The sequence below is a fragment of the Caldisericia bacterium genome (genome assembly GCA_030018355.1).
In the GTDB taxonomy this organism is placed as follows: Bacteria; Caldisericota; Caldisericia; order B22-G15; family B22-G15; genus JAAYUH01.
In genome coordinates this window covers 115,344-230,686 of record JASEFN010000002.1, presented here as the reverse complement: position 1 = coordinate 230,686, position 115,343 = coordinate 115,344, and the positions used below count along the sequence as shown (strand labels likewise).

Below are 115,343 nucleotides of genomic sequence, written 5' to 3'. Positions count from 1 at the left end.
GTTGAATATTTTTGGGAAGATTCATAGCATCTCTTAAAATTCCATCAATTCTATATCTTATTCTTAAAAATCTTTTTTGTGGTTCAATATGTATATCTGATGCATTTGAAGTTATTGCTTCAGTTATTATTTGATTCATAAGTCTAATTATTGGTGCTGTTTCTGCTAAACTTTTCGCCTCATCAATTGATAATTCAACATCTTTCACTTCTTCTTTTTCAACTTCAATTGCACCACCAGCCATCTCTTTCACAGCTTCTTTAACAGTTGTTTCCATTGCATAATATTTTTCAATATTTCTTAAAATTGATTCATAGGATGCAACAAATATTTTTATATTTGGTATAAAATTTCTAAGATAATCTATTGCAACAATATCAGTTGGATCTGCAATTGCAACCATAATTTTATCATCTCTTGATCTTCCAAAAGGAATTGCTTTGTATCTTCTTGCAATTTCTTCAGATATAAGATGAACTATCTCTTTATCAATTTCAACAGTTGAAAGATCAATATAAGGAAAACCCCATTGTCTGGCTAAAAGATTTGCATATGTTTCTTCATTTATATATTTCAATCTTTTTAAAGTGTCAAGAAGTGGCTCACCACTTTTTTTACTCTCTTCAAGAGCAGTTTTGAGTTGATCTTCTGTTATTATTCCATCAGTTATTAAATTAGTGCCGAATTGAGAGTATTTATCCATAAACTAATTATAGCATAACACAATTTTTAATTTTTTTTAAAATTGATTTCTCAAAAAATCTCTGAAATTTTGTTAAAATAAAATCTCTATTTTTGTCTTTTGGTTCAACAAGTATTGTATAAAAACCTAAAACATTACCACCTAAAATATCTGTAAAAATTTGGTCTCCAATTAAAATTATCTTATCTCTTTTTAAATTTAAAATCTTTAACATTTTATAAAAAGAAAAAGGGAGTGGCTTTAATCCATTAAAAATTATAGGAATATTAAGTTCTTTTATCTTTTCAATTTCTCTTTTTTTTCTATTATTTGAAATAACTCCTATTTTAAAACTCTCTTTCGCCCTTTTTAACCAGTTAAAAGTTTCTTCTTCTATAAAAGTATCTCCTCTTTTTATTAATGTATTATCAAGATCTAAAATTATACCCTCATATGAAATATATTTATCTAAATTTAAATTTATATCTTCTACTCTTTTATAAAATTCTTTTGGATAAAAAATTTTAAGCATTACCATAATTTAATGGTTCATAAATTAAAGGTAATATTTCAGAAACCTCTTTTAAAAAAGATATCATATCATTCATTAAGGATTTGTCAAAAGATATATCCATTATTCCTAAATTGTCATCAACATAAGTGTATAAAATCATCGCTTTACCTTCGAGCGATTCAATTAATGTTTGAAGTATCATTATGTTTTCTTTTGGAAAAAATAATCTTAAAATAGTTTCATTCATTAATTTTACTCCCTAAAAAATTCTTTTATTCTACTAACAACTATATCAATTGCAACTATATTAAAACCACCTTCTGGAATAATTATATCAGCAAATCTTTTTGTTGGTTCAACAAATTGAATATGCATAGGTCTAACAACTTCAGTATACTGTTTTATAACTGAATCAATTGTTCTCCCCCTTTCTTTTATATCTCTTAATAATCTTCTAATGAGTCTTATATCTGCATCTGTATCAACATAAATTTTTATATCCATAAGTTTTCTTATCTCTTCAAAAAATAAAGCGAAAATACCTTCAAGAATAATTATTCTTTTGGGTCTTATCTCTTCATAATCTTTAAGTCTTGTATATTCAACAAATGAGTAAATTGGTTTTTTGACGCTTTCACCTTTTAAAAGAGCCTCAATATGAGATTTTAGAAGGGGTATATCAAAAGCATCTGGATGATCATAATTTATTTTTAATCTTTCTTCAAAAGGTATATGAGAATTATCTTTATAATATGAGTCCATATCTAATATTAAAATATCCTCACCAATTTTTTCTTTTATATTATGAGCAACTGTTGTTTTTCCAGATCCAGTTCCTCCAGCAATTCCAATAAACATTATTTTCATGGCATAACCTTATGTATATTTCTCAAATGCTCTTCAAAAGTTTTTGCAAAAAGATGTTTTCCATTTCCATCAGCCACAAAATAAAGATAATCTGTCTTTTTAGGATTTAAAACAGCAATTATTGATTTAATTGAAGGATTACATATTGGTGTTGGAGGAAGGCCACTATATTTATAAGAATTATATGGTGAATCGATTTCAAGTTCTTTTGAAGAAAGTGTATATGATGGGTTATCAAGAATATATTTTAGGGTTGGATCTGCTTGAAGTGGCATACCTATTTCGAGTCTATTCATAAAAACTCCAGCAATAATATCTCTTTCTTCATCAACCATCGCTTCTTTCTCAACAATTGATGCAAGTTTTAAAATGTCATATTTATTAAGTGATCCATTATAATTTTTGTAAACTTCAAAAAATATTTTATTAAAATTTTCAAGCATCATTATAATATTTTTTTCTAAATTATCTCTTTCAAAATAATATGTATCTGGATATAAAAATCCTTCAAGCGATTTTGCATCTTCAAAAATATAATCTTTATATTTTTCTATTTTAGTTGTCTCTTCTAAAAATTTCTCTTTTGTACATAATCCATTTTCTTCAAAAGTTTTTGCTATATCTTTTATGGTAAATCCTTCTTTTATTGTTACTTTTATAAATGGCGGAATTCCTCCTTGAGTTAATTTAAAAAGGACTTCTTTTAGATTCATTTTTTCGTTAAATTCATAAATTCCTGATTTCAGTTTATCATCAATTTCATAGTATTTTGCAAAAATAACAAAAAATTCGACATTTTTGATTATTTTATTCTCTTTCAATAGTTTACCAATTTCTCTTGGAGTTAGACCATCTTTGATATAAACTTTCTTAGGTTCAAAATCTTTTGGTGGTTTAAATTCTTCATAAGCATATAAACTTAATGAGAGAAGAATAATAAGAATAGTTATAAAAATTATTGTTAATATCTTCAAAATTCTCATTTTATCCTCTCAAGATATGAGTTTAAAATTATAATTGCACTTGTCAAATCATCTTGAATCTTTTTTTCTTTTATTTTCTGTCTTTTTTTCTTCTCAAAAGAAAATCTTTCTTTTGCTATTTTTGTTGTAAATCTCTCATCTATAAGTTCAACTTGAATTCTTAATCTTTTTTCAATTTCATCTTTAACTTTTAAAATCTTTTCACCCTCTTTATTAATCTCACCTGAAAGTGAAATTGGAATTCCCAAAACAATTTTTTCAATTTCATACTTTTCTGTTAATTCTTTAAGAACTTTCAACTTTTCTTCAAAATCTCCATAAAAAACACCAATTCCATTTGCTGAAATCTTTAATTCATCAGAGATACTTACACCCATCTTTTTCTCTCCCCAATCAACACCTAAAATTCTTTTCATTTTTAATCCTTATTTTATATTTTTCCAATTAAAAATTCTTTTATCAAATTTAAATCTAACTCAACCTTTTCAATTCTTCCTTGTGCAATATCCTCTTTACCTCCTCCCTTGCCTCCATATTTTGAATTTAAAAAGTTAAGAATCTCTTTTGCTGAAATTTTTTCTTTTAATAAATCTGAAATAAATATAGAAATATTTTTTAAGTCTTTATTTGAAAGGAAAATAAATATAAATTCTTTTTCTCTCTCTTTTAATTTATCAAAGATAGAGAAGCTATCTTGTGGATTTAGAATCTTATCTTGAATTAAAATTAACTTTGATTCTTTAATTTTAATTGAATTTTTTATTGCATTTTCAAGTAAAAGATCAAAATATCTTTCTTTTAAAACTCTAATAATATTTTCAAGTTCCTTTATATTATCTTTTAATTTTTGAACTTTCAAGATGACTTCATCATCTTTTGCAGAAAGAGAAAGAGACAAATTCTTAAAATCTTTTGAGAGTTTGTTTAAATAATCTATAACCTTAAGACCAGTTATTGCTTCAATTCTTCTTAAATTTGTTCCAATTCCTCTTTCAGAAATTATTTTAAAACCACCTATTTCAATTGTGTTAGATACATGTGTTCCACCACAAAACTCTTTTGTTAGTTCATCCACAGAAACAACTCTTACAATTTGTCCATACTTTTCACCAAATAAAGCAATTGCACCTTCTCTTTTTGCTTCTTCAATATTTTTAAAATTTACTATAACGGGTAAACTTTCATAAATCCAATTATTTATTTTTCTTTCAATTTCATGATACTCTTCATCTGAAATTTCTGAAAAATGAGAAAAATCGAATCTTAAATAGTCTTCTGAAACAAGAGATCCTTTTTGAGTTGCATGTTCTCCAAGAACCTCTCTTAATGCTTTATGAAGAAGGTGTGTTGCTGTGTGGGCTCTTTTTATTCCCTCTCTTCTTTTTCTATTAACATAAGAATAAACCTTATCTCCCTCTCTTATCTCTCCATCTAAAACTCTTATTATATGAACTATTAAATTTTCAACTGGTGATTTTGTATCTAAGATAGATATATATAAATTTTCTCCTTTTATTTCACCAATATCTCCAACTTGACCGCCTTTTTCGCCATAAAATGGAGTTTTGTCAAGAATAAGCAATCCTTCTTCACCTTTTGATAGTTTTTGAACTCTTCCACCGTTTTTCATTAAAAGTAGAACTTTTCCTTCGCTCTCTAAAGTATCATATCCAATAAATTCTGTCTCACCAAATTCTTCTTTTATTTTTATGTAATCTAAACTCTCTTCAAATATTTTCGATTCTTTTGCAATTTTTCTACTTCTTTCTCTTGACTGATTTAAAGCATCCTCAAATTCTTTTTTATTATAAGAAAGACCTCTTGTTGATAAAATATCTTCAATAACCTCTGCTGGTAAACCATATGTGTCATAAAGGAAAAATATATCTTTTCCAGAAATTTCGGTTTTACCCTCTTCTTTTGCTTTTTCTACCAAATTCTCAATTATATCAATTCCTTTCTCAAGTGTCTCAATAAATGTTTTTTCTTCACTTAAAATAACTTTCTCAATTTTTTCATCAATTCTTAAAAATTTATAAGGCTCTTTAAATTTTTCAACAACTACAGGATAGATTTTATATAAAAATGGTTCTCTTGCCTGAAGAGCCCATCCAGAAGAAAAGGCTCTTCTTATTAATCTTCTCAAAACATAACCTCTTCCTTCATTTGATGGAAATAGATTTTCAGAAATTAAAAATGTAATTGCTCTAATGTGGTCTGCAATGACTCTAATATTTATTTTTGTTTTCTCATCATAATCACATTTAAGAACCTTTGTTATCTTCTCTATTATTGGAAAAAATATATCTGTCTCAAAATTACTTTTCCTATTTTGTAAAATCATTGTTATTCTTTCAAGACCCATTCCAGTATCTATATTTTTTCTTGGAAGCGGATTAAGTGTTCCATCTTTTTTTCTATCAAATTGAGTAAAAACAAGATTCCACACCTCAATAAATCTATCTCCTTCGGATGCTGGACCTAATGAAGGATCGTTACAATAAAATTCCTCTCCTAAGTCATAATAAATTTCAGAATCAGGACCACATGGTCCTTCCTCTCCCATCTGCCAAAAGTTATCTGGTAGTTTAACAATCCTCTCTTGAGGAATACCAATTTTTTTCCAAATATTAAGTGCCTCCTCATCATCTGGATAAATTGAAATCCAAATTCTATTTTTATCTAAACCCCAATTTTTGGTAAGAAGAGTATATGCCCAAGAGATTGCCTCTTCTTTAAAATAATCACCAATCGAAAAATTCCCAAGCATTTCAAAAAAAGTGTGATGTCTTATTGTTTTACCAACTTGTTCTATATCGTTTGTTCTTAAACAAGCCTGACATGTGGCTATTCTTCTTTTTGGAGGTTCCTCTTCACCAAGAAAGTAAGATTTTAACGGAACCATTCCTGCTGCTGTAAAAAGAAGAGTTGGATCTTTTGGGATCAAAGAAAAAGAGGGTAAAATTAAGTGATCTCTTTCTTCAAAAAATTTTAAAAAATCATTTCTTATCTTATCTGAAGTAATAATCTCTAACCTCCTTAAAGAGAAAAATTAACTTTTCTAATTATTATATCATAAGAAATTTTGATAAAATAGAGTTAAAAATCTTCTTTGGGAGGTGTAAATGTTTGAGAAAGTGAGAGATCCAAAAGAAGCACTTCTCTTATCTGGTTTAAAAGATGGTTCAACTCTTCTTATTGCAGGTTTTCTTGCAAATGGTACAAGCGAAATATTAATAGATGCAATTTTAGATTTAGGAGTAAGAGAACTCACTGTTATTTGTAATGATACATCTTATCCTGATAAAGGAGTCGGAAAGTTAATAAAGGAGAAGAGGGTAAAAAAAGTAATAACAACTCATATTGGAACAAATCCAGAAACTCAAAAACAATATATAAACAAAGAAATTGAAGTTGAATTTGTTCCGCAAGGAACACTCATTGAAAGATTAAGAGCATATGGAGCAGGATTAGGCGGAATATTAACCCCAGTTGGTGTTGGAACAGTTGTTGAGGAAGGGAAACAAAAATTTTTAATAAATGGAAAAGAGTATTTATTAGAACTACCTCTTGGAGGAGACATTTCAATTATAAAGGCTAAATGGGGGGATAAATTTGGAAATTTAAAATATTATGGAACAGCAAGAAACTTTAATCCAGTAATGGCACTCGCTGGAAAAAAAGTAATTGCTGAAGTTGAAAATTTAGTTGAGATTGGGGAAATGAATCCAAATGAAATCGAAACTCCTGGAATTTTTATTGATTATATAGTAAAGGGAGGAATTTAAAAATGGAGCCAAAGGAAATAATTGCAAAAAGAGTCGCAAAGGAGTTAAAAGATGGTGATATTGTAAATTTAGGTTTTGGAATTCCAGTTTTAGTTTCAAATTATATTCCAAAAGGAGTAAGAGTTATCTTTCAAGGAGAAAATGGTATTTTAGGAATTGGTGAAATTAATAAAGAAAATCCTGATCTTGAGGTTACAAATGCTGGTAATGTCCCAGTAAAAACACTGCCTTTTTCTTCATTTTTTGATACATTCATGTCTTTTACAATGATTAGAGGAGGACATATCGATGTAACAGTTCTTGGAGGCATTCAAGTTGATGAAGAGGGGAATCTTGCAAACTGGATAATCCCAGGAAAAATGATTGCAGGAATTGGAGGAGCAATGGATCTTGCAGTTGGTGCAAAGAAACTGATTGTTGCTATGGAACATACTGCAAAAGGCGAACCAAAAATTTTAAAAAAGTGCACCTATCCATTAACTGCAAAAAAGAGAGTAAATCTTATTGTCACAGAACTTGCTGTAATAGAAGTTAAAAATGATGGACTTCTTCTAAAAGAAATTAGTCCATTTACTACTGTAGATGAAGTTATTTCAAAAACTGAAGCAAAATTAAATATTTCAAAAGACCTTAAAGTTATGGAAATTTAATTATCTCTTTAAATTTAAGATTTTTCTCGCTTCAGCAACTGTTGCAATATCTCTTCCAAACTCAATACTAAATTTTGCTACTCTTTCAACCAGTTCAGCATTTGATTTCGCTAAGACACCTTTTTTTAAATAGATATTATCTTCAAAACCAACACGAGTGTGACCTCCAAGAGTAACGGCAATTATACTGAGAGGAAACTCATATCTACCTATTCCTGCAACCATCCAAGTTGAATTTTTAGGAATTGAGTTAACAAGGAAAATTAAATTTTTTGGGTCTCCACTCATGCCTCCTGGAACTCCAAGAACAAAATCAAAATGAAGCGGTTCTTCAATTAAACCCTCTTTTAATAATCTCATTGCATTATCAATCATTCCTGCTTCAAAAATTTCAAGTTCAGGTTTTATATTCTTTTCTTTCATTATTATGGCAAATTTTCTTATCCAATCTGGTGGATTATAAAAAACTCCGTCTCCAAAATTTACAGTCCCAACAGTCAAAGAAGCGAAAGGGGGGTTTAGTTCAAGTGGCTCTGCTCTATCTTCAAAACTCATTCCTATTGCTCCACCAGTCGAAATTTGAATTATAATATCTGGAACCTTTTCTTTTATTTTTTCAATTATCTCTTTATATCTCTCTTTTTTCTGGGTTGGATTACCAAATTCATCTCTTGCATGAAGATGAACAACGGTTGCTCCTGCATTATAACACCTTAAAACTTCATCAGCAATCTCATCTGGTGTTAATGGAAGGTATGGTGTATCTTTTCTTGTTACCTCAGCCCCAACAGGGGCGACTGTAATAATTAATTTTTCCATTTTTAACTCCATTTATCTAACAAATTTCTGTTTATAACTTCATTTATTATATAAAATGCAACATCAGATGGATATGTATCACTACCAAAACCCATATCATAACCTAATTCATGTGCAAGTTCTTTTGTGATTCTAAATCCACCACAAATTAATAAAAGTTTATCTCTTATATTTTCTGCTTCAAGAAGTTCTACAAGATGAGTTAGATTTTTAAGATGAATGTTTCTTTGAGTGACAGTTTGAGATATTAAAACAACATTTGGTTTAAATTCAAAAATTTTTGAAATTAAAAATTCATGAGGTACCTGTGCACCTAAATTTAAAATTTCAAAAAATGGATATCTTTCAAGTCCAGAATCTCCTTTATATCCTTTTGCATTAATTATTGCATCAAGCCCAACCGTGTGGGCATCTGAACCAATTGTTGCTGCAATTATTTTTATTTTTTTACTTAAAACTTTTTCTCCAAATTCCAAAACTTCATGATATTCATGTTTCTTTTTCTCTTCTTCTTTTATCTCAATTTTTGAAACCTGTACTCCTTTTTTAAATTTTCCATAGAGGATGAAAAATGAAAAATTTTCATAAAGATCTTTTTCAAAAACAATTATTTCATCAGTTAAATTCATCTCTCTTGCAATTTTTCTTGCTATCTCTCTTGAAAGATTTGAAAGTTTAATAGGAAGAGAAAAAGATACCTGAACCATCCCATCATTTGGTAGATCACCATAAGGTCTTACAATTAAATCTTTCTCTTTCATATTTAACCTCTAAATTTTAAATTCAATATAATCTTTATCTTTCTTGAAAACACCATCATACCCTCTTCCTTCAAATTTTGGTCTTTTAATATTTGAAAAATATCCTTTTTCTAGTGCATTAAAAAGACCTAAACTCTCAATTTCTTCAAGAGTTTGAACTGCTTTATCAAAAACAGTTTTTGCTCTTTTTTCAATCAGTCCACCACTTTTAATTAAAAACTCTTTTGATATATCCTTTAAATTATTTCTAATATATTTTGCATTTTCGATTGCAAGATATCTATCTTGTACAAATGGAGTGTGAAGCGCTTCTGTTAACATTCCAAGAAGAACAATTTCTTGATCTGTTAAAATAGAGACAATATTAAATAATGTATCCATTGCATAAGAGAGGAATATATTTCCAGTCTTATATCTTGTTGGTGGCATATATTTTATAGGTGAATTTGGGAATAGTTCTCTTACAAGTTGAGCCTGTGCAATTTCATATAAGAAACCATTTTCTAAATTTGGGTCAAGTTCAAATGCATGACCCAAACCAATTAAACTTTCATCCATATTGGAGAGTTTTGCGAGTTGTTCATTAATAAGTTGTGAAACAATAACTGTGTAATAATATTCAAAAGAGTCAACTGTTTTTATTAAATTATCTTCTCCTGTAACAATTGGAATACCCGAAAGTGATAGAATATATCTACTGAATTTTTGATCAATCATTGTTCTAATCGGATTTAAATTTCTAAATAAAATTCCGTATAAAGCATCATTTACCATAAGATCTAATCTTTCAAGAGAAGCAATTATTGAAATTTCTGGCATACATAAACCTGAAGAGTAATTGACAAGTTTTATATATCTTTTCACATTATGGGTAACTTCATCTAACTTTTCTCTTACAAATCTAAAGTTTTCTTGAGTTGCATATGTTCCACCATACCCTTCTGTAGTTAAACCATAAGGTACATAATCAAGAAGAGATTGTGCAGTGCTTCTTATAATTGCAATGTAATCTGCTCCTAAATATGCGGCTGATGCTGCTTGTTTTGCATCTTCATATATGTTTCCAGTTGCAACTATTACATAAAGATAAGGTTTTTCAAGAGGAGGATATTTTTGAATAAACTCTTCCCTTTCCTCTTTTCTTTTTTTTATTCTCTCAAAGCACTCTTTTATAAGTTCTATTGATCTTTTCTCTATTTTTTCTTTTTCGTTAAATGGAATCTTATCTAATTTAATTTCACCAAGAATTACTCCTTTTACAAACTCTTCAACATTTAAAGAACTAAAATTTAATAAACCATTTGATATTGTAAAAAGAACTCCTTTTGCTAAAAGATTCTCCTTTTTTAGTTTCTCAATAAAAAGATTAACAATAGGAACTCCCTTTGAATCAACTCCATAAATTCCAAGCAGTCTTAAAATACCTCTTTCAATTGAAACAGTTGAGAAATCTTTAATTTCATCTACAACTTTCTCTGAAATTCTTTTTGCAATTTCTTTTGCATAAAAAACTTTTTCTTTATTTAAGGAAAGAGTGCCTCTCTCCATATTTACCTTCCTTTAATAGGATCGAAAATTTCAAATGGTTTTAATTTCTCTTTTAATGTATTAAAAATTTCTATCTCATCATCTAAATTAAAAAATCCTTCCTGATAAAAGGAGGAAAATGATATACCCAAAAGATTAACTTTTTTCAAAACATAAATTTCACCGTCTAATTTTTTAAAATCATAAAATTTCTTTTTTGAAATAAAAATATTATATGGGTGTTCGACAATCACTTTTTTAATATTTTCATTAATTAACTCTTCTAAAATAGAATCTGTAAGAGCACCATTAATAAAAACAAAATCATCCTCCAACTTGTTAATTTTTTTGAGTTGTTTTTCATTAATTTTTTTTCTTATCCTATCTTTTATTTCATCATAAATTTCTGGAAGAGAAAAAATTTCTTTATAAAAAACAGTTTCTTCAACTATTTCCTCTTTTTTATCAATTATGTTTAAACCAGTTTGAAGAATGATGCCATCAGAATACTTTATACTAACCTTCCTGTCAATTGCACCATCAATAAGTATTATGTCAAAATTAAATTCATTTAACTCATCTAAAACCCTTTGAAGATCTTTTCCAATATAAGGGCCAGATACTTCAACATCTCCTTCTTTCTCTAATTTAATTAAAATTAACTCACCCTTTGAAGTATATATGCCAAATTTTTTTAAAATAAAAAATTCTAAATTTTTATCTTTAATTGATTCAATTGATGTAACAACATAAAAATTCTCTTTTAAGTGAATTTTTGGCTTCTCAAAAAGAAAAAGGTGATCAAAGCTCTCTCCATCAATTCCAATTGATGTTATACAAACTTTTTTATTCTCTTTTTCTAAAAGTTCAATTAATTTATTAAGCGTGGTTGTTTTACCACAATTTTTTGAGAGACCAATTATTGATAATATTTTTATATTATTCTCTCTTAGTTTTTGTATAATATCCATTTCTTCTTTTAATTCTCTCTGATTGAGGTGGTTCAATTAAAAGTCGTTCTCCAGATAAAATTGATGCAGGACCATCTTTACTTATGAGATTACTCTCTTTTAAACATAAATCACAATTTTTAGGACATTTTGAAATTTTATCTTCAGGTTCAGTATATGAGAAAAAGCCACCTTCATAATTTCTTAAAACAACTTTTCTATCAGACATTGAAATAAGATAATTTGGAAAAACTGGGATCTTTCCACCTCCTAAGGTATCAATTATATATGTTGGAACTTTAAAACCAGAAACATGTCCTCTTAAATTCTCTATTATTTCAATTCCTTTACCAACAGATGTTCTAAAATGAGAAATACCTTGCGAGAGATCGCATTGATAGAGATAATATGGTCTAACTCTAATTTTTACAAGTTCATTTACAAGTTTCTTTTGAATTACAGGACAATCATTTATTCCTTTAAGAAGCACGCTTTGATTTCCAACTGGAATACCTGCATCGACAAGTTTTAAAATAGCCTTTTTACTATCTTCTGTTATCTCTTTGTAATGATTGAATTGAGTATTAAGCCAAATTGGGTGATATTTTTTTAGCATGTCAACAAGTTTATCAGTTATTCTCATTGGAAGAGTTACAGGCGCTCTTGTTCCAATTCTTATAACTTCAACATGAGGAATTTTTCTTAACTCTTTTAATATAAATTCAAGAGTATCATCAGAAACCAAGAGAGCATCTCCACCAGATAAAAGTACATCATTTATCTCATTGTGCTCTCTAATATATTCAATTCCTTGTAAAAGTTCATCTCTTGTTCTAGCCCTATCTCTTTCACCTGCAAATCTCCTTCTTGTACAATGTCTACAATACATAGCACATTGATCTGTTATTAAAAATAAAACTCTATCAGGATATCTATGTGTAAGACCTTTAACAGGAGAATCAACTTCTTCAAAAAGTGGATCTAAAATATCTTCCTCTTTTATATCTAACTCTTTTATTGTTGGAACAGACTGTTTTCTTATAGGATCGTCTGGATCATCTTTATCCATTAAAGTTATCCAATAAGGTGTTATTGCCATTCTAAGTTTTATTAGTGAATTTTTAACTCCTTCTTCTTCAATTGGAGTTAAATTTATAACTTTTTTAAGTATTTCTAAATTCATAACTCTATTTCTCATTTGCCAATGCCAATCATACCATTCTTCCTCTTTCACATCTTTCCAAATCTCTATCTCTCTATAATCTCTCATTTCATTTACCTCCAAACTCTTCTTCAAATATTTCTCTTAAAATAGGACACTCCCTTAAAATATTGAATGCAAATTCAGCGTGCCCCTTTGCATAACCATTTCCAATTAACATATCAATATCCTTTCCAACACCTTCTGCACCAAGTGCTGCTTTTGTAAAAGAAGTTGCCATACTGAAGAAATAAACTAAACCTCTCTCTTTACATGAAAGAATTGAAGAAAGTTCTGTATCAGGAACATTTACACAATTTATCACCTTATCACACAATTCTCCTTTAGTTATTTCATTTATTTTTTCATAAATTTCTACTGGATCTTGAGCATTTCCGGTAATTAAATAATCGTAATAACCCAATTTCTCTAACCTTCTTTTTGATCTTTCAGAATGAGCGAGAGCAATAACAACTCCTTCTTTTACATATTTTTTTGCAACATATGTACAAAGAAGGCCAGATTTACCACCTGCTCCAATTATCAATACTTTATCACCATCTTTAACTATTCTAGAAACTTGTATTGGAGCACCTGCCACATCAAGAAGAGAAAGAGCAGTTCTTAAAGAAAAATCGGATGGAATTTTTGTAAACACTCCAGTTTCAAATAAAACTGCTTTTCCTTCAATTTCTACCTGTTCTCTTTCAATATCAATGCTTTTTATATTTTCAATTTTTAATGGAGTTAAAGAAAGAGAAACAAGCGATGCAATAAGATCCCCCTCTTTTGCTTGAACTTTATCTTTAAGATCTTCTCCAATCTTCTCAATAACTCCAACAAACATTCCACCAGAACCAGTGATAGGATTATGCATCTTTCCTCTTTCTTCAACTATCTTTAAAATTATCTCTTCAATTTTTCGTTTGTCTCCCTTTGCTTCATTTTTTATTTGAGTAAAAGATGATGAATCAATATTTAAAAATTTAACATTAACAAGAATTTCATTTGAATAAATAGTTGAAAAATCATTGTTTAACTTTTTTGCAGGTTGAGGAAGATAACCTACTGGTTCTAAAACTCTATGTCTTCCAAATTTATCTCCTTTCATACTTTTCTCCTTTCTCCTATTTTGTATTTTTTTATTTTATATTGAAGTGTTTGTCTTGGTATTTTTAAAACTTTACTTGCTTTTGAAATATTATTATTTGAAATGTGTAATACTTCTTCAATTATCTTTTTTTCAAATTCAGAAGAGATATCAACTAAACTTAGTTCTTTATAATAAATAGATTTTGGAAGAGATTCTTTTTTAATAATTTTTCCTTCAGAATGTAAATATGCATACTCTATTATGTAAAAAAGTTCACCAACATTTCCTGGAAAGTTAAAGGTAAGTAGAAATTCAAAAAAATCTTCCCCAAATTTTTTATCCTTTTTATATTTTTTATTTAGTTTATTTAGAAAATAATCTGAAAGAAATAAAATATCCTCTTTCCTTTCTCTTAGTGGAGGAATTTCAAATTCAATTTTTGAAATTTCATAATATAAATCTTTACTTAATTTACCCTCTTTTATTGAAAAAATTGGAAGAGTTTCAATTGAAGTTATTAATCTTCCAGAGAGTTCACCATTTTCAATTAAAAATGTTAATTTATCTTGTAAATTTAATGGAAGTGAATCAATATTTGCGAGATAAAGTGTTCCACCTTCAACAATATGAATTAATCCTTCTTTAATTAATTTTTGATCTGAATTGTAAATACCAAAAAGCATCTCTTCAAGCAATGACTCTTCAAGAGTTGCACAATTCAAATATAAAAATTTTTTATCTTTTCTTTTCGATATTGAGTGAATAATTTGAGCAAGAAGCCTTTTTCCAACCTGAGATTCGCCAATAATTAAAATTGGAGTGTCTAAATCCTTAACCTTTTTTATCTCCTCTTTTATCTTTAATAATCTCTCGTCTTTTGTTTTAAAATCATCAAATGTTGGTAACGGTCTAACTTGATTTAACTCTTCATTTTTTCTACTTTGTAATTCAATTATCTTTTCGCTCAACTTTTTTATTTCTGTAATATCTCTTGAAAGTTCAATTGCACCAATCAATTCTCCACCATAAAAAAGAGGAAATGTTGTATTTAAAGTTGTTATTTCTTTTCCTTTATAAGTCAAAAAAACTTGAAGTTTATTTATTATTGGTTCACCCGTTTTTAATACCTTAATAAGAGTTGATGTTTCTGGAGTTAAAGATGGAAAAACTTCAAGGATATTTTTTCCTATAACCTCATCAGGAGAAAGCCCTTCAAGTTTTGAATTTGCCTTGTTATAAAAAAGAGTAACGCCATTTTTATCAACAATATGAATTCCTATGTCTACATAGTTTAGTAATATATCAATTAAAGATTCCCATGGAAAATATTTTATTTTTTCCATTGATAAAATTATAACATATTTTTAAAATAGAATTTTTGCCTAAAATTTGGCATAAAGTTTAAAAAAAAATTAAATATCTACACTTCTTGTTGCTTCATCAATTGCTTCATCAAGAATTTCTACAATTTTCTCTAAATCTTTATCTTCAATTACAAGAGGTGGTGCAACATATGTTTTGTCAACTGATGCTCTACATAAATATAAACCTCTTCTATATGCTGCTTCTTCAACTCTCATTGCAAATCTTATATGAGATGGTATTCTCTCTTTTGTATCTTTATTTTTAACATACTCAATTGCCCAATGGAGTCCAATTCCTCTTACATCTCCAACTCTTTTATGTTTTTTTAATTCCATCAAAAGTTTTCCTAACTTCTCACCTTTTTCTTTGGCCCTTTTTGGTAAATTTTCTTTTTCAATAACTTCTATATTTTTAAATGCAGCAACTGTTGAGAGACAATGCCCTCCAAAAGTATGACCATGAACAAACATATTATCAATGAAAACCTCAAATAATTCTTCTTTGACAATCATTGCACCAAGAGGAGCATATCCAGATGTTATACCTTTTCCAAAAACCATTATATCTGGATCAAGATCAAAAAGAAGAGAACCAAAAAGTTCTCCACATCTTCCCCATCCATTTATAACTTCATCAGCAATAATAAGTATGTTGTTTTCTCTTGCAATGTTTTGGATCTCTTCAAAATATTTTTTTGGCGGAACAAGAGCACCAGCAGCACTCATAACTGGTTCTAAAATTATTGCTGCTATCGTTCCTTTTCCTTCATAATAAATAACATCTTTGAATTGTTTGGCACATTCAACATTACAAGTTTCAGGTTCTTTTCCAAAATCACATCTATAGCAATATGGTGGTGAGATATGAATGAAAAATGGAAGCAGAGGCTCAAATGGTTGTCTATAGATTCTTAAACCTGTTGCAGAAAGAGCACCATAAGTGACTCCATGATATGATTCTCTTCTTGAAATAATTTTCTTTTTTTCAGGATGACCTTTTAATGCCCAATATTGTCTTACAAATTTTATTGCTGATTCTACTGCTTCAGATCCTCCAGAAATAAAAAATGTTGTTTTAAGTGTTGATGGAGTAATTTTACTTAATTTGTCAGCAAGTCTTATTGCAGGTTCATTAAAATATCCGCCAAACAAACTTGCATAATTAATTTTTTCAAGTTGTTCTTTTAGGGCATCAATTATCTCTTTTCTTCCATGTCCAATGTTAACAGTCCACAAAATTGAAAGACCATCAATGTACTCTTTTCCATCAATATCATAAATTTTTGCACCGTCTCCTTTAACAATTATCTTTGGACCCTTTTCTCTAATTTCTTTAACAAATGCATAATGTGGAAGAACATTACTCTCTGCAATTTTTACTAATTCATTTTTATCCATAAAAACCTCCAAACTTTTTAATTATCAATGAAATTATATCATTTTACCTAATTTTTCTTTATATATGGATTTGTATTTAATTTTAATGATGCAACTGCGTCAAGATCATAATCAGAAAAATAACCTTCTAATAAATATCTTTCGCCAACTAATGCAATCATTCCTCCATTATCAGTTGAAAACTCAAAAGAAGGAAAATAAAATTCAAAATTATTATTTAAACTAAAAAATTGTCTTAAAAATTTGCTTGCAGAAACTCCACCAACAACTGATACTCTATTTATATTAAACTCCTCATATGCAAGTTCAATTTTTTTCATAAGCGATTCATATATTGTATAAAACATCGAAGAGACAAGATCTTCAATTTTAAAATCTCCTTTATTTATAACATTTAAAACTTCAGTTTTTAAACCCGAGAATGAAAATGAGTACCTTTTTTCTTTATCTTTGAATTTTGGAATAGAAAATTTATATTTTTTTGGATCTCCTTTAAGTGCAAGATCATCAAGCGCTTTTCCAGCAGGATAATCAAAACCTAATTTTCTCCCTATCTTATCAATAATCTCTCCTGCTGAATCATCAACTGTCTCTCCTAAAAATTTATATTTAAAATTTTCTTCAAAAATTAAAAGAATTGTATGACCACCAGATATTATTAAAGATAAGAATGGAAACTTTAAATCATGATCAAAAAAAATTGAGTAAATATGGCCTTCTAAGTGATTTACACCAATTAGAGGAATTGAAAGAGAATATGAAAGGGTTTTTGCAAATTCAACACCAACAAGTAAAGATCCAACAAGACCTGGTCCAATTGTAACTGAAACTCCTTCAACTTGATTAATTGAAATTCCACTTTTCTTTTCGAGTTCCTCAATAACATAGGGAAAAATCTCGAGTTGCTTTCTAGCAGCAATTTCTGGCACCACTCCTCCATATTTTTTATGAAAATCCTCTGATGTTGCTCTTACCATTGAGATGAGTTTTCCATTTTCAACAATAGCCATTGATGTATCATCACATGAAGTTTCAACACCTAAAACTTTCATTTCAATTAAATTTTATCAAATGTTTACATAATCACACCATCCATATTTATCTTCTTCTTTTCCTTCAACAATTTTTGAATATTTTTCTTGAAGTAATCTTGTTATTTTACCAACACTGCCATTTCCAACTGGAATTTTATCTACACTTATAACTGGAGTAACTTCTGCTGCTGTTCCAACTAAAAACATTTCATCTGCTACATAAAGTGCCTCTCTTGGAATAAATTCAACTCTTACTTCAATTCCTATATCTTTTGCAATTTTTATAATTGTGTCTCTTGTAATTCCTTCAAGAATTGAAGAAGAAAGTGGAGGTGTATAAAGAATCTCATTTTTAACAAGAAAAATGTTTTCACCACTGCCTTCACTAACATAACCAAAATAATCAAGAAGAATTGCTTCATCAAAACCATAACTTACAGTTTCCATTAAGGCAAGTTGTGAATTCAAGTAATTTCCACTTGCTTTTGCCATTGCAGGAAGAGTATCAGGAGCAAATTTTCTCCAAGATGAAACTGAAACATTTATTCCCTTTTTAATATTTTCATCACCAAGATATTTTCCCATATCAAATGCAATAATAGACACTTCTACTGGAACACCCAAGGGATTTGGCGCTATTGTTCCATACCCCCTATACGCTATTGGTCTTATATAGGCTGACTCTAAATCATTCTTTCTTATCAACTCTTTTGTTGCTTCCCTTAACTCTTCAATTGAATATGGTAGTTCCATTCTATAAATTTTTGCAGAATTTTTTAATCTAATAAGGTGATCTTTTAATCTGAAAATTTCAGGTCCTTTATCTGTTTTATAACACCTTATTCCTTCAAAAACTCCTGAACCATAATGTATAACATGAGATAATATATGAATTTTAGCATCCCACCAATTGACAAATTCACCATTCATCCAAATAAATTTAGATTCTTTAATAGGCATGACTCCTCCTTAAAAATATAATTAAGCAATATTTTATATTATTTTATTTAAATTTCAATTCAAAATGATAGTGAAATTTATTTATATATAAAAATGGGAAACTTCTATGATTTAACTAATTTTTTAACTAATAATATTCCAAAAACTCCTAAAATAATTAAGGCTAATATATAAATTATTACAAAAGTGATTAAAATTGTAAACATTGTGGTAGTTAACTCAGTTTCACCTGATGCAACACCTGTTAATTGTGCAATAAGTTGAGGTAAAAAAAATGAACCAATCAAAACTAAAGAACAAATTACAATATTTTTAATACTTTTTTTGGTTCTTAAACTAACTATTATCAACAATATTACTCCTATTAAAATTAAAAGAAAAAACTCCATTGTCATTAGATAATCAAATCTGAATTTTTTAAAATAAAATAATGATAATAAAGCAAAAAATAGAGGCGCTATAATTGGTATCCAGATAAGAACAGTACCTGTTATTGCAATAATTTTATCAATTAATCCTATTTTTTTCATATTTCCTCCTTTTTTAATATAGTAACATAATATTATCATATTTTTAATCTAATAAGGTGATCTTTTAATCTGAAAATTTCAGGTCCTTTATCTGTTTTATAACACCTTATTCCTTCAAAAACTCCTGAACCATAATGTATAACATGAGATAATATATGAATTTTAGCATCCCACCAATTGACAAATTCACCATTCATCCAAATAAATTTAGATTCTTTAATTAAAAATTAGTGCTTCCTTATACAAAAATATAATTAGTCATTTATTATTGTATGTAATGTTTAATTTTGTTAAAATTAGCAAAAATTAGTTCAAAAGGAGGTAAGAGTGAATTATAAAGAATATAAAAAATTTAAAATTTCTGAAATTGGAATAGGAACTTATTCATTAAGTGGTGTTTATGGTAAAAAAGATTTAAATGAGTTTAAGAAAATGATAAATAGAGCATATGAATTGGGTATAAATTTTTTTGATACAGCAGAGGCTTACGGAGATGCCGAAAAAATTCTTGGAGAGTTTGTTAAAGATTTTAGAAAAAATATTTATATTGCTACTAAAGTTGGCATTAAAAAAGGAGTTATACCCAATCTTAAAGAAGACTATATCTTAACAGCATGTGAAGAAAGTTTAAAAAATTTAAAAACAGATTATATTGATTTATACCAAATACATTTTAATGATCCTTACACTCCAGTTGAAGAGACAGTAAATGCTTTAGAGAAATTAAAAAAAGAAGGGAAAATTAGAGAATACGGAATTGGTCATCTTCCAATGTCTATAGTAGAGGAGTATTTTAAAATTGGAAATGTGTTTTCTTTTCTTGTTGAATTAAGTGCAGTTGTAAGGGAGTCAAAAAGAGATTTAATACCTTTAAGTGAAAAATATAATATTGGAATTATTGCTTTTAGTACAACTGGAAGAGGAATTCTAACTGGAAAATTTAACGAAAATAAAAAATTTGAGCCACAAGATATAAGAAATTTTGATCCTTTATTTCAATATGAAAAATTTGAATCTGCAATAAGAATATATAATAAATTTAAGGAATTAAGTAAAAAATATGATAAAACCCCAGTACAAATGGCAATAAATTGGGTATTATGTCAAAACAAGATAATTACAGCTCTTATAGGGCCTTCAAATATTGAACATCTTGAAGAGGATATTAAAGCAAGTGGGTTTAAAATTTCTAATGATGATTTAAATGAATTGGAAATATTTTTTAAAAAGGAGGATGAATGGATAAAAGAAGAGGCCAAAAAGAGAATTTATAAAATTTTGAATGAACCTCTAAATTTAGATTTCTTTAAAAATTTTAAAGATCTTGTATATGTTATTGAGATGAGTCTAATATTAAAATTAACTGAAGAAAAAGAAATATTACCAATATTTCAAAAACTTTTTGGTTTTCTTAAAAATTTTGAAAAAATTTCGAAGAATGATTTTGAAAATATAAAAGAGGAGTTAAAAAATTTAATTAACTATTAATTTTAATCAAATTGAAAGAAAATCTTTAAAGAGTTATAATTTTTAGAGTTATGTATCCAAGATTAATTATTAATTTAAAAGCAATAGGTGAAAATTATTTAAAGATAAGAAAAAAGTGTGAAGAGTTAGGAGTTGAACTTATTCCTGTTACAAAAGTTGTTAGAGGTGACGAAAATATTGTTAGAACCCTTATCTCCCTTGGTGCTAAAACCATTGGAGATTCAAGAATAAAAAATATAAAAAATTTTTCTCATCTTAGAGTTCAAAAACTTCTTTTAAGAGCGCCTTCTTTTTCAGAAATTGATGAAGTAGTTGATTTAGTTGACATTTCTTTGGAGACAGAACTTTCAACAATTGAAAAACTTTCACTCTCCTTAAAAAAGAAAGGTAAAAAACATGGTGTTATTGTAATGGTTGAAGTGGGAGAGTTAAGAGAAGGAGTAATGCCAGAAGATGTAATTCCATTTGTAAAAAAAATCTTAAGTTTTCCAAATATTATTTTTTTAGGACTTGGAACAAATACAACTTGTTTTTCAGGAATAATTCCAGATGAAAAGAATTTAAAAATACTTTATGAATTAAAATCAAAACTTGAAGAAGAGAAAATTCCTGTTAAAGTTATCTCAGGAGGAGGATCTAATTTATTGAAGATGATTTGGGACCATAAACTTCCAAATTTTATTAATCAAATAAGAGTAGGAGAAGGAATTTTTTGTGGTGTTGAAGCAATAAATAGAGAAAATCTTCCTGGTTTAAGAGAAGATACATTTCTTCTTGAAGCACAATTAATTGAAGTAAAAAGGAAACCATCAAAACCATGGGGTAAAAGAACAAAAGATGCATTTGGAGAGGAGGTTGAGTTTAAAGATGAAGGATTAATGATTAGAGGAATCCTTTCTTTAGGAAGACAAGACATCAATTTAGGTGGAATAAAACCTGAAGAAGATATAAAAGTAATAGGAGCATCAAGTGATCATATGGTTATAAATTTAAATAAAAGATACTTTTTAAAAGTTGGAGATATTATCTCTTTGAGATTAAACTATTCAGGAATTTTATCAGCAATGACTTCTCCTTATATTGAAAAAGTATATATTGAAGAATGAGATTTAAATTATTATTATTTTTTACTTTTTTAAAAATAAGTGCCTTAACACTTGGAGGGGGTTATGCTATGGTTCCTATAATTGAGAGGGAAATTATTAAAAAAAATATCATTGATAAAGAGGAGTTTTTAAAATTATTTTCAAAAGCACAAAGTGCTCCAGGTCCAATTGCGGTTAATACTGCTTTTATGATTGGAATGAAACTTGGTGGAATTTTATTAGGTTTTTATTATGTTTTAGGTGTATTTATTCCGCCATTTTTTGCTATTTTAATTGTTGCATCTTTATTTAAAAAATATATAAATTTATTTTATATTCAATATTTTCTTGAAGGAATAAGAGTTGGAATTGCTGTTATATTGATTAATTTTTTTCTCGGAATTATTAAAAATTTCAAAATTTACGAATTTGTTTTTCTTTTGTTTGGTTTTTTACTAATCTATTTTTTAAAACTCCATTCAATTTACACTCTAGTTTCAATTACATTTTTATATTTTATTTTTATTTCAATTAGGGTTAAAAAATGATTTTAAAACTTTTCTTTATATTCTTTAAAATAGGTCTTTTCTCTTTTGGAGGTGGATGGAGTGCTTTATCAATTATTAAAGATGAACTTGTAAGTATTTATAAATTAATTACATTAAAAGAATTTCTAGATATGGTTTCAATTGCTGAAATAACCCCAGGTCCTATTGCTTTAAATATTGCGACTTACACTGGAAATAAATTTGCTTCTGTTTCTGGTAGTTTCTTTGCGTCTGTTGCTTTAATTTTACCTGGGATAATAATTTTAATTTTATTGGAAACAATATTAAATTTTTTAAATAAAAGATATGATCTTTCAAAATTTTATAAGAGTTTAAGAGTTGGTGTTGCTGTATTGGTTTTGTTTGCAACTTATTTAATAACATCAAATTCAATAATTGATTTTAAGACATTTTTAATTTTTTTGTCTCTTTTAATTTTAATTTTTCTTAAAAAGAATCTTCATCCTCTTTTTATTGTTTTTCTTGGGGGTATAGGAGTTATGTTAATTAAAATGTTATAATTTTTAAAAAGTTGAAAGGAGGATAGAATGGAAATTAAGGAATTTTTAGATAAGGTAAACAGTGAATTAAAAGAGTTAATTAAAGAAGTTAGTTTAAATTATTGGAATCTAGCCACAACTGGCGAGAAAAAGTGGGAAGAAAAATTAAAGGAAAGTGACTTAAAATTAAGAAAGTATCTTTCTGATAAAGAGAAATTTAAACTTGTTGAAAAATATCTTAAAGATACATCCCTCTCAAAGATTGAACATAGAGAACTTCTTCTTTTAAGAAATGAAATGCTTCCAAATCAAATAAGTGAAGAAAAATTAAAAGAATTATCAACAAAAGAAATAGAAATAGAATCAATTTTTGTTAATTTTAGGGGGAAAATCGATGGTAAAGAAGTAAGTGATAATGAAATTGTTGAAATTTTAAGGAATGAAAAGGATTCATCTTTAAGAAAAAAGGCTTGGGAAGCAAGTAAAGAGATAGGCGAAGTAGTTGCACCAAAAATTTATGAACTTGTAAAATTAAGGAATTCTATTGCAAGAGACTTTGGTTATTCAAACTATTATGAAATGATGTTTGATTTACAAGAGTTAAATGTCAATGAAGTTCATAAAATATTTAAAGATTTTAAATCAAAAACTGATACTTCTTTTATGATTATAAAAGATGAAATTGATGAAAGGGTTTCAGAAAAATTAGGAATTCCATCACAAGATATAATGCCATGGCATTATAGTGATAGATTTTACCAAGAAGCGCCAAATGTTTATGATATTCCATTTGATGAAATTTTTAAAAATAGAAATATAGAAGATTTAACCAAAAAAACATATTCTGAAATTGGAATGGAAGTTGAAGAGATTTTAAAAAGAAGCGATCTTTATGAAAGAAAAGGGAAAAATCAACATGCTTTTTGTATTTTTATAGATAGAGAAGAAGATGTTAGAATTTTAGCGAATATAAGACCAAATGAAAAGTGGGCTGAAACAATGCTTCATGAAATGGGTCATGCTGTTTATGATAAATATATAGACAAAAATCTCCCAGTAATATTAAGAACCCCTTCACATATTTTTACGACTGAAGCAGTGGCAATGTTTTTTGGCAGATTAGTAAGAAAACCTGAATGGTATAAAAAAATATTAAAGATGAATCCAAATGATGTTGAAAAGTTTGAAATTGAACTAATTAAATCTTTAAGAGATCAACTTATGATTTCTGCAAGATGGATTATAACCTTTGTATTCTTTGAAAGAGAACTTTATGAAAGAGAAGAAAATATTGACACACTTTGGTATGATTTTGTTTCTCAAAATCAATTTTTGAATATTCCAGAGGAGAGAAGAGGTAAACCAGATTGGGCAGCAAAGATTCATTTTGGAACAAACCCAGTATACTATCAAAACTATCTTCTTGGAGAAATGATGGCTTCTCAAATGGAATTTTATATAAAAAATAATATATCAGATGAAATTTTCAATAAAAAGATAGGTGCATTTTTTATAAATAAAATCTTTAAACCAGGTGCAAGTTTGAGATGGGATGAACTTTTAATACAATCAACAGGAGAAACTCTCAATCCAGATTATTTAATAAAGGAGGTTTCAATTTTATAAGGAGGGAGTATGAGTTTAAAAGGAAGACATCTTTTAACTCTTTATGATTTTACAAAAGAGGAACTAAATTTATTTTTACAAGCAGGAGAGGAACTTAAATTAAGATCAAAAATGGGTGAAAAAACTTTAATTCTTTCAGGTAAAAAGTTGGGTATGATTTTTGAGAAACCATCCACAAGAACGAGAGTATCTTTTGAAGTTGCAATGTATGAACTTGGAGGGCATGCAATTTATCTTTCATCAAACGAACTCCAACTTAAAAGAGGAGAAACAATTGCTGATACTGCAAGAGTTCTCTCAAGATATTTAGATGGAATAATGGCAAGAGTTTATTCTCACAAAAACTTAGTAGAACTAGCAGAATATTCAACTATTCCAGTTATAAATGGTTTATCTGATAAGTTTCATCCATGTCAAGTCTTAGGTGATCTTTTAACAATAAAAGAAAAAAAGGGAAGATTAGAGGGAATTAAATTAACTTATGTTGGAGATGGAAATAATGTATGTCATTCTTTAATGATTGGTGGGGTAAAAATGGGGCTTAAAGTAGTTATTTCAACCCCAAAAGAGTATCAACCAGATCCAGAGGTTATAAAAATGGCTAAGGAATGTGAAAAAGATGGTGGTGAACTGATCTTAATTGAAGATCCGATTGAGGCAGTTAAAGATAGTGATGTTATATATACTGATGTTTGGGTATCAATGGGACAAGAAGATAGTGAAATTAAAAAGAAAAGACTTCTTCCATATCAGGTAAACAAAGAACTTGTAAAATATGCAAAAGAAGATTACATTTTTATGCATTGCCTTCCTGCACATAGAGGTGAAGAAGTTGTGGATGAAGTTATAGATAGCCCAAATTCTGTTGTTTTTGATCAAGCAGAAAACAGATTACACATTCAAAAAGGAATTTTATCGCTTTTATTATAAAAATTTGGAGGGGATAAATTGGTTTTAGAAAAAAGAGAATGGATAATTATTTCAATAATTTCTTTTATTTTAGGAATTATTGTTGGATTTTATTCATCAAAATTGAGTACAAAAGAAAATTTATCTTTTGTGGAAACAAAAGAAAAAATTTATGTTCAGATAAGTGGTGAGATAAAATATCCTGGTGTATATGAAATGGAAAATGGAGATAGGGTTTTTCAACTTGTTGAAAAAGCAGGTGGTCTTACTGAAAATGCAGATTTAAATTCAATTAATCTATCCAAAAAGTTAATAGATGGAGAGAAGATAATAATTTTTTCGAAAAAGAGCATAAATGAAAATGAGACATCAATTTCTCAATCAGGAACCGTATCTTCTCAATCAAAATCAAATCTAATAAATATAAATACTGCATCAAAAGAAGAACTTGAGTCTCTTCCAGGAATTGGACCAACTCTTGCTCAAAAAATTATAGATTATAGAGAAACTAATGGATATTTTCAAACAATTGAAGATATTAAGAAAGTATCGGGAATAGGTGATAAAAAGTTTGAAGCAATTAAAAATTTAATAACAGTTGGTCCTTGAGGAAACTATTTAAATTAATTTTTCTTTTCTTTCTTATATCTCTTTTCTCTATTAAATTTCCTATTTTAATATTATTTCTTTTTATTCCAATTATTTTTATAAAAAGAAAAGACTTTTTAATTTTTTACATAATTTTTATACTTTTAGGAGTCATAAGAATTTATTTTTATAGAACACCTAAATTTCTTCAACTTAATGAAAATAATTTAAATGGAGTTGTTTGTTCTTATGAGAAAGAAAATAATTTTATATTAAAAACTGACTTTGGAAAAATTTTAATTTATAAAAATAAAACCTTTTCAATAAAACCAGGTGATTTTGTCTCTTTGGAGGGTTATTTTTTAAATGATTCTAAAGGTAATCCTGGAGAAGAAAGTTATTATATTTATTTATTAACCGAGGGAATAAGAAGTAAATTTTATGCTAATAAAGTAGAAATAATAAAAAGAAATGATGGTTTAATATCAAGAATAAGAGAAAAAATTTATGAAAATTTTAATTCTCTTGGAAAATTATCTGAGTTTATTGAAGGATTTATTCTTGGTGGAAAAAACGTTGATAGTGAGGTTAAAGATCTATTTAAATATAGTGGAGTAATTCACCTTTTTGCAATTTCTGGAATCCATCTTGCAATTTTAGGAGGATTTTTCTCAATTTTTCTTGATCCATTACTTGTTATAATAATTCTTTTTATATATCTTTCTATTATTCTATTTCCTGTTTCTGCAGTTAGAGCATTTTTTATGTTTTCTTTTTGTCAAATAGGAAAGTTATTTAAAAAAGAAATTGATATATTGAACACTCTCTTATTTTCAGCAATTCTTCTTATTTTAATAAATCCATTAAATATAATTTCACCATCTTTTTTATTAACATTTTTATCAACCCTTTCAATAATTACAATTTCAGGTAAATTTAAAAAGAACATTTTAAACTTTTTGATTACTCCATCTTTTATAACATTTGGTTCTTTTCCAATTCTTATATACTTTTTTCCGTTCTTCTCATTTGTAACACTTATTTCAAATTTATTAATTGTTCCTTTAATATCAATTTTTCTTCCAATTATATTTTTATTTACACTTCTTTCTTTATTAATTAAAGAGATAATTTTAATTCTTAAACCAATTTCTTTTATAACTGAGAAAGTAATTACATTTTTTGCTAATTTACCTTTATCTTCAATTGGAGTTAAAAAGCCTAATTTTCTTTTTATTATTTTCTATTTTCTTCTCTATTTTCTTATTATTTTAATACTATTTAAAGAAATTGAATTTAAAAAAGCCAAGAAACTTTTATTTATTTTTTTGGTTTTATCTTTATTTGCACTCTCTTACTCTTATATTAATGAATTTGGAAGATTAAAAATAATATTTTTTGATGTTGGAGAGGGAGATTCAATTCTTTTAAAAACACCTCAAAATTATACGATTTTAGTTGATGGAGGTGGGACTTTTTATAAAGAAAAGAGAAGTCCTGGAATTAGAGTTTTAAATTCATTAAAAAGATTAGGAATCAATGAAATTGATTATCTTATTTTTACCCATGAGGATAGCGATCATATTGAGGGTCTTTTTCATATTGTAAAAAGAGAAAAAATTAAAAATTTGCTTTATCCAGATATAAATTTAAACTCTTATGGATTAGATTTAATAAAAATTCTTAAAGAAAATAATGTAAAAAAGGAAAAATTAAAAAGAGGAGATAGTTTTGAAATAGATGGCTTAAAGTTTTATGTTTTAAATCCATATAAAGGGGGGAAAGACTATTTAAGAGCAAATGATAACAATAATTCACTATGTTTAATAGGTGAATTTAGAAATTATAAATTTCTTTTGAGTGGAGATATTGAAAATGAAGTAATTGAAGAGATATACTCACTTTATCCAGATAAACTAAAAGATACTTTCATTTTTAAAGTCCCTCACCATGGAAGTGTAAACTCGTTTAATTTAAAATTTTATTTACTTTTAAACCCTAAAATATCAATTATATCTGTTGGACCAAACAATTTTAATCATCCTTCAGATGAAATAATTTCTTCACTTTTATCTTTAAATTCAAAAATTTTTAGAACTGATAAAGATGGTGCGATTGAGATAGAAATTTTTAAAAATAACTTAAAAATAAAAAATTATAACTTTTCTGAGATGACTATCAATCTCTTTGATTGATTTGAATATTCTTCACCGTCATATCCACCATATATATTTAATATTTTAAAATATGATTTATTTAAATAATGTTCAATCTCTTTTAAAGTAAAAATTCTATAAATTCTTGTATATGTTTTAATTGTTCCCTCTTTTATAATAACTCTTTCAGTTTTCAATCTACTAATTTTATAATTTAATTCATTTCTTTCAAGAATATAAAAATCTCCTTCTCTTTCCCACCTCTCTTTTGGAAGATTTTTTAGCATATAAAAAATATTTTCAATATCTAACAAAAATTTTCCACCACATTTTAGTGATTGGTTAATTTTCTTAAGTAAAGAGAGGTTTTCTTCATCAGAAAAATAACCAAAACTTGTCCACATAGAAAGAACTGCATCAAATTCTTCTAAAAAAGAAATTTCTCTCATATCCATTTTTATAAAGTTGACATTTTGAAGACCTTCTTTTAATTTATTTGCAATATCAATATATTTTTCATTAAAATCAACTCCTACTCCAAAAAATCCCCTTTTCCCCAATTCAATAATATGTCTCCCAATTCCACATCCTAAATCCAAAATTTTCATTCCCTTTTTAAGAGATAAGGAATTGATAATAAAATTAACCTGTTTTAAAGTAAGTTCTTCTCTTTGTTTTTTTAAATAAAGAGTAAGATAATTTTCGTCAAAAAAATCTAAAAACCATTCTTTCATTAAATCCTCTTAATTTAAATCTTACAAAAAATTCACATAATATTTAAGTTATTTGAATAAAATGAAAAAATTTGATATTATTTAATTGACCCTCGGGCTATCGTGTTGAAAAGGATGGGTTGGGCCAACACAGAAAAAAATGGGATTCAATACTTTATAACTTCTTCCGGGATGGAGAGTTATAAATGAGAATCCCACCTGCGTGGATGCAGGTTCAATCCTATCCTTACTCACGTAGCCTGGGGGAGGTATTATGAAAGAGATTGGAAGAGTTATTGGAACAAAAGAGAAGTTTTCTTTAGTTGAAGTTGGTGGATCATATTGCGAAAGTTGTTTAAGTAAAGAGAAGTGTTTTTTTCATAGAGAAAGAGAGAAAATTGTTGAAGCAGAAAATTTAGTTAATGCAAAAATAGGGGATCTTGTTCTTTTAAACATACCATCAAAAAAGTATATTTTTTTAACTTTTATTATTTATTTAATTCCAATTCTCTCAATGTTTATTGGTGCTTTATTTGGTGAATATATTTTTGGTAAAATATATTTTAAAGGAGAAAACATATCTTCAATTATTTTTGGCTTTCTTTTTTTAATTTTATCAATTTTATTAATAAGACTAACTAATAAATTCCTTTTTTTAAGACCTAAAATAGAGGAAATAGTTGATGAAAATTTTTTAAAAAATTTTGATAATAAAATTGCTTGATTTAAAATTGAAAATTGATATATTAAATTCAAGGAGAAAAGCATGGGAATAGAGGGCAACATTAAAGATTTTCCTTTAATTGATGTATTAAATCTTCTCTCCTTTGGAGCAAAAACAGGAGTTCTTTTAATTTCTGGCAAGAAAAATGATGAGTCATTAACTGGGGAAATATATTTTCAAGGAGGGAAAATTGTTGATGCTGTTTGTGGAAAAAAGAGAGGAGAGGAGGCTTTTTATTCTATATTTTTGATGAATGAAGGTAATTTTACTTTCAAAACCCAAAATATAAATATAACTCCAAAAATTGATAAAAGTTTTGATAATCTTTTACTTGAAGCAATTAGAAAGGCAGATGAAATAAAAGTTTTATACTCAAAAATACCAGACCTTAACACTCTTCTTGAGACAAACCCAAATGTAGAAGCAAGTGAAATCCGGTTATCAGCAGATGAGTGGCAAGTTTTAAATCTATTTAAAGAAAAGAAAAGTATAAAAGATGCTCTTAAACTTTCTCCTTTTTCTGAATTTGAAACTCTTAAATCAATTTATCTACTGCTATCATTTAACCTTTTAACAAAAGCAGAGGAAGTGGAAATTGATTTATCAAAAATTATTCCAAAAAGAGTAATCTCTCCTGTAAAAGATGCTTTATCAATTTTAGGTCTTTCTCAACCAAAAACAACTTGTGATAAAGTTCTGTTTAAAGTTGATGGAGTTAAAAGTTTGCAAGATATTGCAAATGAATTAAAGATCTCACAAAAAGAGATATTAAATTGTTTTATAAAACTTCTCAAGGAAACAAAAATTATTGCAAATATTTCTCTTGAAAGAATAAAATCAATTGAAAGATTAACAAAGGAGGAGTGAATGAATTATCAAAACTTTTTGTATCCAGCAATTCTTGCTTTAATATTTCAATTTTTAATTTTGGTTTCTTTAAAAATTAGAAGAGGCATATCTTTGGCCTTCTTTTATCTTTTAATAGGTGGAGTTTTGTCAATAATTCAATTTGTTAGTTTTCCAGGTTATCTTGCTTTATTAAGAGGCTTAAGTATTCAAGGAATCCCACTTATTCCAGTATATTTTATTTCAATTGTTATAACAACAATATTTATAATTTTTGAAATGTTTGATATTGAAATAAGTAGAAATTATACTATCTCTTTAATCTTTGGAAGAATCCTTGTTATTCTATTATTCTTTTCAATTGTATTTATTGAATATTTACTATCATTTATGGGTACAGAAAAATTTCAATTAAAAAATGTTTTTGATTATGTATACCTTATTACAGGAAGACCTGTTCAAATATTAACAACTCTTGCTTTTTTTGTTGGTGCAATTTTTGTTGCATTCCTTGTTTATGCTCTATTGAGAGCAATAAAATTTCCAACTCTCTTTGCTTCAATTATTTCTATTTTTGTAGGCGGAATAGTTAATTTAATGAGTGTAAGTTTTCCACTTTTCTTTGTGGTTCCACAAATGTTTTTTGGTGTTTATTATCACCTTGCATTTGTTAGTGTTTTATTGTCACTATTTACATATATTCTTTGGGGTTGGGTGAAAGGAAAAGAGTAATTAAAGACCCATTAATTGAAAAATTAATAGAATCGAAAAATTATAAAAACAATATAAGAAATATTATTGAATTAGAAGAAATACAGCCAAGATTAATCTCATTAGATTTTTTAAATGATTTAATTCAAGAAAAATTAAAAAAACTTGGAATAACTCATTTTTATGAATATCAAAAAGAGGTTTATGAATCAATAAAAAATAGAGAAAATTTAGCAATAATTTCACCCACTGCATCAGGAAAAACATTATCTTTTCACATTCCAATTTATGAATTTATAAAAAGTGGTGAAAGAGCAATTTATGTTTATCCAACAAAAGCATTAACAAGAGATCAAGAGAGACAAATTTTAAATTTGACCAACGATATCAACATAGGTGTTTATGATGGGGATACAGATCTTTTATCAAGAAAAAAAATTAGAGAAAGTGCACAAATTTTATTTACAAATCCTGAAATGATTCATTATTCAATTTTACCATATCACACAAATTGGAGTAGATTTATAAGTAGACTTTCATATGTTGTTTTTGATGAAGCACATATCTATAATGGTGTTTTTGGTTCAAATGTTGCATCTTTAATCAGAAGAATGAAAAGGGTTTTTAATTTTTACGAAAGAGATGTTAAATTTGTTTTTTCATCTGCAACTGTTGGAAATCCTCATGAATTTTTTGAAAATCTTTTTGGAGAGAAAATTAAAATTGTTAGAGGCGATGGCACTCCAAGAAAAAAGAAGAGGTTTGTTTTTATTAAAACTCCAGACGAAAGATCAATTTTGGTTGAAGCAATGTGGATAACAGAACTATTAATAAATTCAGATTACAGAGGTATTGCTTTTATGAGAAGTAGAAAAGGTGTAGAACTTCTTTATAGATATTTAAAAGAGAGATTAGACGAGACCCTTTTAAAAAAAGTTTTACCATATAGAGCAGGATATTCAAAAGAGAGAAGAAGGGAAATTGAAAGAAAACTTCTTCATGGTGAAATAAATTTTGTTATCTCGACAAATGCGCTTGAACTTGGAATTGATATTGGAGAACTTGATGTAGTTTTAATTGTGGGATACCCTGGAACAATTTCATCTTTTCTTCAAGAAAGTGGAAGAGCAGGAAGAAAAAGAGAAGGTTACACAATTTTTATCGCAGACAAAGATCCATTAAATGAATATGTTGTAAATCATCCAGAAGAAATTTTTGAAAAAGGAAGCGAAAATTTAATAATTGATCCAACAAATCCAAATTTGTTGAAAAAACATATTTTATGTGCATCATATGAAATACCAATTCAAAAAAAAGAGGAGTTTTTTATAAAAGAGATTTGTGAAATTTTAAAAAAGGAAGAAAAATTAAAAGAGATTGATGGAAGATTTATTCCAAATGTCATAAATTTTCCACATAAAAATATAACACTTAGAAGTTTTGAAGAAGATGAGTTTATTTTATATGATGAAAATGGAAAAGAACTTGAAAGAATTGATGAAAGAAGAGCCTATACTGAAGCACATCCTGGTGCAGTTTACTATTTTGAAGGTGAATCTTATGTTGTTAGAGAAGTTGATATAAGAAATAAAGAAATTTTTCTTGATAAAAAGGAGGTTGATTACTATACACAATCTCTTGAATTAGTATCAACAAAAATAATTAAAACAATCGAAAATAAAAAAGAGAGAGAAATTCAAATTTTTTATGGAGATCTTGAAGTAACTTCACTTATTTATGGATACCAAAAAAGAAAACACTTTACGAATGATTTAATTGGAGAGTATTCACTTGATTTACCAAAAATGGTTTTTGAAACAAAAGGACTTTGGTTTACAATAAATGAAGAAATAAAAAGAGAAATAATAAAAGATGGTTTAGATTTTAATGGATCAATTCATGCATTAGAGCACCTTTTAATTGGAGTTTTTCCTTTAATTGCAATATGTGATAGAAGAGACCTTGGAGGTCTTTCACATCCAATTCATTCTGATACAGATAAACCAACAATATTTATCTATGATGCTTATCCTGGAGGAATTGGATTTTCAAAAAAGGGTTTTGATTATATAGAAAAACTTTTAACATATGGCTATGATGTAATTAAAAATTGTAAATGTGAAGACGGTTGTCCTTCTTGTATTTATTCTCCAAAATGTGGAAATAAAAATAAACCCTTAGATAAAAAGGGTGCAATTTTAATATTAGAGAAAATTCTCTTTTTTAAAAATATTTAATCCAAATTTAACTTTTAATAATAAAGAAGGGTGTTTACTTTTTGACAATTTATGATAAATTATTATAGATTGTTGGAGGTATAGCCAATGAAAAAGGTAACACTTGATGAAATTCTAAACAAACCTCTTTTTCCTATTATGTGGAAACTTGGATGGCCAGTAATGATTTCATCGATTCTTGAAACAGTATACCACCTTGCTGATACCTTTTGGCTTGGTCATCTACCACAAGGAGAGAGTGGAAATGCTGTTGCAGGGTTGCAACTTGCTTTTCCAAGCATGTGGTTTTTAATATCCTTTGCATCTGGTTTTGCAATGGCTGGAGTTGCTCTTGTATCTCAATATACTGGTGCGAGAGAAAATGAAAAAGCAAATATTGCGGCCTCACAAGTTGTCACTTTAACATTAATTTTTGGTACATTCCTTGGAATTTTAGGTTTCTTTTTTATTCCTTATTTAATAAATTTATTGACAAATGCAAAAGAGATTACATCAGTTGCAAATACATACCTTAAAGTTATTTTTTTAGGTTTTCCATTTATGTTTTTAAATGGAATTTTTAGAGCAGTTTTAGTATCTTATGGAGACACATTAACACCAATGTATGTTACCACCTTTACAAATATTTTAAACATATTTTTAGACCCAGTTTTGATTTTTGGATTGGGCCCATTTCCAAAAATGGGAATAGTTGGTGCTGCTATTGCAACAATATTCTCTATGTTTATCTCTTCAATTATTGCACTCTATTTTTTAATGAGTGGAAAAAGGGGTATACATGTAAAAAAAGAGTACCTGAAACCTGATTTTTATTGGATAAAAAAGATTTTTAAAATTGGGATTCCTGCTGCAATTGGTCAAAGTGCTGAAGCATTTGGTTTTGTAGTTTTGACTGGAATTATTGGAAGATTACACAACGCAAGAGTAGCAATTGCTGCATACGGAATAGGAGATAGACTGCTTTCTTTCTCATTTATTGCAATTGATGGACTTGCAACTGGTCTCACGACAATTATAGGACAATCTCTTGGTGCAGATAGAATTGATAGAGCATCTTTTGCAGCAAAAAAGGGTATGTTTTTTATGTTTATAGTTTTGTGCATTGAAACTTTTATTCTTGTCTTATTTAGAAAAGAACTTGTTATGTTATTTATTCCGAAAGAAATTGAAATTATAGAAGAGGGTGGAAGATTTATGCTTTATTTTGCACCAGCAATCCCATTATTTGGAGTGATAAGAGGTATTATGTCAGCATTTCAAGCATCAGGACACAATGCACCAAATATGTTTATTTCATTCTTAAGATTATGGGGATTAAGAGTTCCGTTGAGTTATATTTTTGGCTTCACATTAAGATTGAACTCCACTGGTGTTTGGATAGGAATGACTATCAGCAATTTTATAACTGCCTTAGTTGCAACATTTCTATTTTTAAAGGGTGGTTGGAAAAAGAAAGTAATTGAAGAGAAAGTAGAGGTATTAGTTTAGAAATATATGAAAAAGATAATTAGTATAATTGAAAACTATAGTTCTTATTTTCTAATTTTTGTTGTAATTCTTGGAATTATCTTTCCATATTTTGGATTTTTATCTAAGTATATCACCTATTTCTTAATGATAATTCTATTAATAACATTTTTAAAAGTTGATTTTAATTGTATAAAAATTTATATTAAAAAGCCTGTGCTTGTTTTTTATATTCTTTTAATAAATTCAATCATTACACCAATTATAGTTTTTTTAATTTTTAGATCATTTACTTCAGACTACTATTTTTTAAGTGCAATTATGCTTCTTGCTTTAGTTCCAACAGGAGTTGCAGCATCTGCTATGACAGATCTCTCAAACGGAAATACTCTTTTATCAGTTTTGATAACAATATTAACCCATATTATTGCACCAGTTTTAATACCAATTTTCTTTTTTATTTTATTTAGAAGAGTAATAAAGTTAGATTATTATCAAGTCTTTTTAACAATCTCAAAATTAATTTTTATCCCTCTTATTTTATCTTTTCCAATTAAAAAATATTTAAAATCTATTTCAAATTTTGTTGGAAAAAATAGCAAAATTTTAACTTTAATTTTTGTTACTCTTCTTTCACTTGGAATAATTTCCATTACTGCACATTATATAAGACAAAACCCTTTATCTGTAATTAAATATATATTAATTCTTTATTTTGAATTTCTTTTATTTCAAATTATTAATTTCTTTGCTCCTTTCTTTTTGAAAATAGAAGATAGAATAGCAATATCTAATTCAAAAACTTTTAATAATATTGCAATAGCAACGGTTCTTTCTCTTCAATTTCTTGATTCAAAAAGTAGTTTAATTGTAATTTTAGGTCAAATACCTTGGCCTACGATGCTTATTCCTTTAAGTATTATTTTAAATCTAACAAAAAAGATAAAGTAATCTTTATAATTCTCCTATATCTTCATACCAAAGTTTAGGGTTCTCTTTGATGAATTTTTCCATGAGTTCTTTACATTCTGGAAGATCCAAATCTATAACTTCGACTCCATGTGATTCAAGAAATTCTTTTGCTCCTGAAAAAGTTTTTGATTCACCAACAATTACTTTTTTAATTCCAAATTGAACTATAGCTCCAGAACAGAGATAACATGGCATGAGAGTGGAATATAAAATTGTATCTTTATAACTTCCAATTCTACCAGCATTTCTTATTGCAACTATTTCAGCATGTGCAAGTGGATCTCCATCTTGAACTCTTCTATTGTGTCCTCTACCTAAAACTTTTCCATCTTTTCTAACTAAAACTGACCCAATAGGAATTCCACCTTCTTCTAACCCCTTTTTTGCCTCTTCAATTGCCATTTTCATAAATTCATCAAAATACTCTTTCATGGCTTTATAATATCATAATTTTTTAAATTTTAAATATCAAACTCTCTTCTCAATTCAAGAAATTTCTTTGTTGCTTCACCAAAATTAAAGTTGTGTCCTAAATCTTTTAAAGCGCACTCTATTCCAGCAACAGTAACTAATAGATCATTTGAGTTAATAAAGCCCATATGACCTATTCTAAAACCTTTGCCTTTAAAGTCTCCAAACATTCCTGCAAGTTCAATATTGTATCTTTCTCTAACTATTTTTACAAAATCATCTCCTGAAATATTTTCTGGAAGCAAAATTGCAGTTACACAAGGTGATGAATCATCATAGGAAGCAAGAAAAGATAAATTAGTCAATTTAAGTGACTCTCTTAAAAGATATTTAAAATTTTCGTGTCTTTTATAAACATTTTGAAGCCCCTCTTCAAAAAGAAGATTAAGTGCTTCTCTTAAGCCAAAAAGAACAGAAACTGGAAAAGTTGTAAATGGTTGACCTAAATCATGTCTCTTTTTTAGTTCTTTTACACTAAAATAATATGAATCTGTATTGTTTTTTAACGCAAACTCAAGCGCTTTATTATTTAGTGCAACAATACCAATGCCTGGTGGTGACATAAGACCTTTTTGAGAAGCAGCAACAACAACATCAATATTCCAATCTTTCATATTTATTTCTGAAATTCCTATTGAACTAACAGCATCAACAACAATTAAGACATCTCTTATTTCTTTAACTTTTTTTGAAATATTTTTAATATCATTAATTATTCCAGTTGAGGTTTCGTTATGAGTTATAAAAATAGTTTTTATATCTTTTTCTTCTTGGAGAATTTTAATTATCTCATCAATTGATGCTCTTTTTCCCCAAGGAAATTTTAATCGAATAGGATTTCTTCCAAAAGAGAGACAAATTTCATAAAATCTTTGTCCGAAAAATCCTGTATCCACAACTAATACCTTATCTTCTCTTAAAGAAAAGTTTTGAACTGCAAGCTCCATTGCTCCGCTTCCTGAAGAACCAAACATATATAACTCTCCATCTGTATTTAATATTTTTTTCAATAGTTCAATTGATTCAAGAAAGATCTTTTTAAATTTTGGACCTCTATGATTTATCATAGGATTCGTCATAGCAGCAATAACTCTTGGTGGAAGTGGAGTTGGTCCAGGAATCATCAAAAACTCTTTATCTAACATCTTCAGCCTCCTTTAAAAAAATTACTAAATAATATTTTATCTCTTCATCTTTTAATTTAACAATAGAATTAAAATCTAAAAATTTTTCAAGAAATTTTATAAAATTATATCCTAAAAAGTAGCCTGTCATTCTTACTCCTTTTATATCAAACCAATCACCAAAAAAATCATATGTTTTTAAATTTTTTTCAATTCTATATAAAAATTCTTTTTTCAAAAAGTCAACATTTTTTTGACACCAATTTAAATCACCTTCATTAAAAGGATACCAAATATTTTCATTTACTAATTTCTCTCCGAACCATTGAGCGAATCCTTCGGTATAAAGTAAAAAATGTGATTCTTCATTTTCTTCAAAATTTTCGATATCTCCTCTTAAATTCATATGTATAATATGAGAAATTTCATGAGAAAGAAGACCAAGTGTTTTGTTTAAAGTCGTCCATTTTAATTCTTTAATTTTCAATAAATCGAATATTATAACAAAATTCATATCAAAAAAGGTTGCCCAACCAGCATAAATATTAAAACCTAAATAAATAAAAATTTTAATATCTTTATCAAAATCAATAAATTTTTTAATTTTATTCTCTACTATTTTAGTTGAATTAATAAAATTTTTTGAAATCTCATAAAAATTTTTTAAATTTTTTATTAAATCTAACTCATTTAAATTGAACAACTCTTTAATATTAATATTTTGTTTTTTTAAATCTTCAATAATTTTTTTATAAAATTTATCGTATCTTTTACCATAAAATTCATCCCAAATAATATACCCATTCTTTTTGCAACAATTCTCAAGATAGTAATTTATAAAATCATTAGTTGTATCAATTATTTTAATCAAAATTTATGCACCAAATTTTTTTAATCTTCTTGAATGTGCCAAAAGAAGAGGCATTAAATCTTCGCCTTTTATTATTCCAACTTCTCCTCTTAAACATTCTCTTTCTGTAAATCTATTAGAAAAACCCTTAAAAACAAATGGTGATTTTATTAAAACTGGAACTGGATGAAAAGAGTGAGACTTCATTGGAGTTGGAGTTGAGTGATCACCAGTAATACATATAGTATCGAAATTTAAAGACAAAATTTCTGGTAAAAAAGTATCAAATTCTTCAATTATTTTAGTTTTATTTACAAAATCTCCATCTTCACCAAATGAATCTGTTTTTTTAATATGAAAATAGATAAAATCATAATTTTTATAATTTTCTTTTAATACTTCAATCTCATTTTTAATAGAATATCCATTAATATCAACTACTTCCATTCCAAGAAGTTTTGTTAATCCCTTATACATTGGATATGTTGCAATTGAGAGCGCTTTTAATTTATAAATTTCATTAAATTTTGGTATTTGAGGTGGAGTTGAATAACCTCTCAAAAGAAGGTAATTTCCTTTTTCATCTTTTAAAATTTCCTTTACTTTTTTCAAAAACTCCTTTAAAATTTCTGATGTTTTTTGTGATTTTTCATTAAGTGGTTCAGGAGAAATAACTTCTTTTCCCTCCTTTTGAGGATCAGTTTCTAAAAGAAGACACATATCTTCATTTACTTTTTCTGGAAATCTTAAAACTACTGCTGATCTATATTCCATTCCAGGTTTCATAAAAATTTTCACACCATTTATTTCACTTATATTTTGTGTTATTTTATCTGTTAATTTTTTATTTTCCTCAGTGGATAATCTTCCTGCTCTTCGATCAACAACAATAAGTTTTCCATTTTTCTCCTCTATTCTTGCATAATTTGCTCTAATACAAATATCATTTTCAGTAATCTCAAGACCAACTCCAAGTGCCTCAAGAATTCCCCTTCCAATTTCATATTTAAGTGGGTCATATCCAAAAATTGACAAATGTGCAGGTCCACTTCCAGGTGTTATACCTGGAAGAACAGGTATATGCATCCCCAATGCACTCTCTCTGGCTAATATATCAAGATTTGGTGTATTTGCTGCCTCAAGAGGTGTTTTATTTTCAACACTTGGAATATCACCAAGACCATCAAAGACAACAAGTAAAATTTTCGTATTATTCTCTTCAACGAGTTCTTTTAAAAGTTGTAACCTTTCCATATATCCTCCTAATTGTTTAAACTTTTATTTTCTTAATTTTGGTGAGTCAAACCACTCACCACTTACTTTCATTTCACCATTAATTTCCTCAAAAACAATCCTTATAATAACATCACTTGTTTCATTTGTAAATTTTGCTTTATATGTTACAATAATATAATTTTTTTGTTTTATAGCAGCATATAATTCCTTGGATCCTACGATATATTTACCGATTTTTCCCTCAATTAAATTTATACTCTCTAAAAATTTCTCTTTAGTCACAACTCTCTTCATCTCATCACTAAAATCTTTTGAATATCTTTCATAATCTTTTTCATTTCTACTAATAAGTAAATTTTCTACTATTGGATCAGCAAATTCTCTAACTTTATTAACATCAATTTTTGTTATACAGGATGTTAATAAAAATAAAATTAAAAATAAGATTAAAAAAGTTTTTATTTTCATAAAAACCTCCTTGTATATATTTTAATATTTTCTTAACAATTTTTATTTACTCTATTAAATATGAAAAATTTAATGTTTATAATTTTTACACTATTGATTTTAATTATAATATTTGCATTTATTAAGGACACTTTTGCATGTGAGTTATCTATTATAGTCGATAAAAATGAAGTGGTTGTTGGAGAAGAAATAAATGTAGTAATTGAAAGAGTTAAAACTCATAAAACTTGTGTATTACCAATTGAAGAAACAGAAATTCAGATTATAAATGGAGAGATTGTTAAGGAAAGCGAATGGGTAAAAGGAGTAAAAGATACAAAAGAGATTGTAGTTAAATTTAATGATCCTGGAATAGGAGTTATAAAAGTTATAAGAGATTGCCCAAAAGGTGGTCTTATTGTTGAAACAAAAGAATTTAAAGTTGTTGCAAATACTACAATTGAAAACTTGCAAAATATGCAAGAAAATAATAATATATCAGATAATAATAGTGACATTATAAATAATAATACAGAATTTAATAACCCAACAGAATCAAATTCTGTTAATGAAAATGATACAACCAACTCAGAACCTATCAATAAGGAGAATAATAATTTAATAGAAATTAATGATGAAAAAGTAAACAGTGAAACAATTTCTGATATTAAAAATGATGAAAGTGAAATTTCAAAAGAACTTGAAAAATATATTTTTAATCCTCAAACACTTCTTTATATTATTTTAATTATTCTTTCATTAATTTTTATATCACTTAAAAATTATAAATTAAGATTATTTACTCTTCTTTTTTCCCTTATAATACTTGGTTTTTATTATGGAGGATGTTTATGTCCAATAAGTTATATAGGAAAACTATTTAGTGTTCAATTCATTTCAATCTCATTTTACATTTTCCTTTTTCTTGTTATTTTTATTTCAATAATCACACTTTTTAAAGGAAGAGTTTTTTGTGGTTATGTTTGTCCTCATGGTGCTCTTCAAGAGTTTATTTATAAAATTAAATTTGATAAATTTAAAAAAATTGAGGGTTATTTTAAATATTTAAAATATTTTGTTTTTTTAACAGTTTTAATACTTTCTTATATCTATACAAAAAATTATTTTTGTGAAGTAGAGCCATTTAAAGTTTTATATAATTTTAGTGGTTCTGGATTTATTCTTATATTTGCAATAATATTTTTATTCTTATCAATTTTTATCTACAGACCATTTTGTAGATTTATATGCCCTTTTGGAGCATATCTTGGATTAGTTGCAAAATTTAGTGAGATTCTTCATTTAAGAAAAATCGATATAACCACTTTATGTATAACATGTAAAAAGTGCTCAAAAGAGTGTAATGCAAATAGTGTATATGAAAATAAAGGATCTTATAAAATAGATTCAAAAGAGTGTTTTGTTTGTGGAGATTGTTTAATTTCTTGCCCAAAAAATAAATAAATTATTTTCCTATACAGAATTTACTGAAAATTTCCTTAAGGGTGTCTTGATTAAACTCTTCACCGATTATCTCTTTTAGTTTTTTAATACTATCTTTAAGAAGAAAAGAGATTTCGTCAATTGTGGGTTTATTAAAAAGAATCTCATTTAAAAAGTTTTTTGCTTCAATAAATAGATTTTTTTCTCTTGAATTTATATAAAAAATCTCATTTAATTCTGGCCTGTTCTGGTAAATTTTTGTTATTTCTCTCTTTAATTTATCAATTCCATCTTTTGTTAAGCAAGATATTGAAAGAATGTCTTTTCCAATAATTTTTTCTAATTCCTCCTTTTCAAATGCTTTTGGAAGATCATTTTTATTTATTACAGGTATAAAATTTTTTTTCTTTACCTTTTCAATTGCATAAAAGTCATCTTCATTTAATTCTCTTGAACCATCAAACATTAAAATTATCAAATCAGATGTATCAAGAACTTTTTCACTTCTTTCTTGAGCAATTTTATCAAGCTCATTTTCAATTTCTCTTATAACTCCTGCTGTATCTATTATATCTATTGGAAGAGAATTTATATAAATTCTTTCTTTTATTATGTCTCTGGTTGTACCTGGAACTTCTGAAACAATTACTCTCTCTTCTTCCATAAAAATATTAAAGAGAGAGGATTTTCCAACATTTGCTTTTCCAAAAAGGGTTAACTTTATACCATCAACAAATGGTTTTGATAATTCGTGTTTTTCAAGAATTTTTTCTATAATCAAAACATTTCTTTTTACTTTATCAAACAACTCTACCTCACTCATCAACTCTACATCATCTGGAAATGAAATTGATGCCTCAATATTTAATACTATCTCATTGAGTTCCTCAATTATTTTTTTAATTTCTTCTGTTAACTTTCCAGAAAATTTATTCAGTGAGGATTTCAACTCAACTAAATCTTGTGAATAGACAATTCTATTTATTGATTCTGCTCTTACTAAATCTATCTTTCCATTTAAAAATGCTCTTTCAGTAAATTCTCCAGGTCTTGATAATCTTGCTCCATATTCTATTATAAGTTCAAGAATTCTCTCCATCAAAACTGGAGAAGATAAAATTTGAATTTCAACAACATCTTCTCCTGTATATGAATTGGGTGCTTTATAATATATAACAATAGCATCTCCAAGAAAAGAATTGTCTTTATCTTTTAAAAAAAGATGCTTTGCTAATCTAGGCTCAATGTGAGTTTCTTTTTGAATTAATTTTTTTAAAATATCTAATGCATTCTCCCCAGAGATTCTTATTACTCCAATTGCTCCATATCCTCTAGGGGTTGCAATGTTTACAATTGTATCACTTATCATTAAAAGTTGATTTTAAAGCAACAACTACTCTTCTATTTGGCTCTTTTCCTATTGAGTATGTATAAACATATTGATTGTTTGCAAGAGTTGTATGAATGATTTTTCTTGCCATTGCACTCATTGGTTGAAGAATCTGATCTTTTTTAGTTTTTCTTGCTTTAATTGCAGCCTCTATTGCAAGATTTCTTAAATAATCTATCTGTTTTTGCTTATAACCTGCTATATCAACAATAAAAAGTCTTTTATCATTAAAATTTCTATGAATGATTGAGTTAAGAAGATATTGAATTGTGGCTAAAACTTTTCCTTGCTTTCCTATAAATAAAGCCTGCTTTTCTTTTGGAAGTTGCAGTATGTTTACATATACCTCTTCATCCTTTTCTCTTATTTCAAAATCAACTTTTTCGCCAAATTTTTCAAAAAAGAAACCTAAAATTCCTTTAACTATTTTAGATACATCTTTTTCAGTAAGTTTAACATTAAAAATCTTCTCCATCATTTCTTTATTTGTTTTAATGCTCTCTGATATCTATTATTAATAACCATTTGTTCTATTGTTGAAAATATACTATAGAAAATCCAGTAGATTGAAATTGCACTTGGGAATGTTAAAGCCCAATAAGCAATTAAAATTGGAAACATTATCATAAATATTCTTGCATTAGGATCTTTTCCACTTGTTATCCATTGTTGAAGTAAAGTTGTAAGTGCTACAAGTAATGGAATAAGATATGTTGGATCAGGAGCGGCGAGATTATTAATCCACAAGAATTTTTGATCAAGTAATTTTACATAACCATTAAGTGAAGAGAATAGAATTAATAGAATTGGAAGTGGAAGAATTGACATAAGACACCCTGTCGTGGGGTTAATTCCATATTTTTTATAAAGCTTCATCTGTTCTTCTTGGGCTTTTCTTGGATCATCTTTATATTTTTTTTGAATTGCTTGAAGTTCAGGTGTTATCATTTGAGTTTTACTAAGATTTTTTATTTGTTGTATTGTGAATGGAAGAATTATTATTTTAATTAAAAGTGTTAAGAATATAATTGCAATTCCATAATTTGGAATGATTCCATAGAAAAAATCAAGAACTCTTCTAACAAAATAGACAAATGAATTACTAACAATATTAATTGTTGCATCTTCTTCTAAATGATACTCATTTCCACTTAAATCTTTGTAATTTACCAAAATAGGAATTTCAAAAGATTTTGGTACAACTTCTTTACTTGGTTTTAATCTTAATGTAAATGTTGCATTTTTTCCTGGTTTAAGTTCTTCAAGATATGTATTTTTCCCAGTAATATATTCACTAAAATATTCATTTTCTTTAATTCTTACATTTAGATCTCTTGCTTCTATATTTCCTGTATTCTTAATATTCACTGAAAGAGCAATTAATGTTTCATATGTTACTTTAACATTAGGTTTTGAAGAAAATTGAAGAAATCCGCCTTTCCCAATAATACTTAATGGAAAGTGAGATTTATAAATTTTCTTTAATCCACCCTCTTCAAACTCAACAGTTCCCAAAAACATATATTCTTCGAGTTTAATTTCATCTTTTATTTTAAGATTAAATGTTATTTTTTTCTCTTCATCTTTTTTAATTAAATCTAAGACCTTTTTCTTCTCAAGTAATTCAAAAGGACCAAAATCTGAAAAATTGGAAAGAGAATCAATTTCTATTGATAAATTTTTCTTCTCCTCTCCAAGATTTTTAATAACCAATTCAAAAGACAAAGTATCCCCAACATTTTTCTTTTCACTTGGTGTTGTTGTAATTTTTAAATTTAACTCATCAAAAGTTGCTCCAATAAATAAAATAAAAATCAATATTGTAAATAAAAGTAAATACTTCTTCATCTCTCCTCCTCTATGGTACAGGGTCTTCTCCTCCTGGAAAAAAAGGATTACATCTTAAGATCCTTTTTATTCCAAGAAAAAGACCTTTTAAAACTCCATACTTCTGGACTGCTTCAAATGTATATTGTGAACATGTTGGTGTATATCTACAAGATGGTGGAAAAATGGGTGAGATAAATTTTTGATAAAACTTAATTAAGGCAAGAACTAATTTTTTCATTGTTATATCTCCTCAAAAATTTTTCAAAATCATTCATAATCTCTTCTTTTCTTTTTTTTATAACAAATGGCGGAATTATTATTGCTACCCATATTTTATCAAAAAATTTTTGATAACTATAAAAAATCTCTCTTATAAACCTTCTTAATCTATTTCTTTCAACAGAACCTTTTGTTTTTATCGGTATAAAAGCCACCTTCAATTCGTTTTTTTTCTTTACTATAAAGGTAATATTTTTTTCTTTAAATTTTATACCTGTTTTCACGAGTTCATCAATCTCTTTTTTAGTAAGTCTTTTTGCAAGTTTACCCATTATCTGGGTGTTAATACTTTTCTCCCCTTCCTTCTTCTTCTTTTTATAACCCTTCTCCCACCTGGAGTACTCATTCTTTTTAGAAATCCATGAACTTTTCTTCTTTTTCCTTTATGAGGATGATATGTGGTTCTCATATTATGCCTCCTATTTAGTTTAAGATGTTGCTCTTAAAACTTCATCAACAAAATCATCTTCAGGTATTGCACCTTCAAATTCTATTTTATCATTAATAACAATTTTTGGTACAGCATAAACATTATATCTATCTGATAAATTTGGAAATTCTGTTGCTTCAACCATATCTGCAACTATATTTTCATTTAAAAATGCTATTTTATGAGCGGTTCTAACTGCTCTTGGACAATATGGACATGTTGGAGTAACAAAAACTTGAATATGAACTTTATCTTTTATATCTTCAATTTTCTTTTTATTATCCTCTTTAAGGCCAACATCTCCTTTTGAAGCATCAATAATATCTTCTATAAATGAAGTAAATTCATAACCTGCAGGAATTCCTACATACCTAACTAAACCTTTGTTTTTCCCTAAAATCACAATTGTTGGGATTCTTTCAACTTTATATTGATCAAATATATCTTTGTCTTTTCCAAGTTCATAAATTTCAAGTTTTAATTTATCGGAGAGTGATACAACATCTGTATAAATCTCTTCTGCTTCTTTACAATATCTACACTCTGTATCTTCTGTTTCATCTGGAGTCCAAAGACCAACTCCACTTTTTTTGAAAAATAGAATTCTTACTTCATCAATAAGTTCATTATCAAATCTCTCTTTAATTATTCTTTTGTCTTTCTCTTGAATAAGTCCCATATCTTATTCCTCCTTTAATAAATCTCAAATTAGTTTTTAAATTATATCATAATATTGATATAATTTTAATAAATGGAGGAGAAAATGGAAGATAAATTAATAATGGTAATTACAACTATTGATGATTTTGAAAAGGCTAAAAAAATTGCAAGATTTATTGTTGATCAAAAATTGGGTGCATGTGTTCAAATTGTTGGACCAATTCAAAGTATATATTATTGGAGAGACAAAATTGAAGATGCAAAGGAGTGGTTAATCTTTATAAAAACAAGAAAAAATTTATATGAGAAACTTGAAGAGTATTTAATAAAACTTCATCCATATACTGTTCCAGAAATTGTAGCATTTGATATTGAAAAAAGTTTCAAAAAATATTTTGATTGGGTTTTTGAAGTCACTGAAAAAAGAGAAGAGAATGATTAATATAATTTTTATTTTACTTTTTCTTATATCCAACCTCTGGGAACTTTTTTTAAATAATTTAAATTTAAAGCATGCAATACATAAAGGAAAAGAAATACCCGAAATTTTTAAAGACACTCTTCAAGAAGAAACTGTTGAAAAAAGTTTAAACTATCTTAAAGATAAAGTTAAATTATCGAATATTGAAACAATAACAAAAACAATTTTTGTAAGTTTTGGTTTAATTTATCTCTTTCCTTTATTTGAAAAGATCTCAATAAAAATCATTAATTATTTGGGGTTTAAAAATTACACATTTTATCAATCAATTATATTCTTTGTCTTTTTAGGTTTATTTATATTCTTTATAGATTTACCATTTGACATAATTTTTACATTTAAAATTGAGAAGAAATATGGTTTTTCAAACATTACAAAAAAATTGTATATCGTTGATAAAATAAAAATTATAATTTTATCATTAATAATAGGTCTACCACTAATTTATGGGTTAATAAATTTTATTTTAAATTATAAATTATTTTTTATTCCGCTCTCATTAATTATAATTGGTATAATATTCTTAATTAACATTATTTATCCATGGCTTATACTTCCTCTTTTTTACAAGTTTGAAAAGCTTGAAAATGATGATTTAAAAAATAAAATTTTTAATATTTTAGAAAAGGTAAAACTTAAATTTGAAAATATATATGTGATGAATGCCTCCTCAAGATCAACTCATACAAACGCATTTTTCTCAGGAATAGGAAAAACAAAGAAAATTGTTTTTTATGACACTCTTATAAAAAATCATTCTCAAGATGAAATTTTATCAATATTTGCTCATGAACTTGGTCATTATAAAAAGGGGCATATCTTTAAATCATTTATTCTTTCATCAATTTTTATAATAACTATTCTCTTTCTTTTTAATATTTTAATAAATACAAAGATTTCTGAAGTTTTTTATTCATGTAAAATTTGTATAGATTTAAAAATAATTTACACTGGCGTTTTTTTATCAAGTATTCTTTTTCCAATCGAATTTTTAATAAATTCAATATGTAGAAAATTTGAATTTGAATCAGATGAGTTTGCTGCAAAATTGACAGATAAAGATTCTATGATTCTGTCTCTAAAAAGGATCTTTAAAGATAATCTTTCAAATCTTTTTCCACACCCACTCTATTCAAAATTTAAATACACCCATCCCCCACCTATTGAGAGAATAGAACACTTAATGAAATTATGATTAAAATAATTTTGTTTTAAAGAGTAAGAATAAAAATTTTTAATTATACTGCAGAAAAAATAATAACTATTCATGTTTTATAAATGATTAAACTTTAGAAATGTATAATGCAACAATAGAGAGATCATCTATAATATAATTCCGATCTATAAAACTCATATCCGAAGGTTTAGTTGCATTAATAAACTAAAATTTAAAAAGTATTATTATAGTATATGAATCTTTTCTTATTTAAAAATTTTAATTGGAAATTTTAAAAGTGGTTCAATGTAATTTTGATTTAAAAAGTATTTATTTAAGTAATTATCAATGACCAATAAATTCTCTCCTCTATTTAAAATTGAGAGAGATAACATTTGAAATTTATTGACTTTATATTCATTAGAATTTAAAATTTAAATAAAATAATTTCTATCAGGAGGTTTTCTATGAAAACAGAGAGTTTCAGGGGAAGAGATTGGATTACTGACCTTGAGTATACAAAAGAAGAACTTGAAACAATTCTTGAAGTTGCTTGGGACTTAAAAAGAAAAAGAGCCACAGGTGAACCACACGAACTTTTAAAGGGGAAAACTCTTTTTATGATTTTTTATAATCAATCTTTAAGAACAAGAAATTCATTCGAAGCAGGAATGCATCAACTTGGTGGTCATGCTCATGATCTTAATCCAAAACAGATTTATACTCCTGCTCTTCCAGGAAGAGAAATTGCATATTCCACAGAGAGAGTTTCTGATGTTGCAAGAGTTTTATCAAGAATGGGTGAAGGAATTGCAATCCGTTGTTATGGAGAGCCAGTAGATTGGATCTATGGAGAAGCGAACAGAATGATTAGAGAGTTTGCATATTGGGCAGATATACCAGTAATTAATATGGAAGACGATATGTATCACCCATGCCAAGCAATGGCTGATATTATGACAATAATTGAAAAGAAAGGAAGAGATCTAAGAGGAAAGAAATTTGTAATGAGTTGGGCATATTCCCCATCTGTTGAAAAACCCCTTGCAGTTCCTCAAAGTGCAATAACAGTTGCTTCAAAATTTGGTTTAAATATTACTCTTGCACATCCAGAAGGATTAGAACTTGATCCAAATATAATTGATGCAGTAAAAGAAAATGTTAAAAAATATGGTGGAAGTTTTGAAATTGTAAATGATATGAAAGAAGCATTTAAAGATGCTGATATTGTTTATCCAAAATCATGGACAAGCAAACATTTCATTCCTCCAGAAGTTGATAAACCAATGTTAGAAAAAACTAAAGAACTTTTTGAGAAAAACAAACATTGGAAAACAACAAAAGAGATGATGAAATTAGCAAAAGAAGATGCAATTTATATGCATTGCCTTCCAGCAGATAGAGGTTTTGAAGTTGATGATGATGTTATTGATGGACCACAATCTGTTGTTTTTGATGAAGCAGAGAATAGATTACATGTTCAAAAAGCAATTATGGTTCTTCTTATGAGGTAAATTTATGGAAATTAAAAGTGAGGAAATCTTAAAGAAAGCAATTGAAAGAGCAAGAGAGAGAAATATAATTATTCCAACTTATGAAGAGATGAGGGATCCAGAAAAGATCCCTCATAAAATTAAAGAAGAGTTAAAAAATGTTGGACTTTGGGATACACATCCAAGAAATTTATTTAGAATTACATGGAAAAATGAACCAAAAAAATTTGGCGGTGGTTTTAATGGAGTTAACTTTATAGAATTTCCAAAAGAGTTGACTGGCGTTAAAGCAAGAATTGTAATGCTTATTGGTAAATGGTTTCCCACAGGTTCACATAAAGTTGGTGCAACATTTGGCCCCCTTGTATCTCTTCTTGTTACTGGACAATTTGATCCAACAAAACACAAGGCCCTTTGGCCTTCAACTGGAAACTATTGTAGAGGTGGAGTTTATGATTCGAATCTTCTTGGATGTAAGAGTATAGCAGTTCTTCCTGAGGGAATGAGTAAAGAGAGATTTGAATGGTTAAAAAGTATGGGCGCTGAGATATATCCAACACCAGGAAGTGAAAGTAATGTAAAAGAAGTTTTTGACAAAAGTGAAGAATTAAAAAGATTATATCCAGATGAAGTTGTTGTTTTAAATCAATTTGATGATTTTGGAAATCCCACATGGCACTACGCAGTAACAGGACCAGCAATGGAAGAAGTTTATTATAAAATTAAAAAAGAGAATGATAAACTATCAGCACTTTTCTTAACTCAAGGTTCTGCAGGAACTCTTGGCTCAGGAAATTATTTAAGAGAAAAATTTCCAAGTATAAAAATTGCAGCAGGTGAAGCACTTCAATGTCCTACGCTTCTTTTAAATGGTTATGGAGTTCATAGAATAGAAGGAATTGGTGATAAACATGTACCATGGGTAATGGATGTTAAAAATCTTGATATTGTAGTTGATATTGATGATGAAGATTGTATGAGAGTTTTAAGGTTATTTAATGAAGAAAAGGGAAAAGAGTTTCTTAAAAGTATAAAAATCGATGAAACATTTGTTGAAAATCTTAATCTTTTAGGAATCTCAAGCATTGCAAATTTAATTGGATCAATTAAACTTGCAAAGTACTATGAATTTAAAGAAAATGATATAATTATGACTGTTGCTACTGATTCAATGGAACTTTATGGTTCAAGGATTATTGAATTGAGAGAAGCAAAAGGAGAATATACAATAAATCAAGCAGAGAAAGATTTTGAGGATATATTTATTAACCAAACAACAAATTGGATGCTTGAACTTTCCTATTATGATAAAAGAAGAATTCATAATTTAAAATATTTCACTTGGGTAGAACAGAGAGGAAAGAGTGTCGAAGAGTTAGAAGAGCAATGGAATAATGAAAATTATTTTAAGGAAAAATTAAATTCGTACAAAATATGGGATGAAAAAATCAGAGAGTTTAATGAGAGAGTTGGTCTTATAAAAAACTATATTTAAAGGAGGATTTAAAACTATGGCAAAGAAGCACATCAGAATATTTGCTTTTGGAGGAAATGAAGTTTCACCTGTTGGTTTAACAGATAAGAATGGTAAACCAATTATTCCAGACATTGCGATGCAATGGAAAAGAACATCTGAAACATGCAAACACATTGCAAGAATTATGAAACAATTTCCAGATGATATCTACATAATAACACATGGTAATGGTCCACAAGTTGGAAATGTTTTCTTGAGGTCAGAATATTCAAGACCAATTTTACCACCAATTCCACTTGATGTTTGTGGATCTGACACACAAGGATCAATGGGATACATGATTGGACAAATTTTAGGAAATGAATTAAGAGCAAATGGAATAAATAAAACTATAGTTGGAATTGTAACACAAGTTGTTGTTGACAAAAATGATCCAGCATTTCAGAATCCTACAAAATACATTGGACCATCATATACAAGAGAAGAGGCAGAAGAAAGAATGAAAAAAGATGGATGGGTAATGAAACTTTATAAAAAAGATGATAAAGGAAATGAAATATGGAGAAAAGTTGTCCCATCTCCAGAACCACTAGATATTGTTGAAATTGAGGCAGTTGAAGCAGCAATAGAAAAAGGATTCATTCCAATTACGGTTGGTGGCGGAGGAATTCCAGTTGTTGAGGTTGAACCAGATGAAAAAGGAGAATTTAAATGTAATTATGATATTGTATATAAAAATGGAAAGGGAACAAAAATTTATAATGGAGTTGAAGCAGTAATTGATAAAGATCTTGCAACATCACTTCTTGGTAGAATGTTAATCCAAAGAGCAAAAGCAAGAGGAGAAGACATTGATGTTACATTTACAATATTCACAGGAGAAGATGGAGCGAAATTGTACTATCAAACACCAAAGCAGGTTGACTTAAGAAGACTAACTCTTGAAGAAGCAAAAAAATTTTATGCTGAAGGTCACTTCCCACCTGGAAGTATGGGTCCAAAAATTTTAGCAATAATTAAATTCCTCGAAGGTGGAGGTAAAATTGCGTATATATCTCTAACAGAAAAATATCTTGAGACACTTGAAGGAAAAGCAGGCACAACTATAGTAAGAGAGTAATTTTTATAAATAGAGGGAGTGTGGTATGCATAGACTACATGGGAGAGATTTAATTACAATTCAAGAGTGGTCACTTCAAGAGATTGAAGAAACTCTTGAAGTGGCAAGAGAGATGAAGAGAGCAAGATACACAAATTCTTATAGAGAAGCACTTAAAAATAAAACTTTCTTTATGATGTTTTACAATCCAAGTGTAAGAACAAGACAATCTTTTGAAACAGCTGCAACCGAACTTGGAGGTCATGCTCAATTTCTTGAACCAAAAACAATGAGGTTAAGAGAAAAGGGTAAAGCAGGTGAAACAATAGAAGATGCAGCAAAAGTAATGAGTCGTTATGGAGTCGGAATTGGAATTAGAATTCTTGAAGATGCAATAGAAAAATACGGAGATGGAGATTACATTTTGAGAGAATATGCAAAATATGCAGATATACCTGTCATTTCAATGGCACATGACAAATGTCATCCTTGTCAAGCACTTGCTGATATGATGGGAATGCTTGAACACATGCGTTGTGTAAAAAAGAAAAAACTCGTTATGATGTGGGGATATTCAACAATGGTGAGGAGTTGGTCTTCAGTTCACGCAAATCTTCTCATTTCCTCTATGTTTGGAATGGATATAAAACTAGTTTATCCTCCTGGATATGATCTTGATCCAGAAGTTATGGAAATGGTAAAAGATAATGCAAGAAAATCAAATGGAAGTTTTGAAATTATCTCTGGGACTCTAAATGATTTAAGAAAAGCGTTAGAAAATGCAGATGTTGTTTATTCAAGAAATTGGATGAGTCCAAAAAGATATGAATGGGGAAAAGAAAAAGAAATTGAGATGGCAGGTCAATTCAAAGATTGGATCTTGACAAAGGAACTTATGAAACTTACAAATGATGCTTACTTTATTCATCCAATGCCAGTTGATAGAGGAAATGAGGTAGAAGATGAAGTAGCAAGTTCTCCAAGATCTATTATATATGATATTGCAGAAAATAGACTCCATGTTCAAAAAGCTGTAATGGCCCTAACAATGGGTGATCTGTAAAGAATCTTGAAAATAACTTTAGCCCTCCCATTTTTGGGAGGGCTTTTTTTATTTTAATTAAAACTTAACGTAAAATTAAATCATGGAAATTGAATATTTAAAGAAAAGATGAGACGAATTTTTGAAAAATTCAGAATATCACATAAATAATGAAATGTATGATTTTGCTGCATTTGATTTAGAGCAAGCACTTCAACTTTTTTTAAAATACACGATCTTCCTTAAAATTAAAACTTATCCATCAACATACTCTTTGAAATCTCTATTTAAAATCTAAAAAAGTTTTTAAGAACTCAAAAATTATAATCTTTGGATCAATTTTAAAAAATAAAAATCCTCAAGATATTGATATATTAATTGTTTCAAATGATGTTTTAAAAAAGAAATTAAAAGATAAATTTTTATTGAATTAAACAAAAAATAGAGTTCATAAATCCTTTTGAAATACATTTTGCAACAGAGAGTCAGTTTGAGAATTTTTATAAATACTTTTTGGATAAATTCATTTTAATTAAATAGATTGATAATAAATTAACTGGTGAAGAAATTAATAAACACATCAAAGATAACTCTAAATCAAATAATATTGTTGAAGATAAAAATAAAATAAATATAAAAGAGAGATATATAAATGGTGTAAATCTCAATAATTTTAAATTCAATTTTGAGGGAATAAAATAGTCAATAATTCTCAAAATAAATGTTGTCGACACTGCAATTATAAACCATCCAATAAAATTTCCAATTGGTACACCAAAATAGGAAAATTTAAAATTTTCCCATCTCCATAATCCAAATTTAACAGCAATAGGATCAATAAATAAATCAAAAATTGTCACTATAAATCCATCAAAAAGAGAAATTAATATAAAATTTAATCCATCTTTTAAAAAAAGATTATAATCTTTATTGAAAATGTTTATCAACATTGAATTTGATAAATTATAAGAGGTTATTATAAAAATTGCCCAAAAGAGCCAAACTAAAATTGGTAAACCAAAAATTTGTGGTTTAAATGAAGGATTATAATAATACCTTATTCCAATTGGTCCACCATAGTTTATTCCTATGTATTCATAAATTAAAGGAATTAAAAACAGAGTTATGATTTTTAAAATTAATTTCAATTTAAATCTCATCCATCAACCCATATCTTTGATAACTTATTGCTTCAAGAAGGTGTGATGTATTTACCTTTTCTACTCCTTCTAAATCAGCAATTGTTCTTGCAAGTTTTATAATTTTGTGAAAACTTCTTAATGTTAAATTTAAAGTTCTCATAGCATTTTTTAATGTATTCTCTCCTTCTTCTGTTATAGGAATATACTTTTTAATTAACATTGGTGTAAGTTTTCCATTAAATTTTATCTTTTCTTTTTTGAACCTTTCTTTTTGAATCTCCCACGCTCTTTTTACTCTTTCTCTTATAACTTTTGAACTTTCTCCAATATCTTTACTAAAAACTTCACTCTCTTTTACTCTGGGAACTTTTAATTTTATATCAAATCTATCCCATAGAGGTCCAGAAATTTTTCCTCTATATTTCTTTATTTCATTTAAAGAACAAGTACAATTTTTTTCACTATCTCCAAAATATCCACAAGGACAAGGATTCATTGCTGCAATAAGTAAAAAATCTGATGGATAAGTTAATGTAGTTTTAACTCTTGATATTGTAATATACCCATCTTCAATAGGTTGCCTTAAAACCTCAAGAACATCTCTTCTAAATTCTGGAAGTTCATCAAGAAAAAGGATTCCTTTATGTGCTAAACTAATTTCTCCTGGTTTTGGATTTGTTCCACCACCAACAAGACCAGCATATGAAATTGTATGATGTGGTGCTCTAAAAGGCCTTCTTTTTATTATTTCCTCATCTTCTTTAAGAAGTCCTGCAATTGAATAAATTTCAGTGATTTCAACTGCTTCTTCAAAAGAGAGTTCTGGCATAATTGTTATCATTCTTTGAGAAAGCATTGTTTTACCAGAGCCAGGTGTTCCAACCATAATAAGATGGTGTTTTCCTGCTGCAGAAATTTCCATTGCTCTTTTAATAAATGCTTGACCTTTCACATCAGAAAAATCTATATCAAAATTTTCCTCACGAAAGTCTATATTTAAATTTGTATAAATTTCTTTCTTTAACTCTCCTCTTAGAAAAAGAACTACTTCATTTAAATTTTTAAAAGGAAGAAGTTTTGTCTCTTTTGATAGAGCACATTCAGATAAATTTTTTTGAGGAATTATAAGAGGTTCTTCCCTTTCTTTTAAAAAAAGAGATAAAGATAAACCTCCATTTATTTTTCCAAGTTCACCTTCAAGGGTTAATTCACCAACAAAATAATATTTTTGAACTTCCTCTTGATTAATTTGACCTGAAGCAACAAGAATCCCAATAGCAATAGGTAAATCAAAAAGAGTACCTTCTTTTTTTATTTCTCCTGGAGCAAGATTAACAGTTATTCTTTTTGTTGGAAATTCAAAAAAAGAATTTTTAATTGCAGCCCTTACCCTTTCTTTTGCCTCTTGAATTGAAGCATCAGGAAGACCTACAATTGTAAAAGATGGAAGACCAGATGATATATCAACCTCAACAAGTATTTCATAAACCTTAAGGCCAATATTAGTTAAACTTTTAACTTTAGCATACATTGATTTTAAGAATAATAAATTTTCAAAATTTTTTCAATAGAAAATTTAATTTACTTAAAACAAATTAACATACTTGTATCTAACTCCATTTATTTAACCCTCTTGACAAAATTAAAAAAAATAAAATAAAATTATAAAAAAGGAGGTAAAATGGATTTGCTAGAGGTTAAAATTCCAAGTGAATCTAATTTACAAAGTTTAAATTATAATATAATAAAGAAAGGAGGTGAATAAAAATAGAAATTTTAAAATTTCCTTATATTATTTATATGATCCTTCCTATTATTTTGATCATGGGTGGAATTGTAATGCAATATGTAAAAAGAAATCTATATATTGAATTAAGAACTTCTACAACTCTTTCTGACCCTGAAATCTGGGAAAGGTCTAATAAAGTTACAGGTTTATTAATTGTTGTTTCTGGAGCAATCTTATTTATTTTAACTTTTATCTCATATTTTTTTATTGGAAAATTTGGTTTAACATTTTATTTTCTATAACATTAATTATTATAGTTTTAGGAATTGCTGTTTTTGGAATTATCTATAGTGAAAATCTTAAACGTAAAAAGGAGAAAGAGATTCAAATTAAGCCAATTATTATCACAAAAACTTTTGTTTATATAATGTGTATTTTTACAATCACTCTTATAATTATTGGATTAATATCTCCTTTTATTCTACCTAACTCTTATATTGGTATAAGAATTAGTAAAACATTTTCAGATCCTGCTATCTGGAAAAAAGTTAATACAATTTCTGGTATAGGTTTAATAATAATTGGATTAATATTTACTCTTCTATTTTTCAATATTGTAAAAAAAGAAGAAGGTGAAAGAACTAAACTCTTTGTAAAATTTGCAACAATTTTTATCTTACTAATTATTGGGTGGACTATAATCTCTGTATTGCTTGCATATTTTATTTAGAAAAGAACAAAGAAAAGAGATAAAAAATGCAAAATTATGAATCTCCAACAATTGAGGTGGCAGGAGGACTAGCAAATCATATAGAGCCACAAACAGTTGTACCTATAGCAATTTTAGCTGTATTTCTTTTAGCTGCTTTATATGTTGCAGCAGGTGCAATTGCTATTGTTGGTGCTGTATACACACCTTTTGTTGATTATAATTCTTCAGCAACATCAAATTATAATTATGATGTTAATATTTAAAAATAATTAGGAGGAATTAAAATGAAATATTTAATTGGTAATTTAATTTTAAATTTAATATTAATATTTGGTGGAATTGCAATGTTGTTTATTAAAAAACCTAACTATATCATAGGTTTAAGAACTACTGATACATTATCAAATGAAAAAGTTTGGATAAAATCTAATAAATTTGCAGGTATTCTTTTAATAATTGCTGGAGCAATACTATCAATTATCAATATTCTTGCCTATTTATATAAAAATTATTTATTATTAAACAATCTTGTGTACATATTTCTATTTGCGTTAGTATTAATTACAATTATTTCTAGTATCTATGCTCATATTTATGCTAAAAGAAATTCAATAGAAAATAAAAAAGAAAAGGAGCAATTTATTATTAAGAATAGTTTAATTTATATTTTAATAATCTTTTCTATCATTTTAATAATAACCGGACTAATTACACCATTTATTCCTCAAAATTTTTTATTTGGTATAAGGATTGCAAAAACATTTGAAGACCAAAGAGTTTGGAAATTAGCAAATACTTTTTCAGGAATTGGTTTTATTATAATTGGTATAATATTCACAACCTTGTTTCTTAAAGTTTTAAAGAAGGATGATATTCAAAAAACAAAAATTGTTCTAAAATATATCCCAATTTATTTAATAATTATTTTAGGGTGGATTATAGTATCTATTTTATTTACTTATTTTATTCACTTATTTTGTTAAAGTATAAAACTGAAACATGGTTTTTAGCATGGGGATATGTGCTTGTTGATGTCATTGCAGTTGCAGTTTTTTATGCAGCATTGTTATTAGTTGTGCCAACTCTTGCATCAAATAAAAAAATTAGAAAAATAATTTTAAATAAGGAGATTGAGCATGAAAAATAATAAAATTTTTAAAGCAAGATATAAATTTTATGCATATATTTCATTATTAATAGTATTTCTTACTTTTTTTATAGCATCAATAATGTTAATTAAAGATTATGGTATTATCGCAACTGAACTTCATATAACAATAATATTATTAATAATACTAATTATTATGATTTCCTTTTCAATACTTTTTTTAATATTGATTTTAACATATCATACTTTAAGATATGAATTTAAAGATAATCACCTTCTTTTAATATATGGACCTTTTAAAGATAAAATTTTTTATAAAGATATTGTTTCTTGGGAGAACAAAGACCTTGAATTCAATCCTCTTTCAAGTTTAAGAATGCCTGGAATTGCTTTATTTAATTGTTACTTTGCAAATGAAGGAAAAGTAAGAATGTTTGCAACATCAATGGGTAGTAAAATTTTATTGGTATATACTAAAAAAAGAAAATATGGTTTAACTCCACAAAATGAAGAAGAATTTGTAAAAGAACTTGAGAGAAGAGTTAAAGAAATTAAGGAGGAAGTGAAATGAATGAATTGATATTTTATCCAAGGTTAAATATTTTTACCTATATAATTTTTTCAATAATTATCTTAATCCTTATAATTTTCTTTTATTATATTATAAAAGCAATAAGAAAAAGAACAAAACCTCTTTTTATTCAATATTTACTTTTAGTAGTAGTTTTGTTCCTTATTGGACATATGATATTTAACATTTCAATTTATCATACAATGAAATATATATTTTCAGAAAATAATCTTATCCTTTCATGTGGTCCTTATAAAGATATAATAAATTGTAAAGACATTAAAAAATGGGAAATTAGAGATTTAAAATTAAATATTTTAGCAAGTTTTAGATTTCCTGGGTTTGCCTTAAAAGATGTGTTATATTCAGATTTAGGTATTGTTAGAATGTATTCGACTTCATCATTAAAAAATGTCCTTCTATTATACACAAATGATAGAAAATATGGAATTTCTCCATACAAAATTGATGATTTTATAAATGAATTAAAGAAAAGAGTGAATCAATATCAATAATAAAATAACTAAAGATATTATAATTAAATTACAATGATAAAAGATATAAAAAATTATTTTTTATTACTCCTATTATATTTAAAAGGTAAATGGACAAAAATATTTTTTGGAATAATTTTAGGTATCATAGCAGAAATATGCACTCTTATCTCTCCTTTACTATCTAGATATTTGATGGATTTTGTTTTAATTGGTAAAAATTATTCATATTTTAAACCTTTAATTATTATTTCAGTTTTAGTATTAATAACCTTTTTATTAACATCATACCTATCAAAATATTTAAAATTGGACATTTTTAAAAATTTACAATATGCTTCACTCAAATTTTTTGAAAAAGAGACAAGTGGTGGTATAACATATAGAATTCATAGTGATACAGAATCACTTGTTGACTCTTGGCGAGAATTTCTTATTCAAATTCCAATGCAATTAATTCTTTTAATCAGTGCTATTTTTATGATTAAATGGAATATTGTTTTAGCAATTTTCGCTTTTATAATACTTATTATTCAATCATATATAATTACAAAGTTTAGAAACCCAATTCTTTATAATATTAAAAAAACAAAAATTAAGGCACAAGAAATAAATAGTTATACTGTAGAACATTTTAAAAAAATTCAATTGATCAAATCTTTATCAACTGAAAATTTGGAACAAAAAATTTTTTTAAATAAATTAAAAGAATTAATAAATAAAGAAATATCTGGACATTAAATCAGATGTTATAGAAAAAAAGGATGCAATAGATTATATCCCTAAAGAAGGAAAAATAATTTTTAAAAATGTATCTTTTTATTATAATTCAAAAAAAGTTTTAAAAAATATTAATATTGAATTTCCTCCTAATAGTATTACTGCAATAATAGGACCTACTGGCGCAGGTAAAACAACTCTTGCAAAATTGATTGTAAGATTTTTTGATCCTCAAGAAGGCGAGATATTTTTAGATGAAATTAACATTAAAGATATTAAATTACTTTCTCTTAGAAAGTCTATTTTATTAATTTTACATGAAAATTTTGTATTTAATGGAACTCTATATGATAATCTAACCTATGGAGCAACTAATATAAATATAGATGATTTAGAAAATGCATTAATAAATGCTCATATTGATTTTATTAATAAATTGCCTTATGGACTTAATACAATTATAGGAGAAGGTGGTATTAATTTATCTGCAGGTGAGGCACAAAGAATTGCATTAGCAAGAGCATTTTTTAAATAGACCTTCAACTTTTAAAATTGCAGATAGAATTGTGGTCCTTGAAAATGGAGAAATTAAAAAAATATGTACTTATAATCAATTGACTACTTTATATTAATCTTCTAAGAAAATTATAAAATAATTTAAATTTCAATAATTTGACAGAAAGTAGAAATAATATTATACTAATTAAAAGTTGAATTTGATTTTTATATTTAATATAAACATTTAGGAGGATAATATGAAACTTATTGTTCAAGGAAAAGGATTAAACTTAACAGATGATATTATTAACTATGCAGAAAAGAGATTTGCAACTGCTGAAAGATTTTTTGAAAATATTCAAGATGTAAATCTTTTAATTTCAAAAGAAAGGGGGCTTTTTAAATCAGAAGTAACAATTTCTATGTCTGGAACTGTAATTAGAGGTGAAAGTAAAACGCAAGATATTTATTCTTCAATTGATGATGTTCTTGATAAAATTAAAAGACAGATTAAAAAATATAAAGAGAGTTTTGTTGAGAGAAGAAGAGAAACAAAGAAATTTTTAGAAAAAACAGAAGAAGCAGCATCTTCCTCTGTAATAACAGAGGAGTTTCCAAAAATTGTAAAAGTTAAAAGATTTGTTTTAAAACCAATGGACGAAGAAGAGGCAATTATGCAAATGGAACTTCTTGGTCACACATTTTTTGTTTTTTTAAATTCAAACACAGACAAGATAAATGTAGTTTATAAAAGAAATGATGGAAATTATGGATTAATAGAACCTGAATAATTATGAAAAAATTTATTTTTTATACACTAATTTTTTTAATAATCCTTTTTTCAATTCTTCTTGTATTAAGAAAATATTCTGAAGGAAAGGAGACTTCTTTTTATGTTGTAGTTAAAATGTCAGTTTCAAATGTACTTCAAGAAGTTTGTGACAATGTAAATATTGGAGATTATCTAATTGATAGTAGTGGAAACAAAATTTTTGTAATTATTGATAAAGTAGTAAAAGATGCAGAACATCCTGTAGAAACTTCAACTGGTGAGATTGTTAAATCACCACATCCAATTTTTAAAAGTATGATTTTAACTGTAAAAAGTGTAAACAAATCAAAGAAGTTAGTATTATCATATAATAGAGTAACAGTAAGGGTTGGGGGTAAAATTATATTCGAAACTCCAAAAGTAAGATTTGTAGGAGTAATTTTATCATTAGACAAGGAGTAATATGGCAAATTTTTTAAAAAAACTATTTTCAGGAGAAGAAAAAGAATTAAAAAGATTATCTACATATGTTGAAAAGATAAATTCTCTTGAAGAAGATATTAGTAAATTAACAAATGATGAATTGCAAAATAAAACCAATGAATTCATAAAAAGAATAGAAAATGGAGAAAGTCTTGATAGTCTTTTATATGAAGCATTTGCAGTTGTGAGAGAAGTTTCAAAAAGAACAATAGGACTTAGACATTTTGATGTTCAACTTATGGGTGGAGTTGTACTTCATGAAGGAAAAATTGCAGAAATGAAAACAGGTGAAGGAAAAACCCTTGTTGCAACTCTTCCAATATATCTAAATTCACTTTTAGGAAGAGGAGTCCATCTTGTAACAGTTAATGATTATCTTGCAAAAAGAGATGCTTTATGGATGGGACCAATTTATAAATTTTTAGGAAGAAGTGTTGGTGTTATCCAACATGAAGCGTCTTTCCTTGTTGAATGGGATGATCCTCAAAAATTTACTGTTAAACTTGTACCATGTTCAAGAAAAGATGCATATCTCGCTGATATAACATATGGAACCAACAACGAATTTGGTTTTGATTATTTAAGAGATAATATGGCAATTTCTCTTGATCAAATAGTTCAAAGAGAACTTTTTTATGCAATTGTTGATGAAGTTGATTCAATTTTAATAGATGAAGCAAGAACACCTCTTATTATATCTGGACCAAGTGAAAAAAGTACTCAAATCTATTACAAAGCAGCGCAAATTGCAAAACAATTAAAAATAAATGAAGATTATACATCAGATGAGAAAGAAAAAAATGTAACTTTAACTGAATCTGGTGTTAAAAAAGTTGAAAAATTTTTTGGAGTAGAAAATCTTTATGCAAGTGAAAATGTTGAACTTGTTAGTCATGTGATTCAAGCATTACGAGCACTTGTTCATTTCAAAAAGGATGTAGATTATATTGTTAAAGATGGTGAAGTAATTATTGTTGATGAATTTACTGGAAGACTAATGTTTGGAAGAAGATATTCTGATGGACTTCATCAAGCAATCGAAGCAAAAGAGGGTTTAAAAGTAAAAGAAGAGAGTCAAACACTTGCTACAATAACTTTTCAAAATTATTTTAGGATGTATAAGAAACTCGCAGGAATGACAGGAACTGCAAAAACAGAGGAGGATGAATTTATAGAAATTTATGGTCTTCCTGTTATTGTAATTCCAACAAATAAACCAATGATAAGAATAGATTATCCAGATGTTGTATATAGAACAGAAAAAATAAAATTTAAAAAAATTGTTGAGGAGATAAAAGAGTGGTATAAAATTGGGAGACCTGTTCTTGTTGGAACAAGATCAATCGAAAAATCTGAGATTTTATCTTCAATGCTAAAAAGAGAAGGAATACCACACCAAGTTTTAAATGCAAAATATCATGAAAAAGAGGCAGAAATAATAAAACATGCTGGAGAAAAGGGAATGGTTACAATAGCAACAAATATGGCTGGTCGTGGTGTTGATATTGTTTTAGGTGAAGGGGTAAAAGAGTTAGGTGGACTTCACATAATTGGAACAGAAAGACATGAATCAAGAAGAATAGATAATCAGTTGAGAGGTAGAGCAGGAAGACAAGGAGATCCAGGAAGTTCAAGATTTTATCTTTCACTTGAAGATGAAATTTTAAGAATATTCGGTGGAGATATGATAAAAAAACTTATGGATTTCTTTAAAATGGATGAAACCCCTCTTGAACATCCTCTTCTTTCAAAAACTATTGAAAATGCTCAAAAAAGGGTTGAAGCCTATCACTTTGAAATAAGAAAGCATTTACTTGAGTATGATAATGTTTTGAATAAACAAAGAGAGATTATATATAAAGAAAGGAGAAGAATTTTAGAAAAAGCAAATCTAAGAGAAGATGTATTTAAATTTTTAGATGAGATTTTAAATGAAATCTGTGAAATACATTTATCAAAAACTCTTGAAGAAAAAGATTATGATGGGCTATCTAAGGCATTTTTAGACTTAACTCAAATTCTCATACCTCCTCAAGAACTCTCAAAAATAAAAGAGAGTGAAGTTAAAAAAGTTTTATTTGATATTGCTCAAAAAAGATATATTGAAAAAGAGAATCAACTTAGAGAACTTTCTAAAAATATTGAAGAAATAAAAAACTCTTTTGGAGAAGATCCTTTAAGAGAAATTGAAAGATATCTTTTATTAAGAATAATTGATAATAAATGGAAAGATCACCTATATAATATGGATCACCTTAAAGAAGGAATTAGTCTTAGAGCATATGGACATGAGGAACCATTAATTGCATATCAACTTGAAGGATTTGAACTATTTCAATCAATGTTGAAATCAATAAGAGAAGATTGGATTAAATTCTTATTTAGAGTGGAGATAACAATTGAACGAAAAAAGAATAGAGAGGAAAGAAGAAGAGAACTTAAAAAAACTAAAAATTGAGTTTGAAAACCTCTCTCTTAAAGAGGAACTTCTTAGGATAAATTTAAAAATAAAAGAACTTGAAGAAAAAACTTTTATTATAAAAGATTGGGGTAGTGAAGAGGCAAAAAAAATATTATCTGATCTTGAAAGACTAAAAGAAGAGAAAGAGAGAGGTGATAATATTATTTCATTGTTAAAAGAGAGTGAAATAATTGTTGAACTTCTTGAAAAAGAAGAAGACGAGAGTTTAAGAGAAGAGTTAAGAGAAAATATAAGGAAATTAATCGAGAATCTTGAAGAGTACAAAAAGATCTATTTTCTTTCAGGTGAATATGATGATAAAAACGCAATTCTTTCTTTATCCTCAGGTGCTGGTGGAGTTGATGCTATGGATTGGACTCAAATTCTTTTTGAAATGTATTTGAGATGGTGCGACAAAAAAGGTTTTAAAACTGAAGTTGTTGATGTATCTTATGGAGAAGAAGCTGGTATAAAAAGTGCAACAATACTTGTAAAAGGAAAATATGCTTATGGTCTTCTTAAAGGAGAAGGTGGAGTTCATAGATTAGTACGCATTTCACCTTTTGACGCAAATAGAAGAAGACACACATCTTTTGCTTTAGTTGAAGTAATTCCAGAAATTGAAGATGAAGAGTTAAAAATTTCTGAAGATGAATTAAGAATTGATGTTTTTAGAGCAAGTGGTCATGGAGGTCAATATGTTAATAAAACTGATTCCGCAGTAAGAATTGTTCATCTACCAACAGGAATAACTGCAACCTGTCAAAATGAGAGATCTCAATTAAAAAATAAGGAAACTGCAATGAAAATACTTATGGCGAAATTAATTGAATTAAAAAGAAGAGAGAAAGAAAAAAAAATTTATGAACTTAAGGGAGGTTTTGTTTCTGCTTCATGGGGCTATGAAGTTAGAAGTTATGTTTTTCATCCATATACACTTGTTAAAGATCACAGAACTGGTTTAGAAATATATAATGTTGAAGAAGTAATTTCTGGAAATATTGATGAATTTATATGGAGTTATTTAAAATATATAAAGGATGAAAAAGATAAAAACACCAATAAAGAAATTAATTAAAAGATTATTAGGAATAACTTTAGGATCAATAATACAAGCCTTTGGTATTGTTTTATTTTTATCACCAAATAAAATTGCACCAGGTGGATTTTCTGGTTTATCAATCATAATTTATCACTTAATAGGCTTTCCAGTTGGAACAATGTATTTTATTCTAAATCTTCCACTATTTATAATTGCTGGTAAAAAATGGGGTTTTAATTTTATAGGATTGACTCTTTTTGGAGTTATAACATCTTCATTTTTTATTGATTTTTTCTCAATTTATTTCTCTTCTCTAACATCAAATCCACTTCTTGCGGCAATTTATGGTGGAGTACTTGTTGGCATTGGAGTAGGAATTGTCTTTAAAAACTGGGGTAGTACTGGTGGCACTGATCTTTTAGGTCAAATTATTTATAGTTATACAGGTCTCTCTTTTGGGACATCAATGTTCATTCTTGACACAACCATAGTGCTTATTGCAGGAATTGTTTTTAAAGCACTTGAATATTCACTTTATGGAATGCTTTCTCTTTTTATTTCTTCAAAAGTAGTAGATGCAGTTCAAGAAGGTTTTTTAACAGCAAAAACTGTATTTATAATTTCAAATGCAGTTGACAAAATTAAAATAAGAATTATGGATGAACTTGAAAGAGGAGTAACTGAACTCTCGGTTACAGGTGCATATACAGGTGTTGAAAAGAAAGCACTTCTTTGTGTGGTTCATCAAAGAGAGATTTCAAAATTAAAAGAAATAATTCATGAAGAAGATCCAAAAGCATTTGTAATTATTGGTGATGCAAGAGAAGTATTGGGTGAAGGATTTATTCCAATTGAGGAATCTAAAAGATGAAAATCGAAGTTGATGCCCATACTCACACAATTTTAACAGGTCATGCTTTCTCAACATTAATTGAAAATGTTAATCAGGCCAAAAAAGTTGGTTTAAAAGGAATTTGTATAACAGATCATGGACCATTTAGACCAGATAGTCCAAGTATAGAATATTTTAAGATGCTTGCTTCTAGATATCTTCCTGAATATATTGATGGTATAAAAATTTTTACAGGTGTTGAATTAAATATAATTTCTGATGAGGGAGATGTTGATCTTCCTGAATCAATTTTAAAAAATTTAGATTTCAATATAATTGCATTTCATAACCAAACTCCATACTCTTCAAATTCGAAAGAGAAAAATACGAAAAGTATGATAAGGGCTCTTAAAAAAAGTTATATAAAAGGAGTTGCTCATCCAGGTGATCCATATTTTCCATATCCTATAAATCTTGAAGAGGTAGTTAAAGCAGCATCTGATTTGGGCAAATTTTTAGAATTAAATAACAATGTTCTTAAAAGAGGAGAGATCTGGATTAATTATTACAAAGATATGTTATATCTTTGTGAAAAATATAATGTAAAAATTTTTATATCTTCAGATGCTCATTTTTCCTATTATGTTGGAGATTTTTCTATCGCTACTTCCTTGATTAAAGAAGTTAAAGTTAAGGTTATAAACGAGAGGTTAGAGGAATTTGAAAAGTTATTGAAAAATATTTAAAGATAAAAAGACACATTAAAAAATACTTTAAGAGTTATCTATTTTTATTTATATCTCTATTTTTTATATGGCTCATATATTATAATTATATTTACTTTTTATCACTTTTAGGCAATCCTCAAGAATTACCATTTCCAATTATTCACTATTATAAAATAGATAGTGAATTTGAAATAATAGATAAACTTTATTTCGAGAGAGATTACAGTTTTAATTTGAAGATAAAGATTGAAAATCCTCTTAATGCAAATATAGAAATAATTGAGTGGGCAATGGGTGAAAGAGAAAGAGAAAATAATAAATTTAACTGGATAAAACCAATTTATGAAAATGGATATTATCATATTGATGGAGTTCTTCCAAAAAGAGAAATTTTTTTAAAACTGAAAATAAAAACAAATTCTTTACAAGGAGTTTATACTGGAAAATTAACTTTTGTTCACTATTTTAGACCTTATGAATTAAAAATAATTATTGGAACTGTTAAAAATTTCCATTTTAATACTACTAATAAAGATTTAATACCTTACATTGTTGGATATAATTTTGAATATGGAATTACAACCCCGCTTCTTGAAAAAGAAGGTGGAATTCACCCATATAATGAAAAAATAAAATATTTTGTTGAAAAATTAAAAAAGGATGATGATTTTGAAACCTCAAAAGAGATATTAAATTTCGTTATGAAAGTTTTTGCCTCAGGAATTAATGTTACTTTTACTGGTGATTATCCAGATTATTATTATATTGAAAAATTTGAAAAAGAGGGTTCAATTTATGGAGTATGTTCAGAAAGATCTATTGTTCTTCTTTCTTTATTAAGAAGTTTGGGAATTCCATCACGACTTATTTTTGCATCTGGTTTTCCAGTTGATCACACATTTGTTGAATCTTTTGTAGGCGGAAAATGGATAAATTTAGACCCAACTTATGGTTATTTTGATAAATATAATGGATATTACGAAAAAGAGGTGAGAAATCTTACAACATTACAATCTTTTCATGCTGGTGTAAGATTGGATTTCAAAAAAAATAAAAATTATTTTGAGTCAATATATCCATATGAAGAGATTCTTAATGATAAATATTTAAAAGAAAATATAACAATAACAGGAATAAGTGGTGTTAAAATTGACTCTTTTTATTTTTTAAAAATAAAAATGAGGTGGTCTTTGTTTAACTATACCAATAAATCAATTTCTATTATTATATTAGATGGTTTAAATGAGAAAAAAGTTGGTGATATTTTTATAAAAAATTTATTTTTTAATTTTGGTGAAGGCTCTATTTTAATTAAAATTGATACAAAAAAATTTTCTGAAAAAGATAATAAAAAGTTTTTTAAATTAAGAATTTATTTATACAAAGAAAGAGAGTTAATAGATTTATATGAGCCTGGAGAAGGTTTAGTTCTCGAAAATTTTTCTATATGAATTCCTATCCTCCAAGGTATGCCTCTTTTACTCGTGGATCATTAAGCAATTCTTTTGCATCTCCTTCAAGAGCAATTGTTCCAACTTCAAGAACATAAGCATAATTAGCCAGATTAAGTGCTTTTCTTGCATTTTGCTCAACAAGTAAAATTGTTGTTCCCTGTTTATTTATTTTTTCAAGAATATCAAAAATTTCATCAACAAGAATTGGAGCAAGACCCATTGATGGTTCATCAAGAAGCATAATATCTCCACCAATCATTAATGCTCTTGCAACAGATAGCATTTGTTGTTCACCACCTGAGAGAGTTCCTGCAAGTTGTTTTCTTCTCTCTTTAAGTCTTGGAAAAATTTCAAAAACCATATCAAATCTCTCATTTCTTATTTTTTTATCCTTAATTGTCCATGCAGCAAGTTCAAGATTTTCCATAACTGTTAATGTTGCAAAAACTCTTCTTCCCTCAGGGACATGTGAGATTCCAAGTTCAACAATTTTATGTGCGTCAAGATTTGTGATATCTTGACCTTTAAAATATATTTTTCCTTTTGAAGGTTTAATTAATCCACTTATTGTTCTTAAAGTGGTTGTTTTTCCAGCACCATTTGCTCCAATAAGTGTTACAATTTCTCCTGGTTTAACTTTAAATGATATTCCTTTAAGTGCTTTTATTGCTCCATAACTTACTTCAAGATTTACAACTTCAAGCATCTTATCTTCCTCCTTCGCTTCCAAGGTAAGCCTCAATTACTCTTTTATCATTTTTTATTTCATCTGGAGTACCTTCAGCAATTGTTTCACCAAAATCCATAACTTTAATTCTTTCACAAATTCCCATTACAACTCTCATTTGATGTTCAACAAGAAGAATTGTAACTTTAAATGTATCTCTTATTGAATGAATTAATTCCATAAGCGTTCCAACCTCTTTTGGATTCATACCTGCTGCTGGTTCATCAAGAAGAAGTAGTTTTGGTTTTGTTGCAAGTGCTCTTGCAATTTCAAGTTTTCTCAATTCACCATAAGGTAAGTGTTTTGCTAAATCATTTGCTCTGTGTTTTAAGCCAAATAATTCAAGTAATTCTAGTGCTTCTTCTTTTATTCTTTTTTCTTCTTCAAAATATTTTCTGGTTCTAAGTATAGAATCAAAAATTGAATAATTAGTTCTAAAGTGCCTCGCAACTCTAATATTATCGAGTACTGTAAGTTCATTAAAAATTCTTAAATTTTGAAATGTTCTTGCAATTCCTTTTTCAATTATTAAATGAGATTTTAAACCTGTTATATCCTCATTTTCAAAAATTATCTTTCCTTGAGTTGGTGTATATACACCAGTTATTAAGTTAAATATTGTTGTTTTTCCAGCACCGTTTGGCCCAATTAAACCCCATAATGCACCTTTAGGTAAATCAAGATTAAAATTGCTAACTGCTCTTAAACCACCAAAGTAATGAGTTACATTTTTAAGCGAAAGAACTATGTCCATTTTATCTCTCCTCCTCTTCTGGTACAAGAATTTTTAACTCTCTTTTCCCCATAAGACCTTCTGTTCTAAAAAGCATTATTAGAATTAATAGTAAAGAATAAACTACCATTCTCCATTCAATTCCAATTGATATTGTTGGTGTCATCTCATCAAGTTGTCTTAAAACAAGCCTCAATCCTTCAGACATAAATGTTAAGCCAAACGCTGCAATTATTGAACCAGAAATACTTCCCATTCCACCAGCATAGACCATAACAAGAACTAAAATTGTACCCATAAATCCAAATTGAGTTGGATGTGCAATTTGAAGAAGATGACAAAGAAGAGCACCAGCAATTCCAGCAAAAAATGAACCAATTGTAAATATCATAACTTTGTATTTTGTGGTATTTACACCAACAAGTTCTGAAGCAATTTGATCTTCTCTGATTGATTTAAATGCTCTTCCATGTGTTGAATAAACAATATTTCTCATTACTATTACTGAAATTAATGTTATTACAAAAATTATTGTAAAGTTCGAAAATTTTGGAATACCAAGAAGACCTCTTGGACCACCAACATAATCGACATTATTAATAATTGTTCTTATTATTTCACCAAATCCGAGAGTAACAATTGCAAGATAGTCTCCTCTTAATCTTAAGGTTGGAAGTCCAATAAGATATCCTATTACCATAGCACTTATTCCACCAATTATCATTGCAATTATAAAAAGTATATAATTATATATACTATTAGGTTGAATTTTCCATATAAGAGTTGTTAAAATTCCTGAAATATATGCACCAACTGCTGCAAAACCCATATGTCCTATTGAAAATTGACCTGTAAAACCATTAATTAAATTCAAACTAACAGTAAGAATAACATATATAAGTGAAACATTTATTATATGAAGAAGATAATCATTTATTAAAATTTGAAATCTATGAGTTAAAAAAATAAAAAGATAAAAAATCAAGGCATAAAAAATTAATTTGAGATTTCTTGAAAGTCTCATTCTATCCTCCTAAACCTTTTCTGCAATTGTTTCACCAAGAAGTCCTTGAGGTCTAAAGATCAATACAATAATTAAAATTGCAAATGCAATACCTTCGCCAAGAAGTGAATTGTATGAAGTAGCAAAAGTTTCTGATATGCCCATTATATAACTTCCAAGCATTGCACCTGGGATATTTCCAATACCACCCAAAACTGCTGCAATAAAAGCCTTAAGACCTGGAAGAATTCCCATATATGGAAAAATTCTTGGATATGAAATTCCAGTTAAAATTCCTGCTGCTCCTGCAAATGCTCCACCAACAATAAATGTTATCATTATTATTTTTTCAATATCAATTCCCATAAGTTTTGCTGCATCTTTATCTTGAGAAACTGCTCTCATTGCTTTTCCAACTTTTGTATATTTAACAAGGTAGGTTAAAAACAACATTAAACCAATACTTACAAGGACATCAATAATAGCATAATTCGATAATGTAAATGTTCCAAATTCAAATATTTTACTTTTTATTAATTGATTATTAGGAAAAGCCCTATATGATGGCCCAATAAATGGAAGAGCAGAAAAAATATACTCAATAAACATAGAAACTCCAATTGCTGTAATTAAAGCAGAGAGCCTTGGTTTATATCTTAAAGGTTTATATGCAACTTGATTTGCAAGTGCTGCAACTCCTGCTCCTGAGGCCATACTTATAAGAAAAACGAGAAAAACTGGAATATTTAATCCTTTGGCTGAAGAAAGAACAACAGTGAAATATGCTGCAAATGCTCCAATCATAAAAAAGTCGCCATGCGCAAAGTTAATGAGCCTTACTATACCATATACCATTGTATAACCAAGAGAAATTAATGCATAAATGCTTCCAAGTTGAATTCCATTAATTAACTGTTGTAAATTAAATATCTTTTCCATAACTCTCCTTAATAAAAGGAGGGGCTTCTTGCCCCTCCTAATCTAAATAAATTTTATGGATTTACAGTTGTCTTATAAACTTGTTGGCCATTTTTAATTTCAATAATAACTGCTGACTTTACTGGGTTTCTCTTTTCATCAAATTTAATTACACCAGAAACACCCTTAAATGTAAGACTCTTCATTGCATCTCTTATCTTTGCACCATCAGTTGATCCAGCGGTTTGAATGGCTGTAAGCATAATATTCATTGCGTCATAAGCAAGAGCGGCTAAAGCATCTGGATCTTTTCCATATTTTTCTCTATATTTCTTTACAAATTCTTGAACTTCTGGTCTTTGGTCATCTTTTGAGAAGTGGTTAGTGAAGAAACCACCTTCCACTGCTTGACCACCAATCTCAACTAACTTTGGAGAATCCCAACCATCACCACCTAAGAAATAGCCCTTAAAACCAAGTTCTCTTGCTTGCTTCATAATTAGTCCTGCATCATTGTAATAATCAGAGATGTAAATAAGTTCTGCTCCTGCTTTAATAAGATTTGTTAATTGTGCCTTAAAATCTGTTGCTCCTGTTGGATGTGATTCAAATCCAACAATTTGACCTCCAAGTTTTATAAATTGATCTCTAAAGAATTCTGCTAAACCTTTTGTATAATCGTTTCCGATATCAAAAATGCATCCTGCTTTTCTAACTCCTAAATCGTTATAAGCAAAATTAGCACCGACTGTTCCTTGGAATGGGTCAATAAAGCATGCTCTAAAAATGTAATCACCAACTTCTGTAACTTTTGGATTTGTAGATGTTGGTGAAATCATTGGAACACCTTTGGCTTGAGCAATTGGCGCACCAGCAAGAGAACATTTGCTCATTACTGTTCCAACAATCCCAACAACTTTGTCTTGTTCAATTAATTTTGTATAAACTGTTGCTGCTTCTGTTGGATCACCTTTATCATCTTCAAAAATGAGTTTGATTTTTTTACCTAAAACTCCACCCTTTGCATTCCATTCCTCAACTGCTAACTCTTCACCTTCTCTTGTTGAAAGACCAAATGTTGCAGCCTCACCTGAAATTGGTCCAACTCCACCGATTTTAATCTCTCCTTGAACCTGTGGTTTTGGTTTGCAAGCAGAGTTAAAACTTGCAATACCTACTAATAACATTAAAACTACTAAAATTAAAGTTAACCTCTTCATGGTGCCCTCCTTACTTAGGTATTAAATTAATTATATTATCATAGAAAATCTTATTGTCAATATTTTATATGGAAAAAAAGAAAAAATATCATTGTTTGTGTGATGTAGATTAATTTTTATAATTTAAGGGAGGTATTTTATGACAGAAAAGAAATTTATAGTCACAAATGATCAGGCTGAATAATATACAATTTTAAAATTTAGGTGTTAATAAATAAATCACAATTAAGGGAGGTGCTAAATACACCTCCCTTAATCTCTTTTTTCTTTAATATTCTTCCTTTCCTTTTTTAATCTCTTTTGAGTCTTCACCTTTAAAATCTTTATATTTTAAATACCAACTCTCGCCCTCATCTTCAATTCTTATATTTGCGAAACTTTCAAAATATGGATGCTCAAAGAAAGGCACAGCCTTTGCTGATGCATCAACAAGTTTATAATATCTTTCAACACCAGTAGTCTTAAGCCACAAACTCATACTTGATGAATCGGGGAAAAATTTTGTAAATTCTTTCCAAACCGCTCTTCCCGCTAGAAAACCACTTGCTCCAGACTCACTTGCAATTTCAACATTAATTAAAAACTCTTCAATATCTACTCCTGCTGATAAAATAACCCAAGGAACACGGGAAGTTTCTGTTATTGATTCACAAAATTCATATGCATCATCAATTGTAAAAACAGCGTCTCTCTCCTTTCCATCAAAAGCTCCCCATGAAAAATCATCTACAAATTTTAAATCTACTGGAAATTCAAGTTTTAAAATATCAACTCCATACTCTTCTTTTGAAAATTCTTCAACTGTTTTTAATACAATTTCTGGTTTTCTTCTAATAAAATTTGTTTCATTTTCAACCTCATCATCTTTAAATGGATAACTCATCGGCTCTAAAACAAATGGAAAATCTAATCTTTTTGCTTCATTACCAACCATTCTTACGATGTTCTCTTGATGTTCTTTTATTTCTGGTGAAGAATCAGGTCTATAATATAAAAGAAGTTTCACAGCATCTGCTCCTGCTCTTTTAATTTTCTCAACACTCCAACCTTCAAGAATAGGCGTTAATTTTTCTCTATTCTTATATCCTCCCTCTTTTGTTCCACTCTCCTCAATTGCAAGAAGAAGTGCTGAATCTCTATCAAGGAATTTTATTCCTTCGGGAAGTCCATATTGCGGATCAGTTAAAGTTGCAGAAAAATATGGAGAAAGATACTCTATAACAAGTCTTTTTGCTAAAGCCATATCTTCATATTTTATCTCTTTTGTATCTTTCCCAGTTGCCTTTGAAAGCATTTTTCTTAAAGAGCCTCTTTGGTCTATTGCAAGCATTCTAAATCTACCACTCTCATCTGCGAGTCTCTTTAATCCTTTAAATTTTCCAGGAGTTAAAAATCTTTTTTCCATCATTAATCCTCCTTTTTAATTTATTATATCTTAAACTCTTTTATTTTTTCTCTTCCGAATTCAAATGAGATTTTATTTAACTCTAAATTTTTTCCTTTAAAGTTATCTTCAAGAACTTTATAAAAATTGTCTAAAGAAAAGTTTAACGGATTTAAATATGAGAAAACTCCAAACATAAAAGAGTTTAAAGTATAAGCGATGCTCTTTTCTTCTAATAATTTTGTTCCATTAATTATGTAAAGTTTATCTGTTAAATCTTTTAAAGATTTATAAATTTCTTCTTTCTTTGGATATGATGAAATTCCTAAAGAAACAGTAAAAGGAATTATTTCACTATCATTTATTAATATGAAGGAATTTCTTTTTAATTTATGAATATATCTTAAAACCTCAGAAGGTTCTAATGAAATCATTAAATCTCCTTCACCATCTTCAAAAATTGGACTTAAGACATCTCCAATTCTAACTTCAGAAAAAACAGACCCACCTCTTTGTGCCATACCATGAATTTCACTCATTAATGCATTTTTATTTTCAAGTAAAGAAACTTCACAAATCATTTCAGCAAGTTTTAAAACCCCTTGCCCTCCAACTCCAACAATTAAAATGTTAAATTCATTCATTTTATCACCTCTATTGCATTAAATGGACAAACTTCACTACAAACTCCACAACCATCACATAAAACTTCATTAATTTTAACTTTATCATTTTCAATATAAATTGCAGGACATGAAAATTGTCTTACACAAATTAAACAATTTCTACATTTATCTTCATTAATAAAATATTTAATTATAACTCCTTCTTTTCTTAATCTATCATCTCTTATCAATGCACATTCTCTTCTTGCAATAATAACCTTAACCCCTTCTTGTTTTAAAGCGTCTTCTATTGCATTCATAGTTTCAGATAAATTGTATGGATCAACAACCTTAACAAATTTTATTCCTATACCTTTTACAAGGTCCTCAATTTTTACTATTGGAGCAACTTCACCCATACCGTCAAATCCAACTCCTGGATTTGGTTGATGTCCAGTCATTGCAGTTGTTCCATTATCAAGAATAAAAAGTAAAAAATCATTTTTATTGTAGAAAGCATTAATTAAAGGAGGAATTCCTGCATGAAAAAAGGTTGAATCTCCTATAAAAGCAATCACTTTTTGTTGAGTTGATTTAGATAAACCACAGGCAACTCCTATTGAGCTTCCCATAGAGTAACATGTATCAGCCATATCAAAAGGTTTTCCTATTCCAAGTGTATAACATCCTATATCTGATGGAAATATTGCATCTTTTATTTTTAACTTTCTTAAAACTTTAAAGACAGCATAATATGTTGCTCTATGAGGACAACCAGGACAGAGAACTGGTGGCCTTAAGGGCGGTGTTATATTTTCTATTTTGAAAATCTTCCTTTCCTTTTCCTTTCCTAAAAATTTGAATAGATAATTTTTTACTCTATCTGGATTATATTCATAAAGAGTTGAAAAAATATTGTCATCTTTTCCGAATATATTTGTTTTTAAATTATTTTTTTCTTTTAAAACTCTAACCTCATTCTCTATAACAGGTTCTAATTCTTCAACAACAATTATATTTTCATAACTTTCAAGAAAATTTTTAATTTTATCTTTTGGAATGGGATTTGAAAATCCAATTGAGAAAATATCAAATGGAAGATTATATTTTATAACTATATCAATTACATAATTTGACGAGATTCCTGAGGTTATTATTCCATATGATCTACCATTTTTAATAATAAAATTAAAATCTGAAATTTCCGACTCACTCTCAATCTCTTTAATTTTTTCAACTAAATTCTTATGAAGTACTCTTGCATTTGCAGGAATTGGCACAAATCTATTTGGATTTTTATTAAAATATTGATTCCTTTTAACTCTTTCAATCTCTTCTAACTGGACAATACCTCTCATATGAGATAGTCTTGTTGTTGATCTAATAAAAACTGGAATCCCATATTTTTCTGATAATAAAAAACCATATTTTACCATTTTCCTTGCTTCATCTGGATTTCTTGGTTCAAGAATAGGTAAACCAGCAAACTTTGCAAGAATTCTATTGTCTTGCTCATTTTGAGATGAAAACATATTTGGATCATCACAGGAAATTATTACAAAACCACCAATTGTTCCAATATAAGCAGAAGTGATAAAAGAGTCCATTGCAACATTAAGACCCACATGTTTGAAAAAAGTCATGCTTCTTAAACCAGATAATGAACTAGATGCAGCAACTTCAAAAGCAGTCTTTTCATTGGTAGAAAACTCAAAATAAAATCCCACTTCTTTTGCAACTTTACTTAATACATTTCCTATTTCTGATGAAGGAGTTCCTGGATATGTTGTTGCTAATTTTCCTCCTCCTTCTATAAAACCTCTTGCAAATGCTTCATTTCCAAGAAGAAATACCCTCTTTTGGATTTCATTTGAAATAATTTCCTTTAATTTCATATCTCCTCCTAAGGTATATTGTGTAAAGAAACAACATGCCCCTCACCATTTAAGTCTTTTACTTTTAAATTTTTATAATCAATAAATTTTTCTCCATAAACTTTAATTTCTTTTTCATTAAATTTAACAATAAATGGGTCTTCAAAAATTTTAAAATTTTCCTCTAAATCTTTGATGATGTGATTTAAATTTTCATTTTCATAATCTACTAAATTTCTCTTAAGTTCATATAAAAAAAGTTTTAAAATCTCATCAATAAAGAAAAATTTATTTGTTTCTATATATAAAGAAGTTGTTTTCTCAATTAAATCCTGAGGAAAATCTCTTTTATTTTGATTCACATTTAATCCAACACCTATTATTTCTCCTTGAAGAACAATATCCTTAAAATATCCCTCGGAGATTACTCCACAAACTTTTTTATTGTTTAAATATAAATCATTTGGAATTTTTATTTTTAAATTTAAATCAATCAATTTTTTTAAAGCATTTGCCATAGAGTAAGTTACAAGTATTGGTAAAAAATAAATGTAGTTAAATGGTTTTAATGAGAATGAAAAAAATAAACCGCCTTTTTCTGAAACCCAATATGCTCCTTTTCTTCCTCTACCTTTTGTCTGAATTTTTGAAATTACTAGACGATTTAAAGAAAAATTTTCCTTTAAATAGTCTTGAGTAGAATTTATACTTTCTAAATTAATTATTTCAAAATCTTTTTCATCTAAAAGATTAATATTAACTTCTGAATAAATATCTTTAAAAAAATCTTCACTTTCAATTTTTTTAACCCCTTTTTTATCAACTCTTTCATATATTTCATCAATTTTTCTTTTACTTTTTGGATTTATAATATATTTATTTATCTCAAATAGTGGAATTACAACAAATCCTCTATCTTCAAAAAATTTATGTGGAACAATCAAATTCTCTTTTTCAATTATTTTATCTCCATATAAAATTACATCTATATCAATCTCTCTTGGTCCCCATTTAAAATTTTCACTTCTTCCAACTTTTTTTTCAACATTTTTTATAAATTTAATTAAATTATCTGGATCTTCCTCACTTTCGCCCTGAATAACAATATTTAAAAATTTATCTTGTTCTTTATAACCCCATGGTTCAGTCTCATAAAGAGAAGAGATCTTTTTAATTTTTATTTTTTCTCTTAAATAAAAAATTGCCTTTTTTAAAAAAAACTCTTTAGGCTCAATGTTACTTCCAAGAGATAGAAAAATTTCCATTTAAATTTCTCTTAAAAGAATCTCCTTTTCAACTTCAACAATATTTTTCGGTTTTTCAATCTTGTTAATGGTGCTTTTTGTTGAAATATAAAAAGCATATTTTAAACTATCAAAAAAGTTTACTCCTTCATCAAGATAATATGATAGTGAAGCAATAAAGGTATCTTTAATAAATTCATAAGGGTTCTCTTTTAAAATAACTTTTGAAAGAAGATTAAAAAATTTATCTTCATAATTAAATATTATATTTCCTTTATCAATTGAAATTATAAAATATTCGGGTTTAATTTCATTATAACTTTTAAATCTTTTAGTGAGAGAAATAAAATTTGAACCTGTGAGATAATCAAAATCTTCTTTATCAATTCTTGCAATATATGGTTCTGCTCTTAATCCTTCTTTAAGCATTTCACCTTTTGCATCAAAAATTACTAATTTATCCTTATCTTTTGAAATTTGGATCAAATGTTTAAATATATCTTTACATATTCCATTTGGAGTTCCATCAGTCAAAAGAATTATGTCATAATCTTTTACCTTTTCTCTAAATTTATTTTCAAAATTTTTAACATCAATTGGGGAAATAACAGGATCTTTTTCATAAAAATCTGTCTCAATACCTCTTTCATCAAAAACTTCAAGATGAATTGGATTTTCCTCATCTGAAATTATGTAATCAAAATCAATTTTTTCAGATAGCATTGACTCTTTTATAAACTCTCCATTTTTTCCCCCAATTATACTCAAAACAGAGACATTTCCTCCAAGTTCTTTTATATATCTTGCTGCGTTTATTCCCCTTCCGCTTGGCTTTTTACTTATAATCTCTAATTGATTTTTTCCACCAAATTGAAATTTTTTTACATTTACTTTTTCTTCAACAAAGGGGTTTAAAATAACAGATAGTATCATAGCATCATCTCTCCTTTTTGGCTAATGTTCTTAACCTTTTCTTTAATTCAAAAATTTTATCTCTAATTCTCGCAGCCTCTTCAAATTCAAGAGTTTCAGCCTTAAGATACATCTCCTCTTCAAGTTGAGTTATAAGAGCCTCAATGTCTTCTATGCTCATATATTTTTCACTCTCTTTTACAAAACTCTCAAACTCTTCCTTTTCTTTATATGGAAGATCGATAAGTTCTTTAACTGCTTTTCTTACAGTTTCAGGTTTAATACCATGTTTTAAATTATATTCCATCTGAACTTTTCTTCTTCTATTTGTCTCATCAATTGCTTTTTTCATTGATTCTGTGATCTCATCAGCGTACATTATCACTTTTCCACTAACATTTCTTGCTGCTCTTCCAATCATTTGAATTAAAGAAGTATGAGACCTTAAGAATCCTTCTTTATCAGCATCTAATATTGCAACTAGAGAAACCTCTGGAAGATCTAATCCTTCTCGAAGAAGATTTATTCCAACAAGACAATCAAACTCTCCTTTTCTAAGGTCTCTTATTATTTCTGCTCTTTTTATTGTATCTATATCAGCATGAAGATATCTCACTCTTATTCCCCTCTCATAAAGATATGTTGCAAGATCTTCTGCAACTCTTTTTGTAAGAGTTGTAACTAAAACTCTTTCATTTTTCTTCACTCTTTCATTAATTTCTTTTATTAAATCTTCAATTTGTCCACTACTTTTCCTTACCTCAACCTCTGGATCAATTAATCCAGTAGGTCTTATTAGTTGCTCAACAACTTGTTCTGAAATTGAAAGTTCATAATCTGAGGGTGTTGCTGATACAAAAATTATTTGATTTGCTTTCTCTAAAAACTCTTCATATTTAAGTGGTCTATTATCAAGACATGATGGTAATCTAAATCCATATTCAACTAAAGTTTCTTTTCTTGATCTATCACCATTATACATACCTCTTAACTGTGGAACTGTTATGTGAGATTCATCAATAAAGATTAAAAAATCTGATGGAAAATAATCAATAATCGTATATGGTGGTTCACCAGGTTTCCTTCCTGAAAGATGTCTTGTATAATTTTCAATTCCTTTAACATAACCAGTTTCAAGTAACATTTCAATATCAAAATTTGTTCTTTGTGTAAGTCTTTCTGCTTCAAGATACTTTCCTTGTGAAAGAAAATATTCAACTCTCTCCTTTAATTCTTTTTTAATGCTTTCAACTGCTCTTAAAATTCTTTCTTCTGTTGTTAAAAATTGTTTTGCTGGAAAGAAAATAAAACTCTTAAGATCTTCAACCTTTGTTGATAAAAGTGGATCAATTAAATAGATTCTATCAACAGTATCTCCAAAAAACTCAATTCTTACCGCATAATCAGTATCAATTGGGTAAACATCAACAATATCCCCTCTTACTCTTATTTTTCCTCTTGAAAAATCTATATCATTTCTTTCATATTGAAGCATAACTAAATTTTTAATTAACTCTTTTCTTGAGAGTTTCTCTCCAACTTTCACTTCAATTAATCCTTTTAAAAATTCAGTAGGATCATCCCAACCATAAATACATGAAACAGAGGAAACAACAATAGTATCTCTTCTTTCCATTAAACTTCTTAATGTTTTATGTCTTAACTTTACAAGATCTTCATTTATATCTGCATCTTTCTCTATATAAAGATCATTTTGAGGAACATAAGCTTCTGGTTGATAATAATCATAATAACTTACAAAATATTCAACTCTATTATAAGGAAATAGATCTCTAAATTCTGAATAGAGTTGCGCTGCAAGAGTTTTGTTGTGACAAATAATAAGGGTAGGTTTATTAACTTGTGCAATTACATTTGCCATTGTATATGTTTTTCCTGAACCAGTTACTCCGAGGAGAGTTTGAAATCTATACCCTTTTTTTATTCCTTCAACTAACTTCTCAATTGCTTGAGGTTGATCTCCTTTTGGTTTATATTGAGAGATAAGTTTAAAGTTTTCTTCACTCATAAATGCAATTATAATTTTAAATGAAATTTTTAAAAACTCAAGGTATCATTATTGTTAAAATTTTAACAAAAATTAGAAATTTTAATGTGATATAATTTTAAAATATGAAAATCGATTTAATAGTTGTTGAAATTGGATCAACAATAACAAAAGTAAATGCTTTTCACAAAATCAAATCGAAAAATCCAGTCTATCTCGGCAAGGGAATTTCTTATACAACAGTCAATGAAGGAGATATAACAATTGGTCTTAATAGAGCAATTGAAGATCTTAAGAATAAATTAAATACTAAAAAATTAACTTGGTCACACATGTATGGAAACTCCTCAGCAGCTGGTGGACTTAAAATGACTGTACATGGCCTTGTCCCAGAAATGACTGCAAAAGCAGCAAAAGAAGCGGCCCTTGGTGCTGGAGCAATTACAAAAATGGTGACTGCAGGGCTTATATCTCAATATGATTTAAAAAAAATTGAAGAAATAAAACCAAATATAATACTACTTTCTGGTGGAGTTGACTTTGGTGAAAAAGATATTGTGCTTGAAAATGCAAAGAGGCTCTCTACCCTAAATATTAAGCCACCAATTATTTATGCTGGAAATATTGCTATTCAAGAAGAAGTTAAAAAAATTTTTGAGGAGAAAAATTTTAAAATATACTTAACAGAAAATGTTTATCCTGAAATAGATAAATTAAATATTGAACCAGTAAGAAGAGTAATCCAAAAAGTTTTTGAAGAGCATATTGTTCATGCCCCTGGAATGGAAAAAATAAGAAACTTCCTTGAAGGAGAAATTATTCCTACTCCTGGTGCTGTAATGAACTCATTTATTCTTTTATATGAAGAAATTGGAGATGTTATGGGATTTGATATAGGTGGTGCAACAACAGATGTTCATTCTGTAACAGAAGGAAAAATTGAAAAAGATTCAATTGTTATTTACCCTGAACCATTAAACAAGAGAACAGTTGAAGGAGATCTTGGAGTTTATGTTTCAAGTCAAAATGTTTTATCTTTATTTTCAGAATTAGAAAAAGAAAAGTTAAGTAAATATATAAAGCACATAAAACCTATTCCTAAAACAAAATATGAAATTTACATAACAAAAAAATTAGGCGAGATGTGTCTTAAAACCTCTCTTTTAAGACATGTTGGCGAAATTAGATTTTTATATACACCTTCTGGAAAACTTAAAGCAATTTATGGAAAAGATTTAAGAAATATAAGGTATGTAATTGGAACAGGTGGGGTATTAACACAAATACCTTCAATGAAAAAAGTGATGGAAGATATTTTTAAAGGAATAATTGATGAAAGAATTCTTGTTCCAAAAAATCCGAAAATTTTAATTGATAAAAACTATATTTTTTCAAGCATCGGAACAATATCAAAATTATACAGAGATGCATCAAAAAAACTCCTTATAGAATCAATTGGATTAAAAGATAAAATGTTTTAAACTAAATTATTAAATCTATTGACAAAATTTTTATTTTTTATTATAATTATACCAACTAGTCGGTATAATGTTGAAGGAGATAGAAATGATAAACAAAAAAACAAAAGGAGAGATTACTAAAAGAAAAATTATAGAGGCTGCAACTTTTCTATTTAATGAAAATGGTTATGAGAACACAAGTGTACAAGAAATATGTGAAAAAGCAAGAGTTAGCAAAGGAGCATTTTTTCATCATTTCCCTACTAAAGAGTTCTTATTCCTTGAAATTTTAAATGATTTTTTAGAAAAATTGGATAAAAGGATGAGAGAAATTGAAAAAAATTCAAAAAATGTCACTCAAGCAATGATTGATATGACAAAAATTCTTGAAGAAATTTTTGTCATATCTGAGAACAACTTTACAATATTTCTTGAATTTATAAAAAAAGCAGAAAAAAATGAAGAAATTATGAAAATTCTTTCAAACCAATTTAATAAGTTCGAAAATTATTTAGAAAATCTTATTGAAAAAGGTAAAATAGAAGGTAGTATAAAAAGAGAGATTAATACAAAATTTTTCTCTTCTTTAATTGTTTTGTTATCAATTGGAATGATTTTAAGAAAATCTCTCTTTAAATATAACAAAGTGAATTTATATAAAGAATTATTTGACTTTATTTTTAATTCAATTTTAGGGAGGCAAACTTTATGAAAGTTCTTGTAACGGGTGGATTTGGTAATATTGGTAAGTATGTGGTTGAAGAATTAATCAATAGAAAGTTAAGTGTTAGAATTTTAGATTTAAAAACAAAGAAAAATTTAAAATTATCAAAACGGTTAAAGGGGATAGAAATCTATTGGGGAGATATCACAAATAGATCAGATGTTATTAATGCTTTAAAAGATATAAATGTAGTAGTACATCTTGCATTTATAATTCCAAAAATTTCTTCTACTAATTTTGATATTAATAAACAGCCAAAATTGGCAGAAAAAATAAATATTTACGGAACTAAAAATTTGATAGAGTGTATGAAAGAGGTTAAATCTACGGATAAAATTATATTTACTTCATCAGTACATGTTTATGGAATAACTCAACACCTTCCACCTCCAAGAAAAGTGGATGATGAATTAAATCCAAATGATCTTTATTCTTATCATAAATTATTATGTGAAAAAATGTTAAAAGAATCAAATTTAAAATATATAATTATGAGATTAGGAGCTTCAATAACTTTAGATCTTAAAATTGTTAATTTTATTAGAGACCTTTTTGAAATACCACTTGATAATAGAATCGAATATGTTCATCCTAAAGATATAGCAGTTGCAATTGCAAATGCAATTGAAAGAGATGATTTATGGTACAAAACATTTAATATTGGTGGTGGAAAAAGTTGTCAATATCTTTATAAAGATTTCGTATCAAAGATACTTGATGCAATTGGAATTGGTATGTTTGAAGAAACTCTTTTTTGTAAAGAGTATTTTGCTGTAGATTTTCTTGATACTGAAGAGAGTGAAAAACTATTGAATTATCAAAAAAGAAATTTAAATGATTATATAAATGATTTAAAAAAAGCATTAAGTTATAGAAAATATCTTATAAAAATTTTTAAACCAATCATCAGATATTATATAATCTCTAAATCTCCTAATTATATTTCGAAATTTATTTTTAAGAATTCTTAACCTTTATTATCTCAGCAATAATACTTATTGCTATTTCATCAGGGGTTATAGCGTTGATTTCTACTCCAATTGGTGAATGAATTTTGTCTATTTTTTCTTGAGGGTATCCCTCTTCTTTTAATTGTTCTTTAAACTCTTTTGCTTTATTTTTACTTGCAATTAACCCTAAATAAAATGGCTCCTTTTCTTTTTTTAAAATCTCTTTTATAACCCCAAAATCAATTGTATGAGCTCTTGATACAACAACTACAAAATCTCTTTCTCTTATCTCCATTTTTCTTGCAAATTCAATCATATCTTCCTTAAATACTTTTGCATTTGGAAATCTTTCCTCTTTAGCAAATTCTTCTCTATCATCAATTACAATGATTTGAAAAGGAAGATTAGTTAAAAATTTATATAAAGAGTAACCAACATGTCCAGCACCAAAAATATAGACCCTATCTTTAACACCAATAATATCGATAAATGCAGTTACTCCTCCACCACACTTCATTCCAATTTCTTTAAGTTCTCTTGTTATAACTCTTGGTTTTTCTTCTTCGATTGCTTTTATTGCTTCTTTTGTTAAAAAATATTCAAGAGTTCCACCACCAACTGTTCCAATTGTTTCTCCATTTTTTGTAACAAGCATCTTAAAACCTGGTTTTCCTGGAGAAGAACCTTGTGCTTCAACAATTGTAACAATTGAAAAAATTTCGCCAGCCTCTAAAAGTTCTTTTCCTTTTTTAAAAATTTCAAAGTCATGCATTGTGTTCCTCCTTCTCCTTTAAATACATCTCATATGTATCTATATCTTTTATAGTATCAGGGTCACCTGTTTCTAAATCAAGAACAAGATTTTTATTTCTCGCATCATAAATTATATCTCTTAAACCCTCTTTTTCAGGATCAAGTAGTAAAATTTTCTCTTTAAATTTCATAGAAATATAAGTTGGATGACCTCTTTCTCCTTTATAACATGAAACAATGATTGGATATTCACCTTTCTTGGCCTCATTTATTAAAGTATTTACTGTTTCTTTATTTAAAAATGGTTGATCACCTAAAAAAACGATAAATCCATCAAAACCAGTATGTGCTTTTTTAAGTGCCTCTTGAATTGATGTCACCATCCCCTTTTTATAATTTTCATTGATTATGACTTCAAATTTATCAGTTAAAAGATCTTTTATGGAGTTATATATTATTTCTTTTTCATATCCTAATATTATATAAATTTTATCTAATTCACTATCTTTAAGAGTTTCAATAATTGTTCCAAGAATTGTTGAATTTTTCCAAGGAAGAAGTTGTTTTATCCTCCCTTCCATTCTTCTTCCTTCTCCTGCAGATATAACTATGCCAAAAATTTTCATTATAAATATACCTCCTTTAAAATATTATCCAAAAAATCTTCTATTTTCTCAACTGAAGTAACAATTATTTTTTTATTTTGTTTTTTTAAAACAAAAAATTCTAAAATTTTAACTATTGATCCAAAATCTTTTAAATATTTTTTTACCCTTTCTTTAAGTTTTTCTTCAAATAGAATTAAAATAAAATCACTTTTAACAATTAAATCGTTTATTGATGATAAAATTTCATCTTCTTCTGGAATAGTTATATTAATTTCATCTACATAAATTTTATATTTTTTAAACAAATTCAAAAGGTATGTAGAATCTGTTTCATCTATATCAATTTCTTCTTTTATTAAAATTATTGAACAAATTGACTCTTTTATTTTACTTAAATTTATAAAATCACTATTTAAAATTAAATTTATAACTTTCAATTTTAATAAAGAACTATCTTTATTTATTTCTATTTCAAAAAATTTTTCTCCCTCTTTAACAAAATTTTCTTTAAAAAATTTTATTTTTATTTTGTCATCTATTTGTGATTTAAATAGATTAAAATCAATTATTACAAACCCTTCTATTTTTGATATTAACTCTATTTTATCATCGTAAATTTTTATTTCACACTCATTTTTATTTAACATTAAGTCCTGTTAAAACTTTTATTTTTTTATTATCAATCTCAAAAATCTTAGGTAAACCTCCAAATAGATCTCCATCTGCTTGAGTTTTTACAAAACTTTCTCCATGAACTTCAATTTTTTTACATTTTAAACATTCAACACCACTTATCTTTATATGTCCACCACCAGTATAAACTTTTGGAAAGTGATATAAAAATCTTAATTTTGGCATTTTATGGAAAATAATTACATCTAAAAATCCATCTTTTATATCAGATAATGGTGAAATCTGCATTCCTCCTCCTCCATATTTTCCATTTGCAATTGTTATTAAATATGCTTTAACTTTTCTTATCTCTCCATCAATTTTTAAGATAAATTCAGGAATCTTCCAATAATAGATAACATAAAATAGCCCAAGAAGATATGATAAAATTCCAAGTCCTCTGAATTTTTTATTTGCAACATAAGCAACTTCTGCATCAAGTCCAATTCCAGAAAAATTTAAAAACCTTGTACTATCTAACTTTGGGTGGTCAATCTCTACGATATTTCCATCATTTAAAATTAATTCAAGAGCCTTAATTGGATTTTTTGGAATGTTTAAACTTCTTGGAAGATCCCTTCCTCTTCCTGCTGGAATTATTCCTAATACACTCTCATTATTTTCGATTCCTTGAGCAATCTCTCTTGTTGTACCATCGCCACCGACGGAGATTAAATATTTAAAACCTTTTTTAATTGCTTCTTTTGCTATCTCTGTTGCATGTCCTGGATATTCAGTAATCATATATTCAAAATTTACTTTCAAATTTTCAAGGACTTTTTTGATTTTACTCCAAACTTTAAGAGCCTTCCCAACACCAGCTACGGGATTTACTATAAAAAAGTAATTTTTACTCTCTTTCATAAACTTTTTCACCTCCTATATAAACTTTTTTTATTTTTGCTGATAGTTTCATAGGATCATCTTCAAAAACAATAAAATCAGCATACTTCCCCTCTTTAAGACTTCCAATTTTTTTATCTTCATTAACACTTTTTGCAGGATTTATTGTATATGCTTTAAAAGAGGAGATAAGATCTATTTCCTCTTCTCTAAAAAATTCTTTTCCATTAACAACTCTTTTTATTGAAATTTTTATTCCCCTTATTGGATCTATGTCCTCAATTGGAGCATCTGTCCCAAAACATAGAATTTGATTTAAATCTAAAAATGTCTTGAAAGTATATACAAATCTACCTCTATCACCTAAAAATTTCTCGATTTTATCAATATCAAGAATTATATGGGATGGTTGAACAGATAAAAAGAATGTCCCTTTTTTAAGATCTTCAAGAAAAGATTTTGAAACAATTTGAGCATGTTCAATTCTATTGAATTTATTGCTGCCTACTTCTAAAAAAGATTTTAAAACAAGTTCATTTGCTAAATCTCCAATTGCATGAACCCATACACAGAAATTTTTTCTATTTATTTCTTTTATTAACTCTTTTAATTCTTTATAATCATAATATGATAATCCCCTGTTTTGTGGCTCATCTAAGAAACCATCTTTCATAAAAGAAGTTTTTGAACCAAGAGACCCATCCATAAAAATTTTTACTCCGCCAATTTTTAAAAATTCATCTCCAAAGAAACTTTTAAGACCTATCTTTGAAAAATCTTCAAATTTGTTAACTGGAACTGCGTTAAAGATTCTTAATCTATACTTTCTCTTAATTAAAAATTCAATAATATCTCCATCCATATTACATATAGAACCAATACCATATGAGTAAAGTTTTTCTATTCCTTTTTTAATATAATTTTTATAGTCTATTTTATCTTTAAATTTCTCAAGCACATACTCACCTGCTCTATCTCTCAAAACTCCATTTGGCTCTCCATTCTCATCAACTTCAACTTTACCACCCTTAAACTTTGTATTGCTCATTATATTCAAATAATTTAAAACCTTAGAATTTACCCATACTGAATGTCCATCTCTTCTCTTTAAAATTACGAATTTATCTAAAAATATTTCATCAAGAAATTTTTTATGTGGTTTAATTTTCCACTTCTCATCATCCCATCCAAATCCAAAAATTATATCTTCTTTTTTATTACTTTCTTTAAGTTTTTTTAAAACTAAATCAAAATTATCTATATTAGAAAGGTTTATTTCATATAAAGATTTTGAAAATAGTCCAAGATGAAGATGTGAATCAAAAAATGTTGGGAAAATAAAATCTCCCTTAAGGTCTATCTTCTCTTTTTTATATGGATAATTTAAGTTATCTTCATCTCCTAAATATAAAATTTTGTCATCATAAACTACAAGAGTCTTTTTTAAAGAAAAATTTTCATCATAAATTCGTCCATTATAAAAAATTTTTATCATTTCTATAAATTATAAAAGATAAATTATAAAAATTATAAAATAAATCAACAATGTAATTAAAGAACTTCTTTTAAAAGATAAACCATAAAGGTATCTTAAACCTAAAAATGTATAAAGAAAGAGAAGAAGTCTAGGTGGATAGTAAAAGAAAAAAAGTGCTTTTTTAAAAAGAATCTCATTATTGTAAGAAAAAAGATAAATCAGTCCATACATGAATTTATTTAGGTATGAATAGGAGAATAAAACCATAAAAAAGAAAAGAACAAAAGAAGGTATAAAAATTAACAATGTATCACTAATAGCAAAAGCAAATTTTCTATCTATTCCAAAAATTTTTATAAAAACCTTTATAAAAAGAGAGACAAAAATTATAAATATGATATTAAACAAAAGTTGAATAATTGAACCGAAAAATAGAGTTTTCTCTTTTAAAAAACTATTCAAATAAAAAATTAAAATTATAAATAATAAAAAATAAAATGGAATAAGTTTAAAAAGTAAATTTTTATCTCTTACCTCCTCAAAGCATTTTTTTGGATTTAAAAAAATAAGAAAGATTTCCATAAAAATTTTATAACATAAAATAATAAAAAATAAAAAAGGGCTCTGGATAAAAATTCCAGAGCCCTTAAATCTTAAATTTCTTACTTTCTATTAATATTCAGGCATTGGAGGAGGTGATGCTTTCTCTTTTTCTGGTATCTCAGTAACTGAAGCCTCTGTTGTTAAAAGAAGCGATGCAATAGATTCTGCATTTTGAAGTGCAGATCTTGCTACCTTTGCTGGATCAATTATTCCTGCATCAAGAAGATTTTCAATTTTGTGAGTCTCAGCATTAAATCCAATTCCGTCTTTACTCTCTTTAATTTTCTCAACGATCATAACTCCTTTTTCGCCAGCATTATCTGCAATCTGTCTTAATGGTGCTTCAAGTGCTTTTCTTACAATGTTAACTCCTGCAATATAATCTGTATCACCATTTTTAAATTTATCGAGAACTTTTTGAGCATTAATATAAATTACTCCACCACCTGGTACAATTCCCTCTTCAACTGCTGCTTTTGTTGCTGCAACAGCATCTTCAACTCTATGTTTTCTCTCTTTCATTTCAGTTTCTGTTGCTGCACCAACTTTAATTATTGCAACACCACCAGAAAGTTTAGCAAGTCTTTCTTGTAATTTTTCTCTATCATAATCTGATTTTGTTTCTTCAATCTGCTTTTTAATTTGTGCGATTCTTGCTTCGATATCTCTCTTTGCACCTTTTCCACCAACTATAGTTGTATTGTCTTTATCAACTTTAACTTTGTCTGCTCTACCAAGCATATCAAGAGTAACATTTTCAAATTTGATTCCAAGGTCTTGAGAGATTACTTGACCACCTGTAAGAATTGCAATATCCATTAACATCTCTTTTCTTCTGTCACCAAAACCTGGAGCTTTTACTGCACAACATTGGAATGTTCCTCTAACTTTATTAACTACTAATGTTGCTAATGCTTCTCCTTCAACATCTTCAGCAATTACAAGGAATGGTCTCCCAGTTTGAACAATCTTTTCAAGTAGTGGCAAGAATTCTTGAATTCCTGAAATCTTTTTATCTGTTATTACGATAAATGGCTCTTTAAGTTCAACTTCCATCTTTTCAGGATCTGTAATGAAGTATGGAGAGATATAACCTCTATCAAATTGCATACCCTCAACAAGTTCAACCTTTATGTCTAAACCTTGCCACTCTTCAACTGTGATGACTCCATCTTTTCCAACTTTTTCCATTGCATTAGCGATTGCCTCTCCAATTTTTGGATCTTTTGAGGAAACAGTCGCAACTTCTGCAATTCTTTTCTTTTCATCAACTTTCATTGCGACTTTCTTTATGTATTCAACAACCTCTTTAACAGCGTCATCCATTCCTCTTTTAAGAAGAACTGGATTTGCACCAGCAGAAACAAGTTTAAGTCCTTCATGAATCATTTCTTGTGCTAAAACTGTTGCTGTAGTTGTTCCATCACCTGCTACATCATTTGTTTTCGAAGCAACTTCTTTAAGAAGTTGTGCTCCTAAGTTCTCAAATGGATCTTTAAGTTCAATTTCTTTTGCAATAGAAACACCATCGTCTGAAACAACAGGAGATCCAAATTTTCTTTCAAGCACAACATGTCTTGCTGTTGGTCCAAGTGTTACTCTTACTGTATTAGCAACTGCATCAACACCTTCAAGAAGTTTTTTTCTTGCGTCTTCACTGTATAAAATTTGCTTTGCTGCCATATTTCACCTCCTACTCTAAAATTGCTAAAACATCCCTATCAGATAAGATCAAATATTCTTTATCATCAATTTTTACTTCAGTCCCTGCATATTTTGAGTAAATAACAATATCCCCCTCTTTAACTTCCATAGGGCTTCTTTGTCCATTATCTAAAATTTTTCCAGGGCCAACTGCAATAACTTTACCTTTTTGAGGTTTTTCTTTTGCAGTGTCTGGTAAAACAATACCTGATTTAGTTTTTTCTTCTTCTTTTTCAGGCTCAACAATAATCTTGTCACCAATTGGTCTTAACTTCATATACTCACCTCCTTATTAGCACTTTAATATATAGAGTGCTAAATCTATTATAAAATTATAAAAAGGAATATTTTTTTGTCAAGAGTTTATATATTTAGAAATTTATTATTTTACTCTTCTATCATTTCACTCCATTTTTTGCTTAACTCATCTCTTCGTGGTTTATAAACAACTTCAAAAAAATATCTTTGTGATAAAAGAACCCCTTTGTCATAAGATGAAACAATTTCAATTGCCTCTTGCCATGCTTTTTCAAACTTACCCTTAAATCTTCTTTCAATCTCTTTTTCAAAATCTTCTTCAGTTTGAACTTCTCCCCCAATTGTGTAATAAACCCTTCCGTCAATTTCTACTGCATAAGCAATCTCATCTCCAATTGAATCAATTTTAAAAGATTCTCTTATCTTTTTTAATTTATCTTCACTCACTTTTTTTCTCTTTAGGATAATTTCTGTTGGAGTTATCTCTTTTGCACCCTTGAAACCTTTTTTTGCTGCTGCATAAAAAATTGCTCTATTTAATCCAAAACTTTTAGCGGTTTTTATGTCTTTTCCCAAAACATATGCTCTTGCTGCCTGAAGTGTTGCCATAACTTGAAATCTTCCAACTGCCATTTTTTACCTCCTTATTCCTTTTATTTTTTTCCAATATAAAGTAGCAATTGGCCCATCTTTTCCAACAATATACCTACTATTTATCTCTTTTATTACAATCCCTTCATTTCCAGATATAATGCTTTCTCTTAAATCTTTTTCTAAATCAGTGAGTCTTTTATACTTTAAAATTTCTACTCCTTCACCAAAATTTAAACAATTAAGAATTTCTTTTCTTTTGTAAAGAGGAAAATTTCCTAAAAATTCATATTTATAATAGATAATATCAAAAACATAAATTATAGGCTTCGCTTTATTAGTTCCAGAAAAAAGAGATGGAATATATCTTCTCCCTTTATCAGAATAAAGTTCACAATCTAAAATTGTTCCATCAGGAATATTATCAAAAAGAGATTTCGAGATCTTTAATTTATTACTCCAATCAGGATTTTTTTCCAATCTTCTACCAAAAAAGAAAACTTTTCCTTTTTCTTTAATTATCTCTAATCTCCATCCATCTATTTTTGGCTCAACTATCCATTCACCATTTAATTTTTCACCAAAATATGGTATTGGTTGCATAAGCCAAATTGGTTTTAATAACTCTTTCCTTTCTATCCCTCTGTTTAAAATAAAATTTAAAAGAGAACTATCTTCATCTCTTGAAAAAGGTTTATCAATCCAATATGATACTCTATGGGGCCTATCTTCACTTTCTATACCTTTAATACTTTTTGTTCCAATAACTTTAACTATTCTTGGAAGATCATACATATTATCAATTTTTAAATTGAGTTCTTCTATTTCTTTCTTAAATTTATCTCTTATAAAATTCTCAAACCAAAGAAGAGACTCTTCAACATCATATCTATTTTCATCATTTATAAAAAAATATGGTAAAACAAAAAAGAGAGATACCCCATTTCCTGTCATGGCTCTAAATGGAGGTTTGAAATTTAAATTTATAAAGAAATTTTTTATTTTTTCTGATAAAAAAATTGCTCTATTAAGTTCCTCTTCGTTGGAGGGTAAATTTTTTGGTCTTAATGGATCAATATCAATAACTGTTAAGTTAAGTCCAACAATATCTTCTTTTTTTGCTGGATATCTAATATCTTCCCTTCTATCTCTAATACCAACATATATATTTCTTTTTTCATTGAAATTTAGACAAAGTTCTAAAAACTTTTCTTCACTTTTAACAAATTTAACAATTGGATATAAAGTCTCTTTTAGCATCCTTAATTCAGTTGGACCTTTATGATTTAATAATTTATAAGTAAGTTTTATATCTTCTATATTAAAATTTTCTTTCATATTTCCTCTAAATTCATTTTATAAAATTTTATGTTATAATATGAAAAGTTGTAGATACTAATTGATATGATTGATATATTAAGGAGAGAGGCAAAATTCTTTAAAAAAATTTTTAGAACTTGATTACATCTCCATTAAAACAAAAAATGGTAGTATAACTATTGGAGAAAAATTAAATAATTTTTTTACATATAAAATTCAAATTGATGAAAATACATTTTTTGAAGCATCAAGGGTTGAAGATTTTAATGAAAAGGAACTTTTTGTTTTAAAGTTTTTTGTTAAATTAATTCTTGATTCTTATTCAGAGAATGAAGATTTAAATATAAGTTATTTAAATACAAGCACACTCAATAGTTTTGATAAAGTAATATTTCAATCTAATATACAATTGAAAGAAGAATTAATTAAAATGCTCCTTGAAACTATAAAAGTAAAAGATGAAGAACTATTTGAACACTCTAAAGGAGTTAGTTTTTATTCTAAATTAATCGCATCAAAATTTTTCAACGAAGAAGATAAAATAAAAGACATAGAAATTGCAGCACTTCTTCATGATATTGGAAAAATTTCAATAAAAGAGGAAATATTATTTAAACCATCTAAATTAAGAGAAGATGAATTTGAAATAATAAAAAAACATCCTGAGGTTGGATATAAAATAATTTCAAGAAGTGAATTATTAAAAGATATAGCAAATTATGTATTATTACATCATGAATGGGCAAATGGTATGGGTTACCCTTTTGGTTTAAAAGGAGACAAAATTCCTATTGAAGCACAAATTGTTTCTATTGCAGATTATATTGAAGCAAATTTAAATAGAAGAAATTATGCAACAAATAAAACAATTTCTTCACTTATAAAAGAGTTAGAGTCTCTTAAAAATATAAAATTTAAAGAAGAGATTGTTAACAAAGCAATAGAGGTTTTAAAAACAATAGAAGATGAAAACGAAGGTTTTGTATATTAAATCAAGAAAAAGAGTTGAAGCAATAGATATAACAGACCAAGTTTTAGAATTTGTCAAAGAGAGTGAAGTTAGAGATGGAGTTCTTTTTATTTATGTACCTCATACAACAGCGGGTTTAACAATAAATGAAAATGCAGATCCAAGTGTTATTGAAGATATTTTAAATAAAGCCTCAGAACTTGTTCCACGATCATCAAATTATAAGCATCTTGAAGGAAATGCTGATTCTCACATAAAATCATCCATATTTGGAATATCTCATCAACTTTTAATAGAAGATGGAAGAGTTATTCTTGGAACATGGCAAGGGATCTTTTTTCTTGAATTTGATGGACCAAGAGAAAGAAAAGTATATTTAAAAATTTTAAAAAATGAATAAAGAGGCTTGTCTTATAATTATTGGAGAAGGTGGAATTCCCTCAGATTTTCCCAAAGGAGATTTATATGAATTTTTAAATCTTAAATCTAAAATTCTATCAAGCCTCTATTTAAATGAAGATGAAAGAAAAAGATTTGAAGAACTTAAAATAAAACTTAACACTTGGGATAGAAATTTTAGAAATGATGAATATTATCATGCATTAATTGATTTAAGTAATTTTATCACTTTAAATTATAAAATTATAACTTTTTATTCATTTTTAGACTATTGTGAACCTGACCTTATTAATTCTATAGAAAACGCTATAAATTCAAATTACAATAAAATATATATTTTATCAACAAAATTTATTCTCAAAAAAGAAGAGGCGCTTAAGATTAAAGATGAGATAAATTTTATGAAAATTAAATATAAGAATGTAGAAATAATAAATTTAACTGATTTAAACTTTGATGAAATTTCAAAATTTATGATAGATATTATTAAAAAGAAAGAGGATAAAGAAATTTGATCACAAAAATAATTTCTTTTTTAATTTTAATTTTTCTTGGATTTTTCTTAAAAAAGATAAAATTTTTAAATGAGGGAGATGGAGAATTATTAAGAAAAATATTGTTTAATGTATCACTTCCTTCTCTTGTTATGTATTCTATACTATCATCAAATTTTACTAGAGATTTCTATCAAATTTTCTTTATTGTTCCAACCACAATGATTATTCAATTTTTAATTTCGTTTTTTTTATCTTCAGTTTTTTTTAAAGATAAAAAAGAGGTCGCTACTTTGATTTTGATTTCAGTTATGGGAAATACTGCATTTCTTGGATATCCACTTGTTGAATTATTTTTTACATCAAAAAATCTTCCTTATGGAATTTTTTATGATCAAGTTCACTTTTATACATTTCTTATTTTAATATTTCCTCTTTTAACCTATATCTCCAAAAGTGAAAAAAGTGGCTTAAAGAATTCATTTATAACCCCGCCTGTTATTGCTTTTCTTATATCTCTTTTATTAAAAAATTTCATCTTGCCAAATATTTTATTTGAATCGCTTAATATTTTAAAACAATCTGTAACTCCTTTAGTTCTTTTATATCTTGGAGTTAATCTTGACCTTAATATTTCAAAAAAAGATTTATCTTATTTAATCCTTGTAATTTTTTTAAAACTTATCCTTTTACCCTATATAACACTTTATATTTCTAATTTATTTAAGGCAAATTTAATGGTCAAAAATGTATCACTACTTCAATCTATGATGCCAACAATGATGGCAACAATCATTTTTGGATCTCAAATAGGTTTAAATAAAAAAATTATTGCAAAAGCAGTAGGAATAACAACAATTGTTTCATCAATTACAATAACTATTTTATCAAAAGCACTTATAGGTTAAAATAAAAAAAGGTGACTTTAAACCAAAAAGGAGGTGAGAGATGGAAAGATTAAGAGAAGAGATTCTTTTTATTCTTTCTCGAAAAGATACAGATTTTTTTGAAATCATATCTAAAAGCAATTTCACTGCAAAAGAAGTTTTAGATGAATTAAAGAAAATGAAAGCGGAGGGATTAATAGAAGAAAAGAATGGGGTTTTTAAATTAAAAGAAAAAATAGAGGTAAAGATATCTACTGATTTTATATGTGATAAATGCAGGGGGCGAAGGGTTTACGATAGAAATGGATTATGGAGTAATTTAAAGAAAAAATATGAGGAAATTGCTAAATTAAGGCCACGCCCTGTTCAAGTATATGATCAGGGTGTCATTGATTCTGATACTGCAATAGGAAGGTTTTTATATATGTTAACTAGGGGGGATGTTTATAAAAAGAAAATTCTAATTTTAGGTGACGATGATTTAATGGGAATTTTATTCTCTTTATCAAATATAACAGATGAAATAGTTGTTCTTGAAATTGATAAGAGGATCGTTGATTTTATAAATGAAATAAAAAAAGAGTATAAATTGAATAATTTAACTGCATATGAGTATGATGCAAGAGAGAAACTTCCAGAAAAATTTGTTGACAAATTTGACACATTCTTTACAGATCCAGTTGAAACAGTTGAAGGTTTACTTATTTTTGTCTCTAGAACTTTAGCCTCACTAAAAGGGAAGGGGAATGCAGGTTATTTTGGATTAACATCAATTGAATCTAATGGAGAAAAGTGGCTTAAGATTCAAAAGAGTCTGAATGAGATGAATCTTGTTATAACAGACATTGTTAGAAATTTCTCTTTTTATGAACTTGGTGATGACATTTTAAATAGCGATCTTTTAATTGTAAAAGAGAATCCATTTAATATTCAAAATCCTACATTCCATTGGTATAACTCTCACCTATTTAGAGTTGAAGTAGTTGGTGTAAAAAAACCAAAATATGTTGAAAGTGTAAATTTAGGAAGAGAGTTATATTTTGATGAATATACTTATGTTGTTACGCCATGAGTGAAGAAAATATCTTATTAAGGCCTTTTTGGGCCGAAATTAATCTTGATGCTTTAAAGAAAAATTACCTTTTTTTAAGAAGTGTAGTTAAAGATAAAAAATTAATTTCTGTTGTTAAAGCAGATGCATATGGTCATGGTGCCCCAGAAATAGCGAGTGAACTTGAAAGTTTGGGTAGCGACTATTTTGCAGTCGCTACCCTTGAAGAAGGTATTGAATTAAGAATAAAAGGTATATCAAAACCAATTCTTATATTTGGATATATTTTTCCAAAACAAGTTGATTATATTATAAATTTCTCATTGACTCCAACGGTTTATTCAATTGATTTTGTAAAAGAGTTAGATAAAATTTGTGAAATAACAAGAGAAAAGGTGAATATTCATATAAAAATAGACACTGGAATGGGAAGAGTTGGTATTCTTTGGAATGAAGCAGTAGATTTTATAAAAGAAGTTTTTAAATATAAAAATATAAATGTTGAAGGCCTATACGCACATTTTTCTTCTGCAGATGAAAAGGATAAAACATTCTCAAGAATCCAATTTGAAAGATTTATGAAGGTTGTTGATGAACTTGAAAAAGAGAAGATTAAAATTCCTTTAAAACATCATGGAAACTCAGCAACAGTTATTGACCTTCCAGAATATATTTTAGATGGAGTAAGATGTGGAATTTCTCTTTATGGATTAAAACCTTCTCAGGAAGTCAAAAATGTAAAACTTTATCCTGTTATGAGTTTGCATTCTAAAATTATATTTTTAAAAAAAGTTCCACCTAATACTCCAATAAGTTATGGAAGAACATTTATAACAAAGAAAGAAAGTATAATTGGAACTCTTCCTTTTGGTTATGCAGATGGATATCCAAGAATTTTGTCAAATAAAGGAGTTGTTTTATATAAAGGGAAAAGAGTAAAAGTTGTTGGAAGAGTTACAATGGATCAAGTTATGATTGATCTCTCACGCTTTAAAGATGTTAAGGTTGGCGATGATGTTATAATAATGGGTAAAGATGGCAAAGAGGAAATAAGTGCAGATGATATTGCAAAAAAATGTAATACAATTAACTATGAAATAGTTACAAGAATAGGAAAAAGAGTACCAAGAGTATACATTAAAAATGGAGAGGTTGTAAAAATTAAAACCCTTTTAGATAGATAGAGGAGGATGAAAATGGATAAGAAAAAAGAGTTTAAAAAGAGAGAAAATGGTTTAAGAAATTATTTTCTAATTGCAGGGTTAATTATAGTTGGACTGTTTTTAATTATTGCGATTTTAAGCCTTTCTAATAAAGAAATTTCTCTTGATAATGCTCTTAAAGAGATTTTTGGGAAAGATTATAAAGTATTAGACTCAAAAAGTTATGTACTCCCAGATGATCCAAATTTTGCCTTATCTATTGATACAGTTGTAAATTCAAAAGGAACAATTATAGGTAAATATGCACTTCTTTCAATAAAAGATCTCTCCCTTAAAAATAAAGATAACAGTGTAAAAATTGTGGTTGTGTTTGATGATAAAGCAAAAATATCTAAAATTAAAAGTTTAAGCAATATAAAAACAGACAAGACAACTAATTGGGATGACTTTTTCTCAAAATTTATAGGAAAGGACTATAAAGATCTTCTTTCTATAGTAATACCTCTTCCTGCAGAAAATGGAGAACTAGCAACACTTTTTAAGGACAAATTAATAAAAAGTGCTGCAATTTCATACATAAGTGAATATGGTGTTGAGGCGTATACATCTTTAAAACCTCCCCAAACTGAAACAGAGACAAAAAGACTCAAAATTGGTGATAAAATTCCTTTCTTTGAAACAACTGATATAAATGGCGAAATTATTTCAAGTGAATCAATTAAAGGTAAAAAAACAATAATTATTTCAACAAATGCAACATGCGGGTCATGTATTGAAAAGACACATACTTTTGATGAATTACTTTACAAAATAGGGAAAAATAAAAAATTTAATTATATACTTATTTCTGAAACTGGAAAAGAGAAAACAGTTAATGAATATTTAAATAAAACTCAAAATAAAAATATGAAAATAGTTATAGATACATCAAGAGAACTTCTTGAAAAATTAACGATTGAATTTACACCAGATCTTCTTTTTGTTGATATAGATGGAACAATTGTTTACCATAACTTTCCGTCTTCACAAGATATAGAACAAAGATTAACTGAATTTTTAAAGTAAAATGAAGATAAAAAAAATAATTTTTTTATTTTTAATTTTGTTTTTTATTTTATCTTTTATAACAAAAAAAGTACTCTTCTCTAAAAGCGAAGAAATTTTAATTTACTATTTTTATATTGAAGGTTGTCCTGAATGTGCTCGTGTAAAACCTTTTCTTGAAACACTTGAAGCAAGGTATAACAATTTAAAAATAACAAAATTAAATATTGCTGAAGTTGATAATCAGGAGTTAAGAGCAAAACTTGATGAGGCCTTTGGTGTTCCAAATGAAAAAAGAGGTGTTGTTCCTGCAATTTTTATTGGAAAAAGTTTTTTTATTAGAGAAAAAGATATTTTTGAAAATTTAAGAGATAAAATAGAAAATTTTGATTATATAGAGAATAATTTCTTACTTCAAGCATTATCAAAGGATATTTCTGGTAAGGAAAAGATTAAAGAGTATTTTGAAAAGTTTGGAGTGTTTGTAATTTTATTTGCAGGATTAATTGATGGTGTAAATCCATGTGCATTTGCTGTTTTAATATTCTTTATTACATTTCTTTTAGCAACTGGAAGAAAAAGAGATGATATTTTAAAGGTTGGCTTCTTTTTTACTCTTGGAGTTTTTATTGCATATCTTCTTTCAGGAGTTGGAATATTTAGAGTTATACAAAAATATTCAATAGTTGGAATATTTTCTAAAATATTGTATCTTCTAACAGCACTCCTTGTTTTAATATTTGCTGTTCTTTCATATATAGATTATTTAAAGATAAAAAGTGGAAGAGGCGAAGATATTGTGCTCCAACTTCCTGGTTTTTTTAAAAAAACTGCAAAAGATATGATAAAAAGAAATTTAAACACATCTATTATTGCTCTTTCAGCATTTCTTGTTGCTTTTCCAATTTCAATTATTGAATTTTTGTGCACAGGACAAACATATCTTCCTACAATTGTTTATATTATAGGAGTTCCAGAACTTAAAGCAAGAGGTCTACTTTATTTAATAATTTATAATTTTATGTTTGTTCTTCCACTTATTTTAATATTCTTAGGAGTCTATTTTGGTCTATCTCAAAGAGCGCTTGGAAAACTTATGAGAGAGAATGTTGGAAAAATAAAATTAATAACTTCAATAATTTTCTTCATTTTAGGTGGGTATTTAATTTATCTTGTCTTAAAATCTTTTGGAATTATATTCTAAAGTTTTATAATTAATTAGATGAGAAAAAAAGTAATTAAAAAAAGAGTGTATAAAGAAAGAAGGTTTGCTTTAATTTTCATTCTAATATTTATTGTAATCTTCCTTTTTTCGTTAAGATTCTTTTCCTTTAATCCTCAAAATGAAAATGTAAAAATATATTTTTACGAAAAGAAATCAAATGAACTTGTTTTTGAAAAAAGAGTAATTCCAAAATACAGAAATTTAACTGAAAAAATAAAGAGGCTTGTTGAAGAGGTTATAAAAGGACCAAAATCTGAAACTTTAGAAAAAGTTGTTGACCCAAATACAAAAATTTTATCAATTGATATTGATAAAGATAGAGTGATAATATCTTTCTCAAAAGATATAAAAAATAGAGTTTTAGAAGGAGTTTCAGGTGAGGCTGCATCCCTTTACTCAATTGTAAATACAATAATAGGAAATACATCATTGAGAAGTGTTGATATTTTAATTGAGAATAAAAGAGAAAATTTTTATTGGGAATCAATATCAATTTCATCTCCTTTAGGATTTCTCTCATCAAAAATTCCTTCTGGTAAAAAAATTTTTCTTTATTATTATGACAAAAATTTAGAATATCCAGTATTAATCCAATCAGAGATTCAAGAACCAAAAGATAATCTTGAATGGGCAAAACTAATTTTTGATAAATTAAAAAGTGGACCACCAACAATATACGAAAATTATTTATCAAAAACAATCCCAGATATTGCGACTCTTAAAGAGATAAAAATTGAAGGAGATAAAGTAATTTTAAACTTTAGCCCAGACATATTATCTTATAAGGGTTTTGGATCTTCATCTGAAATAGCATTTATGTATTCGATAACTCTTTCAATGACAGAAATTCCAGGTATTAAAAAAGTGCAATTTCTTGTTGATGGAAAGATTGTAGAAACAATTGGTGGAAATTTTGAAACCCTTAAACCTATAACAAGGTGGTATTATGATTTAAATCCACCCCCTGAAAATATGTATGGTTATCCTATTTATTTCGTTTTAAAAATAGATGACAAATTTTTCATTTCTCCTCAAATTGTTTTCACCAATAAAAAAGATGAAGCAAAACTTATTTTTGATAAACTTCTTACACCTATTAAACCACTTGAAACATTTATTCCAAATGGTGCTAAATTAAATTCTTATTCAATTAAAAATGAAATTTTATCTTTAGACATTGCTCTTGATCCATCAAAAATTGATTCTAAAGAGAAAGAAGAATTTATGATGAAACAAATTTTATTAACATATTTTGATTCAATGAATGTAAAAGAGATAAATATTTCTATAAATGGTAAAAAAATAAAACTGCCATTTGGAACAGATTTAACAAAAAGTTTTACAAAAGATTCATTATGAAACTCATTGGAACTGTAATATCAGGATTTAAGGAAGGTTCAAAATATGTGAAAATATATAAAGATAAAATAAAAAAAGCAATTGGAATAAATCCTTATGAGGGGACACTTAACCTTAAGGTAGAAATTGATATTAAAAATGTAAAATTTAAAAATAAGATTAAAATTGATGGATTTAATGGTTTTGGAACAATTTATTTAATACCATGTAAAGTTAATGAATTTTATGGATATATTGTAATTCCTGAAAAATCAAAACATAAAAATGTAGTTGAAATTATTTCAGATGTTTCATTGAGAGAAAAAGGTAAATTAAAAGATGGAGATAAAATAACAGTTGAGTTTGAAGGTTTTGAATAAATTTAAATAACCTTTTTAACAACAAGTTTTGAAATTAATTTCAAACATTCCATAACACCAATTCCTTGAACAGCAACTGCTTCAAAATAAGGAAATGAATTTATATTGAGGACTTTATTTAAATCTTCTACTGTCACAATATTTGGTAGATCTCTTTTATTGTATTGAAAAACGATGGGTGTATCTTCTATTGATAATCCATACTCTTTCATGTTTTCAATCATATCTTTAAGTGATTCTAAATTTTTTTCAAAAATCTCTTTTTGAGAATCAGCAACAAAAACAATTCCATCTGTTGCTCTAAGTATTGTTTTTCTTGTAAGTGAATAAATTGCTTGACCTGGAACTGTGTATAAAGAAAGTTTAATAGTGTAACCTTTTACATTTCCTAAATCAAGAGGTAAAAAATCGAAAAAAAGAGTTCTTTCATCTTGTGTAGCAATAGATGTAAATTTACCTTTAAGGTCCTGTGGTAATTTTTCATAAATAAACCTTAAATTTGTTGTTTTGCCACTCATTGCAGGACCATAATAAACAATTTTAAAAGTTATCTCTTTGGTGGAATAATTAATTAGTGCCATTGATATGTTTTAAATATCAGAAGAGATTTTCAAGTTTATTTTCTATCTCTTCTTCAAGTCCCTCTTTTTCTTCTAACTTCTTTTCCTTAACTGTAGTAACATTCTTTAAGAATGGAGAAATTTCAGAATGAATTTTCTTTGACCAGAATCTTATTGCACCAATAGGAGCATTATTATCGAAAATAATAATTAATAATACCTGAGGGACAAGAAGTGAAATATGTATATTTGTTTCTTCCCCTTGGTGAAAAGTAACTGTAAACTCTTTTTCTCCTAAGAGTTTTGCAAGTTCATTTGTTGCTGAAAAAAGGCCAGCAGACAAAGCACATATATTCGATGCGTCTCTTCTTGAAATAGAGCCATGTTTTGTAATAATTTGACCTGATCTATCTGATAGCAAAATGTGTTTTGCTTGCGAATCAGCAAGAGTTTGAGCAAGATAATCATCTACCCTTTTTAAATCTTCATCAGATATTACAACAGAACTTAATCCTTCAGCCATTATCCTTCTCCTTTCTAAGTGAAATTATACCTTTTTTATATAATTCTTCAATAATATTAATCATTTTTATTTTTTCAGTTCCTATCTCTTCAATTATATCACATAATTTTTTCTTGCCATCTATCAAATTTAAGAATCTCCATTCATCAACAGTGATAGAAATATTTTCCATTTCAATTTTATCATTTAAAATTGGAATAAAATTAAGCATATCTTCTTTTGTTCTAAACTCATCCTGAAGAGAGATTGCTTCAATAACTGTTTTCGATGTATCTTCATCAATTGTTGGAGCAGGAAGAATAATATTTTCAACAAATCTAAATGAACCTCTATTCCAATTTAATATCTCAATCAGAGCCTCTTTTCCAATATTATCAATTGAGTGAGCATGAATAAGTTTTCCATTCTTAAAATAAAGCTCACCCTTCTCCTTTGTGGGTAAAACGATTTCAAGTTTTCCAGTTTTACCCATATTTGATAAAGTCTGAATTAACTCTAAAATACCTAAAACTCCAATATCTCCTTTTAGTTCCATATTTAAATCACCTTTTAATTTTTCATTTTTATGTTATTATACAATAAATTTAAAAAATTAATATGAGGTGAATAATGGGTATGCCAATTGGACCAAGAATAAGAAGAGTAGGAGTGATGATTTTAACATCCTCTAATTTTATGATTAAAGGAAAAATATCTGTTCCTGAAGACATGAGATTTTCAGACGCTTTAAATAAATTTTTAAAAGAAACAAAATTTATCCCAGTTATTGAACTTGAAATTTTAGATTCAAATCAAAATTTAATTGGAAAAGGAGATTTCTCTTTAATTAACAAAGATCATATTATAGCAATATATCCTCTCGAAAAAGGTTTATAAAATCAAATTATAAGATTAAAAAATTTAATTAGTGTTATAATTAACTTGAGAACTGGAGGTGAATATGGAATTTTGGGATTATCTTACAGATAACTCAAGACAGGTTTTCTACCTTGCTCAGGAGGAAGCCCAAAGACTCAATAATAATTATATTGGAACTGAACACCTTTTGCTTGGACTTATAAGACTTGAAAATACAACAGCAGCAAAGGCTCTAACACGTTTTAATATCGATTATTCAATATTAGCATCAAAAATAAGAGAAATGGTTTCTGGACTTTCAACTGATGAAGACTATTACTCTTCAAAAAGAATAATTCTTACTCCAAGAGTGAAAAGAATTCTTGAGTTATCGAAAATGATTGCTCAAGAAATTGGTGAATATTATGTGGATACAGAACATATACTTTTAGGAATGATAGAAGAAGGGGAGGGAATGGCTATAAAAGTTCTTGAGGAACTTGGAGTTGAACCTGAAAGATTAAAAGAAGAGATATATGAATTGATTGAAGAAAGAAAATATGGAAAGAGAGGAGAAGATAGAAGAGATAGAACAAAAGAGAGAACTAAAACTCCAACACTTGATCAATTTTCAAGAGATCTTACACTTCTTGCTCAACAAAATAAACTTGATCCAGTAATAGGAAGAGAGAAAGAAATTAATAGGGTTATAGAAATTCTTTCCAGAAGAACAAAAAATAACCCAGTTCTTATTGGAGATCCTGGAGTTGGAAAAACAGCAATTGTTGAAGGACTCGCACAAAAAATTGTTAAGGGAGATGTACCAGAACCACTTAAAAATAAAAGAGTTATTGCACTTGATTTGCCTTCTCTTGTTGCAGGAACAAAATATAGAGGCGAATTTGAGGAAAGAATGAAAAGAGTTTTACAAGAGATAAAAAGAAGTCAAGGAGAAGTAATTTTATTTATAGATGAAATACATACTCTTGTTGGAGCAGGAAGTGCTGAAGGAGCAATTGATGCATCAAATATTTTAAAACCAGAACTTGCAAGAGGAGAGATTCAATGTATTGGAGCAACAACATTAAAGGATTACAGAAAATATATTGAAAAAGATTCTGCTCTTGAAAGAAGATTTCAACCTGTTTTTGTTGAAGAACCAACACCTGAAGAGACCATTGAAATTCTAAAAGGATTAAGAAGCAAATATGAAGAACATCATAAAGTAAAAATTTTAGATGAAACTCTAGTTGAGGCAGTTAAACTTTCGACAAGATATATAACTTCAAGATTTTTACCTGATAAAGCAATTGATTTAATTGATGAAGCAAGTGCAAAGGTAAGATTAAGACTCTCATCAAAACCTCAAGAAATAATTGAATTAGAAAATAAAATAAAAGAAGCAAGAGAAAAAAAGATGAAAGCAATAAGTGAACAGAAATTTGAACTTGCAGCAAAATATAGAGATGAAGAGACTAAATTAAGATTAAAGTTAGAGGAAGTAAAGGAAAACATAAAGAAATTAAGAGAAACAGAATGGCCAGAAGTAAAACCAGAGGATGTGGCTGAAGTCGTTTCAATGTGGACAGGAATTCCGGTAAAAAGATTAATGGTTGAAGAGAGAGAAAGACTTTTAAGACTTGAAGAGGAACTTCATAAAAGAATTGTTGATCAAAATGAAGCTGTTGAAGCAGTTGCAAAAGCAATAAGAAGAGCAAAAGCAGGTCTTAAAGATCCAAATAGGCCTATTGGATCGTTTCTATTTTTAGGACCAACTGGAGTTGGAAAAACAGAACTCTCAAAAGCACTTGCAGAAATTCTTTTTGATAGTGAAGATGCTTTAATTAGACTTGACATGTCTGAATATATGGAAAAATTCAATGTTTCGAGACTCATAGGTTCACCTCCAGGTTATGTTGGATATGAAGAAGGAGGACAATTAACTGAAGCAGTTAGAAGAAGACCATATTCAATAGTGCTCTTTGATGAAATTGAAAAAGCACATCCAGATGTTTTTAACATTCTTTTACAAATTCTTGATACTGGAAGACTTACTGATAGTCAAGGACATATTGTTGATTTTAGAAACACAATAATAATTCTTACTTCAAATCTTGGTACATCTTATGATTCAACAAAGAAGTTTGGATTTATTAAAGAAGATGAAATTGATTATAAAGAGATGAAACAAAGAGTTCTTTCTGAATTAAAAAATACATTTAGACCAGAGTTTTTAAATAGAATAGATGAAATTGTAATATTTAACTATTTGTCAAAAGAGGATGTTAAAAAGATACTCGATATAATGATGAAAAAAATAAAAGATGAATTAAAAGATAGAAGCATAACAATTCAACTTACAGAAGATGCAAAAGATTTTATAATTGAAAAAGGATTTGATAAGAATTTTGGAGCAAGAAATTTATGGAGAACAATTCTTAGAGAAGTTGAAAATCCTCTTTCTGAAAAATTGCTTAAAGGTGAATTTGAAGATGGAGATACAATACTAATTGATAAAGATTCAGATTCATTAACTTTTAAAAAGATTGAGGAAAAAGAAAGTATCTCTCAGGGATAATTATATTAAAACAATAAACGAAATTATAAAAGGGGAGTTATTCCCCTTTTATATTTTATTAGGAAATAATTTCTATTTGAAAAATCAATTAATAGAAAAATTAAAAGGAGTTCTTAAAGTTGATAAAATTAACATAATTGATGGTGAAACCGATAAAAAAACGATTCTTGATTTAATTGAATCACCATCTTTTTTCTTCTCTTCTCTTCTTTTTTATATAAAGGATGCAGATAAATTACAAGATTTTAGGTGGGAGGATTTTAATTCAAGAAAAAATAGAATTATAATTTTTGAATCAAAAGAAGGGACTCTTCCTCCACCACCACTTTATCTTGAAGAAAAAGTTAAATATGTTATAGACGAACCAATTGATGAGAATATCTTAAAAAAATGGGTTATTAAAAAATTTGAAGAAAATGGTAAAAGAATTGATGAGAGAATTGCACTTAAATTAATTTTTGAACTTCAGTCAAATTTGGATTTATTATATACTGAAATCGAGAAACTCTCTCTTCTTCAAAAGGAGATAATAATAGAAGAAGACATTGATAATTACTGCTATAGAATTAATATTCCTAATATTTATGAAATCATATTCACCTATTTAAAAGGCAGAAAAAGAAAATTTTTAACACTTTTTTCTGATCTTCTTCAAAGTGGAGAACCAATTGAAAAAATTTTTTATCTTATCTTAAATAAAGTTTTAAATTTAATTGATGTTAAAGTTGCAACTATAAAAGGAATTAGTGAAAAAAATTTAAAAGATAGCCTTAAACTTACTCCGTTTCAAATTTCAAATTTGATAAATGAATCAAAAGAATATTCTTTTGAAGAACTTTTTTCCTTCTTAAAAGATTTACTTGAAATTGAAAAAAGTATTAAATTAAGCAAAAGTTATATTAAAGAAAAATTAGAACTTGATTTAATTAAAAAATAATTTAAAATCTTGAGAGTTCTTTCATTAATTTGCTTTTCTTTCTTGCAGCAGTATTTTTATGTAGAACACCTTTGCTTACAGCGTGATCAATAAAAGAAATTGCAATTCTTGATTTTTCTAAAAATTCCTCTTTTGTAGTTGCCTTCATTGCCTCTTTTATCAAATTCTTAATTCTTGTTTTATAATATTTATTTCTTGCTTGTCTTTTCAAACTCTTTTTAGCATTCTTTATTCCAGATTTAATTCTTTTTGCCATCTTCCTTTTACTCCTTTCAAGTTTAAATCAACTTATATATTTTATCAAAATATTCTCTTATTTCAACACATTAAGTTTCATTTCACATATTTCACAAAAATTTTTTTCTTTTTTATCTACCTCTAAAAGGGAAAGGGAGAAACTCATTACACATCTTTTATTTTCACAATGATTCAATCCAAATGTATGTCCAATCTCATGAACTGCTTCTTTTATGCATCTCTCTTTAAATTTATTTAAATTTTTATCAAAAAGTCTATAAATAGAAATTATTGAATATTTACCATTAAGTTCTGCACATCCAAATAAAAAATTATATCCTTCATCAAAAATATCCTCATTTATTACTCCCAGAATTTTATCTGCATCATTGATCCTCATCTCTTTTAAGTAGTCAATCAATTTGCTTGCATAATATTGATTTCTTACAAAGTTTTTATGTATTTCTTTTGGAGTTATTTTATCTCCTAAAGACACTTCTACATTAAAAATTTTTTCTAAATTAACCTTAATATCTTCAAGAATAAAATAAGGTGGATTAATTATAGGAATAATATTTATCTTCTTTATCATAATAATATTTTAACAAAAATAATGTGATATAATTTTATGGACAAGGAGGTAACTATTTATGGGAAGACTCAAAAAGATTAAGGATGAGAGAAAAAGACTTAAGAAGGAAGGAGTTTTAGATAAAAATAAAATTAAAAATATAATTATTAAATCAATCGCTTTATTTTTGATAGCAATAATAATAAGTTTAGGTATAACATTTTTGATTGCATATAAAGATAGAGATATCTATGCAAAAGTTGGTTCAACAGTTATAAAAAATAGTGAATTAAATTCAAGAATTGAAGCAGTAAAAAATCAATATAAAAGTTATGGAATAGATCCAGAAGATCCACAATACAAGTCAATTTTTGATTCAATTATAGAGAGTGTAAAAGAAGAATTAATTAATCAAGCAATTTTTGAAGAATATGCAAAAAGAAATAATATTAAACCAACAGATGAAGAGATAAAGACAAGAGTTGATAAAGAAATTGAAAATATTAAAAGTGGTTTTAAATCTGAAGAGGAATATCAAAATGCACTTAAACAATCAAGATTTAAAACTGAAGAGGCTCTAAGAGAAGAATTAAAAAAATATGTTATACCTGATATTTTAGAGGCAAAAGCGCTTCAAGAAATATACTCTCAAATTAAAATTACTGATGAAGATGCTTTAAAATATTTCAACGAAATAACTCAGGTGAGAGCAAGGCACATTTTAATTAAAGTTGATGAAAATGCTGATGAAAAAACTATTGAAGAGAAAAAACAACTCGCTGAGTCAATTAGACAAAGAATCTTAAAAGGAGAAGATTTTGCTCGTCTTGCAAAAGAGTATTCTGAAGATGAAGGAACTAAAGACAAAGGAGGAGATCTTGGCTTTTTTGGAAAAGGACAGATGGTAAAAGAATTTGAAGATGCTGCTTTTTCTTTAAAACCAGGAGAAATTAGTGAAGTTGTAAAAACAAAATATGGTTTTCATATAATCCAAGTTCTTGAGACAAAAACTAAAGGGGAAAGTTATGATCAACCAGAAAAAGTTAAAGCAAAACATATTTTAATAAAAGTTGATAAAAATGCACCACAAGAGGAAATTGAGAAAAAGAGAAAACTGGCAGACGAAATTTATAGTAGATTACTTAAAGGAGAAGATTTTGCTCGTCTTGCAAAAGAGTATTCTGAAGATGAAAATACAAAAGAGAATGGAGGAGATTTAGGAGAGGTTGCAAAAGGTACAAAAGGAGATAATTGGGACAATATAGTTTTTAATTTAAAGAAAGGGAGTTTTTCAAAACCATTTGAAACAGATGAAGGATATGAAATTGTATATGTTTATGATAAGATTCCATTTAAAAAGGCTAAATTTGAGGATGTAAAGGATGATATTAAAAAAACTCTTGAAAATCAGAAAAGAAATGAATTAAGAAATCAGTGGCTTAGTGAAAAGAAAAATGAGTTTGGTGTAAAATATGGAAATATTTGGACAGAAACAACAAATTATTTAAAGAAAACTTTTTTAGATCCTCTCAAAAATGTTATATCAAAATTGAGAAGTTCAATTCAACAAAATAGTGGAACAACTACAACTCCAAATGAATCTAATAATAATGAGAATAAGCCATAAAAGATAGATATGAAAAAGATTAAAAAGATAAAACTATTTAAATTTAAAAGAAGTTTTAAAATATTTTTAATACCAATAGCAATCATTGTAATATCAGGAATATTTTTATTTGATATTTACACTAAAAGAGATTTGGCTGCTGTGGTTTGTGGAGAAAAAATTTATAAAGCACAAGTTGAAGCAGCAGTAAATAGAAAAATAAAAGAGTATCAAAAAGATAATATAAATCTTACACAAATTGAAATTAATGCAATTAGAAAGCAAATTTTAAATGATCTTATTGAAGATGTTCTACTTGATACATATGCAAAGGAGCATAACATAGTAGTAACTGAAGAAGAAGTAAAAAATGAAATTCAAAGAATGAGAGAATATACTGGTCTTACAGAAGATGAAATCTATAAACAAGCATTGAGTAAATATCAACTTCTTGAATCAGATATTAATGAAATGGTAAGAAGTGCTCTTCTTGCAGATAAAGTTTATTATGAAGTTATTAAAGACTTAAATATAAGTGATGAAGAATTGTGGGACTATTTTATTAAAAGAGTCAGTTTTTATAATGGAGCAAGAAGAGTATCTCATATATTTATTGCTATAAATACGCAAAAAGATACAATAGATGATATAAATTCAAAATATGAAAAGATGAAAAAAATAAGGCAAGAACTTTTAAAAGGAAAAAAATTTGAAGATTTAGTAAAAGAATATTCTGAAGATTTATCAACAAAAGAGGCAAATGGAGATCTTTTTTGGTTTAGAAAAGGAACAATTTCAGACCCAGAAATCTCAAAAGCAGTTTTTTCATTAAAAGTAAATGAGATTTCAGAAGTTATTAAAAGTCAATATGGATTTCACATATTTAAAATTACTGATTCTGTTCCAGAAAATTTATCATCTTTAAAAGAAGAAGAAGAAATTAGAAAATATTTTGAGAAAATAAAGGAACTTATAAAAATTGATGCGCTTTATCAAAAAAGTGAAGAAAAGATAAAAGAGTTTAATAAATCTCTTTGGGAAATTTATAAAAATAGAATTAAAATTGGAAATACATGGGATAAAATTAAAGAAACAATGAATAATTTTTTAAAAAAACTTGAGGGAAGTTAAAATGAAAAAAAGCATAATAATATTAATTATTATTATTGCATTAATTTTAATTGGTGGGTTTATATTTTTCACTGGAACCCACATAGAGGGTATTGTTTATGATGCTCAAACAAATAAAAGAGTTAGCGATGCATTAGTTACAATTAATGGAATAAAATTCAAAACTGATATTGATGGAAGATTTAGGGCTTATTCTCCTCCTTTAAATAAAGTGATAACAGTTGAAAAAAGTGGATATAAAACTTTTTCTGAAGTTTTTCCTGCAAAATTTGGTATTCAATTAATAGAAATTGGAATAAAACCATACACATTTGACGAAATATTTTCAGATTTTAAAAATAAATTAAATACAATTAAAAGTTATCATTATACTTATGAAATTCAGAGTGAGGTCGATGGAACAAGCGAAAAAATGACTATGGAACTTTATCAAACAATTGATGCAAATCATTTCATTTCAAAAAAAGAAAATGAATCTTATTTAGAAATTTACATATTAAAAGATTTTATCTATTATAGAGACAATTCAACAAAACAATTTGAAAAAATTGAGAAAGAGAAATTTCAAGAAAATATACCAATTTTAACACTTAAAGATATCTTTGAACTTTTCTCAATAAAATCAACTCCATCTTCTTTTTCATTTTTAAAAGAGGAAAAAGTTAATAATGAAGATGCCTTAATATTTAATGTTAAATGGGAAGATCTTTTTTCGACATCAGAAGGAAAAATATATTTAAGAAAAAAAGATAATATTGTAATTAAAATGGAGTTTGTAGACACTGGTGTAAATGAAGAAGGAAAAAATGTTAAAACAATAGTTACTTTTAATTTAACTGATATAAATAAAGATATAAAAATAAATCCCCCTCAATAATTAAAAAAACCTATTAATATACTTTTCTATACATACCTCTTGACAAATTTTAATTATTTATTATAATAATAATTGATAATAAAAATTAATAAAAGGAGGTGATGTTTATGGCAATTAGAAGATGGGAACCATGGGACATTGATATCTTTTCAGACTTCGAAAAATTAAGAAGAGAAATTGATAGAATGTTTGAAGAGTTTATACCTTTAAGAAGAGAAAGAGAAATTACTTTCAGACCCAGTATTGACCTAATTGAAACAGATAATGAAGTAATTCTTAAGGCTGAACTCCCAGGTCTTAAGAAAGATAACATTGAAATCACAGTAACAGAGGATGAAGTTCATCTAAAAGGAGAAAAGAAAGAAGAAACTGAAACCAAAAAAGAGAATTACTTAAGAAAAGAGATCTGTTATGGTAAATTTGAAAGAGTTATCTCACTTCCAGCAGAAGTTGATCCAGAAAAAGTAGAAGCAGAATTTAAAGACGGTGTTTTAGAAATTAAAATGCCTAAAAAAGAAGAGGCTAAAAGAAAAATTAAGAAAATTGAATTAAAATAATTCAAAATATCTAAAAGGGGACCCTATTGGAGTTTTTTATCCATGGGGTTCCCCAATTTTTTTATATAAATACTCAACAACACTATTCAAATCAGATAATTTTTCTAAATCTTCATCCATAACCTCTATATTAAACTCTTTTTCAACCCTTTCAATCAAATCGAGGATATTTAATGAATCCATTTCAAGATCTTCAATAAATTTGGGATTTTCCTTTGCAAGAACTTTTGCTCTTTTTATATGAACACCATTAATAAGAATATCAAGAATTTTTTCTTTAATTTTTTCTTTATTCATAATCTCCTCCTTTAAACTAATTTTACATTATAATATAATTAATTTAAAAATGGAATTAAAGAAAAAGTTTGAGGATAGTTTAAAAGAAAGTTTTGAAAAGTTTAAAAGTTTTTTTTATAATCATCCTGAAGCACTTGTTTTTGTTGATGACAAGGGTTTTATTATTGATATTAATCCAAAGTTTACTGAAATTTTTGGATTTACTTTAGATGATCTTAAAGGCAAAAATATAAATGATACTTTTTTTGTTCCAGAAGAGTTGAAAGATGAAGGAAAAAAACTTGATGAGATTGCTCTAAAAACTGGATATGTAAATTTTGAAACAAAAAGAAAAAGGAAAGATGGAACAGTTATTCCTGTCTCTATATCTGGTTCCCCAATTATTATAAATGGTGAAATAAAAGGAATCATTGGCCTTTATATTGATTTATCTGAGAAAAAAAGAAGAGAAGAAGAATTAAAATTTCTCTCAACTCATGACACACTTACAGGTTTATATAACAAAGCCTTTTTTGAGGAAAAATTTAATATTGAAAAAGAAAGAGCAAAAAGATATAATGAAAAACTTGCAATTTTATTTGTTGATTTATATGAGTTTAAATATATAAATGATAAGTATGGACATAGTTTCGGTGATATAGTTTTAAAAGAAATTGCAAAAAAATTTGAAAAGAATTTAAGAAAATATGATTTAATTGCAAGAGCAGGTGGAGATGAATTTTTAATTCTCGTAACGAATATCAAAGATATAGACTGTTTAATATCAATTACAAAAAGGTTTATAAACAATATTTTTGATAATCTAATTATAAATGAAATTAAAGTTGATACTGGAGTGAATATTGGAATATCAATATATCCAGATGATGGAGAAGAATTGGATGAACTGATTAAGAAGGCAGATATGGCCATGTATCATGCAAAATCTATTGGAAAAAATATTTTTTCTTTTTATTCAAAAGAGTTAAATATTGAATCTAAAATTTCAGAACCAAGAAAAATAGAGAGAAAATTTGAATCAATTTTCAATAATATTCCAATTGGAATAATTGTTTTTGAAAAAAATAGAATAATAAATTTTGTGAATAAAAAGGGAGAGGAGATTTTAGGGTATGAAAGAGAGGAAATAATTGGGAAAGATATAAAAGAGTTATTTAACATTAAATATGATGAAAAGTTAGAAGAATTTTTTGAAAATAAATTAAGCGAATACAAATTAGAAATAGAATATAAAAATAAAGAAAACATTAAAATTTTAAATTTAACTTTTTACCTAATTTTCGATAAAGATTATAATTTATATTACTATCTTCTCACTATAAACGATATAACAAAAGAAAAATTTTTAACTCATGAATTAAAAAGAGAGAAAGACTTTTCATTAATTTTACTTGATAACATTGAAGCAATAGTAACGATTGAAGATTTAGATGGTAATATCTTGTACATAAATAAAAAGGGAGAGGAGATTTTAGGGTATGAAAGAGAGGAAATAATTGGGAAAAGTTGGGTTGATTATTTTACACCAGAATATTATAAAGATAAATTGAAGATATTTTATGATAAATTAAAAAAAGGAGAAATTGAAGAAGTAAAAGTTAATATAAATCCTATTAAATCAAAAAATGGAGAAGAGAAAATTATCTTATGGAAAAATAGTTTTATATTGGATCAAAAAGGAGAAAAGAAATTACTCTCATCTGGTATTGATATAACAAAAGAGTTAAAATTCCAAAAAGCATTAAGAGAAAAGGAAGAACTATTAAATAAAATATTAGATACATCTGATGAGATAATTTTTATAAAAGATATAAATGGAAAATATATATATGTAAATGAAACATTTTCAAAAAAGTTTGATCTTCCTATAAACGAAATAATTAACAAATCTGACTTTGATTTATTTAGTGAAAATGAAGCAAAGAAAATTAAAGAAATTGATAAAAGTGTAATAGAAAGTAAAAATAAAATAACTACAGAAGATGTCTTAACTATAAATAACAAAACTCATATATTCAGAACAACTAAATCTCCAATTTTTGATGATTCTGGAAATGTAATAGGTATTGCTGGTTTTGCAGAAGATATAACTCAATTAAAACAGAAAGAGAAAGAAATTGAAAATTTAATTGGAGCATTAAATGAAGAGTTGTATATTCAAAATAAAATAAGAAAAATAATAAACATGCTTATTTCTCAAAAGAATTTAGATGAATTATTAAAATTATTTATTAAGGAAATTGAAGATATTGTTAAATCAGATTGTTCAGATATTGCATTAATTGAAGGAATGAGAGTAAAAACTAAAATTTATAAAGGGTTTGAGAAATATGGTATTGAAAATTTCATTAAAAATTTAGAAATTGACATTAACGACTCTCCTTCAAATCTTTTGGTTTTAGAAAATAAAAAACCATTAATTATAAATGATACCTCAAAAGACAAAACATTGTCATGTTTAGTAAAAATACCAATTATAAAGTCTTTCATGAATATCCCCATCATTGTTGGGGATAAAGTAATAGGTTTTTTGAGATTAGTAAGTGAAAAAGAAAATGCGTTTTCTCAAAGAGATGCAGAAAGATTATTAATTCTTGCAGGATCATTAGGTTTAGCAATTGAAAATATAAGAAATTTAGAAAAAGTAAATAAATTTTTAAATCAAATTCTTCATTTAATTGACAAAATTGCCGAATTAAAAGATCCCTATACTCATGGACACCAAGAAAAGGTAAATAAACTTGCAGTTCAAATAGGTGAGAAGTTAAAATTAAGTCATGATGAAATTGAAAATTTAAAAATTGCATCGCTCATCCATGATATTGGAAAACTAATTCTTCCCTTTGAAATCTTAACAAAACCATCAAAACTAACTGAAAAGGAGTATGAAATTATTAAAGAACATCCAAGATATGGTTATGAACTTATTAAAGATTTTGATTTACCTGAAGAGATAAAATTAGCAATTCTTCAACATCATGAAAGGTTAAATGGTTCAGGATATCCTTTTGGTTTAAAAGATGATGAAATTCTTCTTGAAGCAAGAATAATTGCTGTTTGTGATGTTTTTGAAGCAATGACTTCACATAGACCATATAGACCAGCATATAGTGTGGAGGATGCTTTAAAAGAGTTAAAAGAAAATAAAGGAATTTTATATGACCCTCAAGTTGTTGATGCTTTAATTGAACTTTACAATGAAGGCAAATTAGTTTAAAATTAAAACAATTATAAAAGGAGGAAGAATTATGGAAACGACAACATTAAAGATAGGAAATAAATTTATAGATTTTACATTAAAAGATCAAAATGGAGAAAAAATAACTTTATCAAATTTTTTAGGAAAAAGAGTTCTTCTTTCATTTCATCCTCTTGCCTGGACATCAATATGTGAACAACAAATGAAGGATCTTGAGAAAAATTATGACGAATTTTTAAAATTCAATACAATACCATTTGGAATAAGTGTTGATCCACAACCAACTAAAAAAGCATGGGCAGAACATATGAAACTTAAAAATTTAAAAATACTTTCAGATTTTTGGCCCCATGGTGATATTTCAAAACTTTATGGTGTGTTTAGAGATAAAGAGGGTTTTTCTGAAAGAGCAAATATTTTAATTAATGAAAAAGGGGATATTATTTTTATAAAAATATATGAATTGAGTAAATTACCAGAATTAATAGAAATTTTTGACTTTTTAAAATCACTTAAATAATGAAAAGGATAATCAAAAGATTTATT

At 27.2% G+C, this 115,343-nt stretch carries 123 protein-coding genes and 1 pseudogene (2 of these 124 cut by a window edge); 63 read left to right on the top strand and 61 right to left on the bottom strand.

What is annotated here, in order from left to right; genetic code table 11:
* The 7 genes in view from gspE to alaS are tightly spaced (at most 14 nt apart) and all read right to left on the bottom strand, a layout consistent with a single transcriptional unit that may run on beyond the window.
* Window positions 1–703, bottom strand: partial view of a type II secretion system ATPase GspE gene (gspE, locus tag QMD25_02685; GenBank protein MDI6860909.1) — the 5' end (the start) only. The gene continues 1,010 nt to the left of window position 1, outside the view; 703 of the gene's 1,713 nt are visible here — the first part of the coding sequence; the start codon lies at window positions 701–703; its stop codon lies beyond the left edge, outside the window.
* Window positions 704–710: 7 nt separating this feature from the next.
* Window positions 711–1,214: a YqeG family HAD IIIA-type phosphatase gene (locus QMD25_02680; protein MDI6860908.1), complete on the bottom strand. Its 504-nt coding sequence runs from the start codon at window positions 1,212–1,214 to the stop codon at window positions 711–713.
* Window positions 1,207–1,443, bottom strand: a complete 237-nt coding sequence (locus QMD25_02675) for a hypothetical protein (protein MDI6860907.1) — start codon at window positions 1,441–1,443, stop codon at window positions 1,207–1,209. Before QMD25_02675 ends, QMD25_02680 begins: the two co-directional genes overlap by 8 nt.
* Window positions 1,444–1,448: 5 nt before the next feature.
* Window positions 1,449–2,063: a uridine kinase gene (gene udk / locus QMD25_02670; protein ID MDI6860906.1), complete on the bottom strand. Its 615-nt coding sequence runs from the start codon at window positions 2,061–2,063 to the stop codon at window positions 1,449–1,451.
* Window positions 2,060–3,046: an endolytic transglycosylase MltG gene (mltG, locus tag QMD25_02665; protein ID MDI6860905.1), complete on the bottom strand. Its 987-nt coding sequence runs from the start codon at window positions 3,044–3,046 to the stop codon at window positions 2,060–2,062. The genes udk and mltG overlap by 4 nt, the downstream gene beginning before the upstream one ends.
* Window positions 3,043–3,462 carry a Holliday junction resolvase RuvX gene (gene ruvX, locus QMD25_02660; protein ID MDI6860904.1) on the bottom strand — a complete coding sequence of 140 codons (420 nt, stop codon included), beginning with the start codon at window positions 3,460–3,462 and terminating at the stop codon, window positions 3,043–3,045. Before ruvX ends, mltG begins: the two co-directional genes overlap by 4 nt.
* Window positions 3,463–3,476: 14 nt before the next feature.
* Window positions 3,477–6,056 (bottom strand): alanine--tRNA ligase, encoded by a 2,580-nt coding sequence (gene alaS, locus QMD25_02655; GenBank protein MDI6860903.1) that lies wholly within the window; start codon window positions 6,054–6,056, stop codon window positions 3,477–3,479.
* Between the two features lie 115 nt (window positions 6,057–6,171).
* On the opposite strand from alaS, the gene QMD25_02650 reads away from it, so the two are divergent.
* Entirely contained in the window at window positions 6,172–6,834 is a 663-nt protein-coding gene (locus tag QMD25_02650) for a CoA transferase subunit A (protein ID MDI6860902.1), read from the top strand.
* A 2-nt stretch (window positions 6,835–6,836) separates the two neighbouring features.
* A complete protein-coding gene (locus tag QMD25_02645) occupies window positions 6,837–7,484 on the top strand; it encodes a 3-oxoacid CoA-transferase subunit B (GenBank protein MDI6860901.1) in 648 nt (215 codons plus the stop codon).
* Here the strand turns inward: QMD25_02645 and QMD25_02640 are convergent, their stop codons facing one another.
* The 12 genes and pseudogenes from QMD25_02640 to QMD25_02585 all read right to left on the bottom strand — a co-directional run bounded on the left by QMD25_02640 (window position 7,485) and on the right by QMD25_02585 (window position 19,318).
* Complete coding sequence (locus QMD25_02640) at window positions 7,485–8,303, bottom strand: 3-keto-5-aminohexanoate cleavage protein (GenBank protein ID MDI6860900.1); 819 nt, start codon at window positions 8,301–8,303, stop codon at window positions 7,485–7,487.
* Between the two features lie 2 nt (window positions 8,304–8,305).
* The gene (locus QMD25_02635) at window positions 8,306–9,064 is read right to left on the bottom strand and encodes an OAM dimerization domain-containing protein (GenBank protein MDI6860899.1); all 759 of its coding nucleotides are present in this window, start codon (window positions 9,062–9,064) and stop codon (window positions 8,306–8,308) included.
* A 9-nt stretch (window positions 9,065–9,073) separates the two neighbouring features.
* A complete protein-coding gene (locus tag QMD25_02630) occupies window positions 9,074–10,612 on the bottom strand; it encodes a lysine 5,6-aminomutase subunit alpha (protein ID MDI6860898.1) in 1,539 nt (512 codons plus the stop codon).
* A gap of 2 nt (window positions 10,613–10,614) precedes the next feature.
* Window positions 10,615–11,562 (bottom strand): hypothetical protein, encoded by a 948-nt coding sequence (locus QMD25_02625; GenBank protein ID MDI6860897.1) that lies wholly within the window; start codon window positions 11,560–11,562, stop codon window positions 10,615–10,617.
* Window positions 11,531–12,811 carry a lysine 2,3-aminomutase gene (gene ablA, locus QMD25_02620; GenBank protein MDI6860896.1) on the bottom strand — a complete coding sequence of 427 codons (1,281 nt, stop codon included), beginning with the start codon at window positions 12,809–12,811 and terminating at the stop codon, window positions 11,531–11,533. Before ablA ends, QMD25_02625 begins: the two co-directional genes overlap by 32 nt.
* Window position 12,812: 1 nt before the next feature.
* Complete coding sequence (locus tag QMD25_02615) at window positions 12,813–13,853, bottom strand: L-erythro-3,5-diaminohexanoate dehydrogenase (GenBank protein MDI6860895.1); 1,041 nt, start codon at window positions 13,851–13,853, stop codon at window positions 12,813–12,815.
* The gene (locus QMD25_02610; protein ID MDI6860894.1) at window positions 13,850–15,178 is read right to left on the bottom strand and encodes a sigma 54-interacting transcriptional regulator; all 1,329 of its coding nucleotides are present in this window, start codon (window positions 15,176–15,178) and stop codon (window positions 13,850–13,852) included. The genes QMD25_02615 and QMD25_02610 overlap by 4 nt, the downstream gene beginning before the upstream one ends.
* Before the next feature lie 69 nt (window positions 15,179–15,247).
* Entirely contained in the window at window positions 15,248–16,597 is a 1,350-nt protein-coding gene (locus tag QMD25_02605; protein ID MDI6860893.1) for an aspartate aminotransferase family protein, read from the bottom strand.
* A 47-nt stretch (window positions 16,598–16,644) separates the two neighbouring features.
* Window positions 16,645–17,649 (bottom strand): tRNA (adenosine(37)-N6)-threonylcarbamoyltransferase complex transferase subunit TsaD, encoded by a 1,005-nt coding sequence (tsaD, locus tag QMD25_02600; protein MDI6860892.1) that lies wholly within the window; start codon window positions 17,647–17,649, stop codon window positions 16,645–16,647.
* Window positions 17,650–17,664: 15 nt separating this feature from the next.
* On the bottom strand, window positions 17,665–18,591 hold the full coding sequence (locus QMD25_02595; protein ID MDI6860891.1) for a branched-chain amino acid transaminase: 927 nt from the start codon (window positions 18,589–18,591) through the stop codon (window positions 17,665–17,667).
* 104 nt (window positions 18,592–18,695) lie between these two features.
* Window positions 18,696–19,121, bottom strand: coding sequence for a hypothetical protein (locus QMD25_02590; protein MDI6860890.1), 426 nt, complete (start codon window positions 19,119–19,121; stop codon window positions 18,696–18,698).
* A 44-nt stretch (window positions 19,122–19,165) separates the two neighbouring features.
* Window positions 19,166–19,318, bottom strand: a pseudogene (locus QMD25_02585) (branched chain amino acid aminotransferase).
* A 130-nt stretch (window positions 19,319–19,448) separates the two neighbouring features.
* On the opposite strand from QMD25_02585, the gene QMD25_02580 reads away from it, so the two are divergent.
* From QMD25_02580 to QMD25_02545, 8 genes are read left to right on the top strand one after another with little or no spacing between them, the layout of a single operon-like run.
* Window positions 19,449–20,609 (top strand): aldo/keto reductase, encoded by a 1,161-nt coding sequence (locus QMD25_02580; GenBank protein ID MDI6860889.1) that lies wholly within the window; start codon window positions 19,449–19,451, stop codon window positions 20,607–20,609.
* 50 nt (window positions 20,610–20,659) lie between these two features.
* Window positions 20,660–21,715, top strand: a complete 1,056-nt coding sequence (locus QMD25_02575; protein MDI6860888.1) for an alanine racemase — start codon at window positions 20,660–20,662, stop codon at window positions 21,713–21,715.
* Window positions 21,712–22,242 (top strand): chromate transporter, encoded by a 531-nt coding sequence (locus tag QMD25_02570; GenBank protein ID MDI6860887.1) that lies wholly within the window; start codon window positions 21,712–21,714, stop codon window positions 22,240–22,242. Before QMD25_02575 ends, QMD25_02570 begins: the two co-directional genes overlap by 4 nt.
* Entirely contained in the window at window positions 22,239–22,763 is a 525-nt protein-coding gene (locus QMD25_02565; GenBank protein MDI6860886.1) for a chromate transporter, read from the top strand. Before QMD25_02570 ends, QMD25_02565 begins: the two co-directional genes overlap by 4 nt.
* Before the next feature lie 27 nt (window positions 22,764–22,790).
* The gene (locus tag QMD25_02560; protein MDI6860885.1) at window positions 22,791–24,368 is read left to right on the top strand and encodes a M2 family metallopeptidase; all 1,578 of its coding nucleotides are present in this window, start codon (window positions 22,791–22,793) and stop codon (window positions 24,366–24,368) included.
* Between the two features lie 9 nt (window positions 24,369–24,377).
* The gene (gene argF, locus QMD25_02555) at window positions 24,378–25,298 is read left to right on the top strand and encodes an ornithine carbamoyltransferase (protein ID MDI6860884.1); all 921 of its coding nucleotides are present in this window, start codon (window positions 24,378–24,380) and stop codon (window positions 25,296–25,298) included.
* Between the two features lie 18 nt (window positions 25,299–25,316).
* Window positions 25,317–25,886 carry a helix-hairpin-helix domain-containing protein gene (locus tag QMD25_02550; GenBank protein MDI6860883.1) on the top strand — a complete coding sequence of 190 codons (570 nt, stop codon included), beginning with the start codon at window positions 25,317–25,319 and terminating at the stop codon, window positions 25,884–25,886.
* Complete coding sequence (locus tag QMD25_02545) at window positions 25,883–28,060, top strand: DNA internalization-related competence protein ComEC/Rec2 (protein ID MDI6860882.1); 2,178 nt, start codon at window positions 25,883–25,885, stop codon at window positions 28,058–28,060. Before QMD25_02550 ends, QMD25_02545 begins: the two co-directional genes overlap by 4 nt.
* Here QMD25_02545 and QMD25_02540 read toward each other — a convergent pair.
* Window positions 28,021–28,755, bottom strand: coding sequence for a class I SAM-dependent methyltransferase (locus QMD25_02540; GenBank protein ID MDI6860881.1), 735 nt, complete (start codon window positions 28,753–28,755; stop codon window positions 28,021–28,023). The two genes, QMD25_02545 and QMD25_02540, sit on opposite strands and share 40 nt — an antisense overlap.
* A 253-nt stretch (window positions 28,756–29,008) precedes the next feature.
* On the opposite strand from QMD25_02540, the gene QMD25_02535 reads away from it, so the two are divergent.
* The 6 genes from QMD25_02535 (at window position 29,009) to QMD25_02510 (ending at window position 35,670) form a co-directional block, all read left to right on the top strand.
* Window positions 29,009–29,458, top strand: a complete 450-nt coding sequence (locus QMD25_02535) for a SoxR reducing system RseC family protein (protein MDI6860880.1) — start codon at window positions 29,009–29,011, stop codon at window positions 29,456–29,458.
* A 42-nt stretch (window positions 29,459–29,500) separates the two neighbouring features.
* Window positions 29,501–30,325: a DUF4388 domain-containing protein gene (locus QMD25_02530; GenBank protein MDI6860879.1), complete on the top strand. Its 825-nt coding sequence runs from the start codon at window positions 29,501–29,503 to the stop codon at window positions 30,323–30,325.
* Window positions 30,326–31,036, top strand: a complete 711-nt coding sequence (locus tag QMD25_02525) for a hypothetical protein (GenBank protein ID MDI6860878.1) — start codon at window positions 30,326–30,328, stop codon at window positions 31,034–31,036.
* Window positions 31,015–33,252: a DEAD/DEAH box helicase gene (locus QMD25_02520; GenBank protein MDI6860877.1), complete on the top strand. Its 2,238-nt coding sequence runs from the start codon at window positions 31,015–31,017 to the stop codon at window positions 33,250–33,252. Before QMD25_02525 ends, QMD25_02520 begins: the two co-directional genes overlap by 22 nt.
* An 87-nt stretch (window positions 33,253–33,339) precedes the next feature.
* The gene (locus QMD25_02515) at window positions 33,340–34,740 is read left to right on the top strand and encodes an MATE family efflux transporter (GenBank protein ID MDI6860876.1); all 1,401 of its coding nucleotides are present in this window, start codon (window positions 33,340–33,342) and stop codon (window positions 34,738–34,740) included.
* Window positions 34,741–34,746: 6 nt separating this feature from the next.
* Window positions 34,747–35,670: a hypothetical protein gene (locus tag QMD25_02510; GenBank protein ID MDI6860875.1), complete on the top strand. Its 924-nt coding sequence runs from the start codon at window positions 34,747–34,749 to the stop codon at window positions 35,668–35,670.
* Window positions 35,671–35,673: 3 nt separating this feature from the next.
* Here the strand turns inward: QMD25_02510 and QMD25_02505 are convergent, their stop codons facing one another.
* Genes QMD25_02505 through QMD25_02485 form a run of 5 tightly spaced genes read right to left on the bottom strand, consistent with a single transcriptional unit; the run spans window position 35,674 to window position 39,840 of the window.
* Window positions 35,674–36,123, bottom strand: a complete 450-nt coding sequence (locus QMD25_02505; GenBank protein ID MDI6860874.1) for a nucleoside deaminase — start codon at window positions 36,121–36,123, stop codon at window positions 35,674–35,676.
* Between the two features lie 29 nt (window positions 36,124–36,152).
* The gene (locus QMD25_02500) at window positions 36,153–37,307 is read right to left on the bottom strand and encodes an alanine--glyoxylate aminotransferase family protein (GenBank protein ID MDI6860873.1); all 1,155 of its coding nucleotides are present in this window, start codon (window positions 37,305–37,307) and stop codon (window positions 36,153–36,155) included.
* Window positions 37,297–38,157 carry a hypothetical protein gene (locus QMD25_02495; protein ID MDI6860872.1) on the bottom strand — a complete coding sequence of 287 codons (861 nt, stop codon included), beginning with the start codon at window positions 38,155–38,157 and terminating at the stop codon, window positions 37,297–37,299. Before QMD25_02495 ends, QMD25_02500 begins: the two co-directional genes overlap by 11 nt.
* Window positions 38,158–38,160: 3 nt before the next feature.
* A complete protein-coding gene (locus QMD25_02490; GenBank protein MDI6860871.1) occupies window positions 38,161–39,390 on the bottom strand; it encodes a 2,3-bisphosphoglycerate-independent phosphoglycerate mutase in 1,230 nt (409 codons plus the stop codon).
* Between the two features lie 24 nt (window positions 39,391–39,414).
* Window positions 39,415–39,840 (bottom strand): DUF3887 domain-containing protein, encoded by a 426-nt coding sequence (locus QMD25_02485; GenBank protein ID MDI6860870.1) that lies wholly within the window; start codon window positions 39,838–39,840, stop codon window positions 39,415–39,417.
* A gap of 72 nt (window positions 39,841–39,912) precedes the next feature.
* Between QMD25_02485 and QMD25_02480 the strand changes: the two genes are divergently transcribed.
* Window positions 39,913–41,283, top strand: coding sequence for a 4Fe-4S binding protein (locus QMD25_02480; GenBank protein ID MDI6860869.1), 1,371 nt, complete (start codon window positions 39,913–39,915; stop codon window positions 41,281–41,283).
* A 1-nt stretch (window position 41,284) separates the two neighbouring features.
* On the opposite strand, the gene mnmE is transcribed toward QMD25_02480, so the two are convergent.
* From mnmE to QMD25_02445, 7 genes are read right to left on the bottom strand one after another with little or no spacing between them, the layout of a single operon-like run.
* Window positions 41,285–42,631: a tRNA uridine-5-carboxymethylaminomethyl(34) synthesis GTPase MnmE gene (gene mnmE / locus QMD25_02475; protein ID MDI6860868.1), complete on the bottom strand. Its 1,347-nt coding sequence runs from the start codon at window positions 42,629–42,631 to the stop codon at window positions 41,285–41,287.
* Window positions 42,621–43,127 carry a R3H domain-containing nucleic acid-binding protein gene (locus QMD25_02470; protein MDI6860867.1) on the bottom strand — a complete coding sequence of 169 codons (507 nt, stop codon included), beginning with the start codon at window positions 43,125–43,127 and terminating at the stop codon, window positions 42,621–42,623. The genes mnmE and QMD25_02470 overlap by 11 nt, the downstream gene beginning before the upstream one ends.
* A complete protein-coding gene (gene yidC, locus QMD25_02465) occupies window positions 43,127–44,500 on the bottom strand; it encodes a membrane protein insertase YidC (protein ID MDI6860866.1) in 1,374 nt (457 codons plus the stop codon). The genes QMD25_02470 and yidC overlap by 1 nt, the downstream gene beginning before the upstream one ends.
* A 10-nt stretch (window positions 44,501–44,510) precedes the next feature.
* Window positions 44,511–44,720 (bottom strand): membrane protein insertion efficiency factor YidD, encoded by a 210-nt coding sequence (gene yidD, locus QMD25_02460; protein ID MDI6860865.1) that lies wholly within the window; start codon window positions 44,718–44,720, stop codon window positions 44,511–44,513.
* Window positions 44,692–45,033 carry a ribonuclease P protein component gene (locus tag QMD25_02455; protein MDI6860864.1) on the bottom strand — a complete coding sequence of 114 codons (342 nt, stop codon included), beginning with the start codon at window positions 45,031–45,033 and terminating at the stop codon, window positions 44,692–44,694. Before QMD25_02455 ends, yidD begins: the two co-directional genes overlap by 29 nt.
* Entirely contained in the window at window positions 45,033–45,170 is a 138-nt protein-coding gene (rpmH, locus tag QMD25_02450) for a 50S ribosomal protein L34 (GenBank protein ID MDI6860863.1), read from the bottom strand. Before rpmH ends, QMD25_02455 begins: the two co-directional genes overlap by 1 nt.
* A gap of 19 nt (window positions 45,171–45,189) precedes the next feature.
* Window positions 45,190–45,870: a thioredoxin family protein gene (locus QMD25_02445; GenBank protein ID MDI6860862.1), complete on the bottom strand. Its 681-nt coding sequence runs from the start codon at window positions 45,868–45,870 to the stop codon at window positions 45,190–45,192.
* An 84-nt stretch (window positions 45,871–45,954) separates the two neighbouring features.
* On the opposite strand from QMD25_02445, the gene cutA reads away from it, so the two are divergent.
* The 7 genes from cutA to QMD25_02410 all read left to right on the top strand — a co-directional run bounded on the left by cutA (window position 45,955) and on the right by QMD25_02410 (window position 52,897).
* Window positions 45,955–46,293, top strand: coding sequence for a divalent-cation tolerance protein CutA (gene cutA / locus QMD25_02440; GenBank protein ID MDI6860861.1), 339 nt, complete (start codon window positions 45,955–45,957; stop codon window positions 46,291–46,293).
* Window positions 46,286–47,527 carry a M48 family metallopeptidase gene (locus QMD25_02435; protein MDI6860860.1) on the top strand — a complete coding sequence of 414 codons (1,242 nt, stop codon included), beginning with the start codon at window positions 46,286–46,288 and terminating at the stop codon, window positions 47,525–47,527. Before cutA ends, QMD25_02435 begins: the two co-directional genes overlap by 8 nt.
* A gap of 428 nt (window positions 47,528–47,955) precedes the next feature.
* Window positions 47,956–49,002, top strand: coding sequence for an N-acetylornithine carbamoyltransferase (locus QMD25_02430; protein ID MDI6860859.1), 1,047 nt, complete (start codon window positions 47,956–47,958; stop codon window positions 49,000–49,002).
* 4 nt (window positions 49,003–49,006) lie between these two features.
* Window positions 49,007–50,476: a pyridoxal-phosphate dependent enzyme gene (locus QMD25_02425; protein ID MDI6860858.1), complete on the top strand. Its 1,470-nt coding sequence runs from the start codon at window positions 49,007–49,009 to the stop codon at window positions 50,474–50,476.
* A gap of 16 nt (window positions 50,477–50,492) precedes the next feature.
* The gene (locus tag QMD25_02420; GenBank protein MDI6860857.1) at window positions 50,493–51,578 is read left to right on the top strand and encodes a carbamate kinase; all 1,086 of its coding nucleotides are present in this window, start codon (window positions 50,493–50,495) and stop codon (window positions 51,576–51,578) included.
* Between the two features lie 25 nt (window positions 51,579–51,603).
* Window positions 51,604–52,620, top strand: a complete 1,017-nt coding sequence (locus QMD25_02415; protein MDI6860856.1) for an ornithine carbamoyltransferase — start codon at window positions 51,604–51,606, stop codon at window positions 52,618–52,620.
* A gap of 121 nt (window positions 52,621–52,741) precedes the next feature.
* Window positions 52,742–52,897, top strand: coding sequence for a HEPN domain-containing protein (locus QMD25_02410; GenBank protein ID MDI6860855.1), 156 nt, complete (start codon window positions 52,742–52,744; stop codon window positions 52,895–52,897).
* Window positions 52,898–53,099: 202 nt separating this feature from the next.
* Here QMD25_02410 and QMD25_02405 read toward each other — a convergent pair whose 3' ends face one another.
* Window positions 53,100–53,747 carry a carotenoid biosynthesis protein gene (locus QMD25_02405; GenBank protein ID MDI6860854.1) on the bottom strand — a complete coding sequence of 216 codons (648 nt, stop codon included), beginning with the start codon at window positions 53,745–53,747 and terminating at the stop codon, window positions 53,100–53,102.
* Between the two features lies 1 nt (window position 53,748).
* Entirely contained in the window at window positions 53,749–55,272 is a 1,524-nt protein-coding gene (locus QMD25_02400) for a YifB family Mg chelatase-like AAA ATPase (protein MDI6860853.1), read from the bottom strand.
* A 308-nt stretch (window positions 55,273–55,580) separates the two neighbouring features.
* Between QMD25_02400 and QMD25_02395 the strand changes: the two genes are divergently transcribed.
* The 16 genes from QMD25_02395 (at window position 55,581) to QMD25_02320 (ending at window position 67,342) form a co-directional block, all read left to right on the top strand.
* Window positions 55,581–55,772 carry an SdpI family protein gene (locus QMD25_02395; protein ID MDI6860852.1) on the top strand — a complete coding sequence of 64 codons (192 nt, stop codon included), beginning with the start codon at window positions 55,581–55,583 and terminating at the stop codon, window positions 55,770–55,772.
* A 125-nt stretch (window positions 55,773–55,897) separates the two neighbouring features.
* A complete protein-coding gene (locus tag QMD25_02390) occupies window positions 55,898–56,200 on the top strand; it encodes an SdpI family protein (protein MDI6860851.1) in 303 nt (100 codons plus the stop codon).
* Window positions 56,201–56,226: 26 nt separating this feature from the next.
* Complete coding sequence (locus QMD25_02385) at window positions 56,227–56,445, top strand: hypothetical protein (GenBank protein MDI6860850.1); 219 nt, start codon at window positions 56,227–56,229, stop codon at window positions 56,443–56,445.
* 21 nt (window positions 56,446–56,466) lie between these two features.
* On the top strand, window positions 56,467–57,165 hold the full coding sequence (locus QMD25_02380) for an SdpI family protein (GenBank protein ID MDI6860849.1): 699 nt from the start codon (window positions 56,467–56,469) through the stop codon (window positions 57,163–57,165).
* Complete coding sequence (locus QMD25_02375; protein ID MDI6860848.1) at window positions 57,159–57,329, top strand: hypothetical protein; 171 nt, start codon at window positions 57,159–57,161, stop codon at window positions 57,327–57,329. Before QMD25_02380 ends, QMD25_02375 begins: the two co-directional genes overlap by 7 nt.
* Window positions 57,319–57,861: a PH domain-containing protein gene (locus tag QMD25_02370; protein MDI6860847.1), complete on the top strand. Its 543-nt coding sequence runs from the start codon at window positions 57,319–57,321 to the stop codon at window positions 57,859–57,861. Before QMD25_02375 ends, QMD25_02370 begins: the two co-directional genes overlap by 11 nt.
* Window positions 57,858–58,376, top strand: a complete 519-nt coding sequence (locus tag QMD25_02365) for a PH domain-containing protein (protein MDI6860846.1) — start codon at window positions 57,858–57,860, stop codon at window positions 58,374–58,376. The genes QMD25_02370 and QMD25_02365 overlap by 4 nt, the downstream gene beginning before the upstream one ends.
* 33 nt (window positions 58,377–58,409) lie before the next feature.
* Complete coding sequence (locus QMD25_02360; GenBank protein ID MDI6860845.1) at window positions 58,410–59,096, top strand: ABC transporter transmembrane domain-containing protein; 687 nt, start codon at window positions 58,410–58,412, stop codon at window positions 59,094–59,096.
* 109 nt (window positions 59,097–59,205) lie between these two features.
* Window positions 59,206–59,610, top strand: a complete 405-nt coding sequence (locus QMD25_02355; protein ID MDI6860844.1) for an ATP-binding cassette domain-containing protein — start codon at window positions 59,206–59,208, stop codon at window positions 59,608–59,610.
* Window positions 59,611–59,830: 220 nt separating this feature from the next.
* The gene (gene raiA / locus QMD25_02350; GenBank protein ID MDI6860843.1) at window positions 59,831–60,364 is read left to right on the top strand and encodes a ribosome-associated translation inhibitor RaiA; all 534 of its coding nucleotides are present in this window, start codon (window positions 59,831–59,833) and stop codon (window positions 60,362–60,364) included.
* 2 nt (window positions 60,365–60,366) lie between these two features.
* Window positions 60,367–60,807: a DUF4330 family protein gene (locus QMD25_02345; GenBank protein ID MDI6860842.1), complete on the top strand. Its 441-nt coding sequence runs from the start codon at window positions 60,367–60,369 to the stop codon at window positions 60,805–60,807.
* A gap of 1 nt (window position 60,808) precedes the next feature.
* On the top strand, window positions 60,809–63,286 hold the full coding sequence (gene secA, locus QMD25_02340) for a preprotein translocase subunit SecA (protein ID MDI6860841.1): 2,478 nt from the start codon (window positions 60,809–60,811) through the stop codon (window positions 63,284–63,286).
* Entirely contained in the window at window positions 63,228–64,367 is a 1,140-nt protein-coding gene (gene prfB, locus QMD25_02335) for a peptide chain release factor 2 (GenBank protein MDI6860840.1), read from the top strand. The genes secA and prfB overlap by 59 nt, the downstream gene beginning before the upstream one ends.
* Window positions 64,330–65,202, top strand: a complete 873-nt coding sequence (locus QMD25_02330) for a YitT family protein (protein MDI6860839.1) — start codon at window positions 64,330–64,332, stop codon at window positions 65,200–65,202. The genes prfB and QMD25_02330 overlap by 38 nt, the downstream gene beginning before the upstream one ends.
* A complete protein-coding gene (locus tag QMD25_02325; GenBank protein ID MDI6860838.1) occupies window positions 65,199–65,909 on the top strand; it encodes a PHP domain-containing protein in 711 nt (236 codons plus the stop codon). Before QMD25_02330 ends, QMD25_02325 begins: the two co-directional genes overlap by 4 nt.
* Window positions 65,910–66,124: 215 nt before the next feature.
* On the top strand, window positions 66,125–67,342 hold the full coding sequence (locus tag QMD25_02320) for a transglutaminase domain-containing protein (protein ID MDI6860837.1): 1,218 nt from the start codon (window positions 66,125–66,127) through the stop codon (window positions 67,340–67,342).
* A 4-nt stretch (window positions 67,343–67,346) separates the two neighbouring features.
* On the opposite strand, the gene QMD25_02315 is transcribed toward QMD25_02320, so the two are convergent.
* The 11 genes from QMD25_02315 to uvrB all read right to left on the bottom strand — a co-directional run bounded on the left by QMD25_02315 (window position 67,347) and on the right by uvrB (window position 79,994).
* Window positions 67,347–68,051 carry an ABC transporter ATP-binding protein gene (locus tag QMD25_02315; protein ID MDI6860836.1) on the bottom strand — a complete coding sequence of 235 codons (705 nt, stop codon included), beginning with the start codon at window positions 68,049–68,051 and terminating at the stop codon, window positions 67,347–67,349.
* Between the two features lies 1 nt (window position 68,052).
* Window positions 68,053–68,826 carry an ABC transporter ATP-binding protein gene (locus tag QMD25_02310; protein ID MDI6860835.1) on the bottom strand — a complete coding sequence of 258 codons (774 nt, stop codon included), beginning with the start codon at window positions 68,824–68,826 and terminating at the stop codon, window positions 68,053–68,055.
* A 1-nt stretch (window position 68,827) separates the two neighbouring features.
* A complete protein-coding gene (locus tag QMD25_02305; protein MDI6860834.1) occupies window positions 68,828–69,829 on the bottom strand; it encodes a branched-chain amino acid ABC transporter permease in 1,002 nt (333 codons plus the stop codon).
* Between the two features lie 9 nt (window positions 69,830–69,838).
* Window positions 69,839–70,747, bottom strand: a complete 909-nt coding sequence (locus tag QMD25_02300; protein MDI6860833.1) for a branched-chain amino acid ABC transporter permease — start codon at window positions 70,745–70,747, stop codon at window positions 69,839–69,841.
* Between the two features lie 53 nt (window positions 70,748–70,800).
* Complete coding sequence (locus QMD25_02295; protein MDI6860832.1) at window positions 70,801–71,946, bottom strand: ABC transporter substrate-binding protein; 1,146 nt, start codon at window positions 71,944–71,946, stop codon at window positions 70,801–70,803.
* A 268-nt stretch (window positions 71,947–72,214) separates the two neighbouring features.
* The gene (locus QMD25_02290) at window positions 72,215–73,351 is read right to left on the bottom strand and encodes a tagatose 1,6-diphosphate aldolase (GenBank protein MDI6860831.1); all 1,137 of its coding nucleotides are present in this window, start codon (window positions 73,349–73,351) and stop codon (window positions 72,215–72,217) included.
* Window positions 73,352–73,374: 23 nt separating this feature from the next.
* Entirely contained in the window at window positions 73,375–73,974 is a 600-nt protein-coding gene (locus QMD25_02285; protein MDI6860830.1) for an indolepyruvate oxidoreductase subunit beta, read from the bottom strand.
* On the bottom strand, window positions 73,971–75,830 hold the full coding sequence (gene iorA / locus QMD25_02280; GenBank protein MDI6860829.1) for an indolepyruvate ferredoxin oxidoreductase subunit alpha: 1,860 nt from the start codon (window positions 75,828–75,830) through the stop codon (window positions 73,971–73,973). The genes QMD25_02285 and iorA overlap by 4 nt, the downstream gene beginning before the upstream one ends.
* Before the next feature lie 8 nt (window positions 75,831–75,838).
* Window positions 75,839–77,074, bottom strand: a complete 1,236-nt coding sequence (folK, locus tag QMD25_02275; protein ID MDI6860828.1) for a 2-amino-4-hydroxy-6-hydroxymethyldihydropteridine diphosphokinase — start codon at window positions 77,072–77,074, stop codon at window positions 75,839–75,841.
* Window positions 77,075–77,986, bottom strand: coding sequence for a PfkB family carbohydrate kinase (locus QMD25_02270; protein MDI6860827.1), 912 nt, complete (start codon window positions 77,984–77,986; stop codon window positions 77,075–77,077).
* A gap of 4 nt (window positions 77,987–77,990) precedes the next feature.
* Entirely contained in the window at window positions 77,991–79,994 is a 2,004-nt protein-coding gene (uvrB, locus tag QMD25_02265) for an excinuclease ABC subunit UvrB (GenBank protein MDI6860826.1), read from the bottom strand.
* A gap of 104 nt (window positions 79,995–80,098) precedes the next feature.
* Here uvrB and QMD25_02260 point away from each other — a divergent pair, with 104 nt between their 5' ends.
* The 3 genes from QMD25_02260 to QMD25_02250 all read left to right on the top strand — a co-directional run bounded on the left by QMD25_02260 (window position 80,099) and on the right by QMD25_02250 (window position 83,128).
* The gene (locus tag QMD25_02260; GenBank protein MDI6860825.1) at window positions 80,099–81,454 is read left to right on the top strand and encodes a GlmL-related ornithine degradation protein; all 1,356 of its coding nucleotides are present in this window, start codon (window positions 80,099–80,101) and stop codon (window positions 81,452–81,454) included.
* Between the two features lie 85 nt (window positions 81,455–81,539).
* Window positions 81,540–82,145 (top strand): TetR/AcrR family transcriptional regulator, encoded by a 606-nt coding sequence (locus QMD25_02255; GenBank protein MDI6860824.1) that lies wholly within the window; start codon window positions 81,540–81,542, stop codon window positions 82,143–82,145.
* Window positions 82,142–83,128 carry an NAD(P)-dependent oxidoreductase gene (locus QMD25_02250; GenBank protein MDI6860823.1) on the top strand — a complete coding sequence of 329 codons (987 nt, stop codon included), beginning with the start codon at window positions 82,142–82,144 and terminating at the stop codon, window positions 83,126–83,128. The genes QMD25_02255 and QMD25_02250 overlap by 4 nt, the downstream gene beginning before the upstream one ends.
* Here QMD25_02250 and QMD25_02245 read toward each other — a convergent pair.
* From QMD25_02245 to QMD25_02200, 10 genes are all read right to left on the bottom strand, one after another.
* Window positions 83,115–83,879: an XdhC/CoxI family protein gene (locus QMD25_02245; protein MDI6860822.1), complete on the bottom strand. Its 765-nt coding sequence runs from the start codon at window positions 83,877–83,879 to the stop codon at window positions 83,115–83,117. The two genes, QMD25_02250 and QMD25_02245, sit on opposite strands and share 14 nt — an antisense overlap.
* A complete protein-coding gene (locus QMD25_02240) occupies window positions 83,872–84,486 on the bottom strand; it encodes a nucleotidyltransferase family protein (protein ID MDI6860821.1) in 615 nt (204 codons plus the stop codon). The genes QMD25_02245 and QMD25_02240 overlap by 8 nt, the downstream gene beginning before the upstream one ends.
* Window positions 84,486–85,115, bottom strand: coding sequence for a hypothetical protein (locus tag QMD25_02235; GenBank protein MDI6860820.1), 630 nt, complete (start codon window positions 85,113–85,115; stop codon window positions 84,486–84,488). Before QMD25_02235 ends, QMD25_02240 begins: the two co-directional genes overlap by 1 nt.
* Window positions 85,105–86,004, bottom strand: a complete 900-nt coding sequence (locus tag QMD25_02230) for a diacylglycerol kinase family lipid kinase (protein MDI6860819.1) — start codon at window positions 86,002–86,004, stop codon at window positions 85,105–85,107. The genes QMD25_02235 and QMD25_02230 overlap by 11 nt, the downstream gene beginning before the upstream one ends.
* Window positions 85,991–87,478, bottom strand: a complete 1,488-nt coding sequence (locus tag QMD25_02225) for an amidohydrolase (GenBank protein ID MDI6860818.1) — start codon at window positions 87,476–87,478, stop codon at window positions 85,991–85,993. The genes QMD25_02230 and QMD25_02225 overlap by 14 nt, the downstream gene beginning before the upstream one ends.
* A gap of 9 nt (window positions 87,479–87,487) precedes the next feature.
* On the bottom strand, window positions 87,488–88,042 hold the full coding sequence (locus QMD25_02220; GenBank protein ID MDI6860817.1) for a hypothetical protein: 555 nt from the start codon (window positions 88,040–88,042) through the stop codon (window positions 87,488–87,490).
* Window positions 88,043–88,132: 90 nt separating this feature from the next.
* The gene (gene groL, locus QMD25_02215) at window positions 88,133–89,746 is read right to left on the bottom strand and encodes a chaperonin GroEL (protein ID MDI6860816.1); all 1,614 of its coding nucleotides are present in this window, start codon (window positions 89,744–89,746) and stop codon (window positions 88,133–88,135) included.
* Between the two features lie 10 nt (window positions 89,747–89,756).
* Window positions 89,757–90,044 (bottom strand): co-chaperone GroES, encoded by a 288-nt coding sequence (gene groES, locus QMD25_02210; protein ID MDI6860815.1) that lies wholly within the window; start codon window positions 90,042–90,044, stop codon window positions 89,757–89,759.
* A 110-nt stretch (window positions 90,045–90,154) separates the two neighbouring features.
* A complete protein-coding gene (locus QMD25_02205) occupies window positions 90,155–90,658 on the bottom strand; it encodes a hypothetical protein (protein ID MDI6860814.1) in 504 nt (167 codons plus the stop codon).
* Window positions 90,659–90,661: 3 nt separating this feature from the next.
* Window positions 90,662–91,954, bottom strand: coding sequence for a hypothetical protein (locus QMD25_02200; GenBank protein MDI6860813.1), 1,293 nt, complete (start codon window positions 91,952–91,954; stop codon window positions 90,662–90,664).
* A gap of 391 nt (window positions 91,955–92,345) precedes the next feature.
* On the opposite strand from QMD25_02200, the gene QMD25_02195 reads away from it, so the two are divergent.
* Genes QMD25_02195 through QMD25_02150 form a run of 10 tightly spaced genes read left to right on the top strand, consistent with a single transcriptional unit; the run spans window position 92,346 to window position 100,887 of the window.
* Window positions 92,346–92,927, top strand: coding sequence for an HD domain-containing protein (locus QMD25_02195; GenBank protein MDI6860812.1), 582 nt, complete (start codon window positions 92,346–92,348; stop codon window positions 92,925–92,927).
* Window positions 92,902–93,306 carry a secondary thiamine-phosphate synthase enzyme YjbQ gene (locus QMD25_02190; GenBank protein MDI6860811.1) on the top strand — a complete coding sequence of 135 codons (405 nt, stop codon included), beginning with the start codon at window positions 92,902–92,904 and terminating at the stop codon, window positions 93,304–93,306. Before QMD25_02195 ends, QMD25_02190 begins: the two co-directional genes overlap by 26 nt.
* Complete coding sequence (locus QMD25_02185) at window positions 93,299–93,820, top strand: hypothetical protein (GenBank protein ID MDI6860810.1); 522 nt, start codon at window positions 93,299–93,301, stop codon at window positions 93,818–93,820. Before QMD25_02190 ends, QMD25_02185 begins: the two co-directional genes overlap by 8 nt.
* Window positions 93,817–94,707, top strand: coding sequence for an AEC family transporter (locus QMD25_02180; GenBank protein ID MDI6860809.1), 891 nt, complete (start codon window positions 93,817–93,819; stop codon window positions 94,705–94,707). Before QMD25_02185 ends, QMD25_02180 begins: the two co-directional genes overlap by 4 nt.
* A gap of 40 nt (window positions 94,708–94,747) precedes the next feature.
* Window positions 94,748–95,758, top strand: a complete 1,011-nt coding sequence (locus QMD25_02175; protein MDI6860808.1) for a bis-aminopropyl spermidine synthase family protein — start codon at window positions 94,748–94,750, stop codon at window positions 95,756–95,758.
* A complete protein-coding gene (gene alr, locus QMD25_02170) occupies window positions 95,755–96,921 on the top strand; it encodes an alanine racemase (GenBank protein ID MDI6860807.1) in 1,167 nt (388 codons plus the stop codon). Before QMD25_02175 ends, alr begins: the two co-directional genes overlap by 4 nt.
* A 12-nt stretch (window positions 96,922–96,933) precedes the next feature.
* Entirely contained in the window at window positions 96,934–97,965 is a 1,032-nt protein-coding gene (locus QMD25_02165; GenBank protein ID MDI6860806.1) for a redoxin domain-containing protein, read from the top strand.
* A 1-nt stretch (window position 97,966) separates the two neighbouring features.
* On the top strand, window positions 97,967–99,148 hold the full coding sequence (locus QMD25_02160; GenBank protein MDI6860805.1) for a glutaredoxin domain-containing protein: 1,182 nt from the start codon (window positions 97,967–97,969) through the stop codon (window positions 99,146–99,148).
* 18 nt (window positions 99,149–99,166) lie between these two features.
* On the top strand, window positions 99,167–100,528 hold the full coding sequence (locus QMD25_02155; GenBank protein ID MDI6860804.1) for a GerMN domain-containing protein: 1,362 nt from the start codon (window positions 99,167–99,169) through the stop codon (window positions 100,526–100,528).
* On the top strand, window positions 100,525–100,887 hold the full coding sequence (locus tag QMD25_02150; GenBank protein MDI6860803.1) for a CTP-dependent riboflavin kinase: 363 nt from the start codon (window positions 100,525–100,527) through the stop codon (window positions 100,885–100,887). The genes QMD25_02155 and QMD25_02150 overlap by 4 nt, the downstream gene beginning before the upstream one ends.
* Window positions 100,888–100,889: 2 nt before the next feature.
* Here the strand turns inward: QMD25_02150 and QMD25_02145 are convergent, their stop codons facing one another.
* Genes QMD25_02145 through QMD25_02135 form a run of 3 tightly spaced genes read right to left on the bottom strand, consistent with a single transcriptional unit; the run spans window position 100,890 to window position 102,505 of the window.
* Window positions 100,890–101,468, bottom strand: coding sequence for an ADP-ribosylation factor-like protein (locus tag QMD25_02145; GenBank protein MDI6860802.1), 579 nt, complete (start codon window positions 101,466–101,468; stop codon window positions 100,890–100,892).
* A 16-nt stretch (window positions 101,469–101,484) separates the two neighbouring features.
* The gene (locus QMD25_02140) at window positions 101,485–101,970 is read right to left on the bottom strand and encodes a roadblock/LC7 domain-containing protein (GenBank protein ID MDI6860801.1); all 486 of its coding nucleotides are present in this window, start codon (window positions 101,968–101,970) and stop codon (window positions 101,485–101,487) included.
* Complete coding sequence (locus QMD25_02135; protein ID MDI6860800.1) at window positions 101,963–102,505, bottom strand: DUF4388 domain-containing protein; 543 nt, start codon at window positions 102,503–102,505, stop codon at window positions 101,963–101,965. The genes QMD25_02140 and QMD25_02135 overlap by 8 nt, the downstream gene beginning before the upstream one ends.
* 74 nt (window positions 102,506–102,579) lie before the next feature.
* Between QMD25_02135 and QMD25_02130 the strand changes: the two genes are divergently transcribed.
* The 3 genes from QMD25_02130 to QMD25_02120 all read left to right on the top strand — a co-directional run bounded on the left by QMD25_02130 (window position 102,580) and on the right by QMD25_02120 (window position 106,322).
* Entirely contained in the window at window positions 102,580–102,846 is a 267-nt protein-coding gene (locus QMD25_02130; GenBank protein ID MDI6860799.1) for a hypothetical protein, read from the top strand.
* Between the two features lie 64 nt (window positions 102,847–102,910).
* Window positions 102,911–105,385 carry an ATP-dependent Clp protease ATP-binding subunit gene (locus QMD25_02125; GenBank protein MDI6860798.1) on the top strand — a complete coding sequence of 825 codons (2,475 nt, stop codon included), beginning with the start codon at window positions 102,911–102,913 and terminating at the stop codon, window positions 105,383–105,385.
* A gap of 76 nt (window positions 105,386–105,461) precedes the next feature.
* Window positions 105,462–106,322, top strand: a complete 861-nt coding sequence (locus QMD25_02120; GenBank protein ID MDI6860797.1) for a hypothetical protein — start codon at window positions 105,462–105,464, stop codon at window positions 106,320–106,322.
* 1 nt (window position 106,323) lies between these two features.
* Here QMD25_02120 and rpsT read toward each other — a convergent pair whose 3' ends face one another.
* The gene (rpsT, locus tag QMD25_02115; GenBank protein ID MDI6860796.1) at window positions 106,324–106,578 is read right to left on the bottom strand and encodes a 30S ribosomal protein S20; all 255 of its coding nucleotides are present in this window, start codon (window positions 106,576–106,578) and stop codon (window positions 106,324–106,326) included.
* A 57-nt stretch (window positions 106,579–106,635) separates the two neighbouring features.
* A complete protein-coding gene (locus QMD25_02110; protein ID MDI6860795.1) occupies window positions 106,636–107,151 on the bottom strand; it encodes an archaemetzincin family Zn-dependent metalloprotease in 516 nt (171 codons plus the stop codon).
* A 58-nt stretch (window positions 107,152–107,209) separates the two neighbouring features.
* On the opposite strand from QMD25_02110, the gene QMD25_02105 reads away from it, so the two are divergent.
* The 4 genes from QMD25_02105 (at window position 107,210) to QMD25_02090 (ending at window position 111,301) form a co-directional block, all read left to right on the top strand.
* Window positions 107,210–108,757: a peptidylprolyl isomerase gene (locus tag QMD25_02105; GenBank protein ID MDI6860794.1), complete on the top strand. Its 1,548-nt coding sequence runs from the start codon at window positions 107,210–107,212 to the stop codon at window positions 108,755–108,757.
* Window positions 108,758–108,766: 9 nt separating this feature from the next.
* A complete protein-coding gene (locus QMD25_02100) occupies window positions 108,767–109,867 on the top strand; it encodes a peptidylprolyl isomerase (protein MDI6860793.1) in 1,101 nt (366 codons plus the stop codon).
* Window position 109,868: 1 nt separating this feature from the next.
* Window positions 109,869–110,744 (top strand): hypothetical protein, encoded by an 876-nt coding sequence (locus QMD25_02095; GenBank protein ID MDI6860792.1) that lies wholly within the window; start codon window positions 109,869–109,871, stop codon window positions 110,742–110,744.
* Between the two features lie 107 nt (window positions 110,745–110,851).
* Window positions 110,852–111,301, top strand: coding sequence for an Hsp20/alpha crystallin family protein (locus QMD25_02090; GenBank protein MDI6860791.1), 450 nt, complete (start codon window positions 110,852–110,854; stop codon window positions 111,299–111,301).
* 36 nt (window positions 111,302–111,337) lie between these two features.
* Here QMD25_02090 and QMD25_02085 read toward each other — a convergent pair whose 3' ends face one another.
* Entirely contained in the window at window positions 111,338–111,598 is a 261-nt protein-coding gene (locus QMD25_02085; protein ID MDI6860790.1) for a phosphopantetheine-binding protein, read from the bottom strand.
* A 49-nt stretch (window positions 111,599–111,647) separates the two neighbouring features.
* On the opposite strand from QMD25_02085, the gene QMD25_02080 reads away from it, so the two are divergent.
* The 3 genes in view from QMD25_02080 to QMD25_02070 are tightly spaced (at most 31 nt apart) and all read left to right on the top strand, a layout consistent with a single transcriptional unit that may run on beyond the window.
* Complete coding sequence (locus QMD25_02080; protein ID MDI6860789.1) at window positions 111,648–114,815, top strand: PAS domain S-box protein; 3,168 nt, start codon at window positions 111,648–111,650, stop codon at window positions 114,813–114,815.
* 31 nt (window positions 114,816–114,846) lie between these two features.
* Entirely contained in the window at window positions 114,847–115,317 is a 471-nt protein-coding gene (locus QMD25_02075) for a redoxin domain-containing protein (GenBank protein ID MDI6860788.1), read from the top strand.
* Window positions 115,317–115,343, top strand: partial view of a M14 family zinc carboxypeptidase gene (locus tag QMD25_02070; GenBank protein ID MDI6860787.1) — the 5' end (the start) only. Its footprint extends 2,481 nt past the window's final position; only the first 27 of its 2,508 coding nucleotides appear in the window; its start codon is at window positions 115,317–115,319; the stop codon falls past the right edge of the window. Before QMD25_02075 ends, QMD25_02070 begins: the two co-directional genes overlap by 1 nt.

Coding starts and splice junctions, on each gene's coding strand:
- QMD25_02680 (MDI6860908.1), bottom strand. CDS start 1,214: ATGCTTAAAATTTTTTATCCAAAAGAATTTTATAAAAGAGTAGAAGAT.
- QMD25_02675 (MDI6860907.1), bottom strand. CDS start 1,443: ATGAATGAAACTATTTTAAGATTATTTTTTCCAAAAGAAAACATAATG.
- udk (MDI6860906.1), bottom strand. CDS start 2,063: ATGAAAATAATGTTTATTGGAATTGCTGGAGGAACTGGATCTGGAAAA.
- mltG (MDI6860905.1), bottom strand. CDS start 3,046: ATGAGAATTTTGAAGATATTAACAATAATTTTTATAACTATTCTTATT.
- ruvX (MDI6860904.1), bottom strand. CDS start 3,462: ATGAAAAGAATTTTAGGTGTTGATTGGGGAGAGAAAAAGATGGGTGTA.
- QMD25_02650 (MDI6860902.1), top strand. CDS start 6,172: ATGTTTGAGAAAGTGAGAGATCCAAAAGAAGCACTTCTCTTATCTGGT.
- QMD25_02645 (MDI6860901.1), top strand. CDS start 6,837: ATGGAGCCAAAGGAAATAATTGCAAAAAGAGTCGCAAAGGAGTTAAAA.
- QMD25_02640 (MDI6860900.1), bottom strand. CDS start 8,303: ATGGAAAAATTAATTATTACAGTCGCCCCTGTTGGGGCTGAGGTAACA.
- QMD25_02635 (MDI6860899.1), bottom strand. CDS start 9,064: ATGAAAGAGAAAGATTTAATTGTAAGACCTTATGGTGATCTACCAAAT.
- QMD25_02630 (MDI6860898.1), bottom strand. CDS start 10,612: ATGGAGAGAGGCACTCTTTCCTTAAATAAAGAAAAAGTTTTTTATGCA.
- QMD25_02625 (MDI6860897.1), bottom strand. CDS start 11,562: ATGGATATTATACAAAAACTAAGAGAGAATAATATAAAAATATTATCA.
- ablA (MDI6860896.1), bottom strand. CDS start 12,811: ATGAGAGATTATAGAGAGATAGAGATTTGGAAAGATGTGAAAGAGGAA.
- QMD25_02615 (MDI6860895.1), bottom strand. CDS start 13,853: ATGAAAGGAGATAAATTTGGAAGACATAGAGTTTTAGAACCAGTAGGT.
- QMD25_02610 (MDI6860894.1), bottom strand. CDS start 15,178: ATGGAAAAAATAAAATATTTTCCATGGGAATCTTTAATTGATATATTA.
- QMD25_02605 (MDI6860893.1), bottom strand. CDS start 16,597: ATGGATAAAAATGAATTAGTAAAAATTGCAGAGAGTAATGTTCTTCCA.
- tsaD (MDI6860892.1), bottom strand. CDS start 17,649: ATGAAAGTTTTAGGTGTTGAAACTTCATGTGATGATACATCAATGGCT.
- QMD25_02595 (MDI6860891.1), bottom strand. CDS start 18,591: ATGCCTATTAAAGAATCTAAATTTATTTGGATGAATGGTGAATTTGTC.
- QMD25_02590 (MDI6860890.1), bottom strand. CDS start 19,121: ATGAAAAAAATAGGATTAATTGATAAAATTATTGCAATAACAGGTACT.
- QMD25_02575 (MDI6860888.1), top strand. CDS start 20,660: ATGTATCCAAGATTAATTATTAATTTAAAAGCAATAGGTGAAAATTAT.
- QMD25_02570 (MDI6860887.1), top strand. CDS start 21,712: ATGAGATTTAAATTATTATTATTTTTTACTTTTTTAAAAATAAGTGCC.
- QMD25_02565 (MDI6860886.1), top strand. CDS start 22,239: ATGATTTTAAAACTTTTCTTTATATTCTTTAAAATAGGTCTTTTCTCT.
- QMD25_02560 (MDI6860885.1), top strand. CDS start 22,791: ATGGAAATTAAGGAATTTTTAGATAAGGTAAACAGTGAATTAAAAGAG.
- argF (MDI6860884.1), top strand. CDS start 24,378: ATGAGTTTAAAAGGAAGACATCTTTTAACTCTTTATGATTTTACAAAA.
- QMD25_02540 (MDI6860881.1), bottom strand. CDS start 28,755: ATGAAAGAATGGTTTTTAGATTTTTTTGACGAAAATTATCTTACTCTT.
- QMD25_02535 (MDI6860880.1), top strand. CDS start 29,009: ATGAAAGAGATTGGAAGAGTTATTGGAACAAAAGAGAAGTTTTCTTTA.
- QMD25_02530 (MDI6860879.1), top strand. CDS start 29,501: ATGGGAATAGAGGGCAACATTAAAGATTTTCCTTTAATTGATGTATTA.
- QMD25_02525 (MDI6860878.1), top strand. CDS start 30,326: ATGAATTATCAAAACTTTTTGTATCCAGCAATTCTTGCTTTAATATTT.
- QMD25_02515 (MDI6860876.1), top strand. CDS start 33,340: ATGAAAAAGGTAACACTTGATGAAATTCTAAACAAACCTCTTTTTCCT.
- QMD25_02510 (MDI6860875.1), top strand. CDS start 34,747: ATGAAAAAGATAATTAGTATAATTGAAAACTATAGTTCTTATTTTCTA.
- QMD25_02505 (MDI6860874.1), bottom strand. CDS start 36,123: ATGAAAGAGTATTTTGATGAATTTATGAAAATGGCAATTGAAGAGGCA.
- QMD25_02500 (MDI6860873.1), bottom strand. CDS start 37,307: ATGTTAGATAAAGAGTTTTTGATGATTCCTGGACCAACTCCACTTCCA.
- QMD25_02490 (MDI6860871.1), bottom strand. CDS start 39,390: ATGGAAAGGTTACAACTTTTAAAAGAACTCGTTGAAGAGAATAATACG.
- QMD25_02485 (MDI6860870.1), bottom strand. CDS start 39,840: ATGAAAATAAAAACTTTTTTAATCTTATTTTTAATTTTATTTTTATTA.
- QMD25_02480 (MDI6860869.1), top strand. CDS start 39,913: ATGTTTATAATTTTTACACTATTGATTTTAATTATAATATTTGCATTT.
- mnmE (MDI6860868.1), bottom strand. CDS start 42,631: ATGATAAGTGATACAATTGTAAACATTGCAACCCCTAGAGGATATGGA.
- QMD25_02470 (MDI6860867.1), bottom strand. CDS start 43,127: ATGGAGAAGATTTTTAATGTTAAACTTACTGAAAAAGATGTATCTAAA.
- yidC (MDI6860866.1), bottom strand. CDS start 44,500: ATGAAGAAGTATTTACTTTTATTTACAATATTGATTTTTATTTTATTT.
- yidD (MDI6860865.1), bottom strand. CDS start 44,720: ATGAAAAAATTAGTTCTTGCCTTAATTAAGTTTTATCAAAAATTTATC.
- QMD25_02455 (MDI6860864.1), bottom strand. CDS start 45,033: ATGGGTAAACTTGCAAAAAGACTTACTAAAAAAGAGATTGATGAACTC.
- rpmH (MDI6860863.1), bottom strand. CDS start 45,170: ATGAGAACCACATATCATCCTCATAAAGGAAAAAGAAGAAAAGTTCAT.
- QMD25_02445 (MDI6860862.1), bottom strand. CDS start 45,870: ATGGGACTTATTCAAGAGAAAGACAAAAGAATAATTAAAGAGAGATTT.
- cutA (MDI6860861.1), top strand. CDS start 45,955: ATGGAAGATAAATTAATAATGGTAATTACAACTATTGATGATTTTGAA.
- QMD25_02435 (MDI6860860.1), top strand. CDS start 46,286: ATGATTAATATAATTTTTATTTTACTTTTTCTTATATCCAACCTCTGG.
- QMD25_02430 (MDI6860859.1), top strand. CDS start 47,956: ATGAAAACAGAGAGTTTCAGGGGAAGAGATTGGATTACTGACCTTGAG.
- QMD25_02425 (MDI6860858.1), top strand. CDS start 49,007: ATGGAAATTAAAAGTGAGGAAATCTTAAAGAAAGCAATTGAAAGAGCA.
- QMD25_02420 (MDI6860857.1), top strand. CDS start 50,493: ATGGCAAAGAAGCACATCAGAATATTTGCTTTTGGAGGAAATGAAGTT.
- QMD25_02415 (MDI6860856.1), top strand. CDS start 51,604: ATGCATAGACTACATGGGAGAGATTTAATTACAATTCAAGAGTGGTCA.
- QMD25_02400 (MDI6860853.1), bottom strand. CDS start 55,272: ATGTATGCTAAAGTTAAAAGTTTAACTAATATTGGCCTTAAGGTTTAT.
- QMD25_02395 (MDI6860852.1), top strand. CDS start 55,581: ATGCAATATGTAAAAAGAAATCTATATATTGAATTAAGAACTTCTACA.
- QMD25_02390 (MDI6860851.1), top strand. CDS start 55,898: ATGTGTATTTTTACAATCACTCTTATAATTATTGGATTAATATCTCCT.
- QMD25_02385 (MDI6860850.1), top strand. CDS start 56,227: ATGCAAAATTATGAATCTCCAACAATTGAGGTGGCAGGAGGACTAGCA.
- QMD25_02380 (MDI6860849.1), top strand. CDS start 56,467: ATGAAATATTTAATTGGTAATTTAATTTTAAATTTAATATTAATATTT.
- QMD25_02370 (MDI6860847.1), top strand. CDS start 57,319: ATGAAAAATAATAAAATTTTTAAAGCAAGATATAAATTTTATGCATAT.
- QMD25_02365 (MDI6860846.1), top strand. CDS start 57,858: ATGAATGAATTGATATTTTATCCAAGGTTAAATATTTTTACCTATATA.
- QMD25_02360 (MDI6860845.1), top strand. CDS start 58,410: ATGATAAAAGATATAAAAAATTATTTTTTATTACTCCTATTATATTTA.
- raiA (MDI6860843.1), top strand. CDS start 59,831: ATGAAACTTATTGTTCAAGGAAAAGGATTAAACTTAACAGATGATATT.
- QMD25_02345 (MDI6860842.1), top strand. CDS start 60,367: ATGAAAAAATTTATTTTTTATACACTAATTTTTTTAATAATCCTTTTT.
- secA (MDI6860841.1), top strand. CDS start 60,809: ATGGCAAATTTTTTAAAAAAACTATTTTCAGGAGAAGAAAAAGAATTA.
- QMD25_02330 (MDI6860839.1), top strand. CDS start 64,330: ATGAAAAAGATAAAAACACCAATAAAGAAATTAATTAAAAGATTATTA.
- QMD25_02325 (MDI6860838.1), top strand. CDS start 65,199: ATGAAAATCGAAGTTGATGCCCATACTCACACAATTTTAACAGGTCAT.
- QMD25_02315 (MDI6860836.1), bottom strand. CDS start 68,051: ATGCTTGAAGTTGTAAATCTTGAAGTAAGTTATGGAGCAATAAAAGCA.
- QMD25_02310 (MDI6860835.1), bottom strand. CDS start 68,826: ATGGACATAGTTCTTTCGCTTAAAAATGTAACTCATTACTTTGGTGGT.
- QMD25_02305 (MDI6860834.1), bottom strand. CDS start 69,829: ATGAGACTTTCAAGAAATCTCAAATTAATTTTTTATGCCTTGATTTTT.
- QMD25_02300 (MDI6860833.1), bottom strand. CDS start 70,747: ATGGAAAAGATATTTAATTTACAACAGTTAATTAATGGAATTCAACTT.
- QMD25_02295 (MDI6860832.1), bottom strand. CDS start 71,946: ATGAAGAGGTTAACTTTAATTTTAGTAGTTTTAATGTTATTAGTAGGT.
- QMD25_02290 (MDI6860831.1), bottom strand. CDS start 73,351: ATGGAAAAAAGATTTTTAACTCCTGGAAAATTTAAAGGATTAAAGAGA.
- QMD25_02285 (MDI6860830.1), bottom strand. CDS start 73,974: ATGAATGAATTTAACATTTTAATTGTTGGAGTTGGAGGGCAAGGGGTT.
- iorA (MDI6860829.1), bottom strand. CDS start 75,830: ATGAAATTAAAGGAAATTATTTCAAATGAAATCCAAAAGAGGGTATTT.
- folK (MDI6860828.1), bottom strand. CDS start 77,074: ATGGAAATTTTTCTATCTCTTGGAAGTAACATTGAGCCTAAAGAGTTT.
- QMD25_02270 (MDI6860827.1), bottom strand. CDS start 77,986: ATGATACTATCTGTTATTTTAAACCCCTTTGTTGAAGAAAAAGTAAAT.
- uvrB (MDI6860826.1), bottom strand. CDS start 79,994: ATGAGTGAAGAAAACTTTAAACTTATCTCTCAATATAAACCAAAAGGA.
- QMD25_02260 (MDI6860825.1), top strand. CDS start 80,099: ATGAAAATCGATTTAATAGTTGTTGAAATTGGATCAACAATAACAAAA.
- QMD25_02255 (MDI6860824.1), top strand. CDS start 81,540: ATGATAAACAAAAAAACAAAAGGAGAGATTACTAAAAGAAAAATTATA.
- QMD25_02250 (MDI6860823.1), top strand. CDS start 82,142: ATGAAAGTTCTTGTAACGGGTGGATTTGGTAATATTGGTAAGTATGTG.
- QMD25_02245 (MDI6860822.1), bottom strand. CDS start 83,879: ATGCATGACTTTGAAATTTTTAAAAAAGGAAAAGAACTTTTAGAGGCT.
- QMD25_02240 (MDI6860821.1), bottom strand. CDS start 84,486: ATGAAAATTTTTGGCATAGTTATATCTGCAGGAGAAGGAAGAAGAATG.
- QMD25_02235 (MDI6860820.1), bottom strand. CDS start 85,115: ATGTTAAATAAAAATGAGTGTGAAATAAAAATTTACGATGATAAAATA.
- QMD25_02230 (MDI6860819.1), bottom strand. CDS start 86,004: ATGAAAGAGAGTAAAAATTACTTTTTTATAGTAAATCCCGTAGCTGGT.
- QMD25_02225 (MDI6860818.1), bottom strand. CDS start 87,478: ATGATAAAAATTTTTTATAATGGACGAATTTATGATGAAAATTTTTCT.
- QMD25_02220 (MDI6860817.1), bottom strand. CDS start 88,042: ATGGAAATCTTTCTTATTTTTTTAAATCCAAAAAAATGCTTTGAGGAG.
- groL (MDI6860816.1), bottom strand. CDS start 89,746: ATGGCAGCAAAGCAAATTTTATACAGTGAAGACGCAAGAAAAAAACTT.
- groES (MDI6860815.1), bottom strand. CDS start 90,044: ATGAAGTTAAGACCAATTGGTGACAAGATTATTGTTGAGCCTGAAAAA.
- QMD25_02205 (MDI6860814.1), bottom strand. CDS start 90,658: ATGGCAGTTGGAAGATTTCAAGTTATGGCAACACTTCAGGCAGCAAGA.
- QMD25_02200 (MDI6860813.1), bottom strand. CDS start 91,954: ATGAAAGAAAATTTTAATATAGAAGATATAAAACTTACTTATAAATTA.
- QMD25_02190 (MDI6860811.1), top strand. CDS start 92,902: ATGAAAACGAAGGTTTTGTATATTAAATCAAGAAAAAGAGTTGAAGCA.
- QMD25_02185 (MDI6860810.1), top strand. CDS start 93,299: ATGAATAAAGAGGCTTGTCTTATAATTATTGGAGAAGGTGGAATTCCC.
- QMD25_02175 (MDI6860808.1), top strand. CDS start 94,748: ATGGAAAGATTAAGAGAAGAGATTCTTTTTATTCTTTCTCGAAAAGAT.
- alr (MDI6860807.1), top strand. CDS start 95,755: ATGAGTGAAGAAAATATCTTATTAAGGCCTTTTTGGGCCGAAATTAAT.
- QMD25_02165 (MDI6860806.1), top strand. CDS start 96,934: ATGGATAAGAAAAAAGAGTTTAAAAAGAGAGAAAATGGTTTAAGAAAT.
- QMD25_02160 (MDI6860805.1), top strand. CDS start 97,967: ATGAAGATAAAAAAAATAATTTTTTTATTTTTAATTTTGTTTTTTATT.
- QMD25_02155 (MDI6860804.1), top strand. CDS start 99,167: ATGAGAAAAAAAGTAATTAAAAAAAGAGTGTATAAAGAAAGAAGGTTT.
- QMD25_02150 (MDI6860803.1), top strand. CDS start 100,525: ATGAAACTCATTGGAACTGTAATATCAGGATTTAAGGAAGGTTCAAAA.
- QMD25_02145 (MDI6860802.1), bottom strand. CDS start 101,468: ATGGCACTAATTAATTATTCCACCAAAGAGATAACTTTTAAAATTGTT.
- QMD25_02140 (MDI6860801.1), bottom strand. CDS start 101,970: ATGGCTGAAGGATTAAGTTCTGTTGTAATATCTGATGAAGATTTAAAA.
- QMD25_02135 (MDI6860800.1), bottom strand. CDS start 102,505: ATGGAACTAAAAGGAGATATTGGAGTTTTAGGTATTTTAGAGTTAATT.
- QMD25_02130 (MDI6860799.1), top strand. CDS start 102,580: ATGGGTATGCCAATTGGACCAAGAATAAGAAGAGTAGGAGTGATGATT.
- QMD25_02125 (MDI6860798.1), top strand. CDS start 102,911: ATGGAATTTTGGGATTATCTTACAGATAACTCAAGACAGGTTTTCTAC.
- rpsT (MDI6860796.1), bottom strand. CDS start 106,578: ATGGCAAAAAGAATTAAATCTGGAATAAAGAATGCTAAAAAGAGTTTG.
- QMD25_02110 (MDI6860795.1), bottom strand. CDS start 107,151: ATGATAAAGAAGATAAATATTATTCCTATAATTAATCCACCTTATTTT.
- QMD25_02105 (MDI6860794.1), top strand. CDS start 107,210: ATGGGAAGACTCAAAAAGATTAAGGATGAGAGAAAAAGACTTAAGAAG.
- QMD25_02100 (MDI6860793.1), top strand. CDS start 108,767: ATGAAAAAGATTAAAAAGATAAAACTATTTAAATTTAAAAGAAGTTTT.
- QMD25_02095 (MDI6860792.1), top strand. CDS start 109,869: ATGAAAAAAAGCATAATAATATTAATTATTATTATTGCATTAATTTTA.
- QMD25_02090 (MDI6860791.1), top strand. CDS start 110,852: ATGGCAATTAGAAGATGGGAACCATGGGACATTGATATCTTTTCAGAC.
- QMD25_02085 (MDI6860790.1), bottom strand. CDS start 111,598: ATGAATAAAGAAAAAATTAAAGAAAAAATTCTTGATATTCTTATTAAT.
- QMD25_02080 (MDI6860789.1), top strand. CDS start 111,648: ATGGAATTAAAGAAAAAGTTTGAGGATAGTTTAAAAGAAAGTTTTGAA.
- QMD25_02075 (MDI6860788.1), top strand. CDS start 114,847: ATGGAAACGACAACATTAAAGATAGGAAATAAATTTATAGATTTTACA.